Origin of the sequence: Parapedobacter defluvii, from assembly GCF_014642075.1 — a bacterium.
Lineage (GTDB): Bacteria > Bacteroidota > Bacteroidia > Sphingobacteriales > Sphingobacteriaceae > Parapedobacter > Parapedobacter defluvii.
In genome coordinates this window covers 57,672-173,014 of sequence record NZ_BMIK01000010.1, presented here as the reverse complement: position 1 = coordinate 173,014, position 115,343 = coordinate 57,672, and the positions used below count along the sequence as shown (strand labels likewise).

The window sequence follows — 115,343 nt, the reverse complement described above, 5'->3', positions numbered from 1 at the left end:
ACATTGTTCATCGTGTTCATTTTTTAGTGTACATTCTGTTATTTTATAAACCGCTGGTACATGTTTATTCCATGGTATCATCATTCATCGGATGGCAAAGAAAAATAAAGTTCCCAGGGCCAACACGGCTACACCTACTAGGGCACCGATGCCCGTATAGGCTAAGCTCGAATACAGTAGGTAAGCACAGGATCCACAAAAGATGACCGGGGTAACCGGATAGAAGGGGACCTTGAACGGGCGCACTGCATTCCGCTCTTTTTTGCGCAGAACGAATAAGGAGATTCCTGTAGCAAGGAAAAAGAACCAAAATACAGGTGCAGTAAAATCAACCATTGACTGGAAACCGTCGCGCGTAAGGGCTCCCAACCCGATCAATGCCAATGCAATCATTCCCTGTACCATCAATGCATTGATTGGGGAAGAGGTTCTCATATTCCATTTGGCCAATCCGGATAGTACTTTAAAATCGCGTCCCAAAGCGTAGTTTGTACGTGCACCGGTAAATATAGTGGCATTGATTGACGTAAGGGTCGCCATCACAACCAGTATGCCGATCAGGTATATACCCGGTTCGCCAAGGGTGGCCCGCATCAGGTCAATGCCAACAGCCTCAGATGCGGCCATACGTTCTATGCCCAGTGCATGTAAAAAAGCCCAGTTAACAAGCAGATAGAGTACCGTTGTAACCAGGATGCTGACTACCAATATCCAAACCATTTTCCGGCTTCCTGCTTTTAGTTCCGCGGAGATGTACCCGGCTTCGTTCCAACCGCCAAATGTGAGCAGCACAAATACCAATGCCAGTCCGATCGCCGTGGGATTTTCCGATGCGAGTGGAAGTGCTGACAGGCGTTCTGGAGATGGATGGAGGAAAAATCCAACTATCACAACACATAAAGTGCCCAGAAACTCGATAGTGAACAGCAGATTTTGTGTACCGGTGCCAAAAGTTACGCCCAGCATGTTAATGACTGTCAATGTAATTACCACCAATGCTGCAAACAAAGCTGATGAATAGGGACCAATTGGATATAATTGTGAAACATAATCGCCAATGATGTAAGCCAACAACGCGATCGATCCAGTTTGTATGATGCTCAATCTCGCCCAGGCAAATAGGAAAGCAAAGCGCCTGCCGAAGGCACGCATCAAAAAATGATAATCACCTCCCGTATTTGGAAAGGTGGTACTCAATTCAGCATAGCAAAGTGCACCAATCAGCGAGATCAATCCCCCGAGCAGCCATACAAGGAGAAACAATTCGGCACTGCCGGTGTTTGCAGCGACGATGGAAGGCGTGCGGAAAATCCCGGCGCCTACAATGATACCGATTACAAGGGCTACTGCGTCGATGGTCCGGATCAAGGGGCGGGGAGTTTCCTCTTTCATACCTTACGGTTTTTAGCGTGGGTGTACACTAAAAATACAAATGGGTATGCAGTTTGTTTTCAATGGTTTGTAATATTTTTGTGGTCGGTGTTCAGTGATGGATGGTCAGTGATCGGTAAGGCGCCGGAAACATCACCGGTCACCCGCCACCGACCACTAAGAAAAAAAATTGTCGCTGAAATTTACAAGAAACAATTCTTTGGTGGCTCGCGTACAAGCGGTATATAGCCAGCGCAGAAATTCCACGTCAAGCATTTCATCGGTAAGGTACCCTTGGTCAACAAATACAGCTTGCCATTGGCCACCCTGTGCTTTGTGGCAGGTAATGGCCATTGCAAACTTAATCTGTAATGCGTTGTAATACGGATCGGCTTTAAGGGCTGCTAAGCGCGTTTTTTTGTCAGGAATATCCGCATAGTCGATCATGATTGCATCAAAAAGGCGTTGTTGGTCGGATTGGGAAAGACTGGGTGAATCGCTTTGGAGTGTATCCAGCATAATGCGACAGTCGATCGGTTCGATTTCGTCGGAATCCATAAATTCCAAGCTGGCATCCGCAAAACGGAATCCGTGCTGTTCATGCATATTACGTACCCTCCGTACCCGTGCCATATCCCCGTTGGCAATAAAGCCGGTCCGGTTGGAATCGGCCGACAGCCAGTAATAGTTGTTGCGGACCACCATAATGTAATCACCGCCGGTTAGCTCTTCTTCCCGGAATAGAATTCGGTTACGTATGTGCTGGTTGTATAAATTGGCATTTCTGTTCGAGCGGCATATGATTAGGGTGTTTTCCATGCCATATTTGTCATACGCATAATGTAGCCCTTCGATCAGGCGTTCGCCTGTCATCCGGTAAATATCTGGAAATCCCTTAATCCGGAAATGCGGAAAAGGTACAGATTCTTCCTGTCCGGAAGCTGAGTGGATCTGCTGGCGGATCACTGTGGCATTATACAGAATGCCAGAATGCTTCTCTTGCCGCACAACTTCTGTGAGCTCATGAACGAATACGCGCATTCCGAATACCCGTTCAAGCCATGGGGGGTCCAGCGCCGGACTTTGCAATAGACCTACGGGGGGAAGTTGGGCAACATCACCCACAAACATCAGGCGGCAATTCTTTCCGTTCCGTGCATATTCCACCAGATCTTCCAGCAGGCTTTTCCCGTTGAACGAAAACCGCTCGTTCGAAATCATGGATGCCTCGTCGACAATAAACAGGGTGTCAGTATGGAAATTTTCAGCCAGACCAAACGCCATATTGGGAGAGATGGCGACTTTTTTACGGTAAATTTTTTTGTGGATGGTCGTCGCCTTTTTGCCGGAATAGTTGCCCATCACTTTCGCGGCCCTGCCTGTGGGAGCCAGTAGCACGGAGCGCATATATAAAGCAGGCAGTGCCTTTACTAGCGTACTGATCAATGTGGTTTTGCCTGTACCGGCAAAGCCCTTAAGCACAAAGCAGGTATGGTCGTCAGTAAATTGCAGAAAGTCAGCGAGCCGTATAAATGCCTCCTGCTGTTGGCGGGTGGGCTGCAACGGAAAACGACTGGAGATTATTTCGGCAATTTGCACGACCAAAGGTACCCAAAAGTTTGGTACAAATGATTTATCTAAGTAAGTTTGTCATCCGTAAAGGGATGGTAATGATATATACTTCAACAGATTTTGATAGGGAACAGACGGCAGAATATACCTTGCTTGTCAGGATAGGATCTGGCGAGAACGCCTTGGCTGTTGTTGACGGCGAAAAGCGGTTGAAGTTGATCACAACCTATGATCCTGCGGCCGCAGGACAGGAGATAACCGATCTGTTGGATCTTAATTTCACTGCGGTAAAACTATCTCTCCAAGGTAGTCGGTATACCTTTATACCCCAGGAAGTTTTTGACGAAGCATCCACGCAGCTATATCTGAACCATCTGCCATACGATGGCCTTGCGGAGACGGTTACGGCAGATATTGCACCGTTGAGTATAAAAATGCTTCACCAAATCGACCGATTGGGAGCCGAGTCCTTCCTAGCGCGTTTTCCGGGTATCCTAACCTATTCCGCGATGCAGGCGTTGTTACAAAGCACGGCCAACTACGGGTTGAAGACCGGCGATCCGCTGCTTATTATTGACAAACAGGAGTCTGATCTCATGGTTTGTTTCTTTGATGGGAATCGATTTGTGTATGCCAATGATTTTGCAATAACGGGCATAGATGATAATGCCTATTACCTGTATGCTGTTTTAGAACACCTTGGCGGTGGAGAATGCCACCCAAGAGTATGCCTGTCAGGGAATATCGCCGAGGGCGACGGGATTCATCAATGGGCTTTGATGCATGGCATTGACGTGGTTTTTGCCGACAGCGGAGCGTTGGCGGGTATTGCGATACCGACGGAAATAGTGCCACAACAACACCGGTTCCTTACACTTTTAGGGCTTCATCTATGCGAATAATAGGAGGGAGCCGCTCGGGGCTGCGCCTGCATCCGCCTCCGGCATTACCGGTACGGCCTACAACAGATATGGCAAAGGAAGCACTGTTCAACGTGCTGCAACACCGCATTGATTTTGAGCAAATACAAGCTCTTGATTTGTTTTGCGGTACGGGAAGTATCGCTTTTGAATTGGCATCCCGCGGAGCTGCATCCGTATTGGCAGTAGATATCCATTTTAAGTGTATACAATATGTGAATGCTGCCGCAAAAAAGTTGGAATTAACGGCTATTAAGGCTGTTAAGGCAGACGTGCTTAAATTCATATCGACCTGTAAGGAAACCTTTGATTTTGTATTTATTGATCCACCCTATGATTTGCCGCAGCTTCCCCAGCTTCCCGAACGGGTTATAGCCCGAGGGATGCTGAAACCGGGGGCAACAATGGTATTGGAGCATTCCTCCACGCGCAGTATCGGCTCACATCCCAACCTTGGTGAGACCCGTAAATATGGGTATTCGTCGTTTTCTTTTTATGAAGTTTAAAGGTTCGTTATAACAATCCCGTTCATACTTGCCATTGCCACTGCAATCTCTTATTTTTGAAAAAAACACGCCATGAATATTGCTGTATTTCCCGGCTCATTTGATCCTATCACGAATGCGCATGCTGACATCGTGGAACGTGCGAAGAAGCTTTTTGATAAAATTTATATAGCCGTTGGTACGAATACCACAAAGAAGGGGTTTTTTAGCCAGGAGGAAAGACTGGCAATGATTAAAGAAGCATTTGCTTCACAGACCGATCGGGTGGAGGTGGTCCCCTTTGAAGGTCTCACCGTGGATTTCTGCCGGAAGGTAGGCGCTCATTATATCCTACGTGGAATGCGTAACGCCGCGGATTTCGAATTTGAGAAAGCCATCGCCTTAAATAATGCCGTGTTGGCGCCCGATATCGAAACGGTGTTTTTGGTGAGCAGCAGTGGGCTGTCCCATATCTCTTCTACGATTGTCCGCGAAATCATTATCAATAAAGGCGATGTCAGCCGACTCGTACCGGAAGCAGTCTTGAAAATGGTTCGCTGTAAGTGATAAGTAAGTGCGTTGTATACCTGTGTTTAATTCGGAACAATAGTATCCAGAATATCCGCAATTAACGGATATGTATTTTTTCGGATTTTGTCGAATTTGCTGGTCTCTAACCAGATGGCTTCGGTAATATCCTCTTCGTACTGTGGCTTCAATTTCGGAACCTTATTTACCCCCATTTCATACCAGTTCGTTTTTTTCAAGACCAGTTCACCCTTCAGTAAATAGGTATGATAGGTGGTCGTGATTTTCTTCCCCAGGTAGTTAACCTCGATCCCGCATTCCTCCTCTACCTCCCGTATGGCAGCCTTGCGCATGGACTCTCCTTCATCCACTTTGCCTTTCGGTAAATCCCATTTTCCAAGCCGATGGATGAAGAGGTAACTTCCTTTTCCGTTTTTTACTAAGCCGCCGGCTGCTTTAATTAATTTGATTTGTTTTTTAATGAGATCAAAAAAATCTGTTGGCTTTTTTATTAGTATGAAATATGTAATGGGAATTTTATTTTCTTTAGTTTGCTTGAAAAGTTTTTCCAAGTCAAAATATTGATGGTCAATTGATTGAATGTTGGTTGCACTTTGGGGTACAAAATCTGCTATAACGAGGGCAGATTGGTTCATATAAATTTTATAGATTTGCGCCATGAATAATATGAATGAGGTTGCACAAAAAGTTGCCGAATCATTGTTGCAAATTAAAGCAATTAAATTACAACCCAAAAAACCTTTTACATGGGCATCGGGTTGGAAGTCCCCGATCTATTGCGATAACCGAGTAGCTTTGTCTCACCCACCTATCCGCACTTACATTCGCCAAAAGCTTGCTGAGCTGATTCAGGAAGAATTTGGATCGGTTGAAATGATTTCGGGTGTAGCCACTGCAGGTATTCCCCAAGGAGTTTTGGTCGCCCAGGATCTGGGGCTCCCTTTTACCTATGTGCGGGGTAATTCCAAAGACCATGGAAGACAAAATCAAATCGAAGGAGAAGTTGTCAGCGGCCAGCGTGCGGTTGTGGTTGAAGATTTGATTTCAACTGGAAAAAGTAGCTTAAAAGCGGTACAAGCATTGCGCGATGCGGATTGTAACGTGGTGGGATTGGTGTCTATATTCACATATGGCTTTGCGGAGGCAGAAAAGAACTTTGCAGAAGCCAAATGCAGGCACCTCAGTCTTTGTAATTACGACAATCTGGTGGAAGTCGCTGCCAAACACAATTATATTCTAAACAGTGACATCGAAATACTGGAAAAATGGCGGGCCAATCCATCGGAGTGGTCTCCGGAATAATTTACAGACGCTCATTTATTTTCCATGACCGTTATTCAAAACCAAGCGATTGTTGACAAGCCTGTTGACGCAGTGTATGCTTTTTTAGCCGACTGTAATAATCACGAACAGCTGATGCCAACCAGTATATACAATTGGAGTTCTACGCGCGATGAGGCCAGTTTTACCATCCAAAACATGGCAAAACTTTCGCTCAAAATTGATTGTCGGGTTGAGAATCGTGAGGTGGTATTCGTGCCGGCAGAAAAGGCACCGTTTGACGTAACGCTGAAGTGGGAAGTATCCTCGCAGGATCAGCATACCCTTGCCCGATTGACTGTTGAGGCAGATCTCAACATGATGATGAAAATGCTGGCTGCCAAGCCATTGCAGAAATTGGTAGATGAACAGGTTGATCGTCTGAAGCGCTTAATGCACAGTTAGGTGGGTACAAAAGAGAAGCCCCGGCAAATTCAAATGCCGGGGCTTCTTTATTTTGGCTATTTTTAGCACAGATTTTATGCATTCAATTGTTCTGCTACAAAGTCCCAATTGACTACGTTCCACCAGTTCGTAATGTATTCCGGCCTGCGGTTTTGATAATGGAGATAATAAGCGTGCTCCCACACATCCAGCCCCAATAAAGGTTTCCCTTTTAATTCCGCGTCGTCCATCAATGGGTTGTCCTGATTAGGGGTAGAACCGATTTTCAGTGTACCGTTGTCGCTCACCAACCATGCCCAGCCCGAGCCGAACCTACCGGCACCTGCCGCTGCAAACTGCTCCTTGAATTGATCGAAAGAGCCAAATGCACCGTTAATTGCGTCCATCAACGCACCTGCAGGGGCATTACCATCTGCCCGTGCCCGCAGCGACTTCCAGAAAAAGGTATGGTTCCAAGCTCCGCCACCGTTATTACGTGCCTTGGCAGAGACTTTTGAGATATTGGCAAACAATTCCTCCGGTGTAGAATAGGTAATTCCTTCTTCTTTGATGGCATCGTTTACATTGGTAATATAGGCGGTGTGATGCTTGGTGTAGTGTATTTCCATCGTCCGCGCATCGATGTGAGGTTCCAGGGCATTGTATTCATAGCCTAACGGTTCCTGTGAAAATTCCAGCGGGGCACTGCTTGATTCCCCGGATGACTTACCGGAGGAATTCGGTGAACTGCAGCTCACCAACGTATTCAATGGGTTTACACCCAGGGCCGTGGTAGCAACGGTTGCCGCCGAAAAGCCGATGGTCGTACGTAAAAATTTTCTTCTATTGGTCGTTGCCATAATGGGTTAAAAGATTTGATTTTACAGCTTAATATACAACCAAAGTTAGTGTTTTGTTTTAAAAACACATAGATTAATTCTAATTAATGTGCAATGTAACAAATTTTAATCACAGGCTCCGTCTGGACTGCATGATGGGCCCTCCGTTGCGTCGAGGGATATATCAGGGTTTGCCGCACGCCATTCAGCAACAGCCTTTTTCAGGGTCTGCAGAAAAACTTCTGCTGGTTGTGCGCCCGATACGGCGTATTTACGATTAAATACAAAAAAAGGAACCCCGCGAACCCCGATATTCCGGGCTTCCAGTATATCCTGCGTTACCTCGTATCCGTATTCATCGCTGCCAAGCATCGTGGTAACCGCTGTTTCGTCCAGGCCGGCTTCCATGCCGATTGCAACCAGGGTATCCGGATCGCTGATGTCTTTTCCGTCGGTGAAATGCGCTTTGAACAAGGCTTCTTTCACCCGGCTGCCCGCTTCTTTTGATTGTGCGAGATGTACCAGCCGATGAGCATCCCATGTGTTTGCGACCACCGCTTTTTCAAAATTAAGCGTCACACCGGCATTTTTGCCCGTCATGGCCACACCCGAAGTCATTTCTTTCGCCTGTGCAATACTCATTCCTTTTCGTTCGGCTAAGTATTGGTAGGTATTGGTATAGGTTGTACCCTTTGGTAATTCAGGATCAAGCTGGAAGCTTTTCCATTCCAGTTCGATGGATTGGGCCTCCTCAAACTGCTGTAATGCGGTTTCAAAATTGTGTTTGCCGATGTAGCAAAACGGACAGACAATGTCAGACCAAACTTCTATTTTCATTTGAATAAATTATTTTCACGTTCTATTAGGGTAATTTATGCAGGTTTCATCATTCGTTATTTTGATAAAGGGGTGCCAAAGAAAACCTAATCCATTGACACCCCAGGCCTTTGAAATAATTGTTCAGCTTAATCAAGCAAGTTTCAACACCAGCTCTTCTTTCGGTGTACGTACCTTTTTCTGGTTTACCAACCAATCGTTTTCTTGATCCCGGTAACCCAAAGGTAATAAGGTTACGCTTTTCAATCCCTGTTCAGGCAGTCCAAGTAATTCATCAAGTGCGGCATTGTCAAACCCTTCCATGGGTGTTGCATCCACCTGAAGCTCGGCTGCCGCCGCGATCGCAAGCCCAAAAGCGATGTATGCCTGGCGGGCAGCATGCTCAAAATTCGTTTGCGCGGATTGATTCAGGTACATGTTTTTCAGACGTGTGGTATAGTCATCAAACGAGCTGGCGGGGATACCGCGTTCAACGGCAGTATGTGCGAATACGGCATCGATCCGTTCCGCCGTGTATTTATCCCACGCTGCGAATACCAAAAGGTGCGAACTGTCCACAATCTGTGTTTGCCCGAAGGCTACCGGCTGGATTTTTGCTTTCAATTCCGGGTTGGTAATCACAAGGATCTTAAAAGGTTGCAGTCCGGAAGAAGTAGGAGCCAATCGGGCAGCCTCCAATATGCTATCTATTTTTTCTTGGGGAACGATTTGGCCGTTCATCTTTTTTGTGGCGTACCGCCATTTCAATGTTTCTATTAATTGCATTTTGAGGATAATGAGATTTGAGATATGAGATATGAGATTTGAGATTTGAGATATAAGATTTGAGATATAAGATTTGAGTTTGAGATTCAATGTTACGATGCCAATGCCTTGATAAATCCCGCAACGGCATCTTCCAGGATAAGCTTCGCAGTCTTTGGATCGCCCGGAGATACCATCGTCATGGCGACAAGCCCGTGAAGAATTGACCAAAAAGTCATTGCTTTAAGATGTACGTCGGCGTCCGGTTGTTTGCTTTCCTTTATGGCCGCTTCAATGGTTTGATGAAAAACGGTACTGACCTGCATGATCTCACGCGTTTCCCGGACCATATCGCAGGTAGGGATGCCCAGTCCGTACATAATCTGATAATACTTCGGATGCTCCTCGGCAAACGTCCAATAAGCATTGGAGAGGGACATCAATTGATCTGTCGGTCGGTCGTGCGTCTTTTTCGCTTGATGGAGCCGATCGGCTAGCAGCGCATAGCCTTCCTTTGAAAAAGCACTCCGAATGGCTTCCTTGCTTTCGAAGTGTTTATAAACAACGGGTGTGCTGTACTCAATGGCATCGGCAATCCGACGGATGGAAAGTGCATCCCAACCCTCGTCTTCCACGATTTGCCACGATTGCGCCAGTATGGCTGAGCGAACTTGTTCTAATTGCCGTTGCTTACGTTCAGATATTCCCATTTGGTGGCGGTGTGCATAAAAGTTAACACTGTCAGCAAAAGTAACGACTGAAACTTGCTTTCCGAAGTAGATGGGTAAAATACGACAATACGATGACGGAAGGTAGCTTGTTAGGTCTTGCGATGGAATAAAAGGTGGCCGGCCAGCATCAGGATTGAACAACCGATCCCCACAACAGAGACGCCTGTCCAGCCTAAATACTGCCATGCCAAGGCGGCAACGAAAGTGCCTAAAGAGCCACCGATGAAGTAACTGGTCATATAAATGGTATTCACGCGGTTCGTAGCTTCCGGATGCCGTGCAAAAATGATGGCCTGATTAGTTAGGTGGATGGCTTGCAGGGCCATGTCAATTAATAATACACCGATAATCAATGCGAGGTAGCTGTTGGCTCCGGGACCGCCCAGCAAAAGCCACGAGAGCAGCGAAATGGCGCACATGGTCACAATGACACGGTTTTTATTGAGCTGGTCAATCCGTTTACCCAGTATGGCCGGAACGACCGCTCCGGTTACCCCTAAAATCCCAAATGCACCGGCTATTCCGCTCCCAGCATGGAAGGGCGGTCCTTCCAAGTGAAACACCAATGTGGTCCAAAATGCAGAAAACGTAGCAAAACTGCATGCGCCCCGCCACGAAGCTAACCGCAGTTCGGGGTCCGACCGGAGGTACTGGCGAAGTGATCGCATCAGTGCGGCGTAACCGTCATGGAAAGCAGGAGCAACCTCAGGCAATTGCCGGATCAGAATAATCCAGTAAACAACCATTACGACCGCCCCGAAAAAAAACATATGGCGCCAATCTAGGTATTCGCCGATTATCCCGCTGATGATACGCGAAGCGAGTACCCCAATCAATAGGCCACTCATAACCAAGCCAATGGAATGACTTTTTTTATCGGGTGTGGCGAGTGTAGCAGCCATTGGAACAAACAGCTGTGGTATCACGCAACTCAGTCCGATCAGAAAGCTCGCGGCCGCCAGCCAAGGTAATGAGCAACTGAAGGTCGCCAGCAGCAGGGAAAGCGGAATAAACGGAAAAATCGTCAATATCACCCGTCTGCGGTAAAACATATCGGCCAACGGAACAATAAAAAACAGTCCAAAGGCATAACCGATTTGCGTCAACATGGACACAATGCCGACTTCGCTTTCCAAAACGTCAAAGTCACGGGCAATCAAGCCCAATAGGGGCTGATTATAATAGTTGTTGGCCACGACAAGCCCGGCACCGACCGTCATCAGCCATAATGTTTGCTTACTCAAGCCACTACCGGGCGGTGCAGGCTGCCGGTCAAAAAGCATTAAGCGTGTGCCTCCTGTGTGGCCCTGCATATGCCCTGATAGATCAGCAGACCAGCGAGATACATGCTATGGATCAACTGTATCGATACCGCATTCCAGTTTTCAATAAGTGAGCTGCCGAAGATAAGGAGAGTCATGGTTGTCAATCCGGCCATCAGCGCGTAGTTAAACCAACGTCCGCTGATGAGCCACACCCCGATCAGGAATTCGGCAATTGCTAATGCGTAGCCAAAAACAACTACCAGTCCATAGGGAAGCGGAGTTGCTGCAAATTGTTCGGCCATGCCTGAGGCAAACCCATCAAGTTTGGGAAGCCGCACCAAACCGTGGCCCAGAAATGACATCGCAATAGGAAGGCGAAGAAAAAAGTCGGTAAGATATTGCTTATTCATGTTGATATCTTATTGAATAATGCAAAGATACCATTTTTCTCAGCGACCCGGATACACCTTGATTTTTCAGTTTGTGCGGATTCCGTTATCTGGTTTCCGGAAAGAATGTTAATTTTGGAACATGTCACCAACGATGGGTAATCTTTCAAAAACCCGGCAATTCATCGAAAAAGAATTGGCGTACAGCGCCCACAACTACCACCCGTTGCCGGTGGTTTTGGAGCGGGGTGAAGGGGTTTACCTTTGGGATGTGGAAGGAAAACGTTACTACGATTTCCTTTCCGGTTATTCTGCCGTAAACCAAGGACATTGCCATCCGAAAATTGTAAAAGCGTTGGTAGATCAGGCGCAAAAGCTTACGCTGACCTCGCGAGCGTTCCACAGTGATTTGTTAGGCGAATATGCCGAATATATTACCCGCTATTTTGGATACGGCAAAGTGTTGCCCATGAACAGTGGAGTGGAAGCGGTTGAAACGGCATTGAAACTCGCCCGTCGGTGGGGTTACGATAAGAAAGGAATACCGGCCAATCAGGCCAAAATCGTTACGGTAGAAGGCAATTTCCACGGACGCACGCTGAACGTGGTATCGTTCAGTACTGACCCGTCGTCGCGCGATGGCTTTGGGCCGTTTATGCCCGGCTATGAGGTGATTCCCTATAACAACCTGGACGCCCTGGAAACTACGTTAGCAGATCCCAATGTGGCAGGATTTCTGGTAGAGCCGATTCAGGGTGAGGCTGGGGTGTATGTGCCGGAAGATGGGTACCTCGCAGCGGCATACAACCTGTGCAAACGGTCGAATGTGTTGTTCATCGGAGACGAAATCCAGACGGGGCTAGCCCGTACCGGCAAGATGCTGGCATGCGACCACGAGGAGGTACGTCCGGATATTCTGATATTGGGCAAAGCACTTAGCGGCGGCACGTTACCCATTTCTGCGGTATTGGCAGATGACGACATCATGTTATGTATTAAACCGGGTGAACATGGCTCGACCTATGGCGGCAATCCGTTGGCATGCAGGGTAGCAATAGCGGCGTTAGAGGTAATCAAGGATGAGAAATTGGCGGAGCGTGCGGCAGAGCTAGGTGAATATTTCCGCGAACAATTACAGCAATTCCATCATCCTAACATCAAACAGATCAGAGGGAAGGGATTGCTGAATGCAATTGTCATCCATCACGAAAATCCGGAAGCAGCTTGGGAACTTTGTCTGGTACTGAAAGTTAACGGACTGCTTGCCAAGCCAACGCACGGCGATAAGATCCGTTTTGCGCCTCCACTCGTCATTACAAGGGAACAATTGGACGAATGCATTCATATCATTCAACAAAGCTTAACCGTACTGGAATAATAGTAATACTTTCAACCGATGCGGAATCGAATGGGATGCCGTTTTAATTTGCCAAATAGCAAGGAGTTACACCCCGCCACTATTGTGATACGTTTCGTGGTCTAATGATACCGGCTAAATTGGTATAATATCCGTAACTTGCGCCCACAAATTCAATAAATAAGCATGCACCAACAACAGCGGTACGACCGTCATGAAAGAAGAGAAGCGAATCAGCAGGTATATGGGATACGTGCGGTCATCGAAGCCATAGACAGCGGGAAAGAGATTGAATCTATTTTTGTTCAGCGTGGGCTTAGTGGTCAACTGCTCGTTGAACTGAAACAGGTGCTTAAGCAATTCGGCATCACCTATCACCAGGTCCCGGTCGAAAAACTTAATCGCATGACGCGCAAAAATCACCAAGGAGTCATTGCGGTCATTTCACCGATTACCTATCAGCGGACGGAAGACCTGGTACCGTCCATCTACGAAAGGGGAGAAGTGCCGCTGCTGCTCATCCTTGACGGAGTTACGGACGTACGTAACATAGGTGCTATCGCACGTACTGTCGAATGCGCAGGTGTACATGCACTCATCGTACCAAAAAAAGGTTCTGCCGAAATTAACCCGGATGCCATAAAGACTTCAGCCGGGGCATTGTTTAAAATCAATGTTTGCCGGGAAGACAGTTTGGCCAAAACCGCCCGTTTTTTGCAGGAATCGGGAATCCAATTGATAGCATGTACAGAAAAAACAACCGACAACTTATATCAACTGGATTACACAGTGCCAACCGCATTGGTGTTGGGCTCGGAAGAACACGGCATCTCGGACGAACTTATCCGCATAGCCGATCACCTGGCAAAAATTCCCATGGCCGGATCGATCGCATCACTTAACGTTTCGGTGTCGACAGGTGTTGCCCTTTACGAAGTCGTAAGGCAACGGTTGACAACCTAAGACTTATTCTGCAGCATTCTCAGTATCGGCTGCCGATTTCTTTTTCCGCTTCTTGGCACTTTGCCTTCTTTTGCCATAGGTACCCTTTACAATTTTGCCCCGTTTGGTTTTCTTATCTCCTTTTCCCATATTGAATAAATTTTTGATGTTAACAATACGATGGGCTTGCCTAGTAAGTACAAACTCCCTGAAAATGGGTTTCAAAAAACTGGAATACGAAGTTAATAAATGGTTACGACAAAAGACAAATTAACATGCTGACATTTTTTCATGCCTCTCAAGTGGTATATTATCGTCTTAATTATAAGTTAAATTACACTTGTATACTATTGTAAATCAAATATATAAGTAGGTTATATAAACTATCAATTTGCATGTGAATGGAGCGTCGGTACAAAGTCGGTGGGTATGAGGTAATCGTTGAGCTTAAAGAGGGGCTTGTGCGTATCGTAAATAACGATGCCTTCAAACATGCTGTAGCGGTTCAGTCCACGAGCTCAGTGGCTTCCCTGATTGGTTCCATACAGGCAGATTATATAACAGGGTATGGAACGTCATTGGCTATCGGAGATAACTCTTTTGCCGTCGAAATTTGGGGGCATCTTTATTTTGAATATTTCTTACTGAAATATAATAAGTTACTTCGTATTATCTTTTTATTCGGTTTATATAAGAGGTTCCTTCGTTCGTGCCAGGTGTTTGATTGTGGGGAAGCAGGCAAAGACCCCAATAGGTGGGTTTGGGACCGGTTAGCCCGCTACCGCCGTACCATCGAAAGCTGGTTGCCGAAAATCCATTCATGGTTGATAGATAGGTAGTAATGGGGTCGCAAGCTGGTTGCGGATGTCATGTACGACGTGGGGCTATACAGACCCGAAGGTGTTCCGGGATATCTTCAAACGGATTGCCGGATTATCGCCGGTGGACTATGCCAACCGATATAACTGATAAAACATGGACGATAAGCTATTTATGCTATGCGACTTCCCGCATATCTACGGCCACCACACGTGATACACCTTGTTCGACCATCGTTACCCCGTAGATAATGTCTGTGCTGGCAATGGTGCGTTTGTTGTGCGATACGATGATGAACTGGGACTGGTCCGAGAACTTACGGATGATGTTGTTGAACTTGTCAATATTGGTATCGTCCAGCGGCGCATCTACTTCGTCAAAGATGCAGAAGGGGGCTGGCTTTAACAGATACAGCGAAAACAAGAGCGCGGTGGATGTCAGCGTCTTTTCACCTCCGGAAAGCTGATTGATGGAAAGCGGCCGTTTGCCTTTGGGCCGGGCCATGATGTCGATGTCGGATTCCAGCGGGCTTTCCGGATTGCTGAGTATTAAATCGCATGTATCTTCTTCATTGAACAACGAGCGGAATACCGTGATGAAATTCTCGCGTACCTTGGTAAACGCTTCCATGAACTTTTCCCGTGCGGTATCGTCGATTTCCTGAATCGTTTCCAGGAGTGAGTTTTTGGCATCCAGCAGGTCCTGTTTTTCCTTGACGATAAAGGTATAGCGCTCGTTCATCTCCTGGTAGGCTTCCATTGCCATCGGATTGATGGTGCCGAATTCGTCCAGTTGCCTCCGTAGTTTTTCCGTTTTAAACCGCAGCGTTTCTTCGTCTTCTTCGGGCTGTTGCAAGCCGGTGTTGCTTTCTTCCGTATGGTTCGACATCAATTCGGTGATATCGATGGAGAATTCAACCGATAGCCGCTCTTTGAGCGCATTAAGATCTAATTTTAAATTGGTCTTTTTGTCACGCAGCTCGTCGAATAAAAAGTCGACCTGTTCTTTCTGGCGACGCAACCGGGTAATCTGTTCCTCGGTTTCATTGATTTTACCGCGGGAAGCATAGTAGTCTTCTTCTACGTCCTGCAAGCCCTTTTCATAGGCTTCTTTCTGTGCATACATGGCAATCAGATCCTCATCCGAATCATCGACATGTTGAAGCGTATCCTTGATATCCGCTTGTACCTGTTCGTATTCCGCCATATTTTTAGCAATCCGGGTTTCATAGGTCTCCCGTAAGCTTTCCCGGTATTCAAGATCCTTATCAATCCCGGATACCTTGTTCTGTTGCTGGTGAAAGCGTATGTTTTCTTGGTTATAGGCCGATGATTTTTCCGTGAGTACTTCGGAAAGTTCCTGGAATGCATGTTGCATTTCCTGCAATACGGTGCCTTGTTTTTCCTTATCAACTTGTAAGGTCTCCAACCGCGGTTCTGCCTCTTTGAGCTCACGGGTAATAGCAGCCATTTTCTGCTCGATATCCTGCTTACGGTTCTGGCTGTTGGCGATGAATGCCTGGTATTGTTCCTGCTTGGTTTTTACAGACACAAGCTCGTTGTTGAGCCGGTTGAGTTGCTGACCCAATTCCCCTATGCGGGTCTTTTGTGAATTTCCCTTCAGGCTCCCCAATCGCTGGGTGTCGTCATCCAGTTTTTGCTGACGGATGGCGATCTGGTTGCTCAGCGATTTGATTTCCTTGGCCAAGTTTTCAAGGTTCTTGGCACGTCCGATGCGTTTCCCTTCGAACAGACCCACGGATCCGCCGGCCATGCCGACCCTGTTTTTACTGAATTTGCCACTTTTGTGCAGGATGACGATGTCTTCGGTGGGCAGACTGCTTTCCAGCGTCTTTTCGTCGTCTGTCTGGAGCAGAAACACGTTATGCAGTAATCGGCGGCACAGGGGGAGGTATTGCGCTTCCACGCTGATGATATCCAATGCGGGGGTCAGCCGGTCGTCGATTGAAGGAATGCTATTGGGTGCCGGTATATCGCCAAGGGCGTCAAGTACAAAGAAATTGGCCCGTCCGCGTGCCGCATCGCTGAGCAGCCGGATGGCGTGCACCGCCTCGTCCTGACGTTGCACCACATAGTGATTCATATAAGGTTCTAGGTAGTTTTCAATGGCGATGCGGTAGGTTTCCTGACAAAATAGAATGTCTGAAAACAACGGATATTGCTTTTTCCACCCCGCATTTTTACGGAGGAAGCGGATGGATTCCGGGAAACCTTCGAGGTTGTCGACCAATGACTTCGTCAGGTTGTATTCGTTCTGCTTCGCGTCGAGCTGCCGGTTGTCCCGGATCAGTTCATCCTTAAGCACTTGGATGGCCGTTTCCGTATCGGTAATTTGCTGTTGGAGTTCGCTTTCCGATTGCACCGTGGCATCGTATTCTGTTTGCAGTGCTTCTATTTGTCCTTCCAACTGATCAACCAATGCGTTGAACTGGTCAAGTTCCGAAGCCTTTGATTCGGCATCCGTTATGTTCCGGACGCTTTCCTGTTCCAGTGCATCGTGCTGTATACGCAGCACGGCAATTTCCTTTTCGAGCTTGTAGATTTCGTTCTGCAACTCGTTTTGTTGGCGTACGGTGGCATCCAATTTATTTTTTGCGGTTTGCTGTTGGCCGCGGAGTTCATCCACTTCTCCCTTTTGTCGTTGCAGTGTCGCGGCAATGCCATCCAACTTGGTCTGTTCCACGAGCTGCTCTTCGTTGAGCCGCTTGATGTTGTATAACGCGTGGTTGAGCTGCTGTTTGTCCTGAGTGAGCTCATTAGTCAGGCGGATCTCTTTGTCCTGCAGGTTCCGTAGCTGCTCGTTTTTGACCTTTTTATCACTCTCGTAGGCACGTATTTTTGCGACGTATTCGTTGGTTGCTTTCTGCTGGGTGGCTAGGTTTTTCTCCTTGGCCAGGCTTTCCTGTTTTAGCTGTTGAAGCTGCGCCTCCAACGTAGCGATTTCTGTATTTATGCGTGTCTGTTCCGTACGTTGTGCCAGCTCCTGTTCCTCGATCTTGGCCAGCGATTCACTGAAGTGGGCGATGCGGTAGGAAGCCAGCGCGATGCTGAGTGTTTTATACTGTTCTTTGAGGCGGTAGTACCGTTCGGTCTTTTTGGCCTGGTTTTCCAGTGTTTTTAGGTTTTTTTCAATTTCGAACAGGAGGTCATCCACCCGCTCCAAATCACTTTCCGTATCTTTCAGTTTGCCGAGGGTCTGTTTCTTGCGGACTTTGTACTTGGAAATACCCGAAGCCTCTTCAAACAGGTTCCGGCGCGAATTTTCCTTGTTGTTGATGATTTCATCGATCATTTTAAGCTCGATAATGGAATATGTATCGGCGCCGATACCGGTGTCCAGAAAGAGGTCGGTAATATCTTTGAGCCGGCATTTTACATCGTTGAGCCGGTACTCGCTTTCGCCGCTTCGGTAGAGTTTCCGTGTGATGGTTACCTGAGAAAACTCCGTGGGCAGGATGTTCTTGGTGTTGTCAAACGAGAGCGATACTTCGGCAAGGTTGGCCGCTTTACGGTTTTTGGTGCCGTTGAAGATGATATTTTCCATCTTTTCCGAACGCAGCATGCGGGTACTCTGCTCACCCAGCACCCAGCGGATTGCATCCACTACATTGGATTTTCCGCATCCATTTGGCCCCACGATGGCGGTGACCCCTTCGTTGAAATGGATGGTTATTTTATCGCCGAAACTTTTGAAACCCTTTATCTCAAGCTTGGTGAGTTGCATCGGTATCTATCTTCTCTTTTCCTGTTTCCGTGGCGAATTTAACAAATTGGATTGATTAAGTACACGGATCGGCTATCTTTGTCCAATAATAGCAAACAATATGGGATATACGAGCCTTGCCGAATGCGTTAGCGACCTGGAGCGTCACAAACACTTGATCCGTATCCGCCAGGAGGTAGACCCGTATTTGGAAATGGCAGCCATCCATATGCGTGTATACGACGCACAGGGACCGGCATTGCTGTTTGAAAACATCAAAGGCAGCCCATTTCCGGCGGTTTCCAACCTATTCGGCACGTTGGAGCGGTCACGTTTTATGTTCCGCGATACCCTGGATAAGATCAAGGTACTGGTAGACGTCAAGTCCGATCCCGTGCGGGCGCTGAAAAAGCCATTGCGTTATGCCCATGTGGCATCCACCGCACTGTCTGCACTTCCCTGGAAGAAGAAAAGCGGAGCACCGATCCTGCACAATACGACCCGTATCAGCCATTTGCCGCAGATTGTTAACTGGCCGATGGATGGTGGTCCTTTCGTGACCATGCCGCAGGTATATACCGAAGACGCGACTAAACCCGGTGTCATGCATGCCAATCTGGGCATGTACCGCATTCAGTTGGCGGGGAATGATTACATGACCGATACCGAAGTCGGCCTCCACTACCAACTCCACCGGGGTATTGGCGTGCACCAGACCAAGGCCAATGCACTGGGGCGACCTTTAAAAGTAAGCATTTTCGTAGGTGGCCCTCCGTCACATGCATTATCGGCAGTGATGCCACTACCTGAAGGATTATCCGAGCTGACATTTGCCGGTGCATTGGGTAACAGGCGTTTCCGGTATTTTTACGACGACGAAGGATTCTGTATTTCCGCGGATGCTGATTTTGTAATCACGGGAACCGTCTATCCACAGGAAAACAAGCCCGAAGGTCCTTTTGGGGATCATTTGGGGTATTACAGCCTGATCCATCCCTTTCCGTTGATGCACGTGCATAAGGTGTACCACCGTCCCAATCCGATCTGGTCGTTTACCGTAGTAGGGCGGCCACCGCAGGAGGATACCAGTTTCGGTGCGTTGATCCACGAGATTACCGGTTCGGCCATTCCACAGGAAATAAATGGCCTCCATGCCGTTCATGCTGTAGACGCGGCGGGTGTGCACCCACTGCTTTTTGCCGTTGGAAGCGAGCGCTATACCCCTTATCTCAAAACCGACCGGCCGCAGGAAATTCTTACCATTGCCAATCAGATATTGGGCAAGAATCAATTGAGCCTTGCCAAATACCTTTTTATCGCCGCATACGAAGACGATCCGCAACTCAATATACACGATATCCCGGGCTTCCTGAAGCACATATTTGAGCGGATGGATTTCAGCCGCGACCTGCATTTCCATACCCGGACCACCATCGATACACTGGATTATTCGGGTGATGGGCTGAACGCGGGTTCTAAAGTGGTATTTGCCGCTGCGGGTGGGGCGAAGCGTACGCTATGGAGTGAGTTGCCCGGAGGTTTCGAGCTACCCCGGCCATTTGCTGCCGGTAAGCTTGCATTGCCGGGTATCCTGGCCGTCGAAGCACCTTCCTATGCTGATGACGCAACTGAAACGGAACGCATTGAAACTTGGTGCTGGGAGATTGAAAACCAGGATTTATCGGGCATCGCTTTGATGGTGCTGTGCGACGATGCGGCGTTTACGGCTGCCGGTGTAAACAACTTAGTCTGGATTGCCTTTACCCGAAGCAACCCTTCCCACGACATTCATGGCGTAGGAAGCTTTATTCAACACAAACATTGGGGGTGCCGTGGACCACTGATCATCGATGCGCGCAAAAAGCCCCATCATGCACCCGAATTGATCAAAGATCCCGATGTGGAAAAACGGGTGGACGCTTTGGGAGCGGCTGGCGGGCCGCTGCACGGGATTATTTGAGAAACCGTCATCCTCATCAGCGGTTAAACCAATAGTTGATTTTTATCATGAACGTGTTCGTGGCCGGCAGTCCGAACATCCGGTCCAGGTTGCTTTCCCACCCGGGGTGATAGATAATGTCCTGATAAGATCGGTTGTGCTGCCATACCAGGTAAAGCGTCGAACCGGGAAGGTATTCCCAGCGGGCAACTAGGTTGGAACGGAGTTCATTGAAACTGAAATCCGGATTTTTAAACGATAGCTGGCCATTACTGCCATCGACAAAATAATGGCCATCGTTCAAACTGATGTCATTGTCGGCAATCCGATAGAATCGGTTGGAATAGCTACGTGACCGTGTATCAGCCGCTAGTTTGAAGTTGTCGTATTTTGCCACCGACGTAAACGGAGAACCATAGTATTGGATCGAGATATCCGGCGTGACATTGACCTGTATATTCACGGTCACCCCATACGTTTTCTGCTTCATCCGGCCCATCACATATTCCGTTTGACCATCCGTATCGGCAGGCGGCTGTACGCTGCTTACGTATTGCAGGTTATCGGCATTCCAGGCATAATCAAATTGTCCGGTCAGGCGCATGTGGTTTCCAATGCGGAAAATCAAGCTCGGATGTACCTGGTTATACCCCGTTTCCTCGGCCAGGTAATGCCGGCCGTCATAAATCAGTTTATACACCACCCGTTTTGCCCGGTCAGAGTTTACGCTGATATTGGTTTCGAAGTTTGCGTTATACCGCATATCCGGTCCTCCCCGTAGTCGGCGGCTATCCACAGTATTCCAACTGAAGGTTTCCTTCACATCCATCTCGATCCGGTGTTTTATGCTCAAGCTACGCCAACGGATGGCCACATCGTTGTTGATTGCGTCACCGCCGTAATTCCAGATATTTTTCTGGGTCAGGTTGATTCCTGCAAATCGGAACGGACCCCAGGGATCGGTTTTCCGGAAAGCAATTTCCGTTTCGTTCAGCTTATAGTCCGATTGCCTCATGTATCCCACGTCGTTGAGGTCAAATCCGGGTGATGACCAACTGAATAACTGGGAGAAGTTCCATTGCGCGTTACCTTTTTTCCCCACTTTTACATAACCACCGGTTCCATGCATCGAGCGGCTATCCAGATTAAGGTTCAGATAGCCGGCTCCGGACTCCCGGTGGAAATAGTGTACCGCATTTGTTTTCGTTTTTAACAAAGCTTCCGGCGACCCATGCAGGGTACTGAACATGCCTTTCGCATCGATGTAATAAAGGCGGTTTGCGAAATATTGGGTTACATCCACGCCTGCCGTGAATGCGTTGCCGATCATGGCATCCTGGAGATGCTTTTTTGTCAGATTCCGGTTTACGGCGGTCACCATACCCCCCAATAGGGTATTTCCATTCCAGTTTTTCTGAATCCGCGCAACGGTATAATTAGTCAGCGGTTCGGTCACTTCTCGGTCGTATATCCCGTTGCGCATCACTTTTGACGAGGTTTGGGCGGTAACACTTTCCAGCAACCCCACGGTCAGCCCCTTCCGGTTTGTTCCGGTTAATTTCAGGGCACCGATGATGGGGATGAAGGTAGGGGTGCTGGCAAAATTCTCGACGTTGTCTATACCCTGGGGTTGGTAGAAGGGCATGGCACCGATCCTGCGGGAATAGAACATCATCCCCTCAGTGTTGTTGTCAAATTCCAGGATATGCTTTCCCTCTAGGAAAAAGGGTCTTTTTTCGTCGTAGAACACCTCATAAGCAGATAGGTTCATCACGGAGGGATCCAGCTCCACCTGGCCATAATCGGGATTGATGGTGAGATCCAATGTAAAATCCTGCAGGGCTACTTTTGCATCCAGACCTGCGCTTCCGTTCCATTGGCGGCCTTTCTGAAAAGGACTTTGGGGTATTTGGGGTTCGACTGTATGTTTACCCATCACATAGGGCATAAATTCCACCCCCCGGGGTTTGGGCAGGTCAGTTAAGCCATGCATTTCACCAAAGGAAAAGACGTGTCCGTTATTCTTGATGGGAATCAGGCTCCAGTTTTGTACCTCATTATTCCTGCGGATGATGCGCCTCACGTGCAATCCCCATATTCCATCCGTGTCCTTCTGGTTATACCTCAGTTGGCTGAATGGAATGCGGAGCTCCGCTGTCCAGCTCGAATCCGATAGGTTGATGTGTGTCCGTCCTTCCCAAACCGCATTCCAGCTTAGGTTTACCGAAAGTTTGTCCGTAACCGTCAGGTCTGTTTTATTTCCCCCTAAGTTGATGTTGAATTCCGGAGCCACTCGGTAATCGTGATACGTATCAAATGCGATGCTGATCAGGTCCCCGTTACTGTTGTCATCCCGGTTCCCGATAAAAGCATTCATGGTTTCAGGATGCTGATCTTTGCAATAAACACCTATGTAGATATGCTGATCGTCGTAGAAAATCTTCATGCGCGTCCACGAAGCCGTGTATACGCGTTCAAAAGGAATAACCTGGGAAAATTTTTCAGACCATTCACCGTCGTCCTGCCATACATCTTCGTCCAATTTTCCATCTATTTTGAGGCGTTCTCTGTTAAGCCGGGTGATATGATATACGCGTTTGTAAGCATCTTCAAAAGTGACTACTTCTTTCCGTTCATCCTGCGCCCTGGATTGCAGGCAGGCAAAAACGAGAAGCACCACGCAAGGGTATTTTATCATGTATTATTTTAATTGGCGTGCTAAGTACTGCCAAAAGTATTAAAATTAGTTACAATTGCGCGGATTAATTGGGGTAAAGCACCTGACAGTTGCTACAGAAAAAACTCCTTCTGTTGGTTTTGCCTGTATGGGCCTTAGTGAAGGGGATGTAACACCGTGGACATGTCTTTTTGGTATGTGCTAACCAGTGTTTCTTTAACGTAAATTCTTTCTTCCAATGAAGAAACTGAAACGCATAATTCCGGACTTCCTGCACCATCTCTGCTAATTTAGCATTGGGTAGCGCTCCTAAAACCGACAAGGGGTGCACCCGGATACGGAATAGCACTTCATTCTTGATGATGTTTCCGCTTCCGGCGAATATATCCTGATTCAGCAAAGCATCACAGGCAAGCATACCGGGCGAGCGTTTCAGCTTTTCCAATGCCTTTGCAGCATTCCATTCATCGGCCATGATATCGCCAGACCAGTCATAAATTTCATGGACCGGTTTATCGAAAAGCTTTACAGAACATGCATAAAAGTTCAGCTCATCGGCTGCAAACTGTAAACTTAGTCTGACAGGAGAAGGTTTTCGTTCGTTGATGCGGTAACTCCCGAATAAAAGAAAGTGGATCCGGAGGGTATGTGCTTTGAAACAAATCAGGAAATGTTTGCCCCAGGAACGAAAGCTTACTACGGTTTTTCCCAGCAATACATATTGGTCGATTTTGCTGTTGCCCTCCACTGCACGGATCTGATGCCCCTCCAGGTGCAAAGCTTCCACAGCTTCTCTCAATATAACGATAGATGGCCCTTCCGGCATGAAACGTAAATTAGCATTTGATTGTGGCCGGTGCTTGGCCAGCACTCGTTGCTAACGAGTTTCTGATACAACAATTACGCTAAGGGAATGTTCTCAATTAAGAGCGTATTCCGTTTCAATATGTTATGTGCTCATCCACTTCGTACTTCATGCCCGGATAATTCAGTATCCTGCGCATCAAGCCCATTTGGCCACTGAGATAGTCTTCCCTGCCGATGCACATACCGACAAAGTTGAGTACCGTTTCTGGGAAAAAAGAAACATTCATGTGTAACGGAAATTCTTCGCTCAATCGGGCATCGGTAATCGTTAGCAGCGCATTATAAATAAACGGGGATACCTTGTGAAAATTCTCTTTAAGTTCTTTTAGCGTGGGGTAGGTGTTGTTTTCGTCCAGTGCTTTGGCCCGAAAAAATAAATCGTTGTACGGATCGGGCTCTTTACTGCCCAATACATTCGCCAGGCCATAGCGCATATTGACAAAATTCCCCGCCATCCAGACGATGTGATTGGTTCTACCCTCAATTCGTTTTAACGCATCTTCTTCCGAAATACCATCCAGCACATTCAGGAAACTTTGTGTATGCATCCTGTAGGCAGGAAGGATCAGATTCAATTGGGATGATAAGGGAGTGTCCATAACTTTTTGCTTTTATGAGTCCGTCATTCAGTTTACAAAATCAAAAATAGGATACATTGCCTAGTTATTACGATGACAAACGCGACAATATAGAGGGGCAAATAAGACAGAATTTACGTACTATTGTAAAAAGACACATACATGCCCTGGGATCCACAACGATATAATCGGTTTAAGCAAATCCGTTACCAACCGTTCTTCGATCTGCTAAATTTCATTTCAGCGGAAAATCTGAAAAACGGTGTGGATGTTGGCTGCGGAACCGGTGAACCGACGTCATTCCTAGCGGACAAATTTAAAAACGCAAATTTTCTGGGCATTGATTGTTCGGAAGAAATGCTCACGGAATCCCGTCGGTTTGAGAAAGATAACCTGCATTTTGAACGGGCTACCATTGAGGAATTTGCCCAATCCACATCAACATGGGATCTGATTTTTAGCAATGCAGCACTCCAGTGGTCAGATAACCATCGGGAGTTGTTTCCGAAACTGATTGCTAAATTACATCCGGGTGGACAATTTGCGGTGCAGATGCCCTTTCAGAGGGAAAATGTGCTGAACCAATTGCTGCTTGAACTGGTATCCGAAAAACCGTTCGCTGATTTGCTGGGCGGGTTTATCCAGATTTCGCCCGTGTTGACAATAGATGATTACGTAAAGCTGCTGTTTGATAGCGGACTACAAGACCTGGATGTTTCGTTAAAAGTCTACCCGATCATTGCAAAGAGCGAAACAGAACTGTATGAATTTATTTCCGGTTCTGCACTTATTCCTTATATGGAGCGACTGGATGAGGCGGCGCAAGAATTAGTAAAGACGGCGTTTATACAAAGGATACAAACCTATTTTGCCTCGTTTCCCGCAGTTTATCCGTTCAAAAGAATTCTGATGTACGGAGTTCGTGAATAAACACGTTCCCGTTGTCCATTCATTCCCCTTCGTCTTCGCATTGATCGCTGAATCGGAATCCGACTTCATTATGCGACTTATTCCGTTGGCTAATGTACTGCGCAAATCCCGTACGCATTTCCTCGGAAATCCCGGGTGTCTCTTCCGCTGCCCAAGGTAAATTCCGTTGTGGCCAATCGCACTCCCTATCGTATCGTTTCCACATCTCATGTCGCTTTGAAGTGACTTTTAGGTCATTTGACCAATATGCATTGCCCAGCCGGAGATTGTCGTAGAACGATTCAAAGCTATCAAACAGGTAATAAATGAGGTCTGATGCCTTTAAGATATTGGCCCAGGCATCTGCTTCCGAAATATAGCCGGCCATGAACGCCTCGCGCGACATCGGAATTACGCGCCATAAGTCAAACCCCCAAATGAGGGATTTGGGTCTGCCCGGCCGCCCTTCAAAACAGGCATTTACGTAGGCCGCAGGTTTATCGATCAATCCTGCCAGGCGGTTGATGAAATTCGCCTTTTGGCTTTCGATGTTTTTTAAATCCTCGTATGTGGCTCCACGTACGTACGATTTATAGTTCAGGAAATGGTCCATATCCAGTGCGAATGGCTTGGAATGCATACCGCCAAAGAGTTCCTCAACCACGTTGTCGTATTGGGCTTTGCTTACAGCGCCCCAGTCTTCATTTAAGCCTTGCCTATAATTACTCCTGTCGGCGACATAGAAAGAAGTGGGTTTGAATTTCGGATCATTGACGCGGATGTCACACGGGTAGTATTCCAACGTCTTGAGCCAGAAGCCACCGTGGTACATCTCTACGATATGCAACCGCAATGCCTTCGCCTGTGCGGGGGTCAAGGGCATAACATTTCCCAACCGGTAGTATTGCATTTGCTCTTTGGCAGGGAGGTTGGCCGCTCGTTTGTATAGCAGATACAATAACCCCGCCACCAGTACAAAGCCGGTAATCGATATTCCCAGCAGTACTACTTCCGGATTTGATCCCGACCCCACAGTTGGGGAGTTGTCTTTAAGCATGCCGGATACCGAGAAATACAGCAATGCACCAAACAGGAAAGTCAGCATACCCAGAAAGTAGACAGTCCATTGTTGGGCCTCAAAAAACCGGGCCAGTGCTTTTGCCCCCTTGGCCACGGGTATGCGTTCGCGGGTATTCGGTGTATTTTGGAGGAGATCAGGGTTATTCATGGTTTGCGGGGATTTTATATGCGTCAAAATTATCCTGATAGGTAGCCGATTCAAATTCGAAATCGGTGTCAACGCCTTTGAACCTGTTCTTCCTGCCGCCGCTGCTGAATTTTGTGTGGAAGGTGGGGCCCTCGAAATTGCTGTGATCTGCACGCATGGTTTCAAATGTAAAATCCCCGATATCTTCCGAAAGACGCAGCGTTATCGTGCTATCCTGTGGATTCACCGATTCAACGATTGCCCAACCCGCTCGCAATTTACCTCCGGCCATATAATCCCGCCCGAATAGGCTCCCGTAATAGCGGTCGCCCACCTCAGGCAATTGTGTGAATGCAGCCCGGTTACCTTCTTGTTTTGGTGCCGACACGAAAACGGCGTAAACGAAGGCCGCAATACCCACCATCACGAGCAGTCCCGCTACGGAAAAGACCAGCTTGCCCAAAGTCGTGATTTTGCGGTAACGTTGAACGGGATTTTCCTGGATTTGTTGCTGGACCAGCGCCTTCATTTCCGGTGTCCACTTCCGTGGTGGGATCTCTGCTTCGTCCTCCCCGAAAAACTTGGCAACCGGCTTTTTGACGACGGTTTCATTGAATCCCGTGCGTATAATGTCACGGTATAATACCAGATATACTTGTTTCTTTCTACCTGTCGAGTCATCGTCGATCGGGTAGGAACCGTTAAAATACGGTTCATATTCATGGTTTATTGAAATGATGATCATAGCGAAATAGGGCACTTAGTGGTTATAGCGTTTTTGCAAGTCGTTCAACATGGTGTCCAACGCTGAGTTCGCTTCATTCAGGACCTCCGCGTCAATGTCCGACATGCGGGTTGCATTCGTCAGGTTTGCCTGCTGTGCCGAGAAATCCAGTTGCGCCATTACCGAACCGTCTCCCCATAGGAAATCGTAAATCAACGCCGTACCGCGCTGGTGTTTCTCCTGATACTGTGCGAGATCTTTCAGCCAAGCTAGCATCGGCAGGATTTCGAGGTAGTTTTCACTGAACATAAGAATAATCAGGTACCACGTGCCGGGAGCGTCGTCGTAGTGTTGGGCGGCTCCCATGCGGGTATCCTTCAGAAATTCATCGATCAGTGTGCGGTTTGTATCCAGCCGATAGGGCTGGATGTCTGTTAGCGGAGGCTTCGAAACCATGTCATGGAGATCCCACCAAGCCGTCCAGTCATCATCGAGCACTACCTCCTTCGGTTTGCCATCCAGGAATTCTTGGAGTCTTTCTTTTTTAATTTCAATCTTCACGTAGAGTGAGTTCGGCTCTGACATACGGAATTATTTTCTGCTCAATTAGTAACCAATAATTTGTTGTTGCTTTTCATTTCTGCAATGAATTGGCATATCCCAAAGTTGGGAATGAATTTCCGGAATGGACAGCATCTTTGATCGACAAACTATCTACAATTTTGATTGAAGCATATACAAAGCGTATACCAGTTAACCATAGGGAGTTGCTGTGGCCACAATCTGTGTAGCCGATCCAAACACAAAGCCTTCCTCCATTACGGGGAAGGCCTTCTATTCGGTGTTAACTATTTTAGACCTCGATGGGAGGTGTTGTATTAGCGTGTTGTATTAGCGTGTTGTGCCAGCGGTTTGAGCCAACGCCTTTTTTGCTTTGTTAAATTCTTTCTCTTCTTTTTTGAGGGCTACCTCCAATTGCTTTTGCAGTTTTGCGATTTTCTTTGCCTCATAGGCATCGCGTTCAGCATGCAACTTGGCATAGCGGGCATTGATTTCGTCGATAGCCTTTTTACTTGGTTCCACGCGGATGCCCTTATCGATGTCCTGCTGGTACACACCTACGAAAAATTTATGTTCACGATCCAGGTCGGCATGATTGCCAAGGCTGGTTCTAATCCGTGCTTCCGCGAGGTCATACTGGTTATAAAGTACGCCCATGTTGTACTCGTGGAAGGCAACCGCTTCTTTCAAGGTTGCAACGTCACTTTTGCCGGTCGAGGGGTCAGTAGGAGTTCCGGCAAAACTATTTCCAAGGGCTGCTACACTAATCAGGGTGCTTAATACGAACGTTTTCATGATGATCTTGTTTATGATTATAAATTCTTGTTACTATTGTTTTTTGTAAATAAGACGACGAAGTGGAAAAAACGTTGCAGCAGGGTTGGATGATTTTAGACAAATGGTAGCTATGAATCGACCAACAAGTAGCACGTTAGACTAAAAGGCCGATTTAATAGACGAATAGCAGGTTCGTTTCGTAAATTTGTTCCCGTTTATGAACATCCTTCACACCGCCGACTGGCATTTGGGTCAGCTTTTTCACGAGTACGACCGCGTCTACGAGCACCAGCAATTTCTGGATTGGTTAGTGCAGACGTTGCAGCGGGAGGAGGTAGACGTATTGTTCGTCAGCGGGGATGTATTTGATCTGTCCAATCCATCCGCTGCGTCCGTCCGGCAATTCTACACGTTTCTCAACCGGGCCAGCAATGCCCGTCCGGATATCCAAATTGTAGTCACGGCAGGCAACCACGACTCCGCATCGCGGCTGGAGTCGCCGAAACCATTGCTCGAATCGGCTAACATCCATATGGTCGGGGTGGTTGAAAAAGACGGAGAGGGAAACATCGATTACGATAAGCTCATCATCCCGCTTATTAAGGATGGAAGCGTAAAAGCATGGTGCCTGGCTGTCCCATTCCTGCGCATGGGCGACTATCCTGCCCTCGCCGATTGCGATAATCCGTATGCAGAAGGTGTGGCAGCATTCTATCGGAATCTATATCAAACGGCTAAAAGCAAATATCAACCCGGGCAGGCACTCCTTGCCATGGGGCACCTGCATGCCAAAGGCGCGGAGACATCTGATATGGATAAAACTGAGCGGCTCATTATGGGAGGCGTGGAGTGTATCGCCGCTTCCGCCTTCCCGGATGACTTGGCTTATGTAGCGTTGGGCCATATCCACAAAGCACAGCGGGTCGGTGGCAGGGAGCATATCCGGTACGCTGGCAGCCCGTTGCCCATGTCGTTTTCGGAGATCAACTATAAGCACCAGGTTATCCTATTCACCGTTGAAGAAGGGCAGATTACCGAACCCCGGGCCATCGAAGTGCCCGTTACCGTGCCGTTGCTTAAAGTACCGGCTGTTCACAGCCGTATGGGAGAAGTATTGCTTGCCCTGCAGCGGTTACCGGTAGCGGCAGGGAAGGACCGCGCGACAGCTCCGTACTTGCAGGTGTCCGTCTTGCTCGATGCGCCCGAGCCGGGGCTGCGCCATAAGATCGAACAGGCCATAGCCGATAAATATGTCCGCCTTGCCCGCATCGATACGCGGTATCCGGCACAAAAAGATCCGGCAACAAGTGGGCTGATGCAATCGCCCGATCCGCTTCAAACACTCAGGCCGGTAGACGTCTTCAAGCGGGTATACGAATCGCGGTATGCCAATGAAGTGCCCGTGGAACTGATGGCACTGTTCAACGAAGTTGCCCAGCAAGTCTATGAAAAGGAAAGGGGTGAGGCATGAAGATATTGGCCATCCGTTTTAAAAACCTCGCTTCGCTGGAGGGTACTACGGAAATCGACTTCACGCACGAACCCTTATGTTCAGCGGGTATCTTCGCCATTACCGGCCCTACCGGAGCAGGCAAGTCTACCATTTTGGATGCCCTGTGCCTCGCATTGTATGCAAAGACCCCGAGGTATGCACAGGCCCGCGAAATGGGTGTCGAGATCGCAGATGTGCAGGGCAGCACCATCCACCAAAGCGATGTGCGTGCCATTTTACGGGATGGTACGGCGGATGGCTATGCCGAGGTGGATTTCGTCGGCATCGACGGTCAGCGCTACCGAGTCAACTGGAGCGTGCGCCGTGCGCGGAACAGGGCAGAAGGTGTCCTCCAGCAGGCAAACACCACGCTAAGAAACCTCACCTCGGGCAACGACATCGGTGGGCGGAAAACCGAGCTGTTGGCTGAAATTATCCGGTTGGTTGGCCTCAATTACGAGCAGTTTATCCGCTCGGTACTCCTGGCACAGGGCGATTTCACGGCCTTTCTCAAAGCAGACAAAGACCAGAAAGCGTCGTTGCTGGAAAAGCTGACCGGTACGTATATTTATTCGGAGTTATCAAAGAAGGTATTTGAGCGCTACCGGGAGGAAGACCAGCGGCTTATATTGCTGCAGCGCAGTCAGGAAGGTATCGTTACGCTCACCGATGACGAATTAAACGCGCTCAAAGGTCAGGAAGCCGCGTTAGCAAAAACACTCGGACAACTGGAAGCGTACATCAACGCGACCGCGATTGAAATCAAATGGCACGAAGATCTGAACAGTTACCAGGCGCAGGTACGGGAGGCGGCACATGCCCTCCGGGAACGCCTTGCCGAAAAGGAGCAATCTGCGCAGCGCGGAAACTACCTGAAACAGGTAGAGCAGGTTCAACCCACCCGCACGTGGGTGGATGCGCTGCATGAAACCGACGGGCAACTCATCCGCAGGCGGGAAGCATGCGAAGAAGCCCGGTCGCAGCAACAGTTATTGACCCAACAAGTTGCAGAAGCTGAAGCATCCGTGGTCGAAGCAACTCAATACCTGGAGGCACAGGTTACCACCCAGGAAGAAGCCAAGCCCCTGCTGGATACTGCTAAAAAGCTGGATGCGCAATTACAGGCCAAAGAGGCTGAAGTTGCCGACGCTCAGCAGCAATTGGATGCCCGCAAAGCGAAATGGGAGCACAGCCGTCAGCGCCTGTCACAAGAGCAGCACGAAGCCGAAGCGCTAACCCAACAAATCGACAAGCGGCAGGAATGGAAGGAAAAACGCAGCAACCGCCGGTCGGTAGCCGAAAACTGTACACTCATCATAGCTAAGCTTGGCGATGCCCGGAAGCAATTGGAGGCGGTCGAAAAGGCCTCGGAGCATGTAGCCCGGTACGAAGCCGAAATCAAAGCGAAGAACGTTGACTATATGCAACTGGCCCAACGTGCTGAAAACCTTACCAAAGAAGTAAGCGAAACCACAACCCAGCTTGATGCCCTGCAAAAGGAGCTCTCGATGATCCCTGCCGAGCAATTGCAGGAGGAGAGCAAAGGGCTAAGCGTCCGGTCAGAGGATATCCACGGTGCGCTTCAGGTATGGCGGCAAGTGGGAAAAGCCCTGCAGGCTGCACATACCTTAACGGAAAAAATAGCAAATGCCCGCAGGGAATTGGCTGATCAGGAAGTACAGCTTACAGCAGCGGCTATGGCTCTACAGGCTGTCACCGAACAGCGCAGAGCCTCAGCTGCGATGCTGGAAAAGGCCACCCTGGCCGCATCTGAAAATGTGGAAGCGCTTCGGGCAGAATTGGTAGCAGGACAACCCTGTCCGGTATGCGGCAGCGAAATGCATCCTTATGTCCATGAAAATCCACAGCTTAACCATGTGCTGGATGAGTTAAGGAAAGCCCATGAAACCCTTGAAGCAGCGTATGGTGAACAGCTGACCCGTCACAGCCAACTGACGCAGTCGGTCGATTCGTTGCGGCAAACCATCGCTACGCTGGAAGCCGACCGGCAAACAGGCGAGGCCGAACTTCTGTCACTGACCAACGCATGGAAGAATTTCGCCATCAGCGCAACCTGTACGGATATTGCGGAGGAAGAGCGGGACGACTGGCTCGTGGGGCAACTCACTCAAACCAAAGCCCGGCGGGAAGCTGTTGCTGAGCAACTTGAACACCATCAACTGTTGCAATCCGAGCGGGAAGTTCTCCGGCAAACGTGGCAAAACCTGCAAACCGCACATATGGATACCGCCAACGCAGTGAAAGATGTGGAGCTGGCTATCCAGGTACTCAACGAACGTCTTGCTCATGCCCGATCTGAGCAAGCCGACGGTACCGTCAGCCTCGAAGATACGCTGACTTCGTTGCAGTCCAATTTCCCCGACGACCTGTGGATTGCCAATTGGAAAGACCGGCCCGACATTTTTGTGGAAAGCATCCGCTCCTTTGCAGACGAATGGAAGCAAACAATCGAAGCATTGGAACGCGACCGTAACACGCTTGATATATTGCGGGCTACGATCGCCGGTATAGTAACGGAAGAACAAGCCTTAACCGCGGATGTCACCCAGGCAGCGCAGGATCTCGCCGATAAACAGGCCGCTTATCACGTGCTCAGTGAAACCCGCCGATCCATTTTTAACGGAGAAGCAATTGAAGCGGTAGAATCCCGGTTGAAGCAGCACGTGGTCCATGCACAGGATCGGTTAAATACCCAAAGGCAACTCCAAACACATCTTCAAACGGAAAAAACCCAAATGGATGCGATTATCAGCGAAGCCGAGCGTGAGATTGCCCGGTTGGATAAGCGTGCGCGTGAGCTGACCGTAAACATAGAACAATGGTTAGCGGATTACCGGGGCAGGCAGCACGTCGCACTGGACCGGACTGCACTGAGGGCATTACTTTCGCATCCCGCGGAGTGGATTGCCGGCGAGCGAGAAGCGCTTTCTGCCATTGAACGTGCCGTTACCCAAGCCATGTCTGTATGGGAGGAGCGCCAGCGGCAACTTACCCAACACGAAATAAAGCGGCCGTCTGACCAAACCGTAGGTGATCTGAGGCTGAAATTGGAACAACAGCAGGCCAGCCGGTCCGAATCCCTTCGGGAACACAACGAAATCGGATTCCGGTTAAAGCAGGACGAAGCCAATAAGCAACGTCTGGGCGATTTGCTGGCCACTATACAGGCACAGGCTGCGGTGGTGGAAAATTGGTCCAAGCTGAATGAAATTATCGGCTCGGCCGATGGTAAGAAATTTCGGCAGGTAGCACAGGAATACACGCTGGATGTGTTGCTTGGTTACGCCAATGTGCATTTGGAAGTACTATCCAAACGCTATCGGTTGGAGCGGATACCGCATACGCTGGGCCTACAGGTATTGGATCAGGACATGGGCGATGAAGTGCGTACCGTATATTCCCTTTCGGGTGGCGAATCCTTCCTGGTCTCCCTGGCTTTGGCATTGGGACTAGCCTCGTTATCGGCCAGCCGCATGAACGTCGAGTCTTTGTTTATTGACGAGGGATTCGGCTCGCTGGATCCGAACACACTCAACATCGCAATGGATGCGCTGGAGCGCCTGCATAACCAGGGACGCAAGGTAGGGGTGATTTCGCACGTGCAGGAAATGACCGAGCGGATACCGGTGCAGATCAAAGTGAGCAAGCTGCACAGCGGGCGGAGCAGTGTCGAAATTGTTTCATAAAATTTTACGATCTTTACGATCTAAAAATGATCGCATGATAGAGCCCTTTGATATCGAAATCTTCGAGTACACCTATTCCGTTTTTCCCGAAGAAGAAGGTGTATATACCATCTATAAGGAAGGAAAAGAATACCTGCAGATACAAAAAGACACCGAAAGCCAATGGCTCAAACTCGATCCTGAGTCAGGAATCCCGCTTTTTGGGTTGGACGAGGAGGTAAATGCGATCGGACAGGCAATCGCTGTCCGCGAAAAAAATAACCTGTAAAGGCTCAAAGTTCTGTAAACCCCAAAATTCTCCTTATTTTTGTTCACAAATTAAAGGGGGACGAGAGAATAGCATGCCAGTAAAAATACCAGACAATCTTCCAGCGATCGCGCAACTCAAAAATGAGAATATATTTGTGATGAATGACCTGCGGGCGAATACACAGGACATCCGTCCGATGCGTGTCATTATCCTGAATCTGATGCCGCTGAAGATTTCAACGGAGACGGATTTTATCCGGTTGCTATCCAATAACCCGCTGCAGGTTGAGGTTGAATTTCTCCGTTTGGATACCCATACGCCTAAAAATACGCCCTTGGAGCACCTGGAATTATTCTACAAAGGTTTCAGGGAGGTCTCGGAAAATTATTACGACGGAATGATCATTACCGGCGCGCCCGTGGAGATGCTTGAATTCGAAGAAGTATCCTACTGGGATGAAATCCGGATGATTTTCGATTGGGCGAGAAAACACGTCACGTCGACACTGTATATCTGTTGGGCCTCCCAAGCAGCACTGTACCATTTTTACGGGGTCAAAAAAATTCCGTTGGACAAGAAGCTGTTCGGAGTGTTCAAGCATACCGCAGTTGATAAAAGGCATCCATTGTTCCGTGGTTTCGACGATGAGTTTTACATTCCGCATAGCCGTCATACCACCCTTGAAGACATCAATTCGGAAGAGGTTGCGATTCTGTCGGAATCAGACGAAGCGGGGGCAGCTATCCTTGCATCGCGCGGAGGCCGTGAATTTTATTTGACCGGACATTCTGAATATGCGCCCCGGACACTCCATGAAGAATACGTAAGGGACCTGGAAAAAGGTGCTCCAATCGATGTGCCGAAGCATTATTACGCAGCAGATAATCCGGAAAATCCACCCGTTGTCCGTTGGACAAGCCATGCGAATCTGCTGTTCAACAACTGGTTAAATTATTTCGTTTACCAGGAAACCCCCTTTGAACTGGCGGAAATAGCACATTTGGAAGAAATCAAACACAACGGTTGATGACATTGGGGAAATGTGTATACACCGTTTTTACAGTTGCTCCGGGTACAAATTCAAAATCGATAGCGCCCGCTTGAACTCCGATTGGAGTGGGGCTTTAATAGTCAAATCCAGTCCGGTGATGGGGTGTCTGAAATGCAGTTTGCTTGCATGCAATAACAGGGTGTCCATGTGAAACGTTTGCTTCCAGAGTCTGTTCTGTTTATTGCAGCCGTGGGGCCGGTCCCCGATAATGGGGTGTAGGATATGTGCGAAATGCCGTCGCAGCTGATGCATCCTGCCGGTCTCCGGCCGGGCTTCAACGAGTGAGTAGCGTGACGTCTGGTGCTTGCCGAAGGGAAGTGATATTTCTGCGGTTGCCACGGTAGAAAAGCGGGTCAATGCATCCTGCATGCTGCCGTTTTCCTTTTTTAACGGGTAGTCTATCTGGCCTTTTTGCGGCGTGTAGCCCCGCAATATCGCCAGATAGGTCTTGTGCGTCTGCCGGGAGGCGAATAGTTGCTGCATCTTGCTGTCGCTGGCTTTATCAAGTGAAAACAAAAGTATACCACTGGTTTTTCGGTCCAACCGATGGGCCGGGTAAACCAGTTGTCCGATCTGGTCCCGCAACAGCTGAAGTGCAAACTGTGACGCATCGTTCGCGATTGACGAACGGTGCACCAACAGTCCAGCGGGTTTGTTAACCGCGATCAAGTGTTCGTCTTTATACAGGATATCGAGTACCATTCTTTCCGTTGCGAATATAGGATTCCTGCACGCAATTTACTACCTACGATTCGGCCTGTGAGACCTGTGGCCGGCTGGTAATACTTATTTAGCTAATGCTTCGTCGATTTGATTGTTGCCCAATCTTGCCGTCAATTGACCCGGACGTTGGGGATTGTTATTGGCAATGGTACCGTCTCGGTTAATCAAGATATATTGTGGAATGGCATGAACGTTATATGCTTGGCAGACGGGATGCCTGCTCCAGCCCTCGGCAATCAAGTTCACACCGTGTAATTCCTGTTGTTTGAGAGCGGCTTTCCACTGCGCTTCGCCTACGTCTACGCAGATGTTGACAAATACCACGTCTTTATCTTTGTAGTACTCGTGTACCTTTGGTACATAGTGCTGGATATCGTACATGCAGGGCGCACAATATACCCCCCAGAAATCAATGTATACTACTTTTCCCTTGAAATCGGCTAAAGAGACCGCTTGGCCCGCTTCATTTTTTAACGTAAAAGGAGGAGCTTCTCTGCCTGGATAGATATTTTGCATACGGGCATAAAGCTGTTCCGTTTCTGATTTGAAAAATGGGGTTTTACACTCCTCAATAAATAGAGTATATGCATCTTTTATATAATCAAAGGGAGTCTGTCTGAGATATCGGGTTAATTCCTGCGCCATTAGCCAGTCCTGCATAATGTCCGAACCCTGGGAAGCGCGCACCCGATGATACCACGTTATCGGGAAATTTACCTGTTCGCTTCCTCCATTTATCGTTTTGGTTCCCATATATGGATTTGCCTTGCTTGTGGTCGCCATATAAAAATCACGGAAGTCGGGAATATGGATGAAATGGCTTTCATCGTACCAAGGAAAAGGGTCATCCAGTTTGAAGACCGCATAGTCGGGTACGGTATCCAACACGGCCCGCAAGCGAAAGGTAGGGTAGAGTTGTTGGTCAATCAAGAGGTTGGTAAAGTTGTAATACTGCGCCAGCAATATCCGGTCAAGATCGGCTTTACCACTGTCTGCATGGTCAAGTACGGTTTCCAGCACGGCGTTGTACCTTCCATTTATCCGTTCGTATTTTTCGGCAGGCGTGTAAGTGTCTTTATTCTCGTGGAGTTCATTCCGCAGCTCGATCAGGGCAACACGGTGTTTCTGGTAAATTTCCCGCTGTACCTGGAGCTGCGTGTTTCTCACCGGATCTTCACTGTGTATGCTCAGGGATTCGAGCAGTGCATGTTGGTCCCAATTCAAGGTTAGTGTATCGTTTTCGCAAACGGATAGGATGATGGTCCGGCTTCCGGGTAGATACAGATAAATGTCCTGTGTATTACTGACTTCAAACTGTTCACTGAATGTACCATCGGGCTTTATCGGCACTGCTTTCGTAACAACGTCGAGGTAGGTAGTCATCCCCAACTCAAAGAAATCCTCATCGAAATGTTGTACCTTCCCGCGTAACACGAAATAACCCGGCTTGCCGAAATGCTGGATAAGTGAATCCCGCTGCATTTTTCGCGTTGTAATTTTATCTTGTGAAGATCCGATTAGGGGTGTAAAGAGGGCCAACGAAAGAAAACACGCCCTATAAATTAGCTTTAATATTGACTTTATCATCTCGCTACTTAAAATGTGTTAACAGTTTATTTAGTACGGTTTCTTTTTTATTCCTCGAAATCGGTATTTTGGAATCGTCTTCCAATAGCAGATAACCGCTGTCTTCTTTGAGCAAGCTTTTTATATATTTCCGGTTAATCAAATGCGATTGATGGCAACGGATGAATCCGTAATCTGCCAATAGTTCGGAATACTCGAAAATAGGTCGCGACACAACGACCGATTCACCTGTTACCAGGAAGAAGCTGGTATATGCATTGGACGATTCGCAGCGGATGATATCAGCAGGCCGTACAAACCGCGTCTCTTTCAGGCTAGATAGGGCGAGGCGGTGCTCTTCCTTCGTTCCCTGATGTTTCAGCATTTCCAGTAGGTTTGCCACTTGTGGATTGGAACGGTTTCCGATTTTCGTCTCCACCTTAGCGATGGCTGTTTTCAAATCGTCGATGTCTACCGGTTTCAGCAGGTAATCGATGGCAGAGAATTTGATCGCCTGTATCGCATATTGGTCAAAAGCCGTTACGAAAATGACTTCAACAGATTGGTCGGGCAACGCCTTTAGCACCTCAAAACCGTTCTTCCCGGGCATATGGATGTCCAACAGCAGTAAATCCGGTTGGAGATCGCGGATTTTCCCGACAGCCTCATCTACGTCCATCGCGGTGGCTATTACCTGCACGGCGGGGCAATATTCCTGAAGCAAGCCCTGGAGGTTTTCGATGTTACGTTGTTCGTCGTCTATCAGTATGGTACGTATCATAATAACCAGTTTTTAAATTGAATGCAAACCTCGGTCAATCCGTCGTTACGGCCAATAGCCAATTCCATCCGTTGCCGTTCAAGCATTGAATTAAGCAGGCGGATCCGTTCATGGGTCAATCTCAATCCAAATCCGGCGGTCTCATTCTGTTCTTCAAAGCCGTTGCCATTGTCTTGGATATTAAAGAGCAGGTCGTCGTTTTTTATGTACACCCGTATCTTCAAGGCACCTTGTTTGTATAAAGGTGCTGCGCCATGTTTGATGGCATTTTCAACCAAGGGCTGCAACAGCAATCCCGGAACTTCCAATGCGTGGGTATCAATACCGGGCTCCACTTCGATATCGTAGGTGAATCCGAAACGCAGCTGTTCCAGCTTAAGATAGTTATCCATGAGCTTTATTTCCGTGGCCAGGCTGGTAAATTCGTCTTTGCTCCGCAGCAGTGACTCCCGCATCAGTGTGCTAAAGGTACTCAAATACTGATTGGCCGTTTTATTATCGCCCTTGGTCACCAGCCCTTGGATGGAGCTCAAGGCATTGAACACGAAGTGGGGGTTAAACTGTGAACGGATGGACTTTAATTCCGTCTGCGCCAATTGCCGTTGTACCTGCTGTGTGGCAAGCAGCGTGCGTTGCCTAGCTGATTTCCAAAGCAAGGCGAGCACACCCGAGGCTGACAGTACGGCTAAAACCATCGTTAATTTAAACCAGGCAGTCTGGTACCATGCGGCCGCAATGCTGAAGGGATAGGTACAAACATTATGGCGTTGTACGCTGTAGCGGATCTTGAGAATATAATCATCCGGTTGCAGGTCTTTGATCCAGATGAAGTTCAGGTCGAAGTCATTGGCCTGCCATCCCGTGCTGTCGTTACCGTTAACCACATTGTATTCAATGACTTCTTTCCTGTCGACAATATCATCGAGGTAGAAAATCAGGCTACTTTCGTTCGGTTCAAACACGTGTCGGGGTCGGAGTAAAACGGAATCGCTGGCCCAGTCGACCATCCGTACCGATAATTCATCGGGTGCCCATTGTTTTTTAAAAATTTTCAAAAAATCAGCGAGTTCGGCAAATGTAAAGGTGCCCAGTACAGCAGGTGTACGCTGTACCCATAATGCCGACATCCTGACTTGAACTACGTTGGAAAGATCAACCCGCCTCACTTCAAATGTGAGGCTTTTACCGAACGCCTGTTTAAAGTGTCCCAAATAGGTCATCTCTTCATCCTCCTGGCCGGGGACTTCGATTTGGGTTAACATGTATGCTTTCGTAAATAGATGGGGTTTCGTCCAGGGGAGCACCTCGCGGGTTTGATCTTCAAGTACGCGGAACTCATATTGATCCGCATTGCGGCTACTGATTCCGTTCACCGTAATGATAATACCCGTCGAATCGAAAATCGGGATTGCATATTTGCCCGGATAACTACCTACAGCACTCACATAATAGTTGGACGAATCGGCTTCATAATTCCTTAATTCCGGTATTTTTTGGTGAGCATAAGGGGGGGTGATTGTCAGTGACTTCGAATAAAATGCGCCCATTTGCAGATAGGGCTCTTTCAAGTCTGTCCTATGGTTGGCACTTTCCCGGTAAAACCGAGGCGCCGGAAAACTATAATAGGTGTACCGAAGGTATTGGCGTATCGTATCCCCGTGTCGGTCCGCTGCGAGTAGCGGATGTACGCTGTCCAATTGCATCGTTAACCGCTGGCCGCACACAGAGGCGGTTAACGAAAAGAAATAGCAGATAAGGGCAATGCGTTTCATAACTTTATAAACTCCTGCAAAGCAACGGTATTAGCGCTAAAAAAGAAACCAGTGATTTGAATCGGGTGGTCGTGTTTTTGAAATTAGCTTGTGTGTATGATACTTATTTGGTTGGTGTAGCAAGAAACTTGTATACCACACCCAACATAAAATACTGACGTAAGGTCAACTGTTCCTGATAGTAATTGGTATTACCGTAGCCACCCATCCATATATTTTGGTTTTGGTTGAGGATATCAAATGCCGTAAACTTTAACTCTCCTTTCCGCTGCATGATGGGGTAGTAGAGTGAAGCATTCACGATGTGGAGATTGGTGCGGTCATTACGTAGACTTTGCGGTTGGTTTTTAACGGTATATGCTGTTTCCAACCGGAAGCTTTTTATATCATCCAATCGGAATACAGCGCCGATGCTATGCGAAACGTTTGTAATATCCCTGAAATTGACGGTCTGTCTTGCGTTATTTACCGTGTTCATCTGAATGCCATAGGTGGGTATTACCGTCACTTTATTTTTATAGGTTACATTCAGCGTATTCGTCAGATTGCCATAAAAGCTTCGCGCCTTGTTTTCCTCACCGTTTACCGTGTTGAATGACACGTTAGACGAACCGAAACCCGATACCGTTAAGCTAACATTCCAGGATTTGGATTGTGTGAAGCGTTTCATCAAATGTATATTTGCAAATAGATTATCGGTGCCTGGCGCCTGGTATCGTTCATAAACCGATTCGGAACTGTTTACATTGTAAGATCTTTTCGAACCGATGCTGTAATCGTTTACAACGTAACCAATCGAAGCATTCACATTTAATTTAATGCTGTTGAACCAGTTGTAATAGCGTAAGCTAAAGTTATCCTCCATTTGGTTATTGAAGTAAGGGCTTGCAATCGTTAGGGAAGTGGGGTATAGGTTCGAATTTACCGCTATCAACTGGTAGAATGAAGGCAGCCGAACATACTTGGCGTAGGACAAGGTCATTCCCCGGTAGTTCAGCGATACATTGGGCAGCCAATAATTCAAGTTATCATTCAAGTCAGCCGTTTTTCCGTAGTAATGATAGTCGCGCCGTAAATCCAGCCACTCGACGCCGAGGGAAATTTTTAGTTTCTTTTTAAATAAGGAAGCATTTGCTTTGGTGCCCAGGTAAAGAAAGCCAAACCGCCCCTGTTTGTTATTGGCTACATCATCCCGGCTTGTATACTCGTCTGCATTTATTTTACTATCAATGGATTCCAGATTCCGTTTAAGCTCCCAATTATAACGGGTATACCAATCCCAGTTTATCTCTTCTCGAATCGGGATTTGTAAATTCACCGTATTCCCAATACGCATTTCATTCGTGTTTCCCCATGTCAGCACACCCTGATTAACGGTGCTGTCGCTAAATAAATAATAACGGTTAAACGAGTTCTGCTCGTTGTCATTCTGCGAAACCCGATTTTCCAGGGAGTGGGTGAGCGACAAAAGCATTTTTGAACGGGGGAATTTCTTCTCGGCATAGAAATTATACCGGTAACGGTTGTTCGATCTCTCCGAATTGTTATGGTTTTCCCCTTCCCGGACCTGTGTTTCGTCATCCCGCAAAGTATTGGAATTCCCGTGATACTGATTGTTATTCTGACCGAGCTCTACATTCGATTCCAATGAAATTCGGGCCGTGGTGTCCGGGGTATACCGTATAAACGCCCGGATTCGATGCGCATCATTTTTGTAAGTTGAATTGTCACTATTACTGGCTATTTCGGTAATTGACTCATAAAAATTTGAACTGATACCTTTATTATTGACATAATCCGTTTGCTGTTCAAAGGTGTACATCAGATTGGTCTTTAGCTTTTTTTCAATGTCGTAGTTCGCATTAAGAGCCAATGATATCTTGTTCTGTAAGCCACCGTATGACATATAGCTGTAAGAATTATTCTCAGCGCGATTCATGCCGCCGTACTGTGAAAGCTCACTGTAGTCAAACCCTTGCCGGCTGAGGTTATTAGCGTACCCGATAAAACTGATTTGCAGGGTATCTCGGAAGGTGTTGACTAACGCTCCCCCTTCATAGCGGTCACGTGTGCCGCCACTGCCGTAGAATTTTCCAAAATCCGCTTTTACGAACTCCTTTTTGGTTTTTAGATTAATGACAATGGGAAGTTCTGAGTCATCCAGAATTTCCCGCTTTGAGTCGCCCTTATCTTTAATCACCTGTATGATATCCACTAATGATGCATCTAGGTTTCGGGTAGCCAATGTGAGGTCCTGCGCGAAGAAATCTTTGTTATTGACGCGTACGGCCGAAACTTGTTTGCCCTGATAGTAAATCGTACCATCCACATTTACCTGCAGACCCGGCAGCAACTGTAATAATTCCTCCACATTTGCATTTGGACGTGTTTTGAAATAATCCGCTTTATACTCCAAGGTGTCGCCATTGAGCCGGATGGGGGCAACTTGTGTCACAACCACTTCATCGAGGTTGTTTCCCGACATCTGAATCGTGTCCAGAACAAGTTCTTCCTTCGCCTTTAACCGTATTTCACGATGGAAAGGGGAACTGTTTATATGCGTGATATATAACAATAAATCTCGTTGTGCCGGTATTCTGATCAGCTTAAATTTTCCTGCATCATCCGTTAACGAATAGCTTAGCACGGTTGAATCTGTAACTGCAACAATTGATACGGTGGCCTTGATCAGCGGTTGCCTATCCGCATCCAGCACCACGCCGGTTACCGAACCATAATTTTGAGCGAAAAGCAGTTGACAAAACAGGAAAAAGCTGATTGAAAATAAAATACGCACCATTTTTATATGCCTAATATAGGTTTACAGGCCCAATATAGGATAATCTTTTAGATGGCCGCTCATTTATGTTGAATTTGCAGCTATTTCCTGCCTACGGTGTAGCAGATGCTCCAGGTATTCCTGTATTCTTCCGTATGGGAACGATGATTTCTAACTTCCATTTTCAGCGATGGCTTTCTTCAGCCACTCGGATATGTCAGCAAAGACCCGCTGCCGTTCGTCCTCGTTAAGTACTTCGTGGCGCATGCCGGAATAGAGCGTTAGGTCAACCCGCTTAAACCCACGGGCCCGCAATCCCGCTACAGTCTTTTCCACACCTTTCCCGAAATCGCCGATGGGATCATCTACACCACTGACAAACAGAAAGGGCATCCCTCGGGGGATGTTTTCTGCCCAGTTTGATCGGGTTGCCCTGACATTGAGTGAGATGAGTCCGAAGAATGCATTGTTGCTGAAAGCCACACCGCATAGTTCATCCTCCAGGAATGCTTTTCTATTTGCTAGCCCGACGCTCAGCCAATTCGTGCCGTCATTAGGGTCTTCGTGCTTGAATTTCCGGTTGTTTATTTTCGAAAAGAGCGCATTGAGCCACCTGCTGCGTTTTTCTGGTGCGATGCGGTTCGCCAGGTACAGTACCGGGCGAAAGAGGGCCGCCAACGGATTCGGTCCGCCCGTCCCTACCAGGATTACACCGTCAAACAGGTGTGTAGCTTTCTTCAGCAGTACACGGGCAACAAACGACCCCATGGAATGCCCCATCAAGATCAGGGGTGCATCAGAAATGCGTTGCGAGAAGAAGTAGGCCATCTGTTCCGCTTCATCAACCAGGAGGTCACCGGGTTGATCCCTGCGGAAAAATCCCAATTGTTCTTTCGATTTTGCCGTGTGTCCATGCCCCCTATGGTCGTAGGTAAGCACAGCATATCCCCGCTGCTTTAAATAATCTGCGAAGGGTTCATACCTTCCGCTATGTTCCTGCATGCCGTGCAGCAGCACGATGGCCGCCTTTACGGCAATACCATCAGGCTCGTATACGGCATAGTGGATATGATTGGGAGCAATGCGTTCCATCCTGATTAAACTAAAAACCCGAACTCATGGGTGGTCAATGATTGCAACAGTAAGCCTACTGATACAAACTAATTTATCGTCTTTGTTTACAATCTTGATGTTCCAAACATGTGTTCTCCTTCCGATGTGTATGGGTTCACAGATACCCTTAATTTCACCGTCACTTACGGGTCTTAAATGATTGGCATTTACCTCCAATCCAACAGCAGCATATTTTTCGCGATCAATAATCAGCGCGCTTGCATAACTTCCAATGGTCTCGGCCAGTACCACAGACGCACCTCCGTGTAAAATACCTTGCGGTTGATGGGTTTTGCGATTTACGGGCATCGTTGCCGTTAAGGAGTTTTCGTCCCATTCGGTAAATTTGATTCCTAAAAACGTACCCATGTATTCAGGAGCGTTATTTAGTTCGTCCAGATTTATCGGTGTTCTCCAAATCATCTTAGCAGCTTTTATACGCAAGAATACCAAAATAATTCCGCTTCCTTTTTCGTTTGCTTATTTTCTTCTTCCGTTCAATCAGTTTTTCACGCTCATCCCGATTCGCATCACCCGTATCATTTGAACAGTGCAGTTCGGACGAGGATCATTATCTCGTAGACTTTTTCCGGGCTGCCTTCAACGGCTCTCTGATCTTGATATAGACGTGTTTGATTTTTGTTTTTTCGGTGGATTTCTCTTCTACCTCAAAATATTTATCCAACGATTTGAATAACGGTGTAAGTTTCAGAAATCCATAGATCCTAGGGTCAAAATCAGGTTTCCGCTTGTTGATCAGCCCGCCTATTGCAGACAGTGGCGCCCATCCTCCCTCATCAGCCACGTCGTTAACGGTTGCCCGCAACAGGTCAATCGTTTCAGGGTCAATGGATTCATACGTTTTCGTATCACGAACGGCCTGTCTTTGGGTAGGGTCCGTAGTGGCATTTGCTATTCGGGAGGATACCTTTTCCCGGGGGGGGGAGAGGGTAGCAGTTTCTTTACCCAGTATTTCAATGTATATGAACTTGTCACAGGCCGCGATGAATGGTTTTGGTGTCTTTTTTTCCCCAACGCCAATAACCATTTTTCCCGACTCCCGGAGTCGAATAGCCAATCGGGTAAAATCACTGTCGCTCGAGACGATGGTAAATCCATCTACCTGATGGCTATGCAAGATATCCATCGCATCGATGATGAGCGCAGAATCCGACGAATTCTTACCACTGGTGTAGCTATACTGCTGTATAGGAGTGATTGCGTGTGTGAGCAGTGGCTCTTTCCATCCGGTTACGTGAGACTTCGTCCAGTCCGCATAAATCCGCTTGATGGAAGGAACACCATATCGCTTTACTTCATCTAAAATGTTTTCGATTGTTGAGCTCGACACGTTGTCAGCATCAATCAATACTGCTATTTTTAGATCCGTAGCTTGAGTCATACAAGGGACGGATTAATCTTTTCTCTTTTTTTCCGCCTGTTTCAGCTTCTTATCCGCCCTTTTTTCCTTTAGATTCTTTACGGCAGTTTTCTTGCCGCTGTCCTTTTTTGCTCCTTTATCTTTTGCCATGACCTTACGTTTAATTTTTGGTAAGATACTGTTTTTAATCTGTAATTGCTAAGAATTGAAAGATAAATATCTCTTCAATAAAAAAGCTGATATTCAACAATTTATTTCTACCTTCGTACCTAATTAATTACTTGAAGTCGCTCGGGGTCAAAAAGGGCTTAACGCAGTAAATGTCAAATTGATTTAGGTTCATTTTTCAACTATTATATTGGCCATCCGGTGGAGACCACTGGATGGCTTTTTTTGCAAACCGCCCACATTGCGACTAGCGGATAAACACAGTGATTTTATGATCCGATCCAAAATAATTGCTACCGGCGCATACATTCCCACGGAAAGAATTCCAAACGAATATTTCCTGAACAACACCTTTTTCGAACGGGACCATTCCATTATTCGTAATGCAACGGAAACCGTAATTCAGAAGTTCAAAGCCATTACCGGTATTGCAGAACGGCGCTATGCACCATCGGGTATTACCGCTTCTGACATGGGGTCGATGGCGGCAAGGGAAGCTCTCACCAATTCAGGAATCGACCCCGAATCCATTGATCAGATCATCGTCGCACATAATTATGGAGATATGGACCATCCCGGAGCATCCCGGGATGCTGTGCCTGCTCTCGCCTCGCGTGTGAAACATAAACTTGGCATTCATAACCCACGTTGTATCCCTTATGATATTCTCTTTGGATGCCCGGGATGGCTGCAAGCGATGATTCAGGCCGATCTTGCCATACGGGCCGGTATGGTGCGTACAAGCCTCATTATCGGAACGGAGACCCTTTCCCGGGTGTTAGATTCCTCAGACCGGGATAGCATGATTTTTTCGGATGGCGCGGGTGCCTGTATTTTGCAAGCGAATGGTGAGGACGGCGGCGGGGTTTTAAGCACGGGGGGGAGGTCAGATACCGCGGCGGAGCTTGGATTTATCTTTTCGGGCGGTAGGAATGACGCAGCTGATAGCAAACCGCAGTTCATCAAGATGAATGGACGCAAAGTATACGAGTATGTACTTGATTATGTTCCCCAGGCCATGAAGGAATGTTTCGACCAAAGCGGCGAACCGATTTCAGCATTGAAAATGGTATTTCTCCATCAAGCCAACGAAAAGATGGACGAAGCGATCATTAAGCGGTTTTATGGGCTTTACGATATGGATCCTTTTCCGGAAAACGTTATGCCCATGAACATCGCCTGGATGGGCAACAGTTCGGTGGCCACCATCCCAACCTTACTCCATCAGGTGGTAAAAGGGCAATTAAAATCCTTCGAATTGGTAAAAGGCGATGTTATTCTCATGGCATCTGTCGGCGCAGGGATGAATATCAATGCGGTAGCTTACAAATGGTAGGTAAATCTGGTAGCCCTGTATGCTTCGCTGTTTATATTCTTGTTCTTTTCCATGCCACTACCACCCCGTTTGAATAATGCATGAGGTCTGATTTGTCGGTTAAGCCGAATGCGCCAATTTTTATAGTTCAAGTTCAGCCTTTTTAGTTCGACACGTTTAATTTCCCATTCTTTGTGGTGGATGTCATAACGATAAATTGCTTCTTTTTTGTCAAGGTATAGGCAATAACGTTCCGTTAGCCACCGGTCCCACGCTGTTTTTTCGGCAAGTGGATTTTTCACTTCAAACTTAGTCTCCAAATAGAAATTCTTTATAAATACGTTCCAGCTTTGGATTTTTTCGCAACTTGCTGATCCCGGCTGCCGTAACTGCTGTGGCATTGAGGTTGAGTGCTTCCAGGTATGGCATGTTTTCAAGATAGTCAGCAATGCGGTCCGTCAGGGGGTTGTTTTCCAACCGGAGCTTTTCAAGGTTTGGTAAGTCTTTGAGAAATGCAAGGTCTTCATCTTTGAAATTGTTGTCGGAAAGGTTTAGCCAGACGACGTGATTCCCCACACGCAGCAGTTCTTCGCGGAAGTCCTCCGCTTTCAATCCCGAATGGTCCGGCAGAGTAACATCCAGCACAACGGGTTTCTGTAAGTTGAGGCGGACATTCAGCCCTTTGTTACGCAACGCCTCTACCAGCGCAATATCCAACGTTTCGGGGATGTGTCCGTATTCGTTCGTGTTGCCCAGTGTGGGCAATCCGGCTGGCCCCTTATCCAAGCCAAGCACACTGGCCACCTGCATGAGCAAGGTATCGTTTGCCTGGAGCACCTCCATTGATTTGGCAGTTTCCGCTTGCGTCTGCGCTATCCAATAGGCGATGAGGTTGGTTTCATCTGCTGTAAGGGGCGTTTTGCCATCTGTGGGCATGAATTCCTTATGTGCCGGGTCAAGTGTTATACGCCGGAACAATTCGCTTTCCGCCAGCTTGCCAGGTACAACTGCCGGACCGCTCTTGCCGCCTTCCATGAGTTCGGCGTGGCTCGCGAGCGAAAGTTCGCCTTTCTTCTTACCGGGGCCATGGCATTGCCCACATTTTTGTTTGAGTATCGGATGCACCACGTCTTCAAACAGCAGAGCAGCAGATGCGGACACTGGTTTCTCCCGTTCTTCCTGATGCAGGGTTTGTAAGCTCAGGTAATCGCTGCCGTGTGTGAGATTGCCACCCTGGTGGCCGCTGTAAATGATCAGCGCCGTCATCCCAATGAGCAGGCCCGAAAATATCCGGGGAGAAAAGGTGTTTATCCGTATCCGGATATACAAGAGGATTCCAGCACCTACAGCCAGTGCAATGCCCGACACCTTGTGGCGGTTTAACAATACCTCGTCATAATCGCCCGTCAAAGACAGGAGATAACCAAACAGGCAAGCGACTACGGCCGATAGGAAACCGACGAACAGCACGAAAGGCACAGCCTGCCGTAAGTAGTGGAAACGCGCTCTCCATGCAGCCAGATCCAGCAAAACAGCCAGTAGCAAAAATCCGATTGGAAGGTGAACGACAATAGGGTGCAGCCTGCCGAGAAAAGTAAGGAAATCCGACATGAAACGAAAATCAGCTGAGAATATCTTTTACCACATTTCCGTGAGTATCCGTGAGCCTGAACCTCCGTCCCTGGAACTTATACGTAAGCCGTTCATGGTCAACACCCATCAGGTGCAACAGCGTTGCCTGGAAGTCATGCACGTGTACAGGATCTTTCACAATGTTGTAACTGAATTCATCGGTTTCTCCATAGGAGAAGCCCGCTTTCACACCCGCTCCCGCCATCCACATGGTAAAGCAGCGCGGATGGTGGTCCCGTCCGTAATTGGTAGGGGTAAGCTGTCCCTGTGAATACACCGTACGGCCAAATTCTCCACCCCAGATGACGAGCGTGTCTTCGAGCAATCCCCGCCGTTTGAGGTCGGTAATCAGCGCTGCCGTGGGCTGATCTGTCTGGTGGCATTGATTTTCAATACCGGAGGGCAGCCCGCCGTGGTGATCCCACCCTTGATGATACAGCTGCACAAACTTCACATCTTTCTCCAGTAACTTCCGCGCAAGGAGGCAATTGGCGGCATAAGTACCGGGGTCGCGGCTATCCGGCCCATACAGCTCAAATACCTCGTTTGGCTCATCGGCCACACTCATAACGTCAGGCACGGATGTCTGCATCCGATAGGCCATTTCATATTGAGCAATCCGCGCATCTACTTCGGGATCGCCGTAGGCACTGTTTTGCAGCTTGTTGAGGCGGGTAAGGTAGTCCAGCATTTCTTCCCTGTCCGTTCCATCGTATCCATCCGGATTATTGAGGTAAAGGACGGGGTCTTTGCCCGCCCTGAATTCTACCCCCTGATACGCTGACGGAAGAAAACCATTCCCCCACAGCCGGGTATACAGGGGTTGATCTTTGGGTGCATTTTTGGATACCAACACGATGAACGAAGGCAAGTTTTCATTATCCGTGCCGAGTCCGTAACTAAGCCATGAGCCGATCGAAGGCCTTCCCGGAAGCTGATTACCTGTCTGGAAAAACGTAATGGCGGGGTCGTGATTGATGTGCTCTGTGTGCAAGGATTTGATAATGCAGAGCTCGTCTACGACCTTGGCCGTATGGGGTAGCAGCTCGCTCACCCATGTACCATTCTTGCCATACCGGTTGAATTTGTAGAGCGATGGCACCATCGGGAATTTGCTCTGGCTGGCACTCATGGCAGTAAGGCGTTGCCCTTGGCGGACGGAACCCGGCAGGTCCTGTCCATACCGGTCAACGAGCGCCGGTTTGTAGTCGAATGTTTCGATTTGGGACGGCCCGCCGCTCATGAAAAGGTAGACCACTCTTTTCGCTTTGGGTGCAAAATGCGGCAATGCATTGATCACGTCGTCAATCGCAGCCTCGGAAGCGGCCGCTGATGGCGTTCCTTTGCCGGAGGCCCAATTTTTGCCCAATAAGGAACTCAACGCTAACGCACCGATGCCGAGGGAGGTTTTCGTCAGAAAATTACGGCGGTCTAACCGTTTGTTCAGTTTGTCAAATGCCGGCGTATGCAAGCGGAAATTGTTTTCATCGTCATGATGGTGTGACATGATCTCAACTGTTTTGTATGATACTTATCTTTTCGTCAATGCCGCATCCGAATTTAAAATCGTGCTGGCTACTACCGTGTTTGCCGCGAGGAGGGAGGCATCCAGATCCTTGGAAGGCCGGTGCTGACCCACGGTCAACCACCCCCGTGATTTATTCGGATCAGCGGCAAACTTCTTGCGTTCCACTTTTTGCAGTTCCATCAACAGATTTAATTCTTCACGCGCAGGATGCCTGCTGGTGAGGCGTCTGTAGGCTTGTGTGATGGCTTGCTTGGTATCGGCAATTTTGGTCATTTCTTCTCCCATTGCGCGGGAGGCTTCTACAAATGTAGGGTCATTCAACGTCACCAGGGCCTGTAACGGCGTGTTTGTTTTTTGTCGCCGGATAACGCAATAGCTCCGGGAAGTGGCATCGAAGGTGCTCAGTGTCGGGTGCGGTACAGAACGTTTGATCATTACGTATAAACTGCGGCGGTAAATGGCATCTCCTGTATCCGGCACATAGGTGGTGTTGTTAATCTCCCAAAGGCCCGGCGGCTGATAAGGTTTCACGCTTTTACCCCCAATACGATGATCGAGCAGTCCGCTAGCCAGCAGCACATTATCCCGGATCATTTCGGCAGGCAACCGATAGGATGGACCGCGTGCTAACAATCGGTTTTCCGGATCCCGGTCCCTGAGTTCGGGGGCTGTATACGAATGCTGCCGGTAGGTGGCAGACATGACCATCATTTTCATTAGTTTCTTGACGTCCCAGCCCGATTCCCGGAAGGTCACCGCCAGCCAGTCCAGCAGCTCCTTGTGGCTAGGCATTTCACCCTGATTGCCGAAGTCTTCTGCCGTTTTAACCAAACCGGTACCAAAAAGGTTTTGCCACATCCGGTTTACGGCCACACGGGCAGTGAGGGGGTTATCTTCGTGGGTTAGCCATTGGGCGAGGCCATAACGGTTTCGGGGAAGATTTTCCGGAAAAGAAAGTATGGAAGCAGGCGTATTGGGATATACCTTTTCGGTGGGTGCGTCGTATACGCCGCGGTCCAGCACATAGGCCTGCTTCGGCACATCCATTTCCTGCATTACCATCAGTTCCTTCAATGCTTCGGTAGAGTCAGCCTGTCGGGTACGCCATTGCTCCAACTGTCGATGGGCCGCCAGTACGTTGGGGTCAGCGGTGGAGAAATAATAGGCCCTGAGGATGTTTACATCCGCTTCGGTGAGGAGATTCCGGTCTTTACTCGCAACAGGCTTCCATGCAGCCTTTCCGGCGAGCACGCTTACTTCGTAAGGAGTCAACGCGCGGCTGTATACGACGATGTTGTCTGCCAAGCCATCTTTGAGGCCGAGGCCTCTTGCCCATCCGCCGATCTGCAATCCATATTGTGGCATCCCCCCGGTGAAGATAATGTCTTTATACAGGTTGTCCATTTGAGTGTCCATCTCGGCTGCTTTACCGTCGAGGAAAAATTGAAGCCCTGCGGCACGCGAGGAACCATCGTAGGTCATGGTCATTTGCACCCACCTGTCCCGGGGGATGGTATCGCGGCTGATTTTAATGATCGCATTTCCCGGGGCTGCGTGGGCCATGCTCATTTCGACCCGGCCATTCTTGAGATAGAGGTGATACCCCTTGAAATTAAAGTGCCGCTCTCCATAGCCCTTATGTAGAATGACACCTTCCTTCATTCCGGCGGGGATAAATACCTCCATCCCCACGGTGAAGGGCTGCGACCTACGGAAAATGCCCACTTGGTTAAAATCCAGCCAGGCATCGCCATCAAAAGCCAACGCAAACCCTGCTCCATGTTTCACGAACACCGGAGGCGCTTTTACCTCACCGGCTTCTACCTTGAATATGCCACCGTTAAGGTTTTTCTGGTCGAACGTATACCGGGCCTGGAGGCCTTCTTTGGGTACGGTCACTTCGTTCAGTTTTTTGTATGTGCCGGAAGCTAACCAGTGTTTAAAATCTGTATCGGCATGCACAATGGCCTGCTCCACTTGTTGTTCAGATTCAGCAACATGTTTATCGATGAAGCGCAACATGGCTTCCTGTTCTTCCGTTGGCAGCAAGAGGGTAGGTGCAGGGGGAGTATCGTCCCACGATATCTGTCCGGCTTCGGGGATGTTATTAAAGAAGCTGTAAAGCTCAAAATAATTCTTTTGGGTAACGGGATCGAACTTATGGTCGTGGCAGCGGGCACAGCTAACGGTAATGCCCAGGAATGCATCCCCAAAGGTGTTTGTGCGGTCCATGACGTACTCTGCCTTGAACTCCTCCTCAATGATGCCTCCTTCCATATTTTGCTGGTGATTGCGGTTAAAGGCCGTTGCAACGATCATGTCTCGGGTCGCATTGGGCATCATGTCACCCGCTAGTTGCCAGTGGACAAACTGATCGTAGGGCAGGTTTTGGTTAAAGGCCTTGATGACCCAATCGCGGTAGGGTGACATGTCGCGGATGCGGTCAACCGTATAGCCGTACGAGTCGGCAAAGCGGGCTACATCCAGCCAGTCCATTGCCATCCGTTCTCCATAATGCGGGGATTGTAACAGCCGGTCTACCTGTTTTTCGTACGCGTCCGGCGACTCGTCTTTTAGAAACGCTTCGATCTCTGCGAGCGTCGGCGGCAATCCCGTAAGATCAAGGCTGAGCCTGCGTAATAAAACCTCTTTATCAGCTTCTCCCGAGGGCTGTAACCCTTCCCGGTGCAGGCGGTAGAGGATAAAGTTGTCGATTTCATTACGAACACGCCAGTTTTTGTCGGGCACCTTCGGCGGAGTCGGCTTTTCGGGTTTTACAAATGCCCAATGGGGCTGATATTCTGCACCATCCTTAATCCACTTTACCAGGATTGCCTTCTCTTCCGCGCTGAGCGTAAGGTGAGACTGCCGGGGCGGCATCCGATAATCAGGGTCGGCCGCCACGATGCGGTGAAACAGCTCACTCGCATTGAGGTTTCCCGGTTTTATAGCCACTTTTCCAGGTGTTTCGGGTAGCTCTGCATAGGCTATTTCTGCGATGTCTAACCGTAACCCCGCCTCCTGATTGGCTTTATCGGGACCGTGGCAGGAGAAGCATTTGTCAGACAATACCGGTTTAACGTGTGTATTATAATCCAATTTGTCGGGTAAGGTATCGTATGCCGCTGCCACATCATCGGGAAGTGGCGCGGAGCAGCCTGCGCAGACAATCATCAATAAAAACGTAAAAAAATAATGATTCATCGTTTCCCCGTCGATCAATAAGGCCATAATCAGGCCATGCTTATAACGATTAGCTGTTATAAAAGTAGGGTATTAATTTGGGAAATTAATGTAAAAATCGAATTTGGAAGAATATTCGTTATGCAATAGCTATGTCTGTTTACCGAAATTTTCCTTTAATTTGTTAGTAGCCCAAGGCTGTTTATACTATATTTCGTTAGGTTTAGTTATGCAAGTTGAATCCCCTTACCAACCCTGGACCATCCGGCAATTGCTTTGGTTCCGTTTTTTTCTGGTGTTTTTTAGTCTATATATCTTTCCCTTCCCACTGGGTCATGTACCCGGTTTGCATATTCTGACGCAGTGGTACACCCGTATTTGGCATGCGGTAGTTCCGTGGGTAGGCGCTCAGGTATTGAAGCTCGATGAACCCATCACAATATTTTTTAGCGGTAGTGGCGACAAAACCTATGATTATGTCTTCCTGTTGATTGCATTTACCTGCTCCCTGGTGGCGGCTACGCTATGGACCCTGCTTGCCCGGCAACGCCGGTCGCATAACCAATTGCTGGAGGTATTGCGTATTTACGTCCGTTATTATTTAGGAGTGATGATGCTTATGTACGGCATGTCAAAGGTATTTCATTTGCAGATGCCTTCGCCTTCGCTGCTGCAGCTCCTGCAGCCGCTGGGCGATAAATCGCCTATGGGCCTGGCTTGGACATACGTGGGGTATTCCCCCGCATTCAGCATGTTTGCAGGATTGTCTGAAGTCATTGGCGGGATGTTGCTGTTTTTCAGGCGTACAACGCTGTTGGGTGCCTTGCTGGTGGCTATCGTAATGGTAAACGTGATGGTAATGAACTTTACCTTCGACATTCCAGTCAAGCTTTATGCTACGTTGTTGGTACTGATGGCGGTTTTTCTTATTGCTCCAGATACCAGGCGATTGTTGCAGGTAGTCTTATGGAATGAAGCAACCCAGCCCCGCCGGCCGTACGTTTTCAAGCTATCCCGTCGTTGGCGGATCGTGGCATTGATAGTGAAAATTATCTTTGTAGGGGTCATATTCGGAGGCGATGCTTACAGCTCCTGGCGGGCCGTTCATACGTACGGCGATCGCCGGCCCAAGCCACCGTTATATGGCATCTTTGATGTAGACCGGTTCGTGCTGAGAGGCGATACCCTGCCGCCGCTGACCACAGACACCAAAAGATGGAAACAACTGATCCTGCAGTCGCCGGACTACGTGCATGTCAAACTCATGAATGATTCTTTGGTATACTATCCCTCTTCGTGGGATGAGGCCACCCATCGGCTCAGCATCAAAGGTACGCAAAACGGTGAAACGGTGGGTATGTTTACATATAAGCAATCAGATACTTCCGAGTTGCAATTGGATGGGGTACTTCATAAAGAGGGGATGGTTATCCACTTACGGGAGCGTGATCTCCAGACCTTCCGGCTGCTGAACAATCGGTTCCGTTGGATACAAGAGTATCCATTTAATCGGTGATATCTGCTGTTAGTTGTTTTTTAAGTTCTTTACTGTGGCTGAAATACAAAAAACAAAAGCTATGACATAAACAACGGCTAATGCAGGCTTTTCTAATTTAAAGTTTTGAAAGTCGAATTGCTTAAATAATGCCGCACCTATCACGATGGCGCCGATTATAAAAACAATTAATAATCCCTTTTTATTTTTCATGATTTAGCGTTTTATTAACCATCAAGTCAACCATTGCGCCGAATGTACAGAAATAAAATAAGAAGGAACAAGTGGTTGGATGCAAGAACCCGTATTGAGTAACAACATTTGCAAATCCCAAAACGATGTTTTATCTTGCACATCACAACGACCTTATAAAACTAAAAGGCCCGAAAAAAGAGAGAACAAACAAAATTGTCATCAACATCTCATCCGTCAACCGCCATGCGTAAACGTTATCCTTACTGTTTCTCCATCTTCGGATCCGTGCAACCGGCGGATATCATTACACTGGCAACTTAGGGATTCTCACAGACTAATTGATCCAAGGAAACTGTATGTACGCAAGATCTGCCGGTATCTTCCTCCTTTTCCTTAGTATGTCATCCATGCTGTGGGCACAACAACGTCCACAGTATACACAATACATCTTCAATGGATTTCTGATGAACCCTGCCGTGGCAGGCATTGAGCGCTATGTTGATGTGAAGCTCGGAGGGCGTAGCCAATGGCACGGCTTGGAGGGAGCACCGCAGACGGCATACCTGTCGGCGCATATGCCGATCGGTGCCCGGCACATCCAGGACGGTGCCACGTCTTTCGGAGAGGGGGGATACAATCCCTACAGCCGGGGGTACAGCCACCGGTACCGAGCTTCGGAACCCCACCATGGTGCAGGCGTTATTGTGCAGCACGACCGTGCGGCGCAGTTTGTCCGTACCGATGCGTTGGTGGCCTACGCCTACCACCTGCGTATAACCGAAACGGTGAATCTTTCGGCGGGTGTAAATGCAGGCATCTCGCAGGTGCGGTTGGATATGGCCGGTATCAGCACACCGGACGATCCCGTGCTGGCCGGCTATGCCGACAGCCGCGTGGCTCCGGAGCTGGGATTGGGTCTCTGGCTGTATGGCGCACGCTTTTTCGCAGGCGTTTCCGCACAGCAGCTGCTCGGTAACCCGTTGGCATTTTCGGATAATGCCCGGCGTCTCGGTGGATATCAGCAATTTTTTCTTACGGCCGGGTACAAGCTGCACCTGGGCGGCGATATGGCGGTTGTGCCCTCGGTGCTGTTCAAACAAATGGCGCGGATGCCGTTTGTGGGCGATTACAACGTCAAGCTGGCGTTCCGGGACCGCCTTTGGGTGGGCGGCGGCTACCGCAACCACGAATCCTTTTCGGCGATGGCGGGTATTAATATCAGTGCATTATTGAATCTCAGTTATTCCTACGATTTCAGTACCGGACCGGTACGTACGCTGGCCCACGGCAGCCACGAGGTGGTGCTGGGTTTCCTGCTCAACAACCGGTATAAGGTATTTTGCCCGCAGGTGATGTTTTAATCCGATCCGAATTATGAAGCATATTGTTCAATGCTGGGGTTTGTTTTTTACGACGTTGCTTTTGAGCAATCCGCTATTTGCGCAGCTTAACTTACATATTGATGCACATTTCTTTGCGGGCAAGAAGATTCTTAAGGTGGAAACCACCTGGGACAATTACGTGTGGGTGCTGGGTGAAAATAATTTCATAGCCAGGATATCACCGGATGATCAAGTAAGAGATTTCACGTCTTTTTTTGCTGACTATTCGACAAAGCCATTTACGGATATCAGTTCACGTTCAGCGGATACGTTGTTGTTGGGTACGGATGGGGATTATGCGTTTTTGTTGATGGGGGAAGAAGTACGCCGCTATGGAGCAGAGACGGGGTTGCATGAACCTAAAATTACTTCAGTGGCTATCCCAAAGCAATATCATATCCAATATCATTATAGTTCTTTACAATGGTATGAAAGCGCCCTATCTATAACGACACCGAATTATTCTTACGGTACCGATAACGATTTGGAAATACTCCCTCCGGATCCGGCCAATACGAACCCAATGTTAATCCGGCAAAATGACCGAAAATTGCTTACCTATACGCTTTTCTACGGCGAGACCGGTATGGGTGGAAACTGCCTTGGTACCGAGGTCAGCAATATGAACTTATTTGTCTTTCACAACGGCGGCGGGACGCTACGTGAGGTGCCGATAGACTTACGCGCAACGTCCGCCGATGCTATTCGCACCATGTATGTGTCGCCGAGGATGCGCGAGCTTCCATTATATGATGACTTTGCTATATTCTGGGCCGGGAATGCCGGCCTGAATTCCTTATTCAATACACGTAATTGTTATGCCCGCTCAACGCCTATTGCTTTTTTCGATGATAAACGAGTGAACGCTATCAATGAGCTACATCTCCTAGGTGCATTGACCGATGATTATTTATCCTATATGCTGATTGGTACAGACCACGGGCTTTTCGTTTCTAATGAGAGCCAAAAACAGCAGTTTAGCACACAATACCATAACACCGTATTAGGTAGCCGTGAGGTATACGACATGGAGTCTGTCAGTGACGGGGTACCCATTGAAGTGAATGGCATGCATGCCTATGCCCCCTTTCCGATCTGTGAGCAGTATATGTACGTGGCTACAGACGATGGATTATTCAAAATGACCTATTCGATTGAGGCGGCATCTTATGAACACGTAGGGAGTACCCTGTATTTCAACGGCGGTCATTTCAGTGAACAGACGATCAACATATGTGGCAGCGGGAACGATGTATTAACCCTAGGCTTTTATGAAGACGCCGATAACTTCATCCAATGGCAACGTAATGGTCAGGATATCATCGGTGCCGATACGAATTTTGTCTACCTTACTGAACCGGGCACGTATCGTGCGGTCATGTGGTTCGGTTGCGAAAACATCGAACTCTATTCCAAAGAGGTTACCGTTGAGATGGCAGATACACCGAAATTTACGTTTGACTATCCGGATACGGTAGACCTTTGTGAAGGTGGTACATTCCCGATGGAAGTAAAAAATGCCCAAGGAAACTATTCCTACCAATGGTATAAAAACGGGGAAGCATTGATAGGCGAAACCAACCCTACTTTCTCTGCAGCGGAAGCCGGAAGGTACGCCGTGGGGATCAGCGCGTGCGGCGACAACTTCGTTTTCTCCGATCCGGTAACGGTCCGCTTTCACCGTTTGGAAAAGCCGGTTTCCCCCGATGAGGATGTTCTGATGTGCGAAGGTGAGCCGGGGATGATCAGGGTAACCGGTTACGCTCCGGGGACAACCAAGCGGTGGTACCGGGATGGGGTGCTTTTACACGGCGAGTCTGATACGACCTTGGCGGTAACCCAGTCGGGAGCATACTCCGTCGAGATTGTAATCGGATCCTGCTCGGTGAGATCCGATCAGTTGATCGTTCGCTTCGTTGCACCACCAGTGGCACAAATCAAAGCGGCAGACGAAGGACCTCTGTGTTACGGAACATCGACAACGTTGACGGCTGACCATGCGGCTGGTGAAACCTACGCGTACCGATGGTCAACGGGGGAGACCTCCCGGAGCATCGAGGTGAGCAATCCAGGTGTATACACGCTTGTATTGACCAACGCGGCCGGCTGTTCAGACACCACCGAGATCGACCTTCCTGTTTATGATCCGATACCGGCCCCGCAGATCCGCGATACGGTACTCTGTAGTGCAGCGCATGAGACCATCCGCATGGAAGCTCCCGCGGGTTACCGGGCTTATCGTTGGAATGGCGGTGCCAACAGCGGCCGTTATTTTGACGTTTCCGCCCCGGGTATTTATTCGTTGGAAGTACAGGATGAAAAAGGCTGCACGGTCACAACGACATTTGAGGTGAGGCCATACTGCGAAGATATCCTCATCCCGAACACCTTTTCACCCAACGGAGATAATTTCAACGACACGTGGATAATCGGTGGTCTGGAAGACGTGGCCGCTGTGGTGACTGTTTTTGATCGCAATGGACAGATTGTATTCCAGTCTCACGGCTATGGCGTTCCGTGGGACGGTCTATACAAAGGTAGGTTGGTGCCGGTAGGTGCTTATTATTACCACATTACCATGCCTGAGGGCAGCGGTTTTAAAGGTGCGCTAAACGTATTGTATTAGCAGCGATTTCATCGAATGCAAGCAGTCAAAACTCAGAGGCGGCACACCAGCAGATATATCGATCAAGAATTCATTCGCCCCATGTCATAGCTACTTTTCCGCGGGTACGCATTGCTTCGATGTAGCGTATGGCCTCCGGGATTTCCCGGTAGGAATAAGTCCGGTCAAGGTGGACCCTAACCTTACCGTCTTTAATGAGCGAGGCCAGTGTCTCTAGATCAGTGGCGTTGGCTTCGGCGTTGACCAGAGCAAGGGGAAACCGGCCCAAGGCCTTTCTCAGGGACAGGCCGAACAGGTTACCGACGGTCGTGAAACCGACCATCACACCCCGTTTTCCCCACCGCTTGTAGTCCGCATAGGTCAGGTTGCCGTGCGTATCCAAAACCAGATCAAAAGTACCATCCAAGCTGTCTATACCCCCCTTGTCATAAGCAATTACCCGATCGGCCCCCAGCGCCATCACGAAATCAACATTCCGGCTCGAACAGACCGCGGTAACATGTGCGCCGCAAACTTTGGCGATTTGTACGGCAAAATGGCCCACTCCGCCGGAGGAGCCATTAATCGAGATATCGCCAATATTTTTGCAGAAGGAAGAATCGGCCTTTCCAATACCGCGAAACGGCTGTTTTACCATTTTGGGGAGCAATTGACCGTTGAGCAGAACAGCTATGGCGGATTGCAGGTTTCGTTTCAGATTCCCCACTAATGGATTTGTCGTTCATTTTCACGTTAGATAGAACATGAAGTACCTATTTTGCGGATTTCTGTTGTGTATGCTGGCTGGCTGCAAAAATGATACAGCCTGTTCGGACTGGGAACATCCCGAGCCGTATTGGCGGGTGTTCCGGAATGGAACATACCATGAAGGCCTTACCGGAACATACGGTTACCAGCTTTTAGGAGATCTTTGGATCACCGGATCACATGCCGACGGTCATGTCTTTTCGGTTTTCATCTATGGTCCATCCGTTCCCCAAATCGGTTTTTACCCCTGGCATGATGGCAGCGGTTATACAGCTGCTGCCGATGGGAAAGGTTACATGCTTTACCTAGCCGGCAGGCGATATCCCGAGTATGCCCCGGAAACTTGGTGGCGACGTTGCGTTGTCACCGGGCCGGAAAATCAGGCCTCCCCGGGAGGGATCACCATTCGTCGTGTCCAAGCGATCCATGGAACGATGTACATCGAAGGCACCCTCACTGCCCGTTTGTGGGATGGGCATGGCCAATGCAACCCTGAAGCGGATAGTGACGTCCGTATTGACTTCTTATTGGCCCCGAAACGTTAGATTTCCTCATCACCACCAATGGATTTTCATGCATTGATAGTTGATTAATGTTTTTAACAAATTCAAAATATGGCATTAAAATGCTGTAATACATGTATATAGTGATAAGTTTTTAAGTGTGTAATAATTACACTAAGGTTACAAATGATGACGTAACAAGCGGTATCTTTGCATTAATTATTTAGATACTATATATTAACATTATTTTAACTTATCATGATCGACGAGATTTTAGAAAAAAGCGCAGAGCAAAAACAACCTGTCCTTTCAAACACAATCTTATCCGCTAAAAGCAAGTCTGCTTTTATCCCTTCTCGTTTCTCAGTCAGAAGACTTAGAAAACATCCCGGAATACAAGCTAACCGAAATCCCATTGTCATTAGTTGACGTAAAACCCATTTTTGATAAAGGGGCTGGCACAGCGGTAATCCATTGTGGCAGCCCTTATTATATCTGCTATCCCGATCTAAGCCCTCATCCATATATTCCCACTCCGTAAACTAAATCTTCCTACGCCTGTTACTGCCGGTCATGAAAGTACAGTAGTGACTCCACCCCATAGCAAAACCGTAGCCTATAAGCAATTGCCCATCTCGTATTCACTTTATAGTTCTATTTTCCTAATTTAGTCGTAGTTTGCGGAATTAAAATGAGAGAAGAAGTAAGTTAAGCAACTATACAGAATGATAACCAACGTCATCACCGACATTTACGATTTAAAGATTTTAGATACCAGTTACGTGACGCATAACGTAAAACGTTTTGTGTTGGAAAAACCGGCAGGTTTTTCGTACATACCCGGACACTCCACGCATTTAGCCGTTAATGCACCGGGATGGGAGGACCAATGGCGCAATTTTACATTTACTTCGCTTAATTTCTGGAACTATCTTGAGTTTATAATAAAAATCTATGACGATCATAACGGCGTCACCCAGCAATTGGGCAAGCTGAATGCAGGGACTGCCATACGGATGAAAGATGTGTTTGGAACCATTGATTATAAAGGCCCTGGTATTTTTATTGCAGGGGGTACCGGCATTACTCCGTTTATAGCCATCTTCCGGGCTTTATACTACAGTGGCAATATGCGAGACATTGGCTTGTTCTATTCCAATCACTACCACAACGATGTGATTCTGCATGAGGAACTTACTCAAATGCTGGGTAAAAATTACGCCAATTTTTTCAGTAAAGAAGGCGTAATCGGTTTTGGTGAAAAAAGAATAGACCGCGATTTCCTGGTGAAGGCCATCGGAGATTTTGACAAGCGGTTTTATGTATGCGGGCCGGAAACATTTGTCGATGATATCAGTGGATACTTAATAGAACTCGGTGCACGCATGGATGCGATCATTATTTAAGAATTGCCATTTTATATAACACACTGAACTGGTGACCGAATGAATGCCGTTGGTGAATTGTACAATCGGATTGAAAACCTCAATTTGTGGGAGAAGTCCATCGTCGTGGAAAGAAACAAATACCTCGCTGAATACGGTGCGGTTGAGAAGAAACTCTACTACATCGTATCGGGCAGCTTGAAGGTCTGTATGAGGGACGGTGAGGAAGAACACATTGTGAGGTTTGGGTACCAAGGTGATTTTATTACGTCGTTGGACAGTTTTATCAGCGGAAAACCATCTGATTTTTACATCCAAGCCATCAAACGGACCGAGGTGAAAGTCATTTCCAAAGCGGCTTATTTGTCATTCATTGAGCTGAATCCGGCGAACAGACAATTATGGCAGGCTATGCTGGAACAGCTGGTGCTTCAGCAACTGGAACGCGAAAAGGACATGCTCATCAGCTCACCGAAAGATCGGTACCTGCGTGTATTGAAACGAAGTCCGCAATTGTTTCAGCAAATTCCGCATAAACACATCGCATCCTATTTGCGGATGGCCCCGGAAACGTTGTCCCGCCTTAAAAAATCTTGACTTCAATCAATTATTATTTGCGGGAAATACAGGAGCTTTGCCTTTAAAATCGTGTATGATAAATGTGGAAGAGTTATTGACCGAATTGAGCGGTCTCACACAGCAACACATCCGGGAGGTACAATCATTCAAGGAATTGCCGCAGGAGTTGCTGAACCGGAAGCCCGCCGCTGGCGGCTGGAATATACTGGAATGTGTGGAACATCTAAACCGGTACGGGGATTTTTACATTCCGGAAATTGAACGCTGCATCCGAAATGCAAAATGCCGGCCATCGGCTGTTTTCAAGCCCGGCCTTTTGGGAAATTATTTTGCGAAAAGCATGCTGCCAAAAGAGCGGATGAACAAAATGAAGACGTTTAAATCGATGGATCCAGCGGATAGCCCGCTTGACCCTTCCGTGTTGGATAAATTTATTCATCAGCAGGAACAGTTGCTCCAACTCCTCGAAGTTTCTAGACAGACGGACCTAACCGGGGTCAAAACTTCGATATCGATCTCAAAATGGATAAAACTGCGCCTTGGAGATACACTCAGGGTGGTGGTCTACCACAACCTGCGGCATGTCGTACAAGCGCAGAAGTTGGGTTAATGCCTTCAGAGATAGCGATCTCAACGATGCGAAAAAAGATGATAAAAAAATCAATAATTTATCTAAGTTTGATATCTAATAGTGTTTAAACGTTGAATCTATGCTCGATATCGTTATAGAAACCCGGCAGGCCGAAATTGCACCAGGTTTTGCCGTTAAGCGTATACTTCCATACCGGCTTCGGAGAATGGTTGGGCCGTTTATTTTTATGGATCATGGCGGCCCGGTAACGATTCCTGCAGCGGCTGTAAACAATTTGGACGTGTTGCCGCACCCGCATATTGGCCTATCCACAGTCAGTTATTTGTTCAGTGGCCATGTGACCCACAGGGACAGTCTTGGCGTGGAGCAGGTGATAAAACCCGGTGAGGTCAACTGGATGACTGCCGGCAAAGGCATTTCGCATAGCGAACGATTTGAAGATCCGGCGATGCTGAACGGGGGAGAACTGGAAATGATACAGACATGGGTGGCACTCCCCGAAAAAGATGAAGAGAGCGACCCTTCCTTTAACAACTACAAGGCTGAACAATTGCCCGTTTTTACGGACACGGGTATTTGGATGCGTTTGATTGCAGGCGATGCCTATGGATTGAAAAGTAATGTCAAAACACATTCTCCATTGTTCTATGTACATGTCGTACTGGAACCCGGTACTCATTTTGGGCTGCCCATTGGACATAGTGAAAGAGGGGCATACATTGCTCGGGGTAGCGTCGAAGTAAACGGGATTACGTATACCGCAGGACAACTGTTGGTATTCACCAAGGGGGTCGATCCATTGATTATTGCCTGCGAACAAACCACGTTGATGATGCTTGGAGGTGAACACCTGGGCGAACGGCATATCTGGTGGAACTTTGTTTCCAGTAGAAAAGAGCGGATTGAGCAAGCTAAGGAGGACTGGAAACACGGGCGTATTGTGTTGCCACCCATGGATAATGAAGTGTATATACCTTTACCTGAAGGCCGTGGCAAACCCGCAGGCGACCCGCCCCCAAATGCCCTTTCCTGATATAACGTAAAACCTATCCTAACGGGCTTTTACAGCCCGACATTAATGAGCTGAAAATACTGGAGACCTCAATGATATTGATGATAATACTGCATGATACAAGTCTCCATTTCATGGAAATCAATGTCTAGTTCGTCGGCATTCAATGGAAGACCTTGTGCTGAAAGTATTTTCCGGACCTGCCGGTTAGCTATCTTCGCGGCATACTGCCCCGGCACCGCCAGTTTGACAAACAACTGGTTGCTGCCATGAACCGTGCCGGTCTGGATAGCTGCTATATCCCGCCATTTGATTTTCCCAACGGTTTTTCCAAGAATCGTTCCTTTGAAATAGAGGCCGTCGGCATCCAGCTCTAGGCCAGTCTGCTCCCGGCTAGTCATTCTTAGAAGCTGAGCCAGGGCCATGCTGCCGCCACCAACCGTCACACTGGCAAATACCAGTACGTACCCGGTTTTTATCCCTCCGGATTGTAAGGAAACGTACAGCATGGCACCGCCCAGCACTGCCACCAGTACACCCATAATGAGGATTTTCCGGCGCTTTTTAGGATTGAAAAGAAAGGTTCGCTTGTTCATTCTGTTTCGTTAATCTGTTCGTATTCTTCGATGGAACGGCCGGTCTTGCTTGCCCCAAAAAATAGGATCCATAAGGTATGGTCGCTGTAGCGGTGGATTCCGACCCGATTGTTCTTCAGTGGAGCCAATACGGTGATCGCTTCTTTCACGTCGAAATAGATAACCGGAATGGGAATCATCTTTCTTTTCTTTTCCAAAATCAGGTATTTGTCGCGTTTGCGGACAGGAACGTTGAAACCTGCGATACGTTGCTGCTGCTCGTATGCCTCGACTTTCAAAAGGGCTTCGGTTGCCAAAGCCAAGCGGATGATCGCCTCGTCGCGAACGGGAGGCAGGGTATCCTTTTCCGGACGGTGTGCCGCCAATCTGTCCCATAGGCGAGAACGCACAACGGTGTAACGCTCCGTGATTTCTGCGGGTGTATTGGAATAGCCCACACCGCTAAACTGTGCTGTGATGACAGCCGGCTGCTCCGAAAATTTTTTGGAAAGCTTGCGGGTAGATGTGCAGCTTGCCGATGCTACCAGGAGCAGGATATAACCTATAACTCGCATAGATCTATACTTTTATAAAACAAGATAAGGATGGAGAGGGAATACACTGAAAATGGTTTTAGATTTGCGGGAAAAGATTTACGATTCGTGTATCAAAGTCAGGAAACGGGAATCATCAGCGTTACGCTTGTGCCGCCATCCTCATTTTTACGGGTTTCGATGCGGGCTTCTTTGCCCAATAGTGCCAGCCGTTCGCGGCTGATGATGCCGGAGAGTGAACGGTGGCCCCCGGTCGTATGCTGTTGCCTTCCGGCACGGCCGCTATCGGTGATTTCTACATGAAGCATATCCCTTTCTTCCGAAAATACGATGTGTACAAAACCGTTTCCTGATTTCATATCCACACCATGGAGAATGGCGTTCTCGACAAAAGGCTGTAGAAGCATCGGCGGAATCCGGATTTCGTCGGTTTCCATCCCTTCCGGCACGCGCAGGGTGTAGGTAAATGCATTTTCAAAGCGCATTTGCTGCAAGGTCAGGTAATATTCCAGCGTTTCGACTTCCTGCGCCAACGAAACCAACTGCTCCCTGCTTATTTCCAATGAATTCCGCAACAGTTTGCTGAATCGGCTCAGGTAGCTGATAGCCTCTTTTGTGCGACCCTGCCGGATGTAATGCTGCAACGCAGTAAGTGTGTTGAAAATAAAATGCGGTTCCATCTGTGTACGCAGCAGTTGCTGTTGCAGGATGACCTGATCTTTTTCTTGCTGTATACGCCTTTGCCGGAATCCGTAATAGATGAAAAACAAAACCATCGCCAACAGGACCGCTGCCAATAGGCTCACCATCGTCCACAAACGGTTTTGCTGCAGTTCCAGTTCCTTGATCTGTAAACTTTCGTTCAATTGCTGGATCGAACGTTCCTGCGTCTGGATTTCATACAAGCTATTCATTTCAGCGATAGCCTGCGTATTTTGCCGGTCATAGAGTTCGCTTTGCAAGCGAATAACTTCGTTGGCCGAGTGCAGGGATGCTTTCAGATCGCCCGAGAGCGTATAATAATCAGCCCGGTTCTGGTGGTACACGATGAGGTGGTCGTAATCAAGGACCGTTTCATTTTTTGAAAGCAGGAGGTTGGCTTTGGCAAAGTATTCCGTTGCCTTGGTCCTGTTTTGCTGAGCGGTATAAATACCGGCAATATTCACGTAGGAAATGAACAGGTTATTGAGTATCACACTGCCTGATTTTCCACTGTTCGGCGCATTTTCCATAGGCGCTGTTTTGAGCAACTGGTATTTCAATGCCGAATCCGGTTCACGCTTCAAATCATAAAGCAATGCTTTACTTTCGTATAGAAAATAAGGGTCATAAACGTCCGGATATTGAATTTGAAGCGCCTCTAACCGCTCAATATAGTGGGCGATGCTGTCTATGTTGCCCTTGATGTGGTAGAGATTTTGGATCAGTTGCGTGATCGGCCGATGCCGGTTGATGTGTTTTTCGGGCAATAGCTTGGAGAGAAATAAGGCTTCCCGGTTCATTTCCAACGCCAGATCCAATCGCTGGAACTGCTGGTTGCTCTGTGCAGCAGCCAACAGGATAGCGGTTTTTGCCGATGGCTCCAGGGCAACGGAAGTATCCGCCAACACGATGGCAGCAGCTTTGTTGTAGTAATAATTGGCGCGGTGCAGGTGCCCTTCGGCAAGGCTTAGGTTTCCGATACCCTGGTAGATCCGGGCTTTCTCTTCCCAATGCCCTTTTTCGGCTTCGATGCGTTGGAATGCTTTTTCTAGATGCAGGGCGGAAGAATCGTTCTGCTTGGTCATGCCGTACAAGCGGGCCAGTTGGTAATTTACTTTGGCCGTGTACAGATTGCTTTCTTTCACCTGCTGCTCGTCGAGCAGTGTTTTCCACGACCGCACGAGCGAGTCTTTATTGTCCGGCGTCAAGAGAATCGGTTGCAGCTGCCGGATTTTTTCTTCAATGGAGCCGCCTGCTACCCCTACAGCTGTTTTCCGGCCGCAGGAAAAACCGACGATGAGCAGGAACAATAACGAACCATATGTTAAGAGATTCCTCATCACTTACCGGATCAATCTGTTCAGGATATCCTGTTTCCTGCGGGATGAAATCGGTATTTCTTCGCCTTTATCCAGCACTACGGTCGTATGACTGATCAGCAACTTTACGTAAACCGTATTGATGACATAGGATTGGTGGGTACGGAGAAATTGTGCCTCGGGTAGCATGCTTTCATAAAATTTCAAGGGTCTGGAAGCGGTTTCTTTCTTGCCGCTTACAAGGAAAAAATGCGTGTAAGGTCCGTCGCCCCGGCAATACCTGATATCAGCCAACGGTATAATCCGAACCTCACCAACCGAGGGCAACGCGATGTGTTGTGGTGCCTGCTTTTTTTGCAGGGCTGATTCAGTCAACGAAAGCTGTTCCCTGGAAGCCAGCTCATTCAAGTTCCGTACACGCTCAATTGCCTCCTTGAATTCCTGCTCATCAACCGGCTTCAACAGGTAATCCAATGCGCCGTATTTGATTGCCCGGATGGCATACTGGTTGTAAGCCGTTACGAAAATAATATGCTTTGGGATGGTTTGGAGCCTATTCAGGATATCGAATGCATTGCAGTCGTACAGGTTGATGTCCATGAAAACCAGATCCGGCTGTATACGGCTGATCAGGTGCAGCGCTTCATCCAATGTGCCGGCATTTCCCATTAGCTCGAAACCTTCTTCCTGTCCGATCAATACCTTCAGTTCATTTATGGCGGCTGGCTCGTCTTCTATGATAACTACTTTATTCATCACTTGCGCGTAAAGTTAGCTTATTTTCTTTGCCAACGCAGCAAATCCAGTCCAGGCGATGGTCAGCACGACGAGGAAGACCGCCACCCATTCCATATCGGACGACCAATGTCTATCCAGCGCAAAATTCCGGTAGGTGTAATAGGCCGCAGTCTTATTCGCAGGATAATCCGCGGGCATATCCTCCATACCCAATGGCGATTCAAAATAATACTGAAGCGCGGGACGGTGCTTGACAAAAAACCGGAACTCACCCGAAAACTCATCATCCACCGCAAACCCGGTCATCAGCCAAGTGATGAGCAAGAGGCCACCAGCTATATAGACGTGCTTTTTAGTGGTTTTCTTCATCCTCGGGGCGAAATGTCTTTCGGATCATCGTATCAAACTCCTTGTCGTAGTAGAGATAGGAGGAATAAGGATCCGAATTGGTTTTTAGCTCAATGAGTTGCTGTGCCGATGCGGCATAGGCGGCCAATGATACGGCTTCTTTGGGGAGGGCATAGGGGTCTTTATAGACCGTGAACAGGATTTTGGAATAGAACACTTCGTTGAACAAAATCCTGCCTTTATTCGCATCGTCGAAACCGATGACGATGATGCGTTCTCTTACGTTGCCCGTGCTGTTCTTTTCACTCAGCACCACTGCCAATTCCTGCTTCGGCTGGTCGGTATATTGGTTCAGTCCGGTAAAGCTGGCAAGCCGGTACACCTGCGCGGTATTCCGTCGGTCGTTGACAAAGGCAAAGCTGCTGCCTTCATTGCTCTTGAAAAACTCCAAAAGTACCTCTTTGATGGCCAAAGGCGTATCGCGCTGCCAACTCACATCGGGGTCGAAATAATTAGCATACTCATTTCTGAAATCACACTCATCTTCCACCTCAAGGCTACCTCGCTTGTTGGGCGAGAGTTTTAAGTATTCCACCTTTCCCTGTTCGGCCAGGCGCAGGTAGGTGGTTAATGGGGGATTATCCGGATAGATCTTGACCGGGCTGAAGCGGGCTTTCGTTTCATAAAAGCTCACGCCTTTTTGCTCCGTTTGCTGGATTTCTTCGCCATAATGGATGAGAAGTAGGGTGTCGGGAATGCGGCTGTATGCCGCAGCGGCAGTCTGGTCAAGTAACGAGCCCTTGGTCATATAACCCATGTCGCCATAAAAATACAAACGTTCACAGCTGTATACGGCATCTGCAACCTCAGGATGTCCATAGTATTCAGCGGCCGATTGGTCTGCGGTTTCTTCTGAATCATACATATGTGGGTTTTGCCATCGATGAACGAGGCGCTCTACCTCATGTCCGAATAAGTAATAGCCTGCGGATCCCACGATAATGAGGCTCAACAGTACGATCGCGACATTCTTTTTGTCCACTTTCTTCATAGCTTTTCTTGTAAAAGACGCGTTCAAAGTAAGTGGATTTCCATTTTTGCCTGCAAAAGTTTTACGATTTACCGGAATCGGCTTACGATTTGTGATTGGAAATGCATCTATTCAATCTTTTTTAAATCTGTATTTCCCTGACCATTTCATACAATACCCAATTCATTCCGTCTTCGGTATACGGCTCAACGAAGCGCATCCCCAATTTGTTGAAGACATTGATGGAGGCTGGGTTTTCAACCCTTGCCCGGCCGATAATTCGGTCCAGTTTCAACGTCTCAAAACCATATTTCATCGCTGCCTTTGCACTTTCAGTTGCATATCCCTTGCCCCAGTGCCGCTTAAACAACCGGTAGCCGATATCGTATTCATCCGCCGCCGGATGATACTTAAGCCCACACCAACCGAGGGTTTCACCAGTTTCTTTCAGGATCACTACTAGCCGCCCTACGCTATATTTTTCATATTGATCGTAGTCGCGCAGAAATGCGCTGGCAGCGGCGACGTCCGCAAACTGCACATCACCCGTGTATTGCAATACCTCAGGGTCGTCGTTGAGTGCGTACATCATGGCACCATCTTCGGCACGGAAAGGTCGCATGGTTAGCCTGTCTGTTGTCAGCTCACATTGTTTCCTCGCGATTTCCTTAATGCATTCTTCCCGTATCTGCCAAATCTCGTCCAGCGAATAGGGTAGACCCTCGTCAACAAGCCATCGGGCCAAATAATCCCGATGATACCCAACCTTATACTCAGTTATCTGATCCGGTGTAATTTCGATTTCGGTGAGTAGCTTATCGGCAAGCTCGTTCTTACTCATAGGTAAGCCTGTAAAGTCCAAAATATCACCGTTCACCTTTAGGTAGTTATGCGCTTCGGGTATGTATGTTAACCCATGCTTTTTAAGTATCGACTCAACAGCGATGGTAGTACGGCCATCCATTTTGAATATCCCCAGCATCAATTTTAATTCGAGATGCCCATTTTCATCTGCCAAACGTTTCAGCAGGGCATGCTTGGTGCTGCATGTGCCACACCGTTCATCCAATACTGCGGAAGGGTTATTCTTGTCTTTATTGCGGCGATAGGGGAGCTGTTTTACATAGTGGGAAGCTTTCATAAAATCCCCACATCCCAGTTTCCGGAAAAAAATAGAAATTATGTCATCAGCTATAATACCAAATGTATATTCCATTCGAGAGAAAAATCGGATAAGTTCATAGCGAGCTATCCTTAGTTGGTTGCAGTAACACGGGCGCAAACAAAAAGGGGATCGGATCACCGCCGCCGGAAATTTCTGCATGAAGCTCAGTGCCTGCCCGCTTGTAACGGATGGTTTTGGGAAATTCGTTCTGCGGATTCGCGCAAGTGAACGACCCGTCATCCGACTGGGTCACCTTGAAATCGGTTGATTGCGTTTCACCCATCAGCCGCACTTGTAGATGCCAGACGCCCGCAATCGGGGACAGAACAGTGTGCTCCTGCCACACCGTATCCGCTCCCTGGAGTGTGTAGCTGTGTCCGAGGTAGGTAGAAGCGTCCCGTTTCACCCAGGTTTCAAACGTATGCTTTCCCGCGTCCTCGTTGGTGCGCTCCCATTCACCGATCACAAAGTCAAAGTTATCAGCCTGCCCACAGGATGCCAATAGGGTGAGGGAAAGTAATGCCAGCAAATTCATGACAGACAATTTATAGCCGCAAAGATAACCAAAAGCCGTATAATTCCGGCGAGCCTATCCCATCAAATACCATTCCTCCTACGTTTTCATCTAGCCTACACGGTCCTTGATAAAGCGTGCCTCCTGCTGTGTCGGCTTGGCTCAAACTTAGATAAATTTTGTTCAATGGCCCAAGTTCTTGCAAAGTTGTAGTATATAGAGTAACTTGGGGCCTGATGGTGTGGCGGCTGCAGATGATTCTGATACCCTGCGTTATTGCATACCCGGAGGGCCCTATCGGGGCAAGAGTATATCGATATGATGCACAAACGGTTTACCATATAGGACTACACTATCGGTAACTTAAAAAATTGAACGATCCATGAAAAAAGAAATTTACCGTTGGCATTATGGGTATCTGATCGCATTTTTTGCCGTTACCTTAGCCTGCACAAAAGATCAGACTCCTGAAAACCCGTCAAAAAGTAATGATCTAATTAGTTTCGTCTTCAAAAAGGAAAAAAATCCTGACTTATGGAATGATATCGAAGCAGAAATAAACGGTGACACCATTTATGCCCACACATTGGTAGGAACAAACATTACCGCGTTGATTCCCGAATTTGAATCCAATGGCATTGCGGTAACTGTGGACGATGAAGAACAGCAAAGCGGTAATTCAGAACAGGATTTCTCACAGTTGGTTGAATACATCGTAGCGGCGGAGAACGGCAGTACCCGGCGTTATATTGTCAAGTTCTCTGACACAGGCTTACCGGCGATCTACCTTTTCACCGATGGCAAGCCAATTGAGAGTAAAGAAGAATATGTCGATGGACAGATTAAGATCACCAATGGGCTCGAAGGTAAGGTATTATTCGAGGGAATCACAGCGGTTAAGGGACGCGGTAACGCCACGTGGGGAATGCCCAAAAAACCCTATCGAATCAAACTAGACAAGAAAGCCTCGTTGTTGGGCATGCCAGCAGATAAGAGTTGGGCACTGATGGCCAATTATGGTGATCAGTCATTACTCCGAAACGATGTGGCTTTCGAAGTAAGCCGGAGGTTAGAACTGGAATATACGCCCCGTCAACAATATGTTGAATTATTCCTCAATGGTGAATATATGGGAAATTATACCCTGACCGAACATGTCAAAGAAGGCGAAGACCGGGTACCTATCGATGAAGATAATGGAGGCTTTATCATAGAAGGGGACGGGTATGCTGACCAGGAACCTTCTCATTTTTATACCCCCCGTGGTATGCCCGTCACGATCAAGTTTCCTGATGAAGATGACATCACTCCGGATGAATTTCAATATATCAGAGATTATGTCACATCTTTTGAAAACAGCCTATTTATCTCAGGTGATGGCTCCGAAGCGAATTATCGACAATATTTTGATCTAGCGAGCTTTGTTAATTATTATCTTATCAATGAAATTTGTGGAAACCCCGATCTGCTGTGGAGCATGAGGATGTATAAAAAGAGTAGCCAAGATTCAAAGATATATGTTGGGCCGGTTTGGGATTTCGATATAGGCTTTAATAATGACAAGCGCCTTGGGGATTCCGAGAAGAAATTGATGCTCACCGAAGCTCACGAGCCAAGGGTTTGGATGAACCAGCTCATGAATGATCCGGAATTTAAGAAGTCAGTCCGTAATCGGTGGAATGCTGTAAGGGACAAGGTGCAATCCATTCCAGCATATGTTGATGCGAAAGCAGCACAGATCAAATATAGCCAAATACCCAATTTTCAGCGATGGGATGTCCTTGGAGTCAATATCAATCAAAGTTGGTATACCGGTGAAACTTACCAAGACTATGTGGACTTTATCCGGAACTATTTGACTGTTCGGATTGCCTGGTTGGATGGAGTGATCAATGGCGAGCAATTTGATTGACCATTTGCAAATCTCAAATCGATGTTTGCACCAAAAAGTCTCAGATTAATTAGGTTGTCGTAATCCGCCCGTCATAATGTCGTTTGCGCACCTCATGATCACAGCAAACAAGCTGTACCTTTACCTTAAAAATAAAAATCATGAGAAAGCTAATTGTATCAGTGGAGATATCACTCGATGGCTACATCGCCGGACCAAATGGCGAAGGAGACTGGATATCCTCAGGTGAGGAAATCTGGGAGCACATGTTCAACGACCTCGCAGATGTGGATACCGTGCTGTTAGGAAGCAACACGTATACAGAGTATGCCGGCTATTGGCGGTCGGTACTGACCGATCCGGATGCCGACCCGAATGAGAGGAAATATGCCCAATGGGCTGAACACACCCCGCACATCTTGTTCTCGAAGACCGTGCAGTCGATCGACTGGGCGAATTCGCGCATCGCACGCGATCCCCATGCGGAAGTGGCCTCGTTGAAGCAGCAGTCCGGCAAACACATGGTAGCTTGGGGCGCCGGGGAGTTTGCATCGACGCTGTTGCGGATGGGGCTCGTGGACGAACTCCGGATTACCATAGCTCCGGTGCTGCTGGGCGGTGGATTACCGTTGTTCCAAGGGATAGACCGCACCAAGTTGAAAGCCATTGAGGTACGTCCACTAGAAAACGGCGCAGTCATTCTTCGTTATGAAATGAACACGGGTAAATAACAGGGAATCCAATACCAATAGACCGATGAGGCGGTATTGGATCTTCGATCGAACTGAGCTTACTGTAAATAATGCCACTACTCAACGATCGTAGTACCACCTCCTGTATGCCACTAGCTTTGCATACAGGTCCGTATCCATACGCAGTATCTTAGCACCCAAAGCCAGACTTGCCGATGTATCCGGTCCGTATTTTTCATCGATAAAGGGCAATAGGTAGTCTGCTGTATAAGGATGATCGAAATCCTCTTGACATACCTTGATATCCAGATTGTTGATCGTATAATAGTATATCCAATTCGTAATGAAACGCTGGACGAAACATTCCTGTTCGGTCGAATTCAATGCATAAGCCATCCCATCGATCATCAGTGGCTCAAAATCCGGGTTCAGGTGTTGTAAGAAAATGTTGTAGGCCTCATTGAACGATTGCGGATCCAGGTTAGAGAACAGGCAGTTGACATTTTCGTTCGTCACCCGCAGCTTTTCGGTTTCCCAACGCACAGTAAACATTACGGACGTGTCCACAGGCTTAACACCAGGGCGGAGTTGAAAAAAATTCTCTTTAGAATGTCTATTCATAACTTTTTGGCTAATAAAGCCATAATGCAAAGTTATCGAATTACTTTGATAGTAACTGGTGCATGTCTTGCTGGAACCGAATACTCATTTTGGTCTGCCAGCCCAATTGCCATCGGCATCTTTCATGATGTAGCCGCTGTGGGACGCTCATCGTCTTGAATTGGCATTTCATCGTCGCTCCAGCCGACTACCGCCTTGTAAAAGTCCCGTGCCGCTCCTGCATCACAGATGGTCAGGTCATGTCCAAAATGCCCCGCCAGAAAGTCCAGTAGACACCCCTTTAAAGTATGGAATAGAACCTATTTTTGTTAAATGAATGGACGGCGCGACACAACTATAAAAATCGCTCAAACCTCGGATGAAAGTGGAGCCATCGATGCATTAACATTGGCATTCAGTACTGATCCAATGGTCCGCTGGTCTCTACCGGACCCAACAGTCTATTTGGCAACTTTTCCTTCGATAGCGAAGGCTTTCGGCGGAAGTGCATTCCAAGGACGGACAGCCTATATTGCCCCTGGTTTCGTAGGCGCGGCCCTGTGGTTGCCGCCCGGTGCCGGATCTGATGAGGAATCGCTGATTAGGCTGTTTGGTGAAAACGTTGGTGACGATGTAAAGGAAAATTTGCCGGCAATTTTTGAGCAGATGGAAAAATTTCACCCTACCGAACCGCATTGGTATTTGCCAATGATAGGTGTCGACCCAGCATATCAGGGTACGGGTGTAGGCTCCGCATTGATGAGTGAGGCACTCAAAGCCGTTGACCAAGACGGATTAATTGCGTATCTTGAATCTTCAAACCCTAGGAATATTTCATTATATGAGCGTCACGGATTCGAGGTAATTGGCGAGATTCAATCCGGCCGTTCACCTGTTTTACATCCTATGCTACGACGAGCGCGACGAATTTCAGATAATCTATTCAATAAGTATAGCGGAGCGGAATTCAAACGCGGGATTCTATGAAAATGAAACAAGGTGAGTTTATAGCATTGTCGGCTTCATCCATGACGCTGACAGCGTTGGGAATTGACATCATGCTTCCTGCATTTGCTGAATTGCGAACGGATTTAATCTCGATCCACATGCAACAAAAACCGCAAAAATCATCTCATTCTTTTTTCTTGGCTGGTGAGTTACCTTGTCATCGGGATTAGCGGGCTATTTCTGGCCCTAAATGACCGTCGGCCCAGTAACGTATTGCACTAAAAACTAGTGCCACAACTTTTTGACTATCGCCATTGCAGCCCGGAAGAATTTAAACCCATAAACCAATAGGTCGGAGAAAAAATCAACGCATTTATCATAAAGTTTGATCAAAGGTGTAACTTTACGGTTTAAGCGAAGTGCAACTAACTCATTTCATTAACCTGATTAAATCTATGGAAAGAAGGGAATTTATCCGCAAAGGTATGATTGGCGCCACCGGTGCGGCACTGACAACGACTGGCATGAGTGCAAAATCCTACGCTTCAATTCTTGGATCCAACGAACGGGTCAACGTGGCAGTCATTGGCATACGCGGAATGGGGCAAAACCACATCGAGGGTTATTCAAAGCTCAAAAACGCGCGGGTGACCGCGCTATGCGACATCGATCGGAATTTTTTTGAACCCCGAATAAAAAAGCACTTTGTAGACAAGGGACTGGAAACGCCAAAGACATATACCGATTTGCGCGTCTTGTATGAAAATAAGGAGGTTGATGCTGTTTCCATTGTAACACCGAACCATTGGCATGCGTTGGCCGCGATATGGGCAATACAAGCGGGCAAACATGTTTCTGTCGAAAAACCGTGTTGCCATAATATTTACGAAGGCCGTAAGTTAGTGGAAGCCGCAGAAAAGTACCCGGTCATTGTACAGGACGGGGCCGAGCAAAGGAGCAACCCCTGTGCGGAAAGCATGGCTGATTTTTTGCATGCGGGGAAACTCGGTGAAGTATATATGGCCAAAGGCATTTGCTATAAACGGCGCAATACCATCGGGCGCACGCCAGACGAACCGATCCCTCCAGGCATAGATTATGACCTGTGGTTGGGCCCGGCGCCCGAGCGCCCGTTTTCGAAAAACCGCTTCCACTATAACTGGCATTGGAACTGGGATTATGGAAACGGCGATATCGGCAACCAGGGGGTTCATGAGATCGATATTGCCCGGTGGGGGCTTAATGTTACGTTGCCTACCAGGATCAGCTCAATTGGCGGCCATTTCATGTTTGACGATGACCAGCAAACACCCAATACGCAACTCACTGTCTTTGAATTTCCAAACGTCCAGGGTGGGGGCGACGCGAAAAAGCTCCTGCAATTTGAGGTTCGCCATTGGCTTTCAAATTCCGAAGGAATCGGCGGGGAAAACCCGAATGACAACACGTATATGGTGAGTTCGGATAACGAGGTAGGCAACTTGTTTTTTGGATCAAAAGGCTACATGACTAAGAACCTCAATCAATGGCAAACATTTATGGGCGATAAGAAGGAGCCAGGGGAAAATGGAAAAGGTTTCGGTAACCACTATGCAGATTTTATCGATGCAATCCGGTATAACGACCAAAAATTGGCAAAAGGAGACATTAGGGAAGGATTTTATTCCTGTGCGCTCATCCATCTTGGCAATATTGCGTATCGCGTGGGGCGAACACTGGATTTCGATCCGGTAGCCATGAAATTCATCAACGATCCGGAAGCCGACGCGTTGCTAACCCGCGAGTACCGGTCACCTTTTATCGTTCCGGATGTGGTGTGAAAACTCCTTGACCAGCGGAAAGGTGCCACCGTGTACATCACTAAGATAAGGGAGAAGTACAACTGGTCGGTCTGCCGATACTTGAGCAAAAGTTGGATTAAAGCCACGAAGAAAGAGGTCGTTAAGCATGGGTGAATACGATTTTTATAAGCCATTGATCAATCTCTTGAATCATGTCTGTATACCTGCGTACGCAGCCTCTCAATGGGATTGGCGGTATAGATCACCCTGCGCACATCCCCCTTTGGTTAAGAGGTTTTGATAAACATCAAAACCTATGGTACCAATTAAACAACATCAACTAACCGGCTTCAGAGCCCAAAAAGGGGAAAGCGCGATAGCGGTTCGATCCCGGCCCTGGGTACTAAGTTTAACTAAGAATCTTTACAAGAACATAGTCAAAGCACCTGTTTGATTCGGTGTAAAAAAATGAAGCAAAATTTACGCTTAGGGGCATGCTATTGCCCCAAACGAACGCAACCAATTTACGATATAGGCCTGCGGTATGTATGACATTTACGAAACACCCCTTCGGAATTCTCCCGAACAGCTTCAGCCTTTCTTCGTACTTTCTCCTGCCTTTCTCCTGATATTTTCTATGAATTCATTAAGGCGTATCTAACCCGTATCTATCAAATCGGTAGTCACGGCATAGATGAAACATACATACCGGTTAGATTACGGCAGAACAACGGCAGGAAAAAGGCAGGAGTTAGTGGGACTGGTCTTCGGAAATCCGTGCAAGTCCTGTGCTTTAGTCCACCTTCCCTTACCCTTCCTTCGGGTCCTATCCGCATATGTCCCGCATATATCTCGGTAAAAAGCCCGAAAAGCGGCACCTTAGCGAAGAGTAAGCGGCTACATAGCGGGAGAAAGGCACATAGGGAAGGATATGGGATGGAGCTTGGATCGGTGGGGAGTGATACCGGAGATCGTCTGGAACCGGCTTCGGAGCTCAGTGCCAACTCAAAGCCACCTCGGTTTGGACTCGTTCTGCTGCGACCAAACCAAGGTACGACCAAGTCCAATCTGAGACCAAACCAAGGTACGACTAAGCTCCGAAGCCATCCCCGGGAATATCCCGTAAACCTCTCAAACGGCAGAATTGATTTCCAGTATGTTAAGTGCCGCTGGGCCCATTTCATCCTCATTTACGGTAAGGAGTTCCGACACGACCGTCACGCCCCTTTGGGATAGTTTACGGGTGAACCGCCGTTTTCATATCGACAGTATGCGCCTTTCGCTGAACTGGGCGTATGTTGATTTCCCTACCTGGAATTCTCAAGATATACCGATCGGGATACAATGATCACATCGAGCATCGAAAAGTTGCGCGGTGCACAGCCTTATGTTTTCCATACGTTGATGGCACCTCGGCTCTCTTTGGTGATCGCCGGGTATACCTGGGGATAGTGCGTCACGAATTGGCATGAAGTTGCGGCGACCGGTTTGACGAGAATGAAAAGGTTCAGTACAATCCTGGTTTTCGCCGCACTTCATACTTTTGAGACAGCCTCTCTTTTTTAAAAAGGCTTTTTAGACACCTCCCTGAATGTTATGAGAAAAAACTATTTCAGCCAAATCGTGACTTCCACCATACCGGATACCGGCAGATAATCGGTATGACACACGCTATTATCGGCAGGCCCATTTCTTTGTTCCAAAACGGAAACTGCAATCGTATAATTATTGCCAGATATTCCACGAGGATGACCGTAACCGGTAAACCAACCTGGATTTGTCCCTGCATCCCAATTCCATACCTTACCATCTACCCAGCTAATGCCAGTGCCCATAGCACGGGCAGAATATTTGATGGCATCTTTCTCTATCGGAACATTGGCAACGCCGCGGCCCATACAGGTCCGATAGGCATCTTTTCCGATTCCTTGGATCGTATCTGTAAGAACCTCTACCAGCGGGATGTATACGATCTTCTTTTTCTCATCATTATCAATCTTGATACTGGCCTTCACGATATCCACCAATTCATAGTCTGCCTCCAAAGCACCTTTGGGTTTCATGAAGATGAGGGCTTCCACATCTTCCACGCCTTCTTTGGTTTGGTCGTCTGAACACCGGTATTGGACCACATTGCTATTCAGGCCCTCTGTCTCGGTGACCCAATAGGAGGCATACTGACCGTTCCACCGAAGTCCCCCATGTTTTCCCGCAGTTCTCCAAACCACCTTGAAGTCATGGTCGGGGTTCTCCTGTATCTTCGGTGCATCGTCGTTCAACGGCTCGACGCGTAGGTTCACGGTAGTCGCTCCACGGTCGCCATTGCCTGTCAGCGTAATGCCGTTGGGGTATATCCGATACCGTGATTCGGCGATGGTCACCTCTGCCGAATCGGTACCCACCAGTTGATCGTCCTTCAATACATCCACGTACACCTTTTCCGTCACTGATTTGCCCCGTCCGAGGGCAAAATCGGCCTGGTACTCGATGTTAGCCGCTGTGCCTTTTAGCTCATTGCCCCGCGAGCCATCTGCGGAGATCAACGAGCCGTACGTTGAAGGTGTACGCCAGCGATAGGTGAGTCCGGATATCCCATTGAATTCCTCGCTTTCAATCTTTGCCTCCAGTTGTACCTTATTGTTGGTGCCGGCCGTGCTGATGTTCGCCCGCCTCGGCGACACCCGGACCACGCCCGCACGTGCCGTGGCATTTAGCGAGATGAGCCCGTAGGTTTCCCAGTAATAGTTCATGAACAGCCGTTCTTCCTGTTCGGTGTTCCAAAAAGATGCACCATCGAAGTAATAGCTCAGGTAACCATAACGTTTGGCCGCCCCGGCAAGATTACTTGGCACAGCAACGCCAAGTGCCTTGAAAATTGCTTCGTGCAACTTAACGCCATAGCTGGTCGATTCCGACTGGAAATACGTCTCCAGCGTTTTCAGCATCTCCTGCAGGCGCCCTCCGCGTAGGTACCCTTCGATGAGCGTATGCACACCCGCCTCACGGAAGGCGGCGTCCAACCTATCCACGCGCTCCTCGGCGCTCAATGCATAGAAATCGTCAATATCCAGTCCAAGGCTGATACCCATGAATGGCAGGTAAAAATCGATAACGAGCGCCGCATGCATGTGTTTTACGTAAGCAGCCCATTCCGCATCGGTCAATTCGTCATCCTGTATCTTTGCTCCGGCATTCACGATACGGATGGTGTATTCGGCAAGTTCCTCATCGTCTTCCAACGGAAGGTCATGCGGCCCACTCGTCACTTTGTTGAAAAAAATCCTGCCGTTCCAGATGAATTGCCGGTAGTTTACTTCCAGGCCCAGGAAATTCCGGTCGGGAACGTAGGTGCCATTTTCGATAAACCATTGCCGCGATGCCTCCGTGCTGCCGGAAAACTTGTCGATGAGCGTCTGCGTATTCAGCGAGTTATTCTTCTTGGTTTTGGTTTTGTAGATGAATGCCGTAGCCGTGCGCGGCCCCTCGTTGGTGATGTAGAATTTGCTATTGTCTTCCAACTCAAGCGAGTAACCATCTTCCAGTTTGCCCTCTTCCGTTTCCACGTAATGGTACCGGCCTTCGGTTGCCATGGTTTTCATCGTGGCCGACACATCTCGGTCTTTGCCTGCGTTGTAGGTCATGTGGTAGGCTTTGAGTAGCGGGACATAGCTTTTGCTAACCAGCGTTTTGGGGTCGGTCTTCCACCGTTCTACGAACGTTTCGACGTAAGGAGCTGCGGATTGGTCGCTATCGAAACCCTCCAGGAATTTGACCTGCACCTCAATAGGCAGGGCCGCAAGGCGGTAAAGCGTGAAAAGCGTCACCTTTGCGGTTGCCTCCGGCGATATCTCTGTCTTGCCCGGCGTCGAGTAACCAAACATGATGGGTTCGCCCGATGCGTTGGTCACCGCATAAATAGCAACGGAATTTGTCATCTTAGGCACTTTGGTCGCGCCGTTACCGCTGATGGCCAGCGCTTCCCCAACCGCATTCAGCTCATGGCCGGCCAGCGAATAGTTTACGCCGTCCGGCAAGCTTACCGTGGCATCTACCCACTCGTATTCTTTGTTGGTGGGCACCTGTTCTTCCGGGCCTGGTTTTGGATCTTTTTTGCAGGAATTTACCGCAAGCAGCAGAACCAACAATGGTAGGGTTATTTTTTTCATGATACGTACTTTTCGTTCGTGTTCTTTTTGGCTATCGTACCGATAGGAAAAAGGTCATCAAAAAAAATGTTCCTACGTTTACACTTATCCGGTCACTGACTTGGAGATTCCGGTCACGTGCCTCCATACAAGCCCTTGGTATATACGCATAGGCAAGGTAAATGGTTGCAAGGCCTGCGCCTGAATACGGCGAGTTTCCGGGGTGAACGCAGTAAAACATAAACACACACATCGTCATAACAGAATCACTGGGCGTATCGGGGTGTTCTTCGGCTTGCCTGAACAACCGGATCCACTTCCGGTATTTCTTCCCGTGAGGGCCTCCCTGAGGTGATGGCCACGTAAACCCTATACCGAGAACCGCTAACAGAAGAAAAGTAAAATGCCGTTGGCCCCATTTCATCCTCATTTACGATAAAGAGTGTGGACACGACCGTTATCCCCCTTGGGATAGTTTACGGGTGAACCACCGTTTTCATATTGACAGTATGCGACCTTCGCTGAACTGGGCGTATGTTGAATTTCCCTATCGGGAATTCTCAAGGTATACCGATCGGGATACGATGATCACATCAAACATCGAAAAGTTGCACGGTGCACAGCCTTATGTTTTCCATGCGTTGGTGGCACCGCGGCTTTCTGCGGTAATCGCTGGGTACACTTGGGAATAGTGCGTTACGAATTGGCATGAAGTTGGTAGCGACTGGTTTGAAAAGTAATTAATAATGGGGTTTTGCTTAAAATTAACAAGATGAGCGTGAAAAGGTTCGGTACAATCCTGGTTTTTGCCGCAGCAGTTGGGGCATTGGTGGCATGCCAACAGGCCTCCCGCAGCACGGAAGACCGTGCAACGGAAACTACGGCGGACGCCCACACAGAAGCAGATGGGGCCGACGTGCCCTATACGATAGCCGAGCGCTATTTCGTCAAGAACGACGTGACAACCTTGGACAGCCCTAAAATAACGGATGAAGTGGAGTTCAACCGCGTCTTCGGTCCGGCGGCTGTTATGGGGGAGGGAGGGGCGCCCACTCAAATTGATTTTGATAAACAGTTCGCTGTTGCCATCGTATTGGGAGAAACCGACCACGAAACGGCCATCCGGGTCGAATCCGTACAGCGGAATGCCGAGGGACAACTAGTGGTAACGTATCGGACAGAAGTAGGAAGCGGACAGAGCTTTACGATAGAACCCAATTTGTTGCTGGTATTGGACAAAAAGTTCGACGGCGAGTTGGTGTTGAACGAAGAACGTATGTAAGAAAGGCGATATACCGTGGACTTCCGAAACACATTGTTGAAAATGTTGTTTAGGGGTGTATGATATTATATATGTGATCCAAATTATATGTGATCCAACCGGATCGGTTGGCAACGACAATACTCGCTTTTATGATGCTGAGAAAATCAGGCAAAACGAATTAATCTGCGGGTTGATCATGTGCTATTTACCATACGGTAACTGACCTTTTAAAAGCGTTTTGGCTATCTTTACCAAAAAAAGCAAGCGTGTCCGAAGAAGTTATAAAAGAATTGATCCTCGACGGAAATCACATTCACGATATCCCCTGGTTTTATGACGAAGTGAACCGGATATTTATGCGAGGAGCGGACTTTACCCTCGGACCAAGGCTAGCAGTGACCATCGCGTTTTACTGGACCAAGTTGGAACAACCGGAAACCGCATCGGTCTGATTGCAATGTCTGTGGGCAACGTTATTAAGCCTGCAAACGATTTGAACATGATGACCTTTTTGGTAACCTTCCGATATCACCGTAAACGATGTATATATGTATAAACGTAACCGCTTATGGAAAACCTGCAGCTGGATTTGCAGCATACTACTCTGCACCACGGCATGCAAAAAGGATAAGGAGGATACCGAAAATAAATTGCCTGCGCTAGGCACCTGTGAATCCGTAGCTCCCCGGTTGGGCCTCACGCTGGTAGAAGAAGGCACCTATCGGTATAAATCCGCAGGCGGTGCCATCATCGATATCAAGCGGAAATCGAAGGAATCACTCCTTATAACGCTGAGCTACGAGTCATATCCGAATTTTACCTACGAGTTTTGGGGAGACGCCGATCCCGGCGATTTAGGTCCGGCGAGTCACGAAAACCTGAATGGCAAGCATGTCAAAGATCGGGTAGGAACCAACCGATCCGTTATTTTCCCGGATGGCACGAAAATGACCTACGTATCGACAGCACCTTGGTACATGGGCGGCATCACAGCCATCAGCATCTACGACGGTGCGATTGTACAGCACCTCAATATGACATGTTTTACCTGGGAGTATAGCGCAGCTGACGATTTTTTTGCGAAGCAGTTGGATGCGATCCAGCCGGATGGGGAAACCAGTACGTTCGAACTTACGGAAACGGGCTTGATTTTCTATAACACCTACACAGAAGATATGCCGGGCAATAAAGTGTATGAACGTGTGGATATCGGCTCACTGGCGAAAGATAACCCGAATCAGGTGAATGATTTTTATGACGACACACGTCTGGGCCATACGTAATTGATGACCTTTTTCTATTCGTGCGATACACGCCTATAACTGATAAAGGATTAAAAAATGATGGGAGTTCGTTATTTTAGGATGGCCCTGTTGGCTTGTTTGTTGTTGTCCGCTTCCTGCAAGAAGGATGGGGGCACGAATTATGGATTGCCCCAATTGGGCACCTGCCAGGCGGTTGGCCTGCCAAACGGCTTACACGAAGAGGATGGCCGATACTACGCCTACACCTCGTCAAAGGGTACGAGTATTAAATTGGATCGGCGGGATGATGGGAGGCTTACCCTCACCATGACGTTTATGCCGTTCCCGGATCAGTATGCAACCGTGCAACTGTGGGGAGACGAACCAACTACCGGAGCAAAGCACGTGGCACTGTTCGAAAACCTGAATGGGAAATTATATAAGCAACGGAAAGGAAAAAGCCGGACCTTTATCTTCCCCGATGGATTGAAGATTACCTTAGTGGCGGATGGGCCACGGGCATCGGTAACGGCAATCAGTATCTATGACGGAGGCATGGCGCACCACCTGAACATCACGTGCAACACGGTGGAATACGGCGGCTTTAACCCGGCGGTAGCGAAGGGGTTGGACGAGCAACAGCCGGATGGTGAAACGAGCCTATTTGAGCTGACCGATGCGCAGGTGATCCTCTATAATGCGTACACCGAAGATGTGCCTGGCAAGAAAATCAATCAGCGTGTCGACCTCGGATCGCTCGAAAAGGGTAAACCTACGCTGGTTAACGATCTGTACGACGACCCCGAGCTGGATTTTACGTAAGTGGTGGTTTGCGTAAAATCACCCCTATGTTTGAAAGACCTTATTTGCAGGTGCGTAAGCGTCCTGTAATGGGCCACCACCAGATACCGCCCGCCCTGTAGCGGAACGAGCGGTATCTAAGGGGAGGATGCCTATTGTTCGTAGGCCGCAAGCTTGACGTTTTGGATACCGGTATCATCCGACCTAAACAGGAGCTTTTCGACTTTCAAACCCGGGCAAAATGTAATCATGGTACGTTTACCGGCGATTTCTGTATCAATCTGTGATCCACCATACTTGGTGTCGTATTTGACGAACATGCGGACGGAGAAGGGTCCGTCCGTACCGAAGAGGTTTTCGACGCCATAGTGGCGGGCGTGATTCGGAAAACCACCTTCGCGCAAGGTCTTTTCCCGTTCGGCGAACTGCTGAAGGGAGCCCTGCCCGTATTGCGCCCTTTTTTCATGCGGACTCAATTGGAATTCGCAGGCATGCTCGGCCCCGTCTTCTCCTGAGAACAGAGCGGCAAGTTTTCCGGATAGATCCTCACCAGGCTTTACATCAAATGTCAGCAGGAAAGAAGGGTTGTCAACCTCAAACGTGGTGTTTTCGTTGATTTCATTGGTCAAGGTGTGCTGTTTTCCGGTTACCGGGATGAGCTCTTCCATCCATTTGGTGCCGATTCTTCCATCCGGAAACTGAAGCATTTCATGGATGTTTAACGTTCCGCCCCAATTGGCAATCGGAATCCAGCCGGCCATCAGGAATCGGCCGTCGTTTATTTCCGTAACCGCAGGTACACACATCCCATTATAGAAATCGAGCCCTTGTTTGACAACGTCCGTATAACCATCCTCCGGCGCATCGGCGGGCTTTGACCATAGACCGGTAAAGCCACCGATCACGTAGTCGTAATTTCCCCAACGGAAGAAAAAGGTGCAGTCGCCTCCCGGCGGAAACCCGGGATTAATGGATTTCCAGCCACCTTCGATCGCATTTGATTCCCAGGTTCCCTTTGCGCCGTAGTTTGCCAGCATGCGCAGGCGGCCCTCCGGATCGGTGTAGACACTGGGGTTTTCGCAATGGTGGAATAAGGTATGTGTCTTTTTGAACTGGCTGATGCCGTCGGCGCTGATGGAATACGTGGATCCGGCGGGATACCCCGATAGGGTGTCGTACCCGAACGAACCTGTAGCGCCATGTTGGTTGTAATAATCCAATAGAAGCGGCAGGGTGGTTTCTTCTTTCGGAAAGATACGGGTGGTATGCAGGCCAAAGCTGATGCAGAGTTTGCCGTCCGAAATAAATGGCGTGCCCGTGCCCAGCGTTTCCCATTGGCTTTCAATGGGGGTGGCGGCCTCATGCTCCGTCCAGCTGATAAAGTCGGTCGTTGAAAGGTGTTCAAAATAATGCCCCCCGCGCCCAAATTTGCTGGCATGGCCCCGCCTGTCAAATAGGTAGAACAGGTGATACCGCCCTTCATGATAGAAGGTGGCCACATCACCTACCCAGGTGTTGTGGCCTGCGGGTGTCCAGTATTGGATGTCGTGCGCAATTCGGGGAGTTTTTAAAGGCACTTTTTCCGGCTCAAGGCCCGGGAGGAAAAGTTCGGCTTTGGAAACGAGGTTCGGGTCAATTTCCCAGGTGTGCCGGGCGGGCCATTGGGGGTATCCCAAAGCGAAATCATTGTCAAGCAGTTCGCCGTCTACGTACAGCGACCACCGTACGCCAGAAAAATGGAGCACGATTTCATGCTGGCCTGTGGATTCGGTTAAAATCCCCAAAGGAATGCCGATAACCATATCCCGTACTTCGGTTTCGGTGCTGTTTGGGAGGGGGTGCAGCCGTAGCGCCGCCTGAAATACGGGCACCGAGCCATCCGGCATCGGATAAGCCGGATAATTTTGGAGTTTGCGGTCAGAAGGATCGTGCTGGAATGTGGTGACTTCCAGCACACCGGGAATATGCAGCAGCCTCTCGCTAGGCAGATGCTTGCCAAGCGTGGCTACCAGCTTGATCGTAAAACTGCTGCTGTCCGGAAGTGCATCAAAGGTGCCCTGGGCCGACTGTGGCGATAGCGTACTGGCCGGTGGGACGTCCGTCGAAAACACCCATGGGGTCGCGTTGAGCTCGATCTGAACGGCCTTTTTCTTTTCACTACAGCCAATAAAAAGCAGGCTGCAGCTGATCATCATAAGAAAGGGATAAATTGGTTTCATTTTTCTTTTACATTAATGGTTAGCGAAATTGGCTGGATTCACGGATGACGATATCTCCTTTAAGGTTTACGGTAATCGGGATGCGGTTGTTTTCCTTCAACCTGCGCATCAGTAGCTCGATACTGATGTTGGCAATCTCCTCGCAGGGTTGCCGGAACGATGTCAACGAATGCTTCAGGTGTTTGGAGTATTTCATATCATCGTAGCCACAGATGAGGACATCCTTGGATATCTCGATTCCGAGGTCGTCCAACGACGACATCAGTACGGCTGCCGTCGAATCGTTGGCACAGATGATGCCTGTTTTGCCGGCAATCACCTCCATTCCCCTGACTAACTCCAGGTCTTCTGGGCTCCCGCAGAACACGTTGCTTTCCGTAAAGGAATAACCGTGTTTAAGCGCAGTGTCGCGGACTCCTGAAATGCGTAGATCTACCGAGCTGGCGGAACCCGGCCGGTAGAAAAAATGTAATTTTTCGCATCCACGGTCAATGAGATGCTGTGCCATAACGCAGCCGGCGCTGAAATTATCGATGGATACCACATCAAATTCGCTGCGGTCTGGAGCAGTGAGAATATCCCGGTCGATCAGCACCAGTGGGATGTTTGCCTCCCGGATGGCCCGGCAGATTTTGAGATTTAATTCGTAGGCGTCCGGCACGCGTTCAAGCGGGGAGAAGAAGATACCATCCACCTTTTTTTGGATATAACTTTCAAGACAGGATTCGATAAGTGATTTCCGGATTTCGGCACTGCTCGCGGTGGCACCTTCCCAAAAGCAATTAAACATCCCGGATTCGGATTGCCGCAGCAGTTGATCGTTGATAATTGAGAATATTTCGGATTCCCCGGATCCTGGAAGCAACAGACCAAATGTGTAAGGAGTGTTGGTATGCTGGTAAGTAACCACGGTTCCCAAGCCTTTTGTTTTCTTGACAAAGCCCTCTTCCTGTAGCTGGTTATACACTTTGGCAATGGTAGGCCGGGATACATCGTATCTCTTGGCAAGCGTCTGTTCCGTGGGCAGCATGGCGCCCGGAAGAAATCCTTCCTTAATGATCTGGTCCTTTAGCGTGTCGTAGATCGTCTTGTAGCTTGTTTTAGCACACATATTTGTGGGTGTTTACATTGTGGTCGCAAATGTAATATTATTTGTCAAATTATTTTGTATTTATTGGAATAATGTATGATCTTTTTCTGCGATGATCAACCTTTTATTTGGATTTTGTAGACCCGTTCTCGTAAAATAAAAAATTATTTTTTACTAATAAGTTTACATTTGATGTATGTAATTAGCGCTGTTAAATGGCTGATTTGGTTTTCTTTATCAAGAATTGATCAGAATTGTCTTTGCTTAATGATTTTAAATGTAAATATTATGATAATAAATTGCAATAAAATATTTTTGTTTTTGTAAATAGGGCCACTATATTTGGCAACAAATTATTGCCAATTATGCCTTACAAATTCAACATTGTCTTCGTATTTCTTTTGTCGGTTACGGCGTGTTCAATGGCACAGGTGGTCAAAGATTATAATCCTTCGATCCAACGCACAACACAGCTGCAATATTTCAAACCCATCGAACCGCATTTGTTTTCGGGCGATGGCATGCCTTATTACCACAACGGTACATTCTACTTGTATTGGCTATTGGATGAAGGGCATCACGCCGGTTTGGATGGCTTGGGTGGGCATCAGTGGGCGTTGAGTACCACCACAGACCTCGTTCATTGGAAACATCACCCCGTAGCGTTGGGTATCGACAATGAAGCGTGGGAAAAATCAATTTGTACCGGGTCCGTCATTGCGGATAAGGGACTATTTTATGCATTTTATGCCACCCGTGTGAAAGACGCAAACGGTGTGCATGAGCAACTGAGTTATGCAATCAGCAACGATGGTGGATACACCTACGAGAAGCAATCACCCAATCCCTTTTACTTGGCGCCCGAGGAATGTATCAGTCGGGATTTCAGGGACCCGAAGGTCTTTAAGGGGAGTGATAGCCTGTTTCATCTTTTCGTTTCGGGCAACTTAAAGGAGCCGGCAATTGGCGGCTTCGGTGGCTACCTGGTTCACTTGGTTTCGGCCGATCTGAAAAATTGGAAAGAAGTGGATTCGCCCCTGCGCGGGCAGCAGGGTACACCTGAATGTGCGGATTATTTCAAATGGAATGACTGGTATTACCTGTTGTATAGCATAGCGGGGCATACCCATTACGTGATGTCCAAAGCGCCTTACGGGCCGTGGATCTATCCCAAGTCTCAAAGCTTGATTGCGCATTTTGAGTGCGTTTACAAAACTGCCCGGTTTAAGAACGGGCGCCGTATTGCGGTGGCCTACTCGCCCTACCGCGCCGGTGATAAGGATGATGGCGACCGGATTTGGGGCGGAACGATACTTTTCCGGGAAGTTTACCAAGAGCCGGATGGAACGTTGTCTACCAAATTCTTACCAGAGGTGCTACCTGCGTCATCCCCGATGACCATTCCGGCAATCAAAACGCCTTCTCCGTCCGTCGTCGCCATCCGGGATGGGCAGTTGAACATCGCGGCGGCTGGCGAAATGGGCGTAGCTGAAATGGATGAGTTGCCCGACAATTATCGGATTTCCATGCGCATCGAACCGGATGGGAATTACGAGGAGTTAGGATTGTTTTTGCGGGCGACGGATGAGCACGAGAGCGGCTACCGATTGGCGCTGAACCCGAATCACGAAACGGTGCGCATGCACAATACATCGATTGATGCCGTAAAAGGCCTGAATGAGCCGATTTTTTTGGACGTGATTGTATACGGAGATTTTTTTGATGTCTGCGTCAATAACAAACGGACGGTCGTGAATCGGTTGCCGGAGCAAAAAGGAAAAAACCTCTTTTTCTACGTCAAAAATGGTAACGCCACCATCCGGGATGTAAAAATCGAAAAGATAACTAATCATTAATAACCCTAAATTATGAAACGAAAAGTAATTCAAACAAAGAAAACAGTGGGCCAGGTGGTGCTCCTGCTTTTATTTAGCATGCTTGCCGGGCCGGGGGTTGCTGGAACGGGGAGCCTGATGATCAACCAGGAAAAGATCTTGGTAGCGGGCACGGTCCTGGATAACAGCGGGGCACCGTTGGCCAATGTCTCCGTCGTCGAAAAGGAGGCAAAAGGCAACAGCACAAGTACCGATGCCAATGGACGCTTTACCCTGCGCGTTGCCAGTACCAGCACCTTACTATTCAGCTATGTTGGTTATAAGACAACAGAAATAGCCGCGTCTACCGGGCAGGATTTAACCATCCGCTTAGTGGAAGATGCCTTGAATCTCGACGAAGTGGTTGTGACCGGTTACACGACCCAGCGTAAAGCGGATTTAACCGGGGCGGTGTCCGTGATCAACGTAGACCAGCTCCGTTCCAGTACGACGGGCAGTGCCATGCGGGCCGCCCAGGGCAGGGTGGCGGGTATGGCCGTTACCGTAAACGGTTCGCCCGATCCATCGGCAGCGGTACGTATACGCGGCGAGGGAACGCTGAACAACAACAATCCGCTGTATATTATCGACGGGACTCCGACCACCCGTTCCATGGCGGAGCTGGCGACCCTGGATATCGAATCCATCCAGGTATTGAAAGATGCATCATCGGCCTCCATTTATGGGTCGCGCGCGGCAAACGGCGTGATTATCATTACCACGCGGCGCGGCAAGAAGGGAACGACCGTCGATTTTACCGCTTCCAATACCCTCACCAGCAGTGCCAAACCCTTTGAATTGATGAACACTGAACAGCGTGGTATTGCCCAATATTGGGCGATTAAGAACGATAATCCTGCGGCCGACCCCAACCTTGTCGGGATTGGGTTTGTGCGCGATTTCGGTGGCCTGTACCAGTATGAAGACCATCAGGATGCCAACGGAAATTGGGTGCTCGACAAGGTGTCATGGCGCGAATACCTCGATCCGATCGAACAGACGATGCGCTCAGCAGATACCGATTGGCAAAAGGAGATTCTGCGGACCGGCATGATTCAGCAATACAACGTTACCGTGTCTTCAGGTACAGACAACGGGAATGCGCTCTTTGCCGCGGATTATTACGACAACAAGGGAACTATCGACGGTAGTTTTTTCCGGCGCTTCAACGCACGGATCAATACGGATTACAGCTGGTTGGATGGAAAGGTGAAAATCGGAGAGAACTTCACGGTGTCCCAATGGCGCTCCAGTTCGAATGTAGGGGATGGAAACCTGGGGGGTACGAAATCGCTGATGTCTATCGTGCCGGTACATACGGTTGATGGCGTAGGCTGGGGCGGGCCGATCGGCGGGATGAGCGACCGTCAGAACCCTGTACGCCTGATAGCAGATAACAAGCAAAATCACCAGGATAACCTGCGCCTGTTTGGGAATACGTACATAAACGTTGAGTTACTGAAAGGTCTGAATTTCCGCTCGTCTTTTGGGGTTGATTTCGTGGGTTATTGGCGACGGACCATGGATTTGACGTATGAATCCGGCTTTCTGAGCGAGGCACGGAATGGGGTATACCAGACATCCAACTATAACTACGATTGGAATAACAGCAATATTCTGCAGTATGTGTTCGATGTCAATAAGCATAATTTCGATGTGATGGTCGGGCAGGAGACAATTGACCATTCGTATCAGACCCACTGGGGAAGCCGCCGGGTGTTTGCCTTGGAAACGCCGGATTACATGCAGTTGGATGCAGGCGAGGAAGACCGTGAAAATGGGGGCGGAGGCAGCAACAATACGCTGATTTCGTGGTTTGGAAAATTCAACTACAACTTTGGCGATCGTTACCTGGCTTCCGGTACCCTTCGCCGGGATGCATCCTCGGTCTTCGGGGCCAATAACCGGTGGGCTACATTCCCCGCGGTGTCTTTTGGATGGGTGCTGAATAATGAGCCGTTTCTGCAAAACGCACTTTCCGGATTTTCCCAATTGAAACTCCGCTATGGATAGGGGCAAAACGGCAACTCGCAGATCGATGACTATGCGGCCTACCTGATGTACAGTCCGCTTTACGATTTGAATTCCGTATGGGACTGGAACTGGGGTACTGCCTATGATTTTACCGGGGAGGGAGGGAGCAACCTGCCTTCCGGCTTCCGCCGTACGCAACGCGACAACCCGAACCTGCGGTGGGAAACGACCACCCAGCATAACTTAGGGTTGGACTTTGCCTTTTTTGCCGGTAAGTTTGGCGGCTCACTCGACTATTACCTCAAAAAGACCACCGATATCTTGATGAAACCGGGCACGGTTGCGACCTTGGGTGAAGGTGCTCAAATGTGGTTAAATGGTGCAGATATTGATAATAAGGGTATCGAATTGACCCTGAATTATGCAGATAATTTCGGTAATGTCGGTTTGAACATCAGTGGCGTGGTTTCGCACAATAAGCAGCGGATCTTGAAGGTGCCCGACGAAGTCATCAATAATTTCGCCGGGAACGGAACCGATGAGAACATCTTGGGACGCTCGCGTTCATCCATGTATGGTTACATTGTTGACGGCTTGTTCCAATCGCAGGCCGAGGTCGATGCACACGCCACGCAGGTGGGTGCGGCTCCGGGGCGCATCCGTTTTCGGGATATAAACGAAGACGGTAAGATTGATCAGGAAGACCGTGCTTGGCTGGGCAATCAGGATCCGGCCGCAGAGTACGGGGTCAACGTAGGCGTTACGTGGAAAAACTTTGACCTAGCCGTGTTCTTCAACGGGCTGGTCGGAAAGAAACTCAATGTACAGGGCTGGAAATCATGGACCGATATCTATGCATTGAGTACCTCCGGAGAGAACTATGGTACCCGTCTGTTGGACGCTTGGACACCAACCAATACCCATACCACCATCCCGGCCATATCCATCAATAATTACAACGACGAAGGTCGGTTTTCCACGTACTACGTAGAAAGCGGTTCCGATATGAAAATCCGGAACGTGGAGTTGGGGTATACCCTTCCCGGTACGTTGCTGGATCGGATGAACATGAAACGGGTGCGCCTGGATTTGCGTGCAGACAACGTATTGCTTCTTAAGAAGACGTGGGGCGACAATCCCTATACCGGTTTGGACCCGGAAACTCCGGGAAGCGGGTATCCACTGCCATTTTCGATGACGTTTGCCCTAAACGTTTCATTCTAACTGTAAATTTTAAGACAAAAAATTATGAAACCATTAAATCTATTCAGTCTCGGTGTCATCCTGATGCTATTCGGTGCGTGCGAGTCCATGCTGGATACCAAGCCTCAGGGTGTTGTTTCGGATGAAGATCTGAATGAGCCGGAGCAAGTCGAAAAAATGATCAATGCCGCCTACTCATTTGTTGGGCAGAATCACTTCAACAAACAGATGGGCATGCCTTACGAGGAGGGTTCGGTACGCGGTGGCGAAGCGTATAAGGGCGGATCGGGCACCAATGACAATGCCGAAAGGAACCGTTGGGAAACCTTCACCTATATGCAACCCACCAACGTCGGCGATCTGGATAACCTCTGGTGGGTGCATTATGTCGCGGTTGGACGTGTTCACGATGCATTGCGAAGAGTCAAGAACCTCACTGCCGAGCAGTATCCGCTACGCGAACAGCGCATTGCGGAGCTACGGTTTCTCCGCGGTCACATTTACATGTATATGAAACAGTGTTTCAAATTTTTCCCTTACATCGATGAGGATACGCCGCAGGATATGTATGATCAGGTGAGTAATGACGCATTGTCGGATCAAGAGCTGTGGGGGAAATTAATTGAGGACTTCCGCTTCGCGGCCAGTGTTTTGCCGGATGCACAAGCTGAAGTGGGCCGGCCCACGGGTTTTGCCGCGAAAGCCTATCTGGCGAAAGCACTGATTTTTGCGGCGTATGAGCAGGACGACAACCACAATGTAATTAACATCAACCGCGAAAAACTTACCGAAGTGGCGGCGCTGTGTAAAGACATCATTGACCATTCCGGAAAGCGCCTGGCACCGGATTTTGCAGAGAATTTCCTGTGTGAGTATGAAAATGGTACGGAGTCCATCTGGGCAATCCAGTATACCACGGATACGCAGACGGGACGCCTGAATTCGTGGCTGGTATCGCCGGTAAATTCAGACTATGGCTGCTGCGGCTTTCTGCAGCCGTCTGTAAACATGCTGAACCGCTATAAAACTGTAAACGGTGTGCCGGATTTCGAAAATTTCAATACAGGTATCCTACTGGATAACAAAGACGCTTTTGCTGCTACCCCGATGGACCCGCGCCTGATGCACACGGCGGCTGTGCCCGGCATGCCGTGGAAATATGAGCCTTCCTATATCATGGGTGAAAATTGGGTGCGTACACCGGAAGTATACGGCTATTCCATGAGCCAGAAATTACTCGTTTCGCCTACGTCCGACTGCTTTAAAAAGACGAACCCATTTATGGGAGCGGGTTTAAACTGGGATGTGCTGCGACTTGATGAGGTGATGCTTTGGCGTGCCGAGGCGCTGATCCAACTCGAACAGGAGATGGACGAAACACTTCGGCTGATCAACGAAATCAGGGAACGCGCGGCCAACAGTACCGATCGGTTGAAATTTGCCGATGGAACCCCGACCGGCAGATTTGATGTACAGCCTTACCGGCCAGGCGTGAATTGCCCGGCCTGGACCAAGGATTTTGCGATGCAGGCACTCCGCTGGGAACGTCACCTGGAATTTGCAACCGAAGGCAAATGGTTCTTCGATTTGGTACGCTGGGGTATTGCGGCCGAGCAGCTTAATGCGTATTTTGCGGTCGAAAAGACGAGACGGTCCTACCTGAGAGACGCCAACTTTACTAAAAATCGGGACGAATACTTTCCGATTCCGGAAGTACAGATCAGCTACGTGAAGGGACTGTATAAACAAAATGCAGGTTGGTAAGGTAGAAATATGATATGATGATAAGATTAGCTATATGCAGTTTTTTGCTCGTTTTGCTGATTGGTACATCTGATCGCCAGGTAAATGTTTATGAGGATAGTGTTGCTGTATGGACGTTTGACGGTTTAGATGATGGGGTGGGAGTGAATAGCCGTTTAACAAACCATGGCAACGTCTCAATCGTTCCTCTCGAAGGCGATGAAGCTTCCTTATCTAAACAACGCGGGGGGGCAGGCAGCGCCGCGTATTTTGGGGGAACCTCGTGGCTTGATGCAGGCCAGGGAGCACAGGAAGAGTTAAATCTCAGCGGCAAAGAAATAACACTCTATGTCCGCGCACGTGCAACTGCTGTTGACGGTTATTCTCCGATCCTCACCAAGGCCGGTGATGACCATAATTTGGCGTATAGCATTGTGCTGAATAGGGTTGATGGAGCTGTTTATATCGAAGCAAAGATCGGTAGCGACGAAATTGCAGGCGCACATTTGTTACGTTATCTATTGCCAAAGACCGAGTGGAATGCATGGCAGGATATTATTTTCCGCTTCAATGGGAAAACATCACAGCTTTACGTTAATGGAAAATTGCGTGATGATGAAGTGACCGTTGGTCAGATTCGCGATTGGAATCGGCGGCCCATGCTAATCGGGGCTGAGTATAAAAAAGAGTACGGATACGCGGATGTCGACAAGGATGCACTCAAGGCGACATTTAAGGGCTTCATTGATATCGTGGCGTTGTGGGATAAGTTCCTGCCCGACCCTTGCATTGTGCAGCTGTCTCAAGTTGATGAATTAGCGGACGGGCGGCCCGCCTATTACACGGAAAAGCACCGCCCCCAATTCCATTTCACGGCCAAGAAGAATTGGTTGAATGACCCCAATGGCCTTGTGTATTATGACGGTGTCTATCATCTGTTCTTTCAATATATGCCGCCCCATCGACCGGGAGCGTATAAAGACTGGGGGCATGCTGTCAGCAAGGATTTAGTACATTGGGAACAGATTTCCAGTCATATCACCCCCCACAAAGTGTGGTCGGGTTGTTGGTCTGGTTCGGCCATCGTCGATGCGGATAACGTGGCGGGATTCCAAACGGGGAAAGACAAAACGCTTATTGCATTTATCACCAATGGGGGAAACCCCGGTCGTGGATTGGGACCGTTGAATACACAGTGCATCGCCTATAGTACGGATGGCGGTAATACGTTTACCTATTACGATCAAAATCCGGTATTGAAACATATAAAGGCCGAAAATCGCGATCCGAAGGTGGTGTGGGATGAAGCCTCCCAACAATGGATCATGGCTTTATTTATGGACGACCCTGACGAATTTGGGCTGTTCGGTTCCACCGACCTGAAGGAGTGGAGCCATTTGAGCTCGTTATCGGTAAAGGGTGTGCGGGAATGCCCTGGTTTCGCACCATTGCCATTAGATGGCGATCCAAAAAACAAGAAGTGGTTATTCTTTGGTGCTAATGGCGATTATGTTATCGGTAATTTCGACGGTAAAAATTTCAAACCGGAAACCGAAGTTTTGCGGGGAGACTACGGTACAAATTATTATGCTGCGATGACTTGGAGTAACATGCCGGATGACAGGTGTGTCAGTATTGCCTGGATGCCCACGCAACGTTACCCGGGAATGCCATTCGAACAGCAAATGAGTTTTCCAACCGAAATCACATTACGAACCACGGCCGATGAGGGTTTGAAGGCCTTCCGTTATCCCATTCAGGAAATCCGGCATCTGTACGAAAAAACCACTACGCTCAAAAATGAAACGATAAAAGGGAAGCAACGTCTAAAGATGTTAGACGGAGAGCGATATGACATGGAGTTCGAGTTTGATGTTCGCCGTTCTACATCATTTGAGTTGGTGTTGCGCGACGTAACTGTATCGTACAATGCTAAAACACAAAGCTTGGCGTGTGGTGGGCCTGCGATGCGTAATGGGATAATCGTTGACGATTGGGTCGCGCAGACCGCAGGGGAGATGAACGATCAAAATAATTTGGGTCAGGCTCTCCTACGACCAATCAATGGAAAAATTAACCTGCGTATTCTCTTAGATCATAACACTGTGGAAGTTTTTGGTAATGGTGGAGAGGCCGTGATAAGTTCTTGCTTTATGCCGGGAAAACCCGCCAACACCTATGATATACGGAGCGAAGGCCAACTCAGTGTGATAAAGGCGGAAATACATTCATTGAAATCCATATGGACGGCGGCAAATTGAGTTAGCGATTTCGCGAGTCCCTGTTTTATATCAGTTAGCGAATAGAATTCGTATATGTACTTTGTTGGAATAGATATCGGTACCAGCTCAATCAGTGGTGTTGCTTATACGGCCAAAAGCCGGAAAATAGAATCTGTAACCGTCCCCAATGATGCGGGGATTTCTTCGGCAAAACGTTGGGAACGTGCGCAAAACCCCATGCGGATTCTGGAAATTGTGCGCACGATAATTGATGATTTTTCGGTCCGTTACACGACCATCCAAGGAATCGGAATTACGGGGCAGATGCACGGCATATTGTATGTAAATCGGGAAGGCGATGCAATCAGCCCGTTGTATACGTGGCAGGATGGCCGTGCGAATTTGCGCTATAAAACAGGCATGACATATGCTGCGTTCCTTTCTGAAGTGACGGGGCACACGGTGCCTACCGGTTTTGGGCTGGCCACTCATTTTTACAACAGCCGTAACGATCTCGTGCCCGAAGGGGTAGCGAAGATCTGCACCATTACGGATTTTGTGGTCATGAAACTGGTCGATCTGAAAACACCTGTTACCGACTATTCCAACGCCGCAGGTCTCGGCCTGTTTGATGTGGAACAGTTGAATTTTGATCACGCTGGATTGGCGAAGGTGGGTGTCGATAGTTCGCTGCTTCCCGATCTTGCCGAATCGACCATTTCTCGTGGACACTACCGGGGTATACCGGTTTACATGGCCATCGGAGACAATCAGGCTGCATTTTTGGGTTCCGTAAGCCATTTAAATTCATCCATCCATGTTACCGTGGGAACCAGCAGCCAAGTCTCCGTTTTTTCAGCTAAATACATGAAAATACCGGGCATAGAAACCCGCCCGTTTCCGGGCGGTGGGTATATGCTGGTGGGCGCGGCGTTATGTGGCGGTCAGGCTTTTGCCATGTTGCGGACGTTTTTTGAAGACACGGTAGCGAAATTCAGTACATCTTCAACCGAAGGGATCGATTTTTATAAGATCATGACGTCTGTTATTTACAAGGATGATTCTTCTGATCTGCCCATTGTGGAAACACTTTTTGACGGCACGCGATCCGCGCCCGACAAGCGTGGGCATATTGAAAATATCTCCACCCACAACTTCACACCCGATAACCTGATTATCGGGCTGTTGAAAGGTATTTGTCGCGAGCTTTACCAGTTCTACCAGGCACTTCCGGAAGAGGTGCGCAAAGCCAAGTCGGTACTCGTTGGTTCGGGCAATGCGCTCAAAAGAAATCCCTTGTTGTGCCGTGCTTTTGAGGAACAGTTCAACACCGCGCTTATTTTTTCACCTTATGACGAAGAAGCCGCATTCGGAGCTTGTCTTAATGCCATTGCTGGCTCCAAAAACCTTGATTTCGAATTTATTCAATTATCCTGATTATGAAAATTCCCCGGATCGTATTGTTTATTGCGATGGTAGCGGCCATCGGTGGTTTGCTGTTTGGATTTGATACCGGCGTAATTTCCGGTGCGCTGCCGTTCCTGCAGGAACATTGGACGCTTTCAGACGGCCAACTGGAATGGCTTACTACCTCCGTATTGCTTGGAGCAATTATCGGTGCAATTGCGAGTGGCGGTGTCACCGAAATGCTGGGAAGAAAGAAAATGATCATCGTCAATGCCCTCATTTTCTTCGCCGCGTCTTTGGGATGTGCGTATGCATCCAACGTTACCGAATTGATTGTCATGCGGGTGATCATTGGCATTGCCATCGGCATCACATCGTATGTGGTTCCGATGTATATCGCCGAAATCTCGCCAAAGAAATATCGGGGCGGATTGGTAACATTAAACCAACTCATGATTACCATCGGGATTTTAGCCTCTTACATTACCGATTATTGGCTGTCTAACGACCAGGACCTTGAATCTTGGAGAGCCATGTTTATGGTGGGGATATATCCCGCAATTGCCTTGCTTACCGGGATGTTTTTTCTTCCCGAATCACCCCGGTGGCTGATTTCCAAAAACAAGCTGGAAAAAGGTCGGGCTATTCTGGAAAAGGTAGAAAGCAAAGATCAGGCACAGCAAATTATAAAAGACCTGCAATATGATCTAACAGTCTCCCGGAACAACTCCGGTTTGAAGGAACTTTTTAAACCTTGGCTCCGGATTCCGCTATCCATCACCGTGATGATATTCTTTTTCCAACAGTTCTCCGGTGTAAATACGATCATCTACTATTCGCCCACTATTTTCAAAATGGCGGGTATCGTGAGCAATACAGCTTCCATCATACCGGCTATTATCATCGGTGCGGCCAATGTAGCGGCTTGTGCGTTTTCCGTCATCATGCTCGACCGATGGGGGCGGCGTAAGCTTTTTCTGATCGGTATCAGCGGTATGATCCCCTCGTTGGCGGTGTTGGGTATAAGCTTCCATTTCGGCGAACAGCTGGGAGAAATGTTGCCCTATTACGCTGCGGGAAGCATCATTGCGTTTATCATCTTCATTGCCATCAGCCTGGCACCACTCGGTTGGTTATTGATCGCTGAGATTTTTCCGCTCCGCACCAGAAGCTTGGGCATGAGCGTGGGATCATTGGCTCATTGGGGATTTAACGCCATTGTCGCCTTTACCTTCCTAAAGCTAGTGAATACACTTGGCGTGGCCTATACCTTTTGGAGTTACGCGCTTGTATGTGTTATTGGACTGTTGTGGGGTTATTTTTATATTCCGGAGACCAAAGGGAAGTCGCTGGAAGAAATAGAGGACCATTGGAGGCAGGGCAAATCGGCACGGTCGTTATAACCGGGTGGGAAAAGCACCGGTTTTTCTGTTCCTTGGTCATACTTAACCTGATCTTTTGGATTTTGACGGGCTGCACAAGTACCCGTGGAGTGAATTTGCCCGGCAGCTATAAAAAATAATCCTACCCAAAAAGTCCGGCACATTCAGCAGCCGGATCTTTTGGGTAGGATTACCTTAGTTATTCGCGGAGTTGGGAATCGATTTCCGTTGTTCTTCAGTAACTCCTGCGGTGCGTGCACGGACGAAATCTATTTGGACCAAATGGTAGGATTACCATCGAGTCTTGCACCGATTGTTCAAATCCGGCCTGGCTGCAAACGATGCCTCCGGATACTGCCAACAGTCCAAAAACGAATGAAAAAAGGGAGCTCTCATCATTAATATCCTTCCACGATTGCTTTCATGTTATCGTATTCGTAATCCTGCATCACCTTTCTCATTTCACTGACAAAGGCTTCTTTCACGGCATTCGGAACCCGGATTTTGCTTGGGAAGTGGCCGCCAAATAGCCAAACACCGCCGCCCGGCAAAAATCCATCGAAGATTACGGGGGATTCGGCACGCGCAAAGGTAACGGTAGCCAAAGCCTGACAACCAGCTAAGGTGTATTTGCCCACATATTGCAGGGAGGGCGGAAAGCTGATCTGCGTAAGCTGCGGTGCGCCTATAATTGCTTCGTTGCCGGCGTTGTCTACCAATCGTTCCAGCTGGCTACCGGCGGCAAATGTGAAGCTCGTTAACCGATCGCATCCCTCAAAAGTAACTGGCAGCAGCTGACGTACCTTGGGCGGAATGTGAATCTGGGTGATAGCCGCAAATTTAAAGGCACCGCTACCAATGGTTTCCAGGGAAGTTGGCAATATAAATTCGCGAATGTTTTTTCCGGTGGGGAAGCCTGGCTTACCCGGTTCATTGAGTCCGTTGGCCAACACAAACCAATCGGGTATGGTGGTTACTCCTTCTGGTATAACGACTACGTCGGTTCCGTTGGGCGGCGTGCACATGGTAAGCGTGCCATTGTCGATTACGAACCAGGAAGAAGGCGAAGGTGTCACCCAGCGGGCATACAGGGTTAAGTCTTCCGTTATGGGTACTGTGGGGTCAAGGAGGTCGGTAAACGCCTCGTCGAGGTACCAGTTGACAAACACATGGTCAGGATAGGTAGGTGCGTCCAATGCAGGCAAATGGCCTTCTCGTATTTCCTTGGCGGGAATCTCGGGTGCTCCGTTCATCACGAAATGAATGGTAAATGTATTATAAAACCATTTGGCATACAATTGCGCATCGGCTACGACCGGTTGGTCAAAGTCATAAGGTTGTTGCAGCTCGGCGTCTGTGTACCATCCCAGAAAGCGCCCACCGTCACTCACGATGGGATCGGGATAAACCCGGCTTTTGGGGAGGGGCTCTCCGTGGCGTACTTTGGCCGGCGCGATATTCGTGCCGCCGTTTGAATGGAAGGTAACGGTATGGAATGGGCCAGTATCCAGGGTTTCACAGGACTGGAGAACGGTAAGCCAGATTAAAAACAATGTGCTCCGTTTGAGGATATAGTTCATCTTTTGTTTCGTTTTAGTTAAACCTTAGTGTTGTTGAATCAGGAGTTCCAATTTTTTCCATATTCGGTCGGCGATGTGTTTCATGCCGCGGTCCGATGGGTGGTTGGCCACCCCCTCGTGTGCAAACAGGCCCTTTGCCGTATTGGTAGAATCGCTGGTATATAAATCGTGCAGCTTGACAAAATCAAACCCATTTTGGACAGCATAACGGTGTATGGTATCGTTTACGGGACTTGGCCAAAAGCCACCACTGATGATGACGGCGGTGCGGCCACCTTGGGTTAGGTAATCGATCAGTTTTGCGTAATGCTGCGAAAATTGCCGCTCTGCCAATGAGTCGGGATCGACATTTTCCGCTATTTTGACGATCAATATGTCAGCGTTCCGGAATTCGGCCAGTTCGCGTAAATCGTAATTCCAATAGGCACGTTCGAAACCCGCGATGCTGCCGTACTGAAGTTCTATGCCGGGATCTACCTGGTGCATCCGGCGTTCCAGCCGATGCACAAAGTCACTGTCTCTTGCCGATGCAGCCATGCCCCAGTCACCCTTCCAGCCCAGTTCTTCATTGGGCGGATGGGCGACAATGCTGTTGCCCAACACGACAATCTGTGTAGAGGTAGTGGTTGCTTCTCGGCGACCTTCGGTTTGGCATGCGGTGATCCACACCATCGCAAGGACCAAAATCAGATTAGTTTTCATTGGTAAGTGCCTCCTGTTCGATAACTTGCTTGATTTGATCGAGGCGCGCGGTTCCCTCGGATTTGGTGGGGGTGAGCCATGCACCTTCACCGTTTTCATTCCAGGCGTACAGCACGACCATTTTGCCCAGTGTTTTGGTCCGGCGGCCTTTCACCCACTGGATCCCGTCTGCAAGATGCTCGGCAATCTTTTCCGGCGTTACGCCGGAATACCAGTAATCCGAAGCGGGCAAGTTAGGGTGATCTGCTGCCCATGGCCGCATGTCGTATCCGGCACCGACTACGGGCAGAAAGGGTAGGGTAGTGTGGTCGGCGATGCCATTCCACGATTTACGGTCGCCTTCCAAAAGCGCCTCAAATGGATTGCTTCCTGCGTTTCTCCGTCCGTCATCGGCATTGTTGTAGGTGGTCAGAAAGTCAAATCCACATGCTTGGTAAGTATCCTGATACGTGGGGTCCTGTGGCCGTGGAAACGTGCGTGCACCGATGAGTACTTCGTCGTGCCCGGCTTTCCGCGCCTTTTCCCGGAAAAGTTCCAGTGCCGATTTGACTCCCTCCACACCGCCCAGGCCATCTAGAAGCTCATCCGTATTGAAAAAGGCAATGACGGGTTTGCCATCTACCCGCAGGTAATTGGGTGCATTGAAATAAGCGATGATGCGGTCGCACACCTTCTCCCAATTGACCGATGAAACGGGGAAACAGGACAGTAGGAAAAAATCAAGCAGCTCGCGGTTATTTGCCTGCATGAAAAGATCCAGCGCGGTGTTGAGATGATCCATAAGTGCCGCATCGTCGGGTCGTAACGTGTTGTCGTACCAACAGAATCCCCAGAAATCCAAGCCGGCCTGAGCGGCGTAATTGATCTGTTGTTCCATTACACCTGGCGTATCTTCGCGCCAACCCCACAACGGCTCACGATCTAGGTAGGCGGTGGTGAGCGTGGGGCTGATGTGAAAAGTGTGCCCGTTGGTATCGGGGGGGAAGCTCCATCCGCCGAAATACCAGGCACCTACCTTTACGGAAGTTTCTGTTTGGCCGATGGGCCCTTCTTTAGCATTGCTGCAACACACGAGTGTTGTGGCAATCAGCAAACCTGCAAAGGCATAGGCCATTATCTTCTTTTTGCTATTCATCATGGTTGTGCGTGTTTGGATTAATACCCCGGATTATTTGGTAAAAGATTCGGATTGCTGATCTCATCTTCCTCAGGGATGGGGAGCCATATTTTCGATTCGGAGATGTTGTCGATCAATATCCGCGCGGTTAACGAATTCCATACGCCTCGTGTGGTGGAAATTCCTTGGATAGTGGTTACATAGCGGCCAAAACGTACCAGGTCGAATTTCCGTTGCTGCTCGAAGCAAAGTTCGCGCGAACGCTCATCTAGCAATTCCTGTATAAAGTCGGATCTCCGGTAGGCCGACTGCAAAACGGTGACATCGTTGGTGTGCGTTTGGATGAGCGCACGGCTGCGTACGGGTTTAAGAATTTCGCGACCCGCCTCATCGCCTTCCAGATGAGCAGTTGCCTCCGCATTGAGCAGGTAAATATCTGCCAGACGCAACAGCGGGTAGTGGCCAAAGTAGAAATCGGTATTTCTCACAGCCGAACTGATTGCCCGCAGCTTGGTTACGTTGTAATCGCCGTCATAGGCTACACCGTCTGACAGATTCAGCGGAAGCGGTTTGACGTATGAATTGCCGTCTATGGTTTCGGTGCCGGGGTCGGTGCCTAATCCGCCGACAACCCAGTGTACCCGGGCGTCATACAGCGTATCATAGCGGTCATACACTTCTTGGGTGGGGCGGCATGTACCCCAGCCACCACCATAATATCCTACCGGAAAGAGGTAAAAGGTAGGGGCAAATCCGGTTTTGTTTTCCTGCGAAGGAAGGATGGTCAGGAGAATTTCTTTGGCTTGTTCGGCGGTGGATCCTTCACTGAATAGCGACCGGTAATCTGCTGCAAGACGATACCCGCTGGCCGTGATAAGCTCGTCAGCAAGTTGCTTGGCTTCGCGGTAGTAGGCATCGGTATCTACCCAGTCAAACGAATTGAGCGGGAAGTTCAACCGCTTGCCGACCTCGTATTTTTTGCTGGCGGCTAAGTAGCAGTACAGCTTGGTCAGGTAACCGGCTGCTGTCCATCGGTTTGCTGCACCTGCCACGTGGGTATCGGCGAGGTGCTCATAGGCAAACTGCAGATCGGCTAGGGCCTGTTCCATTACCCGTTGGAGGGGATCGCGTGCCTTGTCTTTCTCGTGTGGCACCGTAGTGTACACCGGTACGCCGCCATACACCATTCCTAAATAGAGGTAATGCCACCCGCGCAAAAACAGAGCTTCGCCACGCACCTGCTCCCGACGGGCCTCATTCATCGAAACTTCATCGAGTTTGGAAAGCAACAGGTTGATGGCATATACGCTGCGGTACATATTTTCCCACAGATCGCGCGCCATTAGGTTGGTCTTCACAACGCGTCCGAAAATAAATTGGTCCATATTGCTACCCGCATCCGGCGTGGAGTAGGGGTTGCCAACAAGTTCGTCGGTACCGATATCACCAACGAAGAACAAGCCGGAACGCGAGTTGACCGCATAGCTGCTGACCAGCCTGCCGTAACATCCACGCAAGGCAATTTCGATGTCTTCGGGTGTTTTGTAAAAATTATCAATGGTGGTAAAGGAAACCGGCTTCGTGTCTAAATAGTCCGAGCAGGAAATTGCAAAGCCAGTCAAGCTAACCAGCATAAATTTATATAGCGTTTTCATACAGCGTGTTCAATTTTAAAATGTAACCATGAGGCCCAATGCGTGAGTAGCAGCACGGGGATACCCGATCGTATCGAAATTCTGTAGCAACGGATTACCGGAATCGACTTCGGGAGATAGCCCGGTATATTTCGTAAAGGTGTACAGATTGTTTCCGGAGTAGTACACTTTGGCGGACGTGATTCCAGCCTTAGCAATCAGCTTCGCAGGCAATGAATACGACAGCGAAACGGTCTGCAGCCTTAGAAATGAGGCATCTTCAACGTAGTACGTGTTAGGCAATGACGCCAGGGAATTATAATAGTTTTCATCGCTATAGGCAGGATAGGCGTTTGTCGGGTGCTCCGGAGTCCATCGGTTGTTCCAGAAATCGCGCGTGATATTGAAATATTCACCCGGCATGGCGCCTTCAAGCTCGAAGCGGGTGGAGTTGAATATCTTTGCACCTACGCTGTAGTTGAAGAAGACCGAAAGCGCTACCGGGCCCATGCTTACGTTGTTGCCCAAGCCACCGTAAAACAACGGTTGGCTGTTGCCGATAATGACTTTGTCTTCTTCAGTAATCAATTGATCCGCAGATCCGTCCGCATTCCGGAATTTGAATGTGCCGGGGCGCAGTCTTCCAAGGTTACCCGCGTTGGGTATTCCTTCTTTTAGAATCCAATTGCGGTCTTGCCACAGGATGGCCGGATCGTTAGCGGGTAATTTTCCCGTCCGGTCCTGCCAACCCGCAAAATCGTCAAGCTGATAAATGCCCGCTAGGTCATAACCGTACATTACGCCGATGGGCTGGTCTACCATAATACGTCCCACAACGTTCTGTTTGATGTAAGAGGTAGTCCATGAGCCGGCCCCGATCGGGGCAGTAGACAACCCGTCGCCAATACGTAAAACGGTGTTCCGGTTGAGGCTGAACGTCAAGGTGGTTTCCCAGAAGAAACGATCTTTGCGTATGTTGGTCGTTGCCAGTGACACTTCTATACCCCGGTTGTTGACTTTGCCAAGGTTCTGCCATTGGGTTTTGAATCCTGTCTGGGCAGGGACGATGGCATTATAGAGCATATCCGTGGTGTGCTTTTCGTAAAGATCCAGCGTCAGTTTCAGTCGGTTGTTTAGCACCGCTGCATCCAATCCGGCATTGTATTGCACAGTGGTTTCCCATTTAAGGTCCGGATTGGGCAACGAAGTCGGGATCATACCAAGCTTGTCGTCATAGAAAACATTGCCCATCTGCGCCATGTACCTGAACTCCGAGATGTTCGAGTTGCCGGTAGCGCCGTAGCTTAGCCGGAGTTTCAGATCGTCCAGCCAAGGCCTGTCCAAAAAGGCCTCTTCCGAGATGCGCCAGGCGAATGCTGCCGATGGAAACAGACCATACCGTTGATTCTTTCCAAAGCGATCGGAGCCATCCAACCGGAGACTGGTTGTAAATAAATACCGATCTTTGATGTGGTAGTTGAGCCTGCCAAGGTACGATAACCGATTGCTAAGGCCTGCTCCAGAACCTGCAGCTTGAAGTTCTTCGCCTTTGCTGATGTCGTGAATTCCGGTAGACTCGTCAGCAAAACCACTTTTTATAATGTGGTGGTATTCATACCTGCTTCCGCTGATTTCAAATACCCCCAGCGCACTCAGTTTCGATTGATTTGCGAATGACCGCTCATAACTCAATGTCGTGAAATTGGTCCACCCATACCAATCACTGGCCGAAATCGCGCCGCGGCCGCCGAGATAATAACCCCAGGGGGTGTTCTTACTGTAGTATTCATTCACTTTTGACGTCACCATGCTACCGCTGAGCGTATTGCCAATGTATAGCCCATCGATTAACCGGTAATTGATCACCAGATTGGACGATAAATTGGGCGTGCTGATGTTACGGTCTAAGTATTTCAAATTGTCAGTGGGTTTGCGCCACCCGCCTTGGGTACTCACTGCCAGCGGGTTTTCAAAAACAAGAGGCCGCGATACGATGGCGGTCTCGAGCACCCCGATATTAGCATAGCCATCGCCGGATTGAACGGCACCATCGTAGCGTGAGCGGGTCCCATTCAGGCCCATTGATAAGGAGAGGCGGCCTTTACTGTGATCGAGCCGTAATCGGCCATTTAGTCTCGAATATCCATTGTTTACAAATAATCCGTCCTCTTTGTTGTAGCCCAGGCTTCCATAAAACTTTGTGCTCGTTGAGCCGCCACTGATCGACAGCGTATGTGCCGAAGCATTGGCAACATCCCGATACATCTCATCCTGCCAGTTGTACCGGGGAAACGCATATACATCACGTGGAATCTTTTTTGATGGTTCAATTTCGGATGGATTTTCAAAAAACAGCCAATCATTGAAATAGCCATAGATGATGTTTTGTTTATCTGGAAGCAGGATCCAGTCTTTGCGGTAATTTATCCATTCCTCAGGGTTGAGCATATCCATCCGTACCGCGGTGTGCGACACCGAGAAACGGCCATCGTACGTTATGCTGGCGGCACCTGCCTGTCCTTGCCGCGTGGTTACTAGGATTACCCCGTTGGCTCCCCGGGAGCCATAAATGGCGGTTGAAGACGCGTCTTTCAGGACGTCTACCGAAATGATATCTGCAGGATTGATTGAGCTGAGCGGGTCGCGTTGCGAGTTAGCGCCGAACTGTGAATTGGCTACGGGAGCCTCGCTTTCATTGACAGGGATACCGTCGATGACGATAAGCGGCCGGCTATCTCCCACCAAGGAATTGGCCCCCCGGATCAATATTTTTGAACCGGCACCCGGCTCGCCGGTACCTGTGGCAATCTGTAAACCCGCTACACGGCCCTGGATGTTGTTGATGAAGGAGCTTTGCCTCGATTGTTCGAATACCGCCGACTTGACCGAGGAAATGGCTCCGGTTAAATCGCCCTTTCTCACCGTACCATAGCCCACGACTACTACTTCATCCAGATCGGATACGGCGGTTTTCAGCGTCACATGGAGTGTCCGCGATTGGCCCACCGAAAGTTCCTGTTGAACATAGCCGACGCTGGAAAATACAATTATCTCGTCTCCTTCGGACAACGAAATGCGGTAATTGCCATTACTGTCGGTAGTACTGACGGCCGTACTGCCTTTGACACGGATGGACACGCCTTCGATCGGTACACCCTGTTCGTCGGAAACAATACCCGTAATTTGATAAGGTTGGAATGCCGTATCGCTGTTTCCAGGCGCGGAGGCTTCCCGTGGCTTGATTACAATGGTTTTTCCCTTGATGGTAAAGTCAAACGGTTGCCGCTCGAAGATGCTTTGTAAAGCGCTTTCCAAGGGTGCGTTACGCATTTCGATGGTCACTGTCGTGGCCTGATGCATGCTGGCATCGCCGTACAAGAAATAATAACCGCTTTGCCGCGCGATCTTATCCAATACACGTACAAGAGGTGTGTTGGTTTCCGAAAGGGTGACGGTTTGTGCCATCGTTTCGACGGCTAACACTTGGAATAGGCCGGCTACAAGCGAGATAACGCTCAAATTCATCAGCAACAAGATTTTCTTTATGCTATGCATCCGCAGGCATAAAAAATTATTTACGAAAATTTTATACATTTGATTGTTTTGGTTAGTAATTCTAACTCGTTCACACACGATAAATGATAACCAGAACACATAGCGGAATCCTGACTCGACCCGGGATTCCGTTTCCGTTTCCTGATATACCTAATTTTTACTTCGGGCTTGGGTTATACGTACGTAATCATATCTGTCATTTATTAATTGGGTTTAACATTATTTTGATTTGACAATCAACTTGCTGCCGTCGATTTCAAACGAAAGTAAATTGGTCAACGCGAGTGTTTCCAAAACGCCACTGATGTTTTCATAACGCGATACGGTGCCGGTGAAGGTGCGGTCGGCAATATCTCCTTGCAATTCGATATCAACATCGTACCATCGGGCAACCTTCTTCATGATGCTTTCCAGACGTTCGGACCGGAAAGCAAACACGCCTGTACGCCATGCCGCCTCATTATCCGCATCAACATGCTCTTTGGTTAGTCGTCCGTTTTTTAGCTCGGCCTTTTCTGAAGGTTCAAGTAGCAAAGAAGCTTCGCCGCCTGCTTTGTCAGCGGAGCTTATCCGGACGCTTCCTTCTATCAGGGTGGTTTTTGTCACATCATCGTCGGGATATGCAGAGATATTGAACTTGGTACCAAGTACATCTACCTGTTGCCCACGGCTCATCACCCTGAAGGGCTTACTGGCATCTTTGGCCACCTCAAAATACGCTTCGCCGGAGAAGGTAACCACCCTGTCGCGGCCATCGAAATGGGAGGGGTAGGTCAGCGACGAAGCGGCATTGAGCCAAACTTTTGTGCCATCGGGGAGCGTTACCTGGTAGGTTCCTCCATTGGGAGTTGTAAGTTGCAGCCCATAGGCACCCGCAGCACTAAAGGACGCGATTTCGGTATTGTCTCCTTCATAGACAATCCGTTCATGGTCGGATATAATTCCCGTTTGCGCTTCACTGAGATCAATCTTGCTTCCATCACTAAGCGTAAGCGTGGCGCGGTTACCACCCGGCGCGATATCGGCAACCTGTGTGCTTTCTTGCAGAAAGTTGGCGGGAGTGTCGCGAAGGGAGTACCACATGATCGCGGTGGCGACTAAAAGGATCGCCGCGGCATACGGCAACCAGCGGAGTATTGGGTGGGGGGTCCAACGGATTCGCTTGGTGCGTGTTGAATTCGGTTCGTTTGACTCGCGGATTTGGTTGTTGATGGCTGACCACGTCTGCTGACTGAGTAAATTGAGATCCTCAGCGGAGAGCGAATCCTGCTGTTGATCGAAATAGCGATTAAAATGGGCCAGCAGCAATGCGCGCTCCTCAGCTGTGCATTTTCCGGCCAGATATTTGTCAATGAGGTCTGTGGGTTCGTTCATAATCGTAAAGGATTTATACCCCTCCAACTACAAGAACCCGATCTGCCTACTTTTTCACGGCAATATCAAGAATTTTTTAATTTTATTTTCAATGGTTTGTTTTTCAGTCAATTGTGGAGCCATTAATGTTAGCGCTATCGCGAGTCCGATGCCGAGGCGGGCCCGTCTTCCGGCCTGACTCAATAAATTTTGAACAGTACGCACGGAGATATGAAGGCGCTCGGCGATTTCTTCAGGACCTAACTGGTGGAAGTAAGTCAGTACGAAAACTTTTCCCATTGTATCAGGGAAGCTTTCTGCCAGTCGTTCCAGTCGCTCCATTAACTCCCGTTCTTGTATATATTCATCCGTGGTATCGCGTTCTTCCGACAAATATTGCTGGAGATCTGCTTCGTATTTGCTGACAACCTGTTTGCTGCGTATCAGTTTGTAAAACCCATATCGGACGCTGGTTATCAAATAATTGAAAAGAGAGCCCTTTACGGAGAGCTGTGTTCTATTGCTCCAGAGGTTAACAAAGATAGTTTGCACGATATCCTTGGCCTCGTCTTGGTTCTGTGTGATTTTTTGGGCATAGGCTAGCATGAAGTGTGAAAAACGATCGTACAATTCCGAAAATGCGGCATGGTCGTCTTGTTGCTGTAACAACATAAGTAGCGCCTTCTCGTCCAATGTACTATAGTTTAACATGATTCGCGTTAGTTCGCCCAAATTAGCAGATTTGTGTAATAAAAAGAAACACCAAGCAAAAATCCCGTTTCCACGGGGGGATAAAGACTTTACGGAACGGCTTCTAATTTACGCTAACGCTAGTTGAGACCCGCCAGAAACAAAAATAAAAAACAGAGAAACAGCGGTAGCAAAGCGAAGATCATCAGTGAGGTGCGCAGGGTTCTGTAATAGCGGCCTAATTGTTCCTTGGCTTTACCAACAATCACCCAAAAAAGTAAACACAGAATTGACCAGATAATACCGGCAGTAAATATCCCATTCAAATTGATAAAACCGCTCGTGTTGATGTCAAAAAGTTCCAAAATCGGTTGGTACAGCAACGTTGTCAATCCCATGTTGCAGAGCACGAGTATGGCTATACAGTTGGAATGGAGCAACACGGTAATAACCGTCCACGGAGGGCGTTTTTTCTGATACCTGTCGAGCAAACGAAAAGCTACGATCAGTAAGATCAGCCAAAAGCCGAGGCCTAATAAAACGAATGGTTCCGCTGCCATGCCATTACAAAAGTAAGCCTTGTGATCCATGCAAAAAATCCCCGGATTTCGGGGTTTTACTGGAAATCATCACCGTTTTCCAAAGAGCAGGAGTTGGTACGAAGAAATGGTTTCTTTATTTAATTGATTATGGCGAGGTGGTCGTACTGCGGTTAAGACTTGGCTGTTTACTTCCTTAGCTGTCCACTTAGATAGCGCTCCAAAGAGGTCGGAAGGGGTAGGGTGTTGCCCGGTTGCTCGGGAACGGTCAGCTTGTCGATCACAGCTTGGGTCATATCGGCCATATTGATTGCCGTGTTTTCGGAAAAACCGGCAGCAATCAACGTCTCGTGCCATTTTTCTCGGGGTATGGATTGTGGAACCACCGGCTTATTCAGCAATTTCGCAAACACATCGGCAACATCACGCGAAGTGTACGGTTGCGGTCCCGTCAGTTCAATGACCGTCTTACTTTTGGGCGGGCGTTCTTCGGTCATTGCACGCGCGATGCACTTGGCCACGTCAAGCGGTGAGTTCATTTCAATCGACAGACCTTCTGGAAAAAAAGTTGGCAGAATTCCCTGTTGTGTGATGGTATCCAGATAAACCAGCCAGTTGCTGAAATAATATGACGGCCGTATAAATACGACGGTTGCATCTAAATCGCCGAGCCCATGTTCCAGTATCCGGGACATGAAAAGATTTCCGGTCTTGCCGTCGATATGTGCTCCAATGGTGGATAGACCGACGATTCTCGTTATTCCCGCTTGTTCGATGGCCTTTCGGTAATTGGCAACAATCCGTTCGGTGTCTCCGATAATGTCGTCCGAAGTTTGGCTTTCCGGGGTCAAGACGAGGACTGCTGTTCCCCCTTCCAATGCGTTAGCAAGTTGTTCACCATCAAATAGATCAGCCTTACGGAATTCAACGCGTATGTCGGCAAGTTTTTCGGGATTTCTTACGACTGCACGAGTGGGGGATCCGCTTTTGGTTAGTTCGTCAATGACATATGAGCCTATTTGCCCGGTAGCACCTACAACGATGTTCATACTGTTTTGATTTTGTGAGTACGTCTTAACAAAGATCGGCAGCGAGATGACAAGGGTATGTCAGCGGCACAAATTATTTTTCTAGCATAACTCGATTATTGGGAGATTGTTTTGTAGCATTGTTGTTCCGACGCACGTTAGTTTATAAAGACCAAGTTTTGAAACAAGGTTTAACTTTACGTATTCAAATCAATTTAGGCACTTCAATAACACTTTACGTATGAAAAGCACGTTAGTTTCGTTTGTTTTTATGTTTATCATCTGGATTGCCAATGCACAGAAACGGCCGGAAAAAATTGGTTTCGGCGTCCAGGCAGGGTGGAACATGTCCAGGATCTCGGGCGATACATTTGATGGAAAGGCAGGTTTCATCGGTGGTGTGCATGTCAACTTCCCCGTATTTGGCAACTTCTATGTACAGCCTGAGGTCAATTTCCAACAATTGGGTGGCAAATACAAAAGTGACGCATTTGCAATTGGCGACATCCGTTACCGGGATGCCGAACTGAACATGAATTACCTGAGTGTGCCGGTCCTGTTGAAATACCGCTTTAAACCCATTGATTTGGACATTTTTGTCGGTCCGCAGGTGGGTTTTAAATTAAGTGCCAAAAACAAAGTGGGTGAGGGGGAGAACTACGAAGCGTATAATGTGAAGGACACCGATATAGCCGGGGTATATGGATTGGAATACTGCCTGCGGCTGCCGGACAGCCGTGTGGACTTGGTGGTGAACGCCCGTTACACGACCGGGTTTGCGAATTTCGCCAACGGCGAAGATCCCAACATGCCCAATGACAGCTACCGGAACAATGTGCTTGCTTTTATGCTGGGTATCCGGTTTTAAAATCACGTTCAATCAGATTCCAGATGTTTCAAAGCTTTATTCAGATCACGATGAAAAGAACGTATGCCGTGCTGGCGTTAATTGCTGTTACGCTATCCTGCTTACAGACGCTGTACGCCCAATCCGAAATTGAAGTAGGCGTTCGTTTCGGCCTTGCCGGCAACGCGCTGCACCGCTTTCAAAGCGTAGACGGTGGGGGTAGCAGCGAGGGCAGGTTATCAATGCTTACCGGTGTGCGGTTGGGCTACGGGTTGACCGAACGGTTAACGTTGGTGTCAGGCCTTGACTATGCCCGGCATAACCTAACAATGGTTAGCGCGCCTATGCCTGAGCAGCACAGAACCGACGGTCGGATCACTACACTATCCCTTCCTTTGGTCGTTGAGTGGAATGTAGGACGGTGGTTTTTCATACAGGGTGGGCCTTCTATTGACATACAGCCCGAAAAATGGGAGTCTGTGGACAGTCAGGGGGGTATCGGCTTTTCCGTGGGCGTAGGTGGCCGGTATGCATTGGGCAATTGGTCTTTGTCACTCACCCCTACGGTAAAGCAATATGCATTGATTCCCTTTAATAAGGAGAAATATCACCAACGGCTGATGACTGCCGGGGCTGTGCTCACGGTTGGATACCGGTTTTGATCAAGCCGCGGATCTGCTCGATGATTTCGGGCTTATATCCTACCATCCGGAGAATTTCACGCTCGCCCTCAATGACGATGACGGTGGGGACTGACCTCACACGGTATTGTGCGGCTAGGTCGGGATGGTCGAACGGATTGATGTCCCGGTAAGGGATGCCATAGTTATCTAATGCACCGGCTACCGTCGCGCAGGTAGCGCAGCTGTCGGTCTGGAATTTGAGGATGCGCAGATTCGTTTCGATGGGTTCAGATTTATTATTGATGTAATCGATGAAGGTTTGTATTTCATTGTGAGTCCCGGATAGCTCGAATTTGAGGTTTATGGGAATGCCATATTGTTGGTGTATCTTATCCACCGCAGCCGCGAAGTCGCGTCCCCAATTCCGATTGCCGCTCCCCGAGACGGAAAGTATTTTACGGTGATGTTGTTCAAGGAAACTTTTCACCATAGGAGGTATTGCGCCCATTGGGTCCGTATAAGTAACCAGGTGAGCCCGTTGGAAGGACGGAATTTCGGGGAGTTCGCAGGTACGGAGGCCCAGCACGGAAAGCTCCGCAGCTTTGTTTACAAAGCGCCTGACATTTCCGGTCCTGCTGGCAAATATGATGAGCATGGTATCGTAGTAAACCCTGGTTCCTTGCGATTTGTTTACGCGTTGTAGATCAAAGATATTGCCAATTCAACCTGGAAAGCTCTTGTTTTGCTACAAAAACAGCAATGAACAGGATACCACTTAACCAGCATTGTCAATTATTCTGCGATTGTAACGGCAGGAGTGGATACACATTGGCGTGGCTTTTGCATAGTTGCAAAAAAAATTAGAAGGAGAGGCTTATGTACGTAAATCGCTATTTTACTGTGGCCGCTGTGGCGGGGATGATGTTGACAAGTTGTACTAATGACGATGCGGTGGCTCCGCAAAACAGGGCGGAAGAGAATTTCCGGAAAAAATATCCGGATGCGACTGCCGTGGAATGGGAGCGGGAAGGCACTTACTTCATCGCGGAATTTAAGGTAGGCAGCCTGGAGAAGGAGGCTTGGTTTGACGATCGAGGTAGCTGGAAACTTACCGAAACCGACTTGCCATACGCAGATCTGCCGGCAGAGGTAAAAAAGGCGCACGAAGCGGGTGATTTTAGCGCGTGGACTGTGGATGATGTGGATGTGGTGGAACGGGAGGGCTTCGAAACCATCTTCGTGCTGGAAGTGGAGCGGGGTAATACGGAGTATGACTTGTATTACCTGGCGGATGGTACGCTGGTGAAGGCTTTCCCGGATGATGACACGGACAATAATTACCTACCCGTGGTGCTTTCGGATAAGATTACCCAGTTTTTGGCCGATCGGTATCCGGATTACAAAGTGTTGGACGTGGATGAAGACAATGGCCGGATTGAAGTGGAGTTTATCCACGGCAGTGTGAATCGCGAGGCCTATTTCACTACGGGTGGCGATTGGTTGCGCACCGAGACAGATATGCGTATCACGGATGTGCCTGAAGAAATTACGGATGTTCTGGGAGGCTCCGAATACCGGTTGTACCGTGTGGATGACGTTGATTTCATTGAAACGCCGGAAGGTAATTACTATTACTTTGAATTGGAGCGCGGAGAGCTTGAGGCAGAAATCCAGATCTACGAGAACGGCGAACTTGTCGTTATGAAGTAGGTTGCCGGCTCATCCGAAAACGTAATTCCATCGCTTGTCGAAAAGCTGGCCGGCAACCATCGGACATTGGGCTCAGGGCTTCGGCACCACGCGTACCTTATATGCCCGCATATCGGGTATCTCGATGCGGAAATCGGGGTTCACTCCGTAAACATGGTGCGTCCACCAGCTTTCCTCGGCAATGGTATAGACTAGTGCGCCGGTTGCGGCATCGTAGTTGGCCGACTTGATGTTTGCATGGTCTTTTAGCGGCTCTAATGGAGTGAATCGGCCCGTTTGCATGTCCATCAGCCAGACATGATGGTGGGTACTCACCAACAGTTGGTTTGACGATGTGAGCGACAGCTCATGTCCGCCTTCATCGGGTAGGGGAAAGACGCGGACTTTTTCCAGCCGTGGCGTTGCAGTGCGCACATCTTGCAGCCGGTATACCAGCAGGCTGTCGAAACCGAGGGCGAAAAGTTCCTGCTGCTCGGTTACCCACACGGCTCCATGCCCGGAATACAGCGTATCTTTATAAAGCACCTTTTCCGGTATACGCCCATCATACAGTTCCAGGCTGTTACCAGCAGTGTGCGTCGAGTTGACTACGGCGACGAAGCCTCCCGGCAGCAGGTCGGCCGAATGTGCCATAGGCGTTTTGGCATAAAACAGTATCCGTTTGGTGGCTACATCCAGCAGCAACGTTGCGCCCGATGAGGAGGTGACAAGCAACTGCGTATTACCGCGAACGGGCTTGCAGTCATCCAGCGAACGAAGCATGCCGAAATATTCCTCGGGCAGCTGACCTTTCGCCTCGTTGGCCTGCCAGGACCAGGTCAGGATCGCTTCTCCACGGCGTGCTGCCGCGTCATCATAAACTTGGATTTTGTCGTCCCCGCACACCACCAGATCATTGGGTCGGAGCAGGGGCATATCGTTTGTCCCCGCCCATACGGGTGCCTGCATCAGCAGCAGGCACCCGATTATCATCGTGCAAAATTTTTTCATCGTCTTTTATCGAAAGGTATCCCATTTGGGATTTTGTACAAGATTAACATTTATCGTGAGCTCTTCCAAGGGAATGGGATTTTAATCAATGTATTGTAAATTCGTAA

Annotated in this window: 101 protein-coding genes (1 of these 101 only partly in view); 44 read left to right on the top strand and 57 right to left on the bottom strand. The window is 48.6% G+C overall.

Features of this window, described 5'->3' with window-relative positions; genetic code table 11:
* The 3 genes from IEX60_RS15120 to IEX60_RS15110 all read right to left on the bottom strand — a co-directional run.
* A protein-coding gene (locus IEX60_RS15120; RefSeq protein ID WP_188752071.1) for an SAM-dependent methyltransferase crosses the window boundary here: on the bottom strand, positions 1–11 show its beginning. The gene continues 514 nt to the left of window position 1, outside the view; the window shows 11 of its 525 coding nt (coding positions 1–11); the start codon lies at positions 9–11; its stop codon lies off the left edge, out of view.
* A 73-nt stretch (positions 12–84) separates the two neighbouring features.
* Positions 85–1,392, bottom strand: a complete 1,308-nt coding sequence (locus IEX60_RS15115; protein ID WP_188752070.1) for an APC family permease — start codon at positions 1,390–1,392, stop codon at positions 85–87.
* A gap of 156 nt (positions 1,393–1,548) precedes the next feature.
* Positions 1,549–2,970 (bottom strand): ATP-dependent DNA helicase, encoded by a 1,422-nt coding sequence (locus IEX60_RS15110; RefSeq protein ID WP_188752126.1) that lies wholly within the window; start codon positions 2,968–2,970, stop codon positions 1,549–1,551.
* 71 nt (positions 2,971–3,041) lie between these two features.
* Between IEX60_RS15110 and IEX60_RS15105 the strand changes: the two genes are divergently transcribed.
* From IEX60_RS15105 to coaD, 3 genes are all read left to right on the top strand, one after another.
* Positions 3,042–3,845 (top strand): DUF3822 family protein, encoded by an 804-nt coding sequence (locus IEX60_RS15105; protein WP_188752068.1) that lies wholly within the window; start codon positions 3,042–3,044, stop codon positions 3,843–3,845.
* Entirely contained in the window at positions 3,836–4,369 is a 534-nt protein-coding gene (locus tag IEX60_RS15100) for an RsmD family RNA methyltransferase (protein ID WP_188752066.1), read from the top strand. Before IEX60_RS15105 ends, IEX60_RS15100 begins: the two co-directional genes overlap by 10 nt.
* Positions 4,370–4,441: 72 nt before the next feature.
* On the top strand, positions 4,442–4,915 hold the full coding sequence (gene coaD, locus IEX60_RS15095; RefSeq protein ID WP_188752064.1) for a pantetheine-phosphate adenylyltransferase: 474 nt from the start codon (positions 4,442–4,444) through the stop codon (positions 4,913–4,915).
* 26 nt (positions 4,916–4,941) lie between these two features.
* On the opposite strand, the gene IEX60_RS15090 is transcribed toward coaD, so the two are convergent.
* Complete coding sequence (locus IEX60_RS15090) at positions 4,942–5,532, bottom strand: NUDIX hydrolase (protein ID WP_229717586.1); 591 nt, start codon at positions 5,530–5,532, stop codon at positions 4,942–4,944.
* A gap of 22 nt (positions 5,533–5,554) precedes the next feature.
* On the opposite strand from IEX60_RS15090, the gene pyrE reads away from it, so the two are divergent.
* On the top strand, positions 5,555–6,199 hold the full coding sequence (gene pyrE / locus IEX60_RS15085) for an orotate phosphoribosyltransferase (protein ID WP_188752060.1): 645 nt from the start codon (positions 5,555–5,557) through the stop codon (positions 6,197–6,199).
* A 24-nt stretch (positions 6,200–6,223) separates the two neighbouring features.
* Positions 6,224–6,622 (top strand): SRPBCC family protein, encoded by a 399-nt coding sequence (locus IEX60_RS15080; protein WP_188752058.1) that lies wholly within the window; start codon positions 6,224–6,226, stop codon positions 6,620–6,622.
* Positions 6,623–6,696: 74 nt separating this feature from the next.
* Here the strand turns inward: IEX60_RS15080 and IEX60_RS15075 are convergent, their stop codons facing one another.
* The 6 genes from IEX60_RS15075 to IEX60_RS15050 all read right to left on the bottom strand — a co-directional run bounded on the left by IEX60_RS15075 (position 6,697) and on the right by IEX60_RS15050 (position 11,427).
* A complete protein-coding gene (locus tag IEX60_RS15075) occupies positions 6,697–7,461 on the bottom strand; it encodes a superoxide dismutase (RefSeq protein WP_188752056.1) in 765 nt (254 codons plus the stop codon).
* Positions 7,462–7,566: 105 nt separating this feature from the next.
* Positions 7,567–8,277: a DsbA family oxidoreductase gene (locus IEX60_RS15070; RefSeq protein WP_188752054.1), complete on the bottom strand. Its 711-nt coding sequence runs from the start codon at positions 8,275–8,277 to the stop codon at positions 7,567–7,569.
* A gap of 132 nt (positions 8,278–8,409) precedes the next feature.
* Complete coding sequence (locus IEX60_RS15065; RefSeq protein ID WP_188752052.1) at positions 8,410–9,042, bottom strand: NAD(P)H-dependent oxidoreductase; 633 nt, start codon at positions 9,040–9,042, stop codon at positions 8,410–8,412.
* 92 nt (positions 9,043–9,134) lie between these two features.
* A complete protein-coding gene (locus IEX60_RS15060; protein WP_188752050.1) occupies positions 9,135–9,731 on the bottom strand; it encodes a TetR/AcrR family transcriptional regulator in 597 nt (198 codons plus the stop codon).
* Between the two features lie 110 nt (positions 9,732–9,841).
* Positions 9,842–11,065 (bottom strand): MFS transporter, encoded by a 1,224-nt coding sequence (locus IEX60_RS15055; RefSeq protein WP_229717585.1) that lies wholly within the window; start codon positions 11,063–11,065, stop codon positions 9,842–9,844.
* Positions 11,035–11,427, bottom strand: coding sequence for a DoxX family membrane protein (locus IEX60_RS15050; protein WP_188752049.1), 393 nt, complete (start codon positions 11,425–11,427; stop codon positions 11,035–11,037). Before IEX60_RS15050 ends, IEX60_RS15055 begins: the two co-directional genes overlap by 31 nt.
* A gap of 121 nt (positions 11,428–11,548) precedes the next feature.
* On the opposite strand from IEX60_RS15050, the gene rocD reads away from it, so the two are divergent.
* Positions 11,549–12,784: an ornithine--oxo-acid transaminase gene (gene rocD / locus IEX60_RS15045; RefSeq protein ID WP_308420755.1), complete on the top strand. Its 1,236-nt coding sequence runs from the start codon at positions 11,549–11,551 to the stop codon at positions 12,782–12,784.
* Between the two features lie 165 nt (positions 12,785–12,949).
* The gene (rlmB, locus tag IEX60_RS15040; RefSeq protein WP_188752047.1) at positions 12,950–13,726 is read left to right on the top strand and encodes a 23S rRNA (guanosine(2251)-2'-O)-methyltransferase RlmB; all 777 of its coding nucleotides are present in this window, start codon (positions 12,950–12,952) and stop codon (positions 13,724–13,726) included.
* Between the two features lie 3 nt (positions 13,727–13,729).
* On the opposite strand, the gene IEX60_RS15035 is transcribed toward rlmB, so the two are convergent.
* On the bottom strand, positions 13,730–13,855 hold the full coding sequence (locus tag IEX60_RS15035; protein ID WP_188752045.1) for a 30S ribosomal protein THX: 126 nt from the start codon (positions 13,853–13,855) through the stop codon (positions 13,730–13,732).
* Between the two features lie 251 nt (positions 13,856–14,106).
* On the opposite strand from IEX60_RS15035, the gene IEX60_RS15030 reads away from it, so the two are divergent.
* Positions 14,107–14,544, top strand: coding sequence for a hypothetical protein (locus IEX60_RS15030; protein WP_188752044.1), 438 nt, complete (start codon positions 14,107–14,109; stop codon positions 14,542–14,544).
* 157 nt (positions 14,545–14,701) lie between these two features.
* Here the strand turns inward: IEX60_RS15030 and smc are convergent, their stop codons facing one another.
* Positions 14,702–18,268: a chromosome segregation protein SMC gene (gene smc, locus IEX60_RS15020; protein ID WP_188752042.1), complete on the bottom strand. Its 3,567-nt coding sequence runs from the start codon at positions 18,266–18,268 to the stop codon at positions 14,702–14,704.
* A 100-nt stretch (positions 18,269–18,368) separates the two neighbouring features.
* Here smc and IEX60_RS15015 point away from each other — a divergent pair, with 100 nt between their 5' ends.
* Positions 18,369–20,207 carry a UbiD family decarboxylase gene (locus IEX60_RS15015; RefSeq protein WP_188752040.1) on the top strand — a complete coding sequence of 613 codons (1,839 nt, stop codon included), beginning with the start codon at positions 18,369–18,371 and terminating at the stop codon, positions 20,205–20,207.
* A 16-nt stretch (positions 20,208–20,223) separates the two neighbouring features.
* Here the strand turns inward: IEX60_RS15015 and IEX60_RS15010 are convergent, their stop codons facing one another.
* From IEX60_RS15010 to IEX60_RS15000, 3 genes are all read right to left on the bottom strand, one after another.
* Positions 20,224–22,884 carry a DUF5916 domain-containing protein gene (locus IEX60_RS15010; protein WP_229717584.1) on the bottom strand — a complete coding sequence of 887 codons (2,661 nt, stop codon included), beginning with the start codon at positions 22,882–22,884 and terminating at the stop codon, positions 20,224–20,226.
* 64 nt (positions 22,885–22,948) lie between these two features.
* The gene (locus tag IEX60_RS15005) at positions 22,949–23,689 is read right to left on the bottom strand and encodes a DNA-formamidopyrimidine glycosylase family protein (RefSeq protein WP_188752038.1); all 741 of its coding nucleotides are present in this window, start codon (positions 23,687–23,689) and stop codon (positions 22,949–22,951) included.
* A 115-nt stretch (positions 23,690–23,804) separates the two neighbouring features.
* Positions 23,805–24,329, bottom strand: a complete 525-nt coding sequence (locus IEX60_RS15000) for a DinB family protein (RefSeq protein ID WP_188752036.1) — start codon at positions 24,327–24,329, stop codon at positions 23,805–23,807.
* A 141-nt stretch (positions 24,330–24,470) separates the two neighbouring features.
* Between IEX60_RS15000 and IEX60_RS14995 the strand changes: the two genes are divergently transcribed.
* The gene (locus tag IEX60_RS14995; RefSeq protein ID WP_188752034.1) at positions 24,471–25,238 is read left to right on the top strand and encodes a methyltransferase domain-containing protein; all 768 of its coding nucleotides are present in this window, start codon (positions 24,471–24,473) and stop codon (positions 25,236–25,238) included.
* A 19-nt stretch (positions 25,239–25,257) separates the two neighbouring features.
* Here IEX60_RS14995 and IEX60_RS14990 read toward each other — a convergent pair whose 3' ends face one another.
* From IEX60_RS14990 to IEX60_RS14975, 4 genes are all read right to left on the bottom strand, one after another.
* A complete protein-coding gene (locus IEX60_RS14990) occupies positions 25,258–26,445 on the bottom strand; it encodes a DUF1266 domain-containing protein (RefSeq protein ID WP_188752032.1) in 1,188 nt (395 codons plus the stop codon).
* A complete protein-coding gene (locus IEX60_RS14985; RefSeq protein WP_188752030.1) occupies positions 26,438–27,169 on the bottom strand; it encodes a hypothetical protein in 732 nt (243 codons plus the stop codon). The genes IEX60_RS14990 and IEX60_RS14985 overlap by 8 nt, the downstream gene beginning before the upstream one ends.
* A 15-nt stretch (positions 27,170–27,184) precedes the next feature.
* Entirely contained in the window at positions 27,185–27,733 is a 549-nt protein-coding gene (locus IEX60_RS14980; protein WP_188752028.1) for a hypothetical protein, read from the bottom strand.
* 306 nt (positions 27,734–28,039) lie between these two features.
* Positions 28,040–28,504: a hypothetical protein gene (locus tag IEX60_RS14975; RefSeq protein ID WP_188752026.1), complete on the bottom strand. Its 465-nt coding sequence runs from the start codon at positions 28,502–28,504 to the stop codon at positions 28,040–28,042.
* Between the two features lie 199 nt (positions 28,505–28,703).
* Here IEX60_RS14975 and IEX60_RS14970 point away from each other — a divergent pair, with 199 nt between their 5' ends.
* From IEX60_RS14970 to IEX60_RS14955, 4 genes are all read left to right on the top strand, one after another.
* Positions 28,704–29,957 (top strand): exonuclease SbcCD subunit D, encoded by a 1,254-nt coding sequence (locus IEX60_RS14970; RefSeq protein WP_188752025.1) that lies wholly within the window; start codon positions 28,704–28,706, stop codon positions 29,955–29,957.
* Positions 29,954–33,685, top strand: a complete 3,732-nt coding sequence (locus IEX60_RS14965; RefSeq protein ID WP_188752022.1) for an AAA family ATPase — start codon at positions 29,954–29,956, stop codon at positions 33,683–33,685. Before IEX60_RS14970 ends, IEX60_RS14965 begins: the two co-directional genes overlap by 4 nt.
* Before the next feature lie 34 nt (positions 33,686–33,719).
* On the top strand, positions 33,720–33,953 hold the full coding sequence (locus tag IEX60_RS14960) for a hypothetical protein (protein ID WP_188752020.1): 234 nt from the start codon (positions 33,720–33,722) through the stop codon (positions 33,951–33,953).
* A gap of 73 nt (positions 33,954–34,026) precedes the next feature.
* Entirely contained in the window at positions 34,027–34,962 is a 936-nt protein-coding gene (locus IEX60_RS14955) for a homoserine O-succinyltransferase (RefSeq protein WP_188752018.1), read from the top strand.
* Between the two features lie 30 nt (positions 34,963–34,992).
* On the opposite strand, the gene IEX60_RS14950 is transcribed toward IEX60_RS14955, so the two are convergent.
* The 8 genes from IEX60_RS14950 to IEX60_RS14915 form a co-directional block, all read right to left on the bottom strand.
* On the bottom strand, positions 34,993–35,688 hold the full coding sequence (locus tag IEX60_RS14950) for a pseudouridine synthase (RefSeq protein WP_188752016.1): 696 nt from the start codon (positions 35,686–35,688) through the stop codon (positions 34,993–34,995).
* Between the two features lie 84 nt (positions 35,689–35,772).
* A complete protein-coding gene (locus tag IEX60_RS14945; RefSeq protein ID WP_188752014.1) occupies positions 35,773–37,191 on the bottom strand; it encodes a TlpA family protein disulfide reductase in 1,419 nt (472 codons plus the stop codon).
* Between the two features lie 109 nt (positions 37,192–37,300).
* Positions 37,301–38,056, bottom strand: a complete 756-nt coding sequence (locus IEX60_RS14940; protein ID WP_188752012.1) for a LytR/AlgR family response regulator transcription factor — start codon at positions 38,054–38,056, stop codon at positions 37,301–37,303.
* Complete coding sequence (locus IEX60_RS14935) at positions 38,053–39,828, bottom strand: sensor histidine kinase (RefSeq protein WP_188752009.1); 1,776 nt, start codon at positions 39,826–39,828, stop codon at positions 38,053–38,055. Before IEX60_RS14935 ends, IEX60_RS14940 begins: the two co-directional genes overlap by 4 nt.
* Before the next feature lie 103 nt (positions 39,829–39,931).
* Entirely contained in the window at positions 39,932–42,628 is a 2,697-nt protein-coding gene (locus IEX60_RS14930; RefSeq protein ID WP_188752007.1) for a peptidase associated domain and porin domain-containing protein, read from the bottom strand.
* A 150-nt stretch (positions 42,629–42,778) separates the two neighbouring features.
* On the bottom strand, positions 42,779–43,699 hold the full coding sequence (locus IEX60_RS14925) for an alpha/beta fold hydrolase (RefSeq protein WP_188752005.1): 921 nt from the start codon (positions 43,697–43,699) through the stop codon (positions 42,779–42,781).
* Between the two features lie 24 nt (positions 43,700–43,723).
* The gene (locus IEX60_RS14920; RefSeq protein ID WP_188752003.1) at positions 43,724–44,143 is read right to left on the bottom strand and encodes a hotdog fold thioesterase; all 420 of its coding nucleotides are present in this window, start codon (positions 44,141–44,143) and stop codon (positions 43,724–43,726) included.
* A 148-nt stretch (positions 44,144–44,291) separates the two neighbouring features.
* Entirely contained in the window at positions 44,292–45,122 is an 831-nt protein-coding gene (locus tag IEX60_RS14915; protein ID WP_188752000.1) for an NYN domain-containing protein, read from the bottom strand.
* Between the two features lie 418 nt (positions 45,123–45,540).
* On the opposite strand from IEX60_RS14915, the gene IEX60_RS14910 reads away from it, so the two are divergent.
* Positions 45,541–46,605, top strand: coding sequence for a 3-oxoacyl-ACP synthase III family protein (locus tag IEX60_RS14910; RefSeq protein WP_188751999.1), 1,065 nt, complete (start codon positions 45,541–45,543; stop codon positions 46,603–46,605).
* Here the strand turns inward: IEX60_RS14910 and IEX60_RS14905 are convergent.
* Genes IEX60_RS14905 through IEX60_RS14890 form a run of 4 tightly spaced genes read right to left on the bottom strand, consistent with a single transcriptional unit; the run spans position 46,593 to position 52,975 of the window.
* Positions 46,593–46,904, bottom strand: a complete 312-nt coding sequence (locus IEX60_RS14905) for a DUF2071 domain-containing protein (protein WP_188751997.1) — start codon at positions 46,902–46,904, stop codon at positions 46,593–46,595. The two genes, IEX60_RS14910 and IEX60_RS14905, sit on opposite strands and share 13 nt — an antisense overlap.
* Entirely contained in the window at positions 46,894–48,195 is a 1,302-nt protein-coding gene (locus IEX60_RS14900) for a c-type cytochrome domain-containing protein (RefSeq protein ID WP_188751995.1), read from the bottom strand. Before IEX60_RS14900 ends, IEX60_RS14905 begins: the two co-directional genes overlap by 11 nt.
* A gap of 10 nt (positions 48,196–48,205) precedes the next feature.
* Positions 48,206–49,723, bottom strand: coding sequence for a DUF1501 domain-containing protein (locus IEX60_RS14895; RefSeq protein ID WP_188751994.1), 1,518 nt, complete (start codon positions 49,721–49,723; stop codon positions 48,206–48,208).
* Positions 49,724–49,747: 24 nt separating this feature from the next.
* Entirely contained in the window at positions 49,748–52,975 is a 3,228-nt protein-coding gene (locus IEX60_RS14890) for a DUF1553 domain-containing protein (protein ID WP_229717583.1), read from the bottom strand.
* A gap of 181 nt (positions 52,976–53,156) precedes the next feature.
* Between IEX60_RS14890 and IEX60_RS14885 the strand changes: the two genes are divergently transcribed.
* Positions 53,157–54,443 (top strand): DoxX family protein, encoded by a 1,287-nt coding sequence (locus tag IEX60_RS14885; RefSeq protein ID WP_188751992.1) that lies wholly within the window; start codon positions 53,157–53,159, stop codon positions 54,441–54,443.
* A 9-nt stretch (positions 54,444–54,452) separates the two neighbouring features.
* Here the strand turns inward: IEX60_RS14885 and IEX60_RS14880 are convergent, their stop codons facing one another.
* Entirely contained in the window at positions 54,453–54,635 is a 183-nt protein-coding gene (locus IEX60_RS14880; RefSeq protein WP_188751989.1) for a hypothetical protein, read from the bottom strand.
* A 338-nt stretch (positions 54,636–54,973) separates the two neighbouring features.
* Between IEX60_RS14880 and IEX60_RS14875 the strand changes: the two genes are divergently transcribed.
* A complete protein-coding gene (locus tag IEX60_RS14875; protein WP_188751987.1) occupies positions 54,974–55,978 on the top strand; it encodes a PorP/SprF family type IX secretion system membrane protein in 1,005 nt (334 codons plus the stop codon).
* A 13-nt stretch (positions 55,979–55,991) separates the two neighbouring features.
* Entirely contained in the window at positions 55,992–58,625 is a 2,634-nt protein-coding gene (locus tag IEX60_RS14870) for a T9SS type B sorting domain-containing protein (RefSeq protein WP_188751985.1), read from the top strand.
* 70 nt (positions 58,626–58,695) lie between these two features.
* Here the strand turns inward: IEX60_RS14870 and IEX60_RS14865 are convergent, their stop codons facing one another.
* Complete coding sequence (locus IEX60_RS14865; RefSeq protein WP_229717582.1) at positions 58,696–59,331, bottom strand: zinc-binding dehydrogenase; 636 nt, start codon at positions 59,329–59,331, stop codon at positions 58,696–58,698.
* Between the two features lie 37 nt (positions 59,332–59,368).
* Between IEX60_RS14865 and IEX60_RS14860 the strand changes: the two genes are divergently transcribed.
* The 5 genes from IEX60_RS14860 (at position 59,369) to IEX60_RS14840 (ending at position 63,464) form a co-directional block, all read left to right on the top strand.
* A complete protein-coding gene (locus tag IEX60_RS14860) occupies positions 59,369–59,917 on the top strand; it encodes a hypothetical protein (RefSeq protein ID WP_188751983.1) in 549 nt (182 codons plus the stop codon).
* 683 nt (positions 59,918–60,600) lie between these two features.
* Positions 60,601–61,281, top strand: coding sequence for an FAD-binding oxidoreductase (locus IEX60_RS14855; protein ID WP_188751981.1), 681 nt, complete (start codon positions 60,601–60,603; stop codon positions 61,279–61,281).
* 39 nt (positions 61,282–61,320) lie between these two features.
* Entirely contained in the window at positions 61,321–61,857 is a 537-nt protein-coding gene (locus tag IEX60_RS14850) for a Crp/Fnr family transcriptional regulator (RefSeq protein ID WP_188751979.1), read from the top strand.
* 55 nt (positions 61,858–61,912) lie between these two features.
* Positions 61,913–62,449, top strand: a complete 537-nt coding sequence (locus IEX60_RS14845) for a DinB family protein (protein ID WP_229717581.1) — start codon at positions 61,913–61,915, stop codon at positions 62,447–62,449.
* Positions 62,450–62,549: 100 nt separating this feature from the next.
* Positions 62,550–63,464, top strand: a complete 915-nt coding sequence (locus tag IEX60_RS14840) for a pirin family protein (protein ID WP_188751977.1) — start codon at positions 62,550–62,552, stop codon at positions 63,462–63,464.
* 68 nt (positions 63,465–63,532) lie between these two features.
* On the opposite strand, the gene IEX60_RS14835 is transcribed toward IEX60_RS14840, so the two are convergent.
* From IEX60_RS14835 to IEX60_RS14800, 8 genes are all read right to left on the bottom strand, one after another.
* Positions 63,533–64,039, bottom strand: coding sequence for an STM3941 family protein (locus tag IEX60_RS14835; protein WP_188751975.1), 507 nt, complete (start codon positions 64,037–64,039; stop codon positions 63,533–63,535).
* Positions 64,036–64,593: a hypothetical protein gene (locus IEX60_RS14830; protein ID WP_188751973.1), complete on the bottom strand. Its 558-nt coding sequence runs from the start codon at positions 64,591–64,593 to the stop codon at positions 64,036–64,038. The genes IEX60_RS14835 and IEX60_RS14830 overlap by 4 nt, the downstream gene beginning before the upstream one ends.
* 98 nt (positions 64,594–64,691) lie before the next feature.
* Positions 64,692–66,614 (bottom strand): sensor histidine kinase, encoded by a 1,923-nt coding sequence (locus IEX60_RS14825; protein ID WP_188751970.1) that lies wholly within the window; start codon positions 66,612–66,614, stop codon positions 64,692–64,694.
* A 3-nt stretch (positions 66,615–66,617) separates the two neighbouring features.
* On the bottom strand, positions 66,618–67,349 hold the full coding sequence (locus IEX60_RS14820) for a LytR/AlgR family response regulator transcription factor (RefSeq protein WP_188751969.1): 732 nt from the start codon (positions 67,347–67,349) through the stop codon (positions 66,618–66,620).
* Positions 67,350–67,364: 15 nt separating this feature from the next.
* Positions 67,365–67,700: a hypothetical protein gene (locus IEX60_RS14815; protein WP_188751966.1), complete on the bottom strand. Its 336-nt coding sequence runs from the start codon at positions 67,698–67,700 to the stop codon at positions 67,365–67,367.
* Complete coding sequence (locus tag IEX60_RS14810; protein WP_188751964.1) at positions 67,684–68,730, bottom strand: hypothetical protein; 1,047 nt, start codon at positions 68,728–68,730, stop codon at positions 67,684–67,686. Before IEX60_RS14810 ends, IEX60_RS14815 begins: the two co-directional genes overlap by 17 nt.
* Before the next feature lie 121 nt (positions 68,731–68,851).
* Positions 68,852–69,850 carry a GNAT family N-acetyltransferase gene (locus tag IEX60_RS24835; RefSeq protein WP_229717580.1) on the bottom strand — a complete coding sequence of 333 codons (999 nt, stop codon included), beginning with the start codon at positions 69,848–69,850 and terminating at the stop codon, positions 68,852–68,854.
* Between the two features lie 97 nt (positions 69,851–69,947).
* Positions 69,948–70,409: a DUF6265 family protein gene (locus IEX60_RS14800; protein ID WP_188751962.1), complete on the bottom strand. Its 462-nt coding sequence runs from the start codon at positions 70,407–70,409 to the stop codon at positions 69,948–69,950.
* Positions 70,410–70,770: 361 nt separating this feature from the next.
* Here IEX60_RS14800 and IEX60_RS14795 point away from each other — a divergent pair, with 361 nt between their 5' ends.
* Positions 70,771–72,300 carry a CotH kinase family protein gene (locus IEX60_RS14795; RefSeq protein WP_188751960.1) on the top strand — a complete coding sequence of 510 codons (1,530 nt, stop codon included), beginning with the start codon at positions 70,771–70,773 and terminating at the stop codon, positions 72,298–72,300.
* 140 nt (positions 72,301–72,440) lie between these two features.
* Positions 72,441–73,010 carry a dihydrofolate reductase family protein gene (locus tag IEX60_RS14790; protein ID WP_188751958.1) on the top strand — a complete coding sequence of 190 codons (570 nt, stop codon included), beginning with the start codon at positions 72,441–72,443 and terminating at the stop codon, positions 73,008–73,010.
* A gap of 81 nt (positions 73,011–73,091) precedes the next feature.
* Here IEX60_RS14790 and IEX60_RS14785 read toward each other — a convergent pair whose 3' ends face one another.
* On the bottom strand, positions 73,092–73,592 hold the full coding sequence (locus IEX60_RS14785) for a hypothetical protein (RefSeq protein WP_188751956.1): 501 nt from the start codon (positions 73,590–73,592) through the stop codon (positions 73,092–73,094).
* Between the two features lie 312 nt (positions 73,593–73,904).
* Between IEX60_RS14785 and IEX60_RS14780 the strand changes: the two genes are divergently transcribed.
* The 4 genes from IEX60_RS14780 to IEX60_RS14765 all read left to right on the top strand — a co-directional run bounded on the left by IEX60_RS14780 (position 73,905) and on the right by IEX60_RS14765 (position 77,536).
* Positions 73,905–74,558 (top strand): GNAT family N-acetyltransferase, encoded by a 654-nt coding sequence (locus IEX60_RS14780; protein ID WP_188751954.1) that lies wholly within the window; start codon positions 73,905–73,907, stop codon positions 74,556–74,558.
* Positions 74,555–74,749: a hypothetical protein gene (locus IEX60_RS14775; protein WP_188751952.1), complete on the top strand. Its 195-nt coding sequence runs from the start codon at positions 74,555–74,557 to the stop codon at positions 74,747–74,749. Before IEX60_RS14780 ends, IEX60_RS14775 begins: the two co-directional genes overlap by 4 nt.
* Before the next feature lie 225 nt (positions 74,750–74,974).
* A complete protein-coding gene (locus IEX60_RS14770; protein ID WP_188751950.1) occupies positions 74,975–76,339 on the top strand; it encodes a Gfo/Idh/MocA family protein in 1,365 nt (454 codons plus the stop codon).
* Positions 76,340–77,077: 738 nt separating this feature from the next.
* Positions 77,078–77,536: a hypothetical protein gene (locus IEX60_RS14765; RefSeq protein ID WP_188751948.1), complete on the top strand. Its 459-nt coding sequence runs from the start codon at positions 77,078–77,080 to the stop codon at positions 77,534–77,536.
* A gap of 371 nt (positions 77,537–77,907) precedes the next feature.
* On the opposite strand, the gene IEX60_RS14760 is transcribed toward IEX60_RS14765, so the two are convergent.
* Together IEX60_RS14760 and IEX60_RS14755 are read right to left on the bottom strand one after the other, a co-directional pair.
* The gene (locus IEX60_RS14760) at positions 77,908–80,466 is read right to left on the bottom strand and encodes a hypothetical protein (RefSeq protein ID WP_188751946.1); all 2,559 of its coding nucleotides are present in this window, start codon (positions 80,464–80,466) and stop codon (positions 77,908–77,910) included.
* Between the two features lie 31 nt (positions 80,467–80,497).
* Positions 80,498–80,875: a hypothetical protein gene (locus tag IEX60_RS14755; protein WP_188751945.1), complete on the bottom strand. Its 378-nt coding sequence runs from the start codon at positions 80,873–80,875 to the stop codon at positions 80,498–80,500.
* A gap of 79 nt (positions 80,876–80,954) precedes the next feature.
* On the opposite strand from IEX60_RS14755, the gene IEX60_RS14750 reads away from it, so the two are divergent.
* The 5 genes from IEX60_RS14750 to IEX60_RS14730 all read left to right on the top strand — a co-directional run bounded on the left by IEX60_RS14750 (position 80,955) and on the right by IEX60_RS14730 (position 83,775).
* Positions 80,955–81,137, top strand: a complete 183-nt coding sequence (locus tag IEX60_RS14750) for a hypothetical protein (RefSeq protein WP_188751944.1) — start codon at positions 80,955–80,957, stop codon at positions 81,135–81,137.
* Positions 81,138–81,217: 80 nt separating this feature from the next.
* Positions 81,218–81,727, top strand: coding sequence for a hypothetical protein (locus tag IEX60_RS14745; protein ID WP_188751943.1), 510 nt, complete (start codon positions 81,218–81,220; stop codon positions 81,725–81,727).
* Positions 81,728–81,975: 248 nt separating this feature from the next.
* Positions 81,976–82,161, top strand: a complete 186-nt coding sequence (locus tag IEX60_RS14740; protein WP_188751942.1) for a hypothetical protein — start codon at positions 81,976–81,978, stop codon at positions 82,159–82,161.
* Positions 82,162–82,257: 96 nt separating this feature from the next.
* The gene (locus IEX60_RS14735) at positions 82,258–82,992 is read left to right on the top strand and encodes a hypothetical protein (RefSeq protein WP_188751941.1); all 735 of its coding nucleotides are present in this window, start codon (positions 82,258–82,260) and stop codon (positions 82,990–82,992) included.
* A 57-nt stretch (positions 82,993–83,049) separates the two neighbouring features.
* Entirely contained in the window at positions 83,050–83,775 is a 726-nt protein-coding gene (locus IEX60_RS14730) for a hypothetical protein (protein WP_188751940.1), read from the top strand.
* A 131-nt stretch (positions 83,776–83,906) separates the two neighbouring features.
* Here the strand turns inward: IEX60_RS14730 and IEX60_RS14725 are convergent, their stop codons facing one another.
* A complete protein-coding gene (locus IEX60_RS14725; RefSeq protein WP_188751939.1) occupies positions 83,907–85,973 on the bottom strand; it encodes a glycoside hydrolase family protein in 2,067 nt (688 codons plus the stop codon).
* A 19-nt stretch (positions 85,974–85,992) separates the two neighbouring features.
* On the bottom strand, positions 85,993–87,084 hold the full coding sequence (locus IEX60_RS14720; RefSeq protein ID WP_188751937.1) for a GntR family transcriptional regulator: 1,092 nt from the start codon (positions 87,082–87,084) through the stop codon (positions 85,993–85,995).
* Between the two features lie 344 nt (positions 87,085–87,428).
* Between IEX60_RS14720 and IEX60_RS14715 the strand changes: the two genes are divergently transcribed.
* The 7 genes from IEX60_RS14715 to IEX60_RS14685 are packed head-to-tail and all read left to right on the top strand — an operon-like array spanning position 87,429 to position 98,889.
* A complete protein-coding gene (locus IEX60_RS14715; protein ID WP_188751935.1) occupies positions 87,429–88,919 on the top strand; it encodes a glycoside hydrolase family protein in 1,491 nt (496 codons plus the stop codon).
* A 12-nt stretch (positions 88,920–88,931) separates the two neighbouring features.
* On the top strand, positions 88,932–90,950 hold the full coding sequence (locus IEX60_RS14710; RefSeq protein WP_188751932.1) for a SusC/RagA family TonB-linked outer membrane protein: 2,019 nt from the start codon (positions 88,932–88,934) through the stop codon (positions 90,948–90,950).
* A gap of 45 nt (positions 90,951–90,995) precedes the next feature.
* The gene (locus IEX60_RS14705) at positions 90,996–92,135 is read left to right on the top strand and encodes a TonB-dependent receptor domain-containing protein (RefSeq protein ID WP_188751931.1); all 1,140 of its coding nucleotides are present in this window, start codon (positions 90,996–90,998) and stop codon (positions 92,133–92,135) included.
* Between the two features lie 24 nt (positions 92,136–92,159).
* Complete coding sequence (locus IEX60_RS14700) at positions 92,160–93,878, top strand: RagB/SusD family nutrient uptake outer membrane protein (RefSeq protein ID WP_188751929.1); 1,719 nt, start codon at positions 92,160–92,162, stop codon at positions 93,876–93,878.
* Positions 93,879–93,892: 14 nt separating this feature from the next.
* On the top strand, positions 93,893–96,118 hold the full coding sequence (locus IEX60_RS14695; RefSeq protein WP_188751926.1) for a GH32 C-terminal domain-containing protein: 2,226 nt from the start codon (positions 93,893–93,895) through the stop codon (positions 96,116–96,118).
* A gap of 54 nt (positions 96,119–96,172) precedes the next feature.
* Positions 96,173–97,516 carry a sedoheptulokinase gene (locus IEX60_RS14690; RefSeq protein WP_188751924.1) on the top strand — a complete coding sequence of 448 codons (1,344 nt, stop codon included), beginning with the start codon at positions 96,173–96,175 and terminating at the stop codon, positions 97,514–97,516.
* 2 nt (positions 97,517–97,518) lie between these two features.
* Positions 97,519–98,889: a sugar porter family MFS transporter gene (locus IEX60_RS14685; RefSeq protein WP_188751922.1), complete on the top strand. Its 1,371-nt coding sequence runs from the start codon at positions 97,519–97,521 to the stop codon at positions 98,887–98,889.
* 377 nt (positions 98,890–99,266) lie between these two features.
* Here the strand turns inward: IEX60_RS14685 and IEX60_RS14680 are convergent, their stop codons facing one another.
* From IEX60_RS14680 to IEX60_RS14640, 9 genes are all read right to left on the bottom strand, one after another.
* Complete coding sequence (locus IEX60_RS14680) at positions 99,267–100,448, bottom strand: InlB B-repeat-containing protein (RefSeq protein WP_188751919.1); 1,182 nt, start codon at positions 100,446–100,448, stop codon at positions 99,267–99,269.
* Positions 100,449–100,472: 24 nt separating this feature from the next.
* The gene (locus IEX60_RS14675) at positions 100,473–101,150 is read right to left on the bottom strand and encodes an SGNH/GDSL hydrolase family protein (RefSeq protein WP_188751917.1); all 678 of its coding nucleotides are present in this window, start codon (positions 101,148–101,150) and stop codon (positions 100,473–100,475) included.
* Complete coding sequence (locus IEX60_RS14670) at positions 101,140–102,288, bottom strand: glycoside hydrolase family 99-like domain-containing protein (protein ID WP_188751915.1); 1,149 nt, start codon at positions 102,286–102,288, stop codon at positions 101,140–101,142. Before IEX60_RS14670 ends, IEX60_RS14675 begins: the two co-directional genes overlap by 11 nt.
* 17 nt (positions 102,289–102,305) lie before the next feature.
* Entirely contained in the window at positions 102,306–103,922 is a 1,617-nt protein-coding gene (locus IEX60_RS14665) for a RagB/SusD family nutrient uptake outer membrane protein (protein ID WP_188751912.1), read from the bottom strand.
* Between the two features lie 15 nt (positions 103,923–103,937).
* Positions 103,938–107,426 (bottom strand): TonB-dependent receptor, encoded by a 3,489-nt coding sequence (locus tag IEX60_RS14660; RefSeq protein WP_188751910.1) that lies wholly within the window; start codon positions 107,424–107,426, stop codon positions 103,938–103,940.
* A 249-nt stretch (positions 107,427–107,675) separates the two neighbouring features.
* Entirely contained in the window at positions 107,676–108,830 is a 1,155-nt protein-coding gene (locus tag IEX60_RS14655; RefSeq protein ID WP_188751908.1) for a FecR family protein, read from the bottom strand.
* Between the two features lie 54 nt (positions 108,831–108,884).
* Positions 108,885–109,520, bottom strand: a complete 636-nt coding sequence (locus IEX60_RS14650) for an RNA polymerase sigma factor (RefSeq protein WP_188751906.1) — start codon at positions 109,518–109,520, stop codon at positions 108,885–108,887.
* A gap of 119 nt (positions 109,521–109,639) precedes the next feature.
* A complete protein-coding gene (locus IEX60_RS14645) occupies positions 109,640–110,059 on the bottom strand; it encodes a hypothetical protein (RefSeq protein WP_188751903.1) in 420 nt (139 codons plus the stop codon).
* 167 nt (positions 110,060–110,226) lie between these two features.
* Positions 110,227–111,087 carry an NmrA family NAD(P)-binding protein gene (locus tag IEX60_RS14640; RefSeq protein ID WP_188751901.1) on the bottom strand — a complete coding sequence of 287 codons (861 nt, stop codon included), beginning with the start codon at positions 111,085–111,087 and terminating at the stop codon, positions 110,227–110,229.
* A 220-nt stretch (positions 111,088–111,307) separates the two neighbouring features.
* Between IEX60_RS14640 and IEX60_RS14635 the strand changes: the two genes are divergently transcribed.
* Both IEX60_RS14635 and IEX60_RS14630 read left to right on the top strand, forming a co-directional pair.
* Positions 111,308–111,934 (top strand): porin family protein, encoded by a 627-nt coding sequence (locus tag IEX60_RS14635; RefSeq protein ID WP_188751899.1) that lies wholly within the window; start codon positions 111,308–111,310, stop codon positions 111,932–111,934.
* Positions 111,935–111,984: 50 nt separating this feature from the next.
* Entirely contained in the window at positions 111,985–112,575 is a 591-nt protein-coding gene (locus IEX60_RS14630; RefSeq protein ID WP_188751897.1) for an outer membrane beta-barrel protein, read from the top strand.
* On the opposite strand, the gene nrdI is transcribed toward IEX60_RS14630, so the two are convergent.
* Positions 112,553–113,191: a class Ib ribonucleoside-diphosphate reductase assembly flavoprotein NrdI gene (nrdI, locus tag IEX60_RS14625; RefSeq protein ID WP_188751895.1), complete on the bottom strand. Its 639-nt coding sequence runs from the start codon at positions 113,189–113,191 to the stop codon at positions 112,553–112,555. The genes IEX60_RS14630 and nrdI overlap by 23 nt on opposite strands.
* A gap of 221 nt (positions 113,192–113,412) precedes the next feature.
* Between nrdI and IEX60_RS14620 the strand changes: the two genes are divergently transcribed.
* A complete protein-coding gene (locus IEX60_RS14620) occupies positions 113,413–114,246 on the top strand; it encodes a PepSY-like domain-containing protein (RefSeq protein WP_188751893.1) in 834 nt (277 codons plus the stop codon).
* Between the two features lie 72 nt (positions 114,247–114,318).
* Here the strand turns inward: IEX60_RS14620 and IEX60_RS14615 are convergent, their stop codons facing one another.
* Positions 114,319–115,218: a DUF6528 family protein gene (locus IEX60_RS14615; protein ID WP_188751891.1), complete on the bottom strand. Its 900-nt coding sequence runs from the start codon at positions 115,216–115,218 to the stop codon at positions 114,319–114,321.
* Positions 115,219–115,343 lie beyond the last annotated feature (125 nt).

Coding starts and splice junctions, on each gene's coding strand:
- IEX60_RS15115 (WP_188752070.1), bottom strand. CDS start 1,392: ATGAAAGAGGAAACTCCCCGCCCCTTGATCCGGACCATCGACGCAGTA.
- IEX60_RS15000 (WP_188752036.1), bottom strand. CDS start 24,329: ATGGACACTCCCTTATCATCCCAATTGAATCTGATCCTTCCTGCCTAC.
- IEX60_RS14835 (WP_188751975.1), bottom strand. CDS start 64,039: ATGAACAAGCGAACCTTTCTTTTCAATCCTAAAAAGCGCCGGAAAATC.
- IEX60_RS14695 (WP_188751926.1), top strand. CDS start 93,893: ATGATGATAAGATTAGCTATATGCAGTTTTTTGCTCGTTTTGCTGATT.
- coaD (WP_188752064.1), top strand. CDS start 4,442: ATGAATATTGCTGTATTTCCCGGCTCATTTGATCCTATCACGAATGCG.
- IEX60_RS14995 (WP_188752034.1), top strand. CDS start 24,471: ATGCCCTGGGATCCACAACGATATAATCGGTTTAAGCAAATCCGTTAC.
- IEX60_RS14955 (WP_188752018.1), top strand. CDS start 34,027: ATGCCAGTAAAAATACCAGACAATCTTCCAGCGATCGCGCAACTCAAA.
- IEX60_RS14970 (WP_188752025.1), top strand. CDS start 28,704: ATGAACATCCTTCACACCGCCGACTGGCATTTGGGTCAGCTTTTTCAC.
- IEX60_RS14815 (WP_188751966.1), bottom strand. CDS start 67,700: ATGAAGAAAACCACTAAAAAGCACGTCTATATAGCTGGTGGCCTCTTG.
- IEX60_RS15100 (WP_188752066.1), top strand. CDS start 3,836: ATGCGAATAATAGGAGGGAGCCGCTCGGGGCTGCGCCTGCATCCGCCT.
- IEX60_RS14910 (WP_188751999.1), top strand. CDS start 45,541: ATGATCCGATCCAAAATAATTGCTACCGGCGCATACATTCCCACGGAA.
- IEX60_RS14990 (WP_188752032.1), bottom strand. CDS start 26,445: ATGAATAACCCTGATCTCCTCCAAAATACACCGAATACCCGCGAACGC.
- IEX60_RS14735 (WP_188751941.1), top strand. CDS start 82,258: ATGTATAAACGTAACCGCTTATGGAAAACCTGCAGCTGGATTTGCAGC.
- IEX60_RS15010 (WP_229717584.1), bottom strand. CDS start 22,884: ATGATAAAATACCCTTGCGTGGTGCTTCTCGTTTTTGCCTGCCTGCAA.
- IEX60_RS14745 (WP_188751943.1), top strand. CDS start 81,218: ATGAGCGTGAAAAGGTTCGGTACAATCCTGGTTTTTGCCGCAGCAGTT.
- IEX60_RS14770 (WP_188751950.1), top strand. CDS start 74,975: ATGGAAAGAAGGGAATTTATCCGCAAAGGTATGATTGGCGCCACCGGT.
- IEX60_RS14660 (WP_188751910.1), bottom strand. CDS start 107,426: ATGAATTTGAGCGTTATCTCGCTTGTAGCCGGCCTATTCCAAGTGTTA.
- IEX60_RS14800 (WP_188751962.1), bottom strand. CDS start 70,409: ATGAATTTGCTGGCATTACTTTCCCTCACCCTATTGGCATCCTGTGGG.
- IEX60_RS15015 (WP_188752040.1), top strand. CDS start 18,369: ATGGGATATACGAGCCTTGCCGAATGCGTTAGCGACCTGGAGCGTCAC.
- IEX60_RS15070 (WP_188752054.1), bottom strand. CDS start 8,277: ATGAAAATAGAAGTTTGGTCTGACATTGTCTGTCCGTTTTGCTACATC.
- IEX60_RS14840 (WP_188751977.1), top strand. CDS start 62,550: ATGCTCGATATCGTTATAGAAACCCGGCAGGCCGAAATTGCACCAGGT.
- IEX60_RS14855 (WP_188751981.1), top strand. CDS start 60,601: ATGATAACCAACGTCATCACCGACATTTACGATTTAAAGATTTTAGAT.
- IEX60_RS14790 (WP_188751958.1), top strand. CDS start 72,441: ATGAGAAAGCTAATTGTATCAGTGGAGATATCACTCGATGGCTACATC.
- IEX60_RS15090 (WP_229717586.1), bottom strand. CDS start 5,532: ATGAACCAATCTGCCCTCGTTATAGCAGATTTTGTACCCCAAAGTGCA.
- IEX60_RS14680 (WP_188751919.1), bottom strand. CDS start 100,448: ATGAACTATATCCTCAAACGGAGCACATTGTTTTTAATCTGGCTTACC.
- IEX60_RS14860 (WP_188751983.1), top strand. CDS start 59,369: ATGAAGTACCTATTTTGCGGATTTCTGTTGTGTATGCTGGCTGGCTGC.
- IEX60_RS15050 (WP_188752049.1), bottom strand. CDS start 11,427: ATGAATAAGCAATATCTTACCGACTTTTTTCTTCGCCTTCCTATTGCG.
- IEX60_RS14945 (WP_188752014.1), bottom strand. CDS start 37,191: ATGCAGCGGGATTCACTTATCCAGCATTTCGGCAAGCCGGGTTATTTC.
- IEX60_RS14700 (WP_188751929.1), top strand. CDS start 92,160: ATGAAACCATTAAATCTATTCAGTCTCGGTGTCATCCTGATGCTATTC.
- IEX60_RS14755 (WP_188751945.1), bottom strand. CDS start 80,875: ATGAGGATGAAATGGGGCCAACGGCATTTTACTTTTCTTCTGTTAGCG.
- IEX60_RS14870 (WP_188751985.1), top strand. CDS start 55,992: ATGAAGCATATTGTTCAATGCTGGGGTTTGTTTTTTACGACGTTGCTT.
- rlmB (WP_188752047.1), top strand. CDS start 12,950: ATGCACCAACAACAGCGGTACGACCGTCATGAAAGAAGAGAAGCGAAT.
- IEX60_RS14795 (WP_188751960.1), top strand. CDS start 70,771: ATGAAAAAAGAAATTTACCGTTGGCATTATGGGTATCTGATCGCATTT.
- IEX60_RS14655 (WP_188751908.1), bottom strand. CDS start 108,830: ATGAACGAACCCACAGACCTCATTGACAAATATCTGGCCGGAAAATGC.
- IEX60_RS15075 (WP_188752056.1), bottom strand. CDS start 7,461: ATGGCAACGACCAATAGAAGAAAATTTTTACGTACGACCATCGGCTTT.
- IEX60_RS14775 (WP_188751952.1), top strand. CDS start 74,555: ATGAAAATGAAACAAGGTGAGTTTATAGCATTGTCGGCTTCATCCATG.
- IEX60_RS15035 (WP_188752045.1), bottom strand. CDS start 13,855: ATGGGAAAAGGAGATAAGAAAACCAAACGGGGCAAAATTGTAAAGGGT.
- IEX60_RS14965 (WP_188752022.1), top strand. CDS start 29,954: ATGAAGATATTGGCCATCCGTTTTAAAAACCTCGCTTCGCTGGAGGGT.
- IEX60_RS14730 (WP_188751940.1), top strand. CDS start 83,050: ATGATGGGAGTTCGTTATTTTAGGATGGCCCTGTTGGCTTGTTTGTTG.
- IEX60_RS14640 (WP_188751901.1), bottom strand. CDS start 111,087: ATGAACATCGTTGTAGGTGCTACCGGGCAAATAGGCTCATATGTCATT.
- IEX60_RS14980 (WP_188752028.1), bottom strand. CDS start 27,733: ATGTCAGAGCCGAACTCACTCTACGTGAAGATTGAAATTAAAAAAGAA.
- IEX60_RS14830 (WP_188751973.1), bottom strand. CDS start 64,593: ATGCGAGTTATAGGTTATATCCTGCTCCTGGTAGCATCGGCAAGCTGC.
- IEX60_RS14780 (WP_188751954.1), top strand. CDS start 73,905: ATGAATGGACGGCGCGACACAACTATAAAAATCGCTCAAACCTCGGAT.
- IEX60_RS14715 (WP_188751935.1), top strand. CDS start 87,429: ATGCCTTACAAATTCAACATTGTCTTCGTATTTCTTTTGTCGGTTACG.
- IEX60_RS14930 (WP_188752007.1), bottom strand. CDS start 42,628: ATGGTGCGTATTTTATTTTCAATCAGCTTTTTCCTGTTTTGTCAACTG.
- rocD (WP_308420755.1), top strand. CDS start 11,549: ATGTCACCAACGATGGGTAATCTTTCAAAAACCCGGCAATTCATCGAA.
- IEX60_RS14950 (WP_188752016.1), bottom strand. CDS start 35,688: ATGGTACTCGATATCCTGTATAAAGACGAACACTTGATCGCGGTTAAC.
- IEX60_RS14935 (WP_188752009.1), bottom strand. CDS start 39,828: ATGAAACGCATTGCCCTTATCTGCTATTTCTTTTCGTTAACCGCCTCT.
- IEX60_RS14675 (WP_188751917.1), bottom strand. CDS start 101,150: ATGAAAACTAATCTGATTTTGGTCCTTGCGATGGTGTGGATCACCGCA.
- IEX60_RS14940 (WP_188752012.1), bottom strand. CDS start 38,056: ATGATACGTACCATACTGATAGACGACGAACAACGTAACATCGAAAAC.
- IEX60_RS15060 (WP_188752050.1), bottom strand. CDS start 9,731: ATGGGAATATCTGAACGTAAGCAACGGCAATTAGAACAAGTTCGCTCA.
- IEX60_RS14720 (WP_188751937.1), bottom strand. CDS start 87,084: ATGTGTGCTAAAACAAGCTACAAGACGATCTACGACACGCTAAAGGAC.
- IEX60_RS14895 (WP_188751994.1), bottom strand. CDS start 49,723: ATGTCACACCATCATGACGATGAAAACAATTTCCGCTTGCATACGCCG.
- IEX60_RS15030 (WP_188752044.1), top strand. CDS start 14,107: ATGGAGCGTCGGTACAAAGTCGGTGGGTATGAGGTAATCGTTGAGCTT.
- IEX60_RS14850 (WP_188751979.1), top strand. CDS start 61,321: ATGAATGCCGTTGGTGAATTGTACAATCGGATTGAAAACCTCAATTTG.
- IEX60_RS14820 (WP_188751969.1), bottom strand. CDS start 67,349: ATGAATAAAGTAGTTATCATAGAAGACGAGCCAGCCGCCATAAATGAA.
- pyrE (WP_188752060.1), top strand. CDS start 5,555: ATGAATAATATGAATGAGGTTGCACAAAAAGTTGCCGAATCATTGTTG.
- IEX60_RS14620 (WP_188751893.1), top strand. CDS start 113,413: ATGTACGTAAATCGCTATTTTACTGTGGCCGCTGTGGCGGGGATGATG.
- IEX60_RS14690 (WP_188751924.1), top strand. CDS start 96,173: ATGTACTTTGTTGGAATAGATATCGGTACCAGCTCAATCAGTGGTGTT.
- IEX60_RS24835 (WP_229717580.1), bottom strand. CDS start 69,850: ATGAAAGCTTCCCACTATGTAAAACAGCTCCCCTATCGCCGCAATAAA.
- IEX60_RS14885 (WP_188751992.1), top strand. CDS start 53,157: ATGCAAGTTGAATCCCCTTACCAACCCTGGACCATCCGGCAATTGCTT.
- IEX60_RS14645 (WP_188751903.1), bottom strand. CDS start 110,059: ATGGCAGCGGAACCATTCGTTTTATTAGGCCTCGGCTTTTGGCTGATC.
- IEX60_RS14785 (WP_188751956.1), bottom strand. CDS start 73,592: ATGAATAGACATTCTAAAGAGAATTTTTTTCAACTCCGCCCTGGTGTT.
- IEX60_RS15080 (WP_188752058.1), top strand. CDS start 6,224: ATGACCGTTATTCAAAACCAAGCGATTGTTGACAAGCCTGTTGACGCA.
- IEX60_RS14900 (WP_188751995.1), bottom strand. CDS start 48,195: ATGTCGGATTTCCTTACTTTTCTCGGCAGGCTGCACCCTATTGTCGTT.
- IEX60_RS14875 (WP_188751987.1), top strand. CDS start 54,974: ATGTACGCAAGATCTGCCGGTATCTTCCTCCTTTTCCTTAGTATGTCA.
- IEX60_RS14685 (WP_188751922.1), top strand. CDS start 97,519: ATGAAAATTCCCCGGATCGTATTGTTTATTGCGATGGTAGCGGCCATC.
- IEX60_RS15065 (WP_188752052.1), bottom strand. CDS start 9,042: ATGCAATTAATAGAAACATTGAAATGGCGGTACGCCACAAAAAAGATG.
- IEX60_RS14915 (WP_188752000.1), bottom strand. CDS start 45,122: ATGACTCAAGCTACGGATCTAAAAATAGCAGTATTGATTGATGCTGAC.
- IEX60_RS14750 (WP_188751944.1), top strand. CDS start 80,955: ATGCGACCTTCGCTGAACTGGGCGTATGTTGAATTTCCCTATCGGGAA.
- IEX60_RS14810 (WP_188751964.1), bottom strand. CDS start 68,730: ATGAAGAAAGTGGACAAAAAGAATGTCGCGATCGTACTGTTGAGCCTC.
- IEX60_RS14650 (WP_188751906.1), bottom strand. CDS start 109,520: ATGTTAAACTATAGTACATTGGACGAGAAGGCGCTACTTATGTTGTTA.
- IEX60_RS14845 (WP_229717581.1), top strand. CDS start 61,913: ATGATAAATGTGGAAGAGTTATTGACCGAATTGAGCGGTCTCACACAG.
- IEX60_RS14670 (WP_188751915.1), bottom strand. CDS start 102,288: ATGATGAATAGCAAAAAGAAGATAATGGCCTATGCCTTTGCAGGTTTG.
- IEX60_RS14960 (WP_188752020.1), top strand. CDS start 33,720: ATGATAGAGCCCTTTGATATCGAAATCTTCGAGTACACCTATTCCGTT.
- IEX60_RS14635 (WP_188751899.1), top strand. CDS start 111,308: ATGAAAAGCACGTTAGTTTCGTTTGTTTTTATGTTTATCATCTGGATT.
- IEX60_RS15005 (WP_188752038.1), bottom strand. CDS start 23,689: ATGCCGGAAGGGCCATCTATCGTTATATTGAGAGAAGCTGTGGAAGCT.
- IEX60_RS14890 (WP_229717583.1), bottom strand. CDS start 52,975: ATGGCCTTATTGATCGACGGGGAAACGATGAATCATTATTTTTTTACG.
- nrdI (WP_188751895.1), bottom strand. CDS start 113,191: ATGCTCATCATATTTGCCAGCAGGACCGGAAATGTCAGGCGCTTTGTA.
- IEX60_RS14825 (WP_188751970.1), bottom strand. CDS start 66,614: ATGAGGAATCTCTTAACATATGGTTCGTTATTGTTCCTGCTCATCGTC.
- IEX60_RS14880 (WP_188751989.1), bottom strand. CDS start 54,635: ATGAAAAATAAAAAGGGATTATTAATTGTTTTTATAATCGGCGCCATC.
- IEX60_RS14920 (WP_188752003.1), bottom strand. CDS start 44,143: ATGATTTGGAGAACACCGATAAATCTGGACGAACTAAATAACGCTCCT.
- IEX60_RS14665 (WP_188751912.1), bottom strand. CDS start 103,922: ATGAAAACGCTATATAAATTTATGCTGGTTAGCTTGACTGGCTTTGCA.
- IEX60_RS14985 (WP_188752030.1), bottom strand. CDS start 27,169: ATGATCATCATTTCAATAAACCATGAATATGAACCGTATTTTAACGGT.
- IEX60_RS14615 (WP_188751891.1), bottom strand. CDS start 115,218: ATGATAATCGGGTGCCTGCTGCTGATGCAGGCACCCGTATGGGCGGGG.
- IEX60_RS15055 (WP_229717585.1), bottom strand. CDS start 11,065: ATGCAGGGCCACACAGGAGGCACACGCTTAATGCTTTTTGACCGGCAG.
- IEX60_RS14710 (WP_188751932.1), top strand. CDS start 88,932: ATGAAACGAAAAGTAATTCAAACAAAGAAAACAGTGGGCCAGGTGGTG.
- IEX60_RS14725 (WP_188751939.1), bottom strand. CDS start 85,973: ATGAAACCAATTTATCCCTTTCTTATGATGATCAGCTGCAGCCTGCTT.
- smc (WP_188752042.1), bottom strand. CDS start 18,268: ATGCAACTCACCAAGCTTGAGATAAAGGGTTTCAAAAGTTTCGGCGAT.
- IEX60_RS14760 (WP_188751946.1), bottom strand. CDS start 80,466: ATGAAAAAAATAACCCTACCATTGTTGGTTCTGCTGCTTGCGGTAAAT.
- IEX60_RS14925 (WP_188752005.1), bottom strand. CDS start 43,699: ATGGAACGCATTGCTCCCAATCATATCCACTATGCCGTATACGAGCCT.
- IEX60_RS14630 (WP_188751897.1), top strand. CDS start 111,985: ATGAAAAGAACGTATGCCGTGCTGGCGTTAATTGCTGTTACGCTATCC.
- IEX60_RS15105 (WP_188752068.1), top strand. CDS start 3,042: ATGATATATACTTCAACAGATTTTGATAGGGAACAGACGGCAGAATAT.
- IEX60_RS14975 (WP_188752026.1), bottom strand. CDS start 28,504: ATGAAAACGTTCGTATTAAGCACCCTGATTAGTGTAGCAGCCCTTGGA.
- IEX60_RS14705 (WP_188751931.1), top strand. CDS start 90,996: ATGTACAGTCCGCTTTACGATTTGAATTCCGTATGGGACTGGAACTGG.